Source organism: uncultured Aquimarina sp. (assembly GCF_947492405.1).
Lineage (GTDB): Bacteria > Bacteroidota > Bacteroidia > Flavobacteriales > Flavobacteriaceae > Aquimarina.
In genome coordinates, this window is record NZ_CANLMP010000002.1 from 749731 (window position 1) to 865073 (window position 115343).

Here is a 115343-nt window from a genome sequence, read left to right on the forward strand (position 1 = left end):
CAACAGACACAAGTAAAACCACGGTCAAAACAACTAAAACAATTTCTCCAAAACCAGAAGTTGTTCCAGGAATTTCTAAAGAAATTATTGATGAGTTAAGCAACGAGATAAATAATATGCTTTCATTTGCAGTTTATAATGGTATCACCATCAATACAGAGGTTAATACCCTTATCCAAAACAGCTCTGTTGATGATTTGATAAATGCCCACAATCTATTGTGCAAAAATATCGCTCCGGCAACTCCTAAATCTATTCATTATACCAAACAACTAAACCAACAAGGACAAGGTAAAACACTTTTTGCTAAACTTCCTCTTGTTAGGAACTTAATCATATTAGCACTCTTTTTTCTGACAACATTCATTATTTCCAGTTTGTCGCCAGAAGTCAATGATCAATCACTAGACAAAGGAGTTTTAAACAATGATGGAATGTCTCTTTTACTTAATCTTGGTTTTTTAGCTTCTGTATCTGGCTTAGGAGTATTATTCTATTTGTTAAAAAATGTAAGTAGTTCGGCAAAAAACAGCACCTTAGTTCCTGAAGATACTATATATTATGTAGCAATGATCATATTAGGTGTCATTGCTGGTTTAATTTCTTCGGAAATTATCTCATTCTATAAAACAGATCCAAACGATATCAATCTATTTAATAAAAGTGTATTAGCTCTTATTGGTGGATTTTCTTCAGATGCTATTTTTAGCATTTTACAAGGTATTATCGATAGAATCAAAGCAATTTTTATCCCTTCAAGCTCAGCATCATGATTACAGAAGAAAATTTTAAAACTTTAATTCCAGATGTAAACTGGAAGTACGCTAGTAAATATGTGTCTTTATTTGATACCGTATTGCCAAAATATGATATTAATACTTCATTAAGAAAAGCACATTTTCTTGCTCAAGTCGCTCATGAGAGTGGTGGTTTTAAATTCGTATCAGAAAATTTAAACTATTCTTCAAAAGCGCTATATGGAGTTTTCAGAAAATACTTTCCTACATTAGAAGCTGCAAATCTCTATGCTCGACAGCCAGAAAAAATTGCTAATAAAGTATATGCAAACAGAATGGGTAATGGAACAGAATCTAGTGGTGATGGATGGAAATATAGAGGAAGAGGTTTGATACAATTAACGGGGAAATCAAACTATCAAGCTCTTTCTACTGCTACCAATCAGGATTTTATATCCAATCCAGATCAAGTTTCTAATCCAGAGTGGGCATTGACTTCTGCTTGCTGGTATTGGCAAAAAAGAAACATCAACAAATATGCTGATACTGATGACATTCATATGGTCACTAAACTTATTAATGGTGGATATAATGGATTACAAAGCCGACAACATTTCTTAGAAGAATTTAAAAAACTATATAAGTTATAATTGTACTGTCCTTAAAAACATTTCATCTTTTATTGGTTATTTTTGAAATACCAATACGCAAATCATGAAAATACTTCATATAGATGCCAATCATCCATTGCTAATGCATCAACTAGGTGACCTAGGTTTTGAAAACGAAGAAGATTATACTTCGACCAAATCAGAAATCGAAGCAAAAATCAACCAATATCAAGGTGTTATTATCCGAAGCCGTTTTAAAATAGATCAAACTTTTTTAGATCAGGCAAAAAATCTAAAATTTATTGGTCGTGTAGGCGCAGGATTAGAAAGCATAGACACTGAATACGCAGAAAAAAAAGGAATCAAACTTTTTTCTGCTCCCGAAGGAAATCGTAATGCTGTGGGAGAACATGCACTAGGAATGATCCTATCGCTATTCAATAAATTAAACACGGCAGATCATCAGGTAAGAAATGGACAATGGAATCGCGAAGAAAATCGAGGTATAGAACTCGATCTAAAAACAGTTGGTATTATTGGCTATGGAAATATGGGAAAAGCCTTTGCTCGTAAACTTAGAGGTTTTGATGTAGAAGTGATCTGTTATGATATAAAACCAGATGTAGAAAATAGTGACGCTACTCAGGTATCACTAGATGAACTTTTCAATAAAACAGATGTCTTGAGTCTACATACACCTTGGACACCATTGACAGATAAAATGATAAATGCACAGTTTATTAATAAATTCAAGAAACCTTTTTGGTTTATTAATACCGCCAGAGGAAACAGTGTAGTGACTAAAGATTTGGTAGAAGCACTAAAATCCGAAAAGATCTTAGGAGCCGGATTAGATGTGTTAGAGTATGAAAAATCTTCTTTTGAGAATTTGTTTACATCAGAAAAAGAGATGCCAGAACCTCTAAAAGAACTATTACAATTAGACAATGTGATATTAAGCCCTCATATTGCCGGTTGGACCATTGAGTCCAAAGAAAAACTGGCACAAACCATTGTAGATAAAATCAAAGCCGAATTTTGTTAAAAGAAGTTTTTATATCACTCGTTTCTGCATATTCTGAAGATAACGAATATGTTACTTCTTTATGGAATGAAATCGCTGAAAATCATAGTAAGAAAAGTCGATATTATCATAACCTATCTCATCTGGAAAACCTATATCAAAACTTACTTTTTATAAAAGAAGAAATTTCTGATTGGGATATCACATTATTTGCATTATTCTATCACGACTTTGAATATAATGTTTTAAAAAAAGACAATGAAGATCAAAGCGCCAAAAAAGCTATTGAAGTATTACATTATTTATCTATTGCATCAGAAAGAATTGAACTTTGTAAAAACATGATTTTGGCTACGCAAGGGCATCAAGTCTCAGAGAACACAGATATCAATTATTTCACTGATGCTGACCTTTCCATTTTAGGAAGTAAGTGGGAAGAATACGAAGTCTATTTCAAAAATGTAAGAAAAGAATATAAATACTATCCCAATTTCATGTATAATAAAGGTCGAATTAAAGTATTAAAACATTTTATCGATATGCCCAGGATCTTTAAAACTGAACATTTTTATAATACCTTAGAAAATAAGGCTAAAAATAATCTTCAGCAAGAAATCAATTTACTTTCTAAATAAACTTCAGTTTTGTTACATTTATCTTGTGAAGAAAACCATTTTAATATTCGGTGCTTTAGTTTTAGCATTATTGACACTTTTTCAGTTAAGCACATACAGCCTTGTTTCTAGTAACACATCCATAGAAGTTATTATTGCAGGAATCGCTATTGTCTTTTTTGTAATTGGAGTTCTTATTAACAAAAAAGTATTACATAAAGACAAAGATACTACCAGAGAAATAGATCACAAAAAAATAAAATCCATAGGACTTAGCAAAAGAGAATATGAAGTGTTATGCGAAATAGCTTTAGGATTATCAAATAAAGAGATTGCAGAAAAGCTTTTTGTTTCAGAAAGCACCATAAAAACTCACGTATCTAACGTATTAGTCAAATTAGATGCAAAACGTAGAACACAAGCAATACAAATTGCTAAAGAACTTCAGATCATCAATTTTTAAAAAGGTTTAGCACAAAAGTGTTATACAATTTATGCATCTTGGATGGATGAGTTGTTTTTGTGATAACATGGTAATTTCATACTTTAGTATGAGTCGTTTTTTGATTTTCAAAAGTACTTTTGATCTAAACTTTTAAATAAACATACAAATGAAAAATACTGTTTTACGTTATGGAATATATGGTGCAATAACTATATCTGTACTATTCTTACTAGCATTGTTTTTAGGTAAGAATTTATCATACGGCTTACAGGAGGTTATTGGCTATACTACCATGGTAGTGTCTTTAATTTTCGTCTTTTTTGGGATAAAACATTATCGAGATAAGGAAAATAACGGAGTCGTATCTTTTGGAAAAGCACTAGCAATAGGTGTGCTCATTTCTCTATTTGCTGCAATTGCATTTGGACTTCTGGATGTGATTTATATAAAATATATCAATCCCGATTTTACCACAGAATACTACACGCGCATGGTTGAACAACTATCAAGCTCTCTTCCTGAAGCAGAATATAAGATAAAACTAGCCGAATTAGAAGCTCAAAAAGAAATGTTCTCCAGTCCATTGATGAATTTTTTATTAATGTCGGCAACTGTACTTATCATAGGATTTATAATTTCACTAATTTCTGGGCTCATTCTACAACGAAAACCATCAACTACTAATTAAAAACCAACAGTATGCAATACAAAGCCAATACACCAGATGAATATATTGAGGCCATTCCTGAAGAACGTAAAGAAGTAATGCAAAACCTTAGACAGGTTATTTTAGATAATTTGCCAAAAGGATTTTCTGAAGTAATTAGTTACGGCATGATCGGTTATGTAGTTCCACATGAACTATATCCCGACGGATATCATTGCGACCCAAAATTACCATTACCTTTCATGAATATTGCTTCTCAGAAAAATTTTATTGCCGTGTATCACTCTGGAATTTATGCCGATAAAAAAATAATGGATTGGTTTGTAGGAGAATATCCAAAATATGTAAAAACAAAATTAGACATGGGAAAAAGTTGTATTCGTTTTAAAAAAATTGATCAAATTCCTTTACAATTGATCGGCGAGCTAGCTACCAAAATGACTACGCAAGAATGGATAGATACCTATGAGTCCGTTGTAAAAAACAAATAACAAAACTCGTTGTGTTCATTATGATATTTTTATTCAAAATGAACAACGAATAAATAAATATTTTACATATGAAAAGAGTAACAGGATTAGGTGGTTTTTTTTTCAAAACAAAAGACCCTAAAACAACAAAAGAATGGTATGGTAAGCATTTAGGATTACCTGTTGATGACTATGGATGTACTTTCTGGTGGAAAGACAAAGACGGTAATGATTGTTCTACACAATGGAGCCCGTTTAAAGAAGACACCAACTATTTTTCTCCTAGTAAGAAGGAGTTCATGATGAATTTTCGAGTAGAAAATCTAGTAGAACTCCTAAAAGTGTTAAAGGAAGAAGGAGTAAAAATAGTTGGCGAAATCGAAGAATACGAATACGGAAAATTCGGATGGATCTTAGATCCCGAAGGCAATAAGATTGAACTATGGGAACCCATAGATAAGGCATTTTTATAAACTTACATCTCCAGATTTTATCATATCTATCGCTGTTTTCCATATATTATAGTGATCGCTATCGGTTTCGATAACCTGAACATTTTTTGATCGAAGAAAATCCAACTCATAAGAAGTAGGAACACCTACGTTTCTATCCTTATTTCCATAGAAAAAAGTAATGTTAGACAAATTCTTATCTTTCAATAACTTTGTATAATCATGTTGCCCTAGAGCGGCCTTCAGAAGGTTTTTTGCTGTTCTTATTTTGAAATACTTTCTAGGGCGATTTGGATTAGGAGGTCTATTCTCGTCAGGTATCCAAAGTGATTTACCATCTTCTTCAAAAATTGTGTTGATATCTTTGAGCTGATAAACCGTTTGGAGAGAATCCGCTTTAAATCTTCCTCCGGTTATAATATATTTATCCGCTAAAGATGGATAGTTGGCAAGGTAATTTGGAATTACAAATGCACTATACGAATGTCCCACAACAACAACATATTTGCCACGATCCTTAAAATATTTAATCGAGCGATACATCATTTCAGAAGTATTAGCGGTTTCTTTTTGAGCCATATCCAGGGTAAATTCATCTTCCCAATTAAAAATTTCTTTATTGTATGTAGTAGCTTGATGTAAATTTACATTGTAATAATTTTTAAAATTAGGCAAATACGCCATGGCTATCTTACCATTGAATTCATAATCTAACAGATTTTTAGGTCCTCCGTCTCCAAGAATAAGAACTGTATCCTTTTCTATGGAACCTTCTGCTAACCACAACTTAGTCGTGTCTTTGGATAATACTGTTGGAGCGTAATTATGTTTTATTGGCTTCTTATGCTGTAGGATCGTATTTTCTGCAATACTATTTTCATTACTGGTCTTAGAAAATTCACATCCCAAAATTAAAAAAGTACATGCTGCTCCAAATAAGTAAAAAGTGATATGCTTCATTGTTTTACATTTTAAAGGTTAAAAGTATCTCAATATTAAGATACTTTACAAATCTATATAAAATATCTTAATATTGAGATATATTTTGTAATTTTATTTCTGAAAAACAACTAATTACGTTTATACATGATAAAAAAAGACATCATTGATCATTTAATTTCCGACTGGAAAAATCAGCGCCCGGAACTAGATCCATCTGCTATGGAAATAGTGGGGAGAGTTATGCAACTTGGTAAAAAATTAGAAAAAAGTGCTGGTGTTGCTTTAAAAGATAGTGGTATTTATTACACAGATTTAGATGTATTAGCCACTTTAAGACGCTCTGGGAAACCTTATCTCTTAACACCCAAACAATTACGCGAATCGGTATTGGTAACATCCGGAGCTATGACAGCATTATTAGGGAGATTAGAAAAAATGGAACTCGTTTATCGTTCTCCAGATCCAAAAGATGGACGTATTAAGGCCGCTGCCCTCACAAAAAAAGGAATTGCCATAATTGATAAAGCTATCGAAGTTCGTTTTGCAGAAGCTAGTCAAGCTGTTAATGGTCTTTCGGAAAAAGAGCGAAAGCAACTTATTCCATTACTTAAAAAACTATTGTTTACAGTAACCAGCACCACATAACTCTCCATTAGAGAAATCATTTAATAACAAAATTAATAAGAATACACTATTTATATTACGTTACCTTTTTATAATCATTCTACACAATCATATTTTTTTGTAACTTTCTACACACTAATCAATTGTATATAAAACATAAATATGAGTGAAGAAAACAACAATCTAGGTGACGATTTGAAAAAAGGAGCCGAAGAAGCAGCAGAAACTGTAAAAGAAAGTGCTAAAGAGTTTACTGAAGAAGCAAAACAATTTGTTGATTCTAAGGATAATAAAAAAGTACTAGCAGGTATTCTGGCAATTTTATTAGGGAGTTTAGGGATACATAAATTTATCTTAGGATATCAAAAAGAAGGTTTTATTCTATTAGGAATTTCTCTTGCGGCTTATCTCCTATCATGTTTAGCGGTTGGATTACTTTTTATTTGGGTACCTAGTCTTATCGGGTTAATAGAAGGAATCATCTATCTAACCAAATCAGATGAAGAATTCTATCAAACCTACCAAGTAGGGAAAAAACCTTGGTTCTAAAAACATCTAAAAAGCTAGATTATTATTATCTAGCTTTTTTATTTCATTTTAACATCGTAATATTGCGATATTAAAATATAAATTATGGGTATTACCAAAACTCAAATTTTTGATCAAAGACAAAATGAGCTAGCTCAGCTCTTTAAAATATTAGGTCATCCTGCTCGAATTGCCATATTGCAATACATAAGTAAACAAGATGCCTGCATATGTAATGATCTAGTGGAAGAAATTGGCTTAGCACAAGCTACCATATCTCAACACCTAAAAGAATTAAAAAGTATTGGATTGTTAAAAGGAGAGATAGAAGGAAAAAGCATGTGCTATTGCATCAACATTGATAAATGGAATGAATTACAACAAAACCTAAACTCATTTTTTAATACTACAAAACAAAATTGCTGTTAGAACTAACAAGAAATTAATTATAATACGAACCTTATGAATACATCAGAATTTATCTCATTATTGGGCGAACATCAAGATAAATCCCTACTTTTTGAATATGCTCCGGGAATGTTAGTAGGTGCTAATTATCATATCACAGAAGTTAAACATGTTTCTATTGATTCTGTAGATTGCGGAGCAGGAACAGATTCTTGGAAAGAAACAATCATTCAACTATGGGAAAGCCCAAGTGAACTAGGAAAGCGTGATTACCTAAGTGCCTATAAAGCACTAGGCATCCTCCGTAAAGTTGGAAAAATGACAGCTTATAATATGGATGCTCCAGTAAAAATTGAATACGGAAATGCTATGTTTCACACAGCGCATTTACACGTTACAGGCATTACAATTAATGAAGGACAACTAATTATAAAACTTGCTATTCAATCAACAGATTGTAAAGCCAAAGAAACCTGTGTTGTTCCAGAATCATCTGTCGTAGAAGCTACTTCTTGTGCACCAGGTAGCGGATGTTGCTAGATGAATCCTGAAATAGTAATACATCCTTTTAATCAATCCGATTGGTCTGATATCTCCCGAATTTACAAGGAAGGAATTGCAACAGGTATGGCCACTTTTGAAACCGAGGTTCCTGATTGGAATCAATGGGATCAATCGCATATTAAATCCTGCAGATTAAAAGCAGTTATCAACAATCAAATTGTAGGTTGGGCAGCTTTAGCACCTACTTCGAAAAGAGATGTATATAAAGGTGTTGTAGAAGTTAGCATTTACATAACATCAAAGTCTCGAAATTTAGGTATAGGAAAGTTACTTTTGGCAAAACTTATTGAGGAGAGTGAACAAAAAGGATTCTGGACATTACAAGCTGGAATCTTTAGTAATAATATGGCTAGTATAAAATTACACACCTCTTTAGGATTCAGGATTATCGGATATCGGGAAAAAATAGGTAAACTAAAAGAAATCTGGTATGACAATACCATTTTAGAGCGAAGAAGTAAACTATCTCAGGGACAAGTCTCGGAGTAATTAAATCTCGATTATCGAGTAAAAAAAAATATATAACCACAAAAACATCACAATAATGAACATTTTAGTACTATGTACAGGAAATTCTTGCAGAAGTCAGATGGCAGAAGGCTATCTCAAACATTTTGCGAAAAACAATGCAACCATTTATAGTGCAGGAGTCGAAACTCACGGGGTAAATCCGAAGGCTATTTCGATCATGAAAGAAGATGGAATTGATATTTCTAATCATACTTCTAACAATCTTGAAGAATATTTGGACATTAACTTTGATTTTATCTTAACCGTTTGCGATAATGCAAAAGAAAGGTGTCCATTCTTTCCTGGAAAGGCAGAACGTTTGCATTACAACTTTTTTGACCCATCAAAAGTAGAAGGATCCGAAGAAGAGATACACGCAGCGTTCACTAAAACAAGAAATCAAATAAAAGAATACTGTAAGAATTTTGTAAATAAAAGCATTCTACAAACTACATAAGAAAATCAACATTTTAGAAACGACTTATTTTTGGATCTTAAATCCAGGTTTACTATAATTTTCGGGAATATTAGACGACGGAACGGCTAATTCATTTCCATCTCTTACTGCATGGTAATGAGGAGATAAAATCTCTATTCCTGCCTGGTGCAATTCGTTTTTGATATTTTCATGAAGTATTGAATAAATTCTTGCTGATTTTTCAGGATTTTTAGTGTATACGTTCAACTCATAATTCACATAAAAATCATCTAAACTCTTAATCAAAACAAAAGGTACGGGCTCAGCCAATATCTGGTCCGTATTTTTTGCTCCTTGTTTTAATGCTTCTATTACTTCATTACTAGACACATCATACCCAATCGTAACTGAAGTATGCAAGATAACACCCACATCCTCGGAGGCGTTTTTAGTAAAATTAATAATATGATTTCCTAAAATCGAAGAGTTAGGAATTGTAACATCCAAATTCTTGATAGTTCGGATCCTAGTGACCAATAAACTTCTCTCTGTCACATCACCTATAGTGTTTCCTATCTCTACTCTATCACCCACCTTAAATGGTCTCATATATGTAATCACTACACCTGCAACAATATTTGATATCGCAGAAGTAGAACCCAAAGAAAATAAAATACCAAAGAAAATTGATAATCCTTTAAAAGCAGGAGAATCAGAACCTGGTATATACGGAAAAACAATAATAAGGGCAAAAGCAATAATAAACACTCGTAATAAATTAAAAGTAGGTCTTGCCCAATCCGCATGAAAGCCATCTAATCTAACCGCTTCTTTTTCAAGTTCCGCAGTAACATATTTTAAAAACCTAATAAGGTATTTGGTAACAAAAAAGATGACAACAATAAAAAACAAGTTAGGTATAAAACCAATTAAACCTTCATATAAAAAAAGTAACGGTTTCTTTATATATCCTAAGACAACATCAGCATATTCTTTTGTTTGGGGAACTAAGCTAAACAGAAAAGGAAGGTAGAATACTAAAAAAATGAAGATAATCGTAATTTTCAATAAACGTATTACAAATGAGAGAATATGCCTCTCTCTTCTGGGAGTAATAAATCTAAAGAGTTGAGAAAACTTTGTTTTCCTAAAGAAAATATTATTCTCTAATTTGCTTATTTTACTCTGCAACCATTTAAAAAGCTTTTTATTTAGAAATAGAAATAATATTAAGCCTAATAATGCAATAGAAAAATAGATATATTGTATCAACACAGTTCGATATTTTAATCTTCAAATTAGGAAAATATATCAGTATCTAAAAAAAATAAAAGAGGAAAAAAAGGGAATATTACGATTAACTACAGAAAAAAACTATCAATTACATCTACTTATCGCCATTCTTAAAGTATTTCTGCTCCAGTTCCGCCTGAAACTCTTCCATAACAGGTTTTACTGTGCTATCAGGAAGATCCGCTATACGAATATACATCAGACCATCTACGGCGTTATTAAATAATGGATCTACATTAAATGCCACCACTTTTGCATTTTGCTTGATATATTTTTTTATTAAAACAGGTATACGAAGACTTCCTGGTTCAATTTCATCAATAATTTTATCGAATTTATTGAGATCGCTTCTACTCTCATCAAATACAAAATCCTTATCAGCATCTTTAAGTTTTACCTTGAATTCTTTTTTCGGTCTAACATATTGCGCCACATACGGATCATAATAATGAGACTTCATAAACTCAATCATCAATGATTTAGAGAAATTACTAAACTTATTACTAATGCTTACTCCTCCAATTAAATATTTATGATCAGGAAAACGGAGTGTACAATGTACAATACCTTTCCAAAGTAAAAACAAAGGCATTGGACGTTGTTGGTATTCTTTAATAATAAAAGCTCTACCCATTTCAATAGATTCGTTCATCATTTTATGAAGCTCCGGTTCGAACCTAAATAGATCTTGTAAATAAAACCCATCAATACCAAAGTTAGCATAGATTTCATTACCCATTCCCATGCGATAAGCACCTGCTATCTTCTTTGCGCCCATATCCCATAAAAACATATGATGATAATAATCATCAAATGGATCTAAATCGATGGATTGATTCGTTCCTTCTCCTATTTCTCGAAAAGTAATTTCACGTAATCTACCTATTTCATGTACAATGTTAGGAATGCTTTCTTTTTTTGCGAGAAAAACTTCGTAATTTTTACTCGATAATAAACGCTTATCATTATTACGACAATATTCTAATTCGGATTCGATAGAATTAATACTTCCACCAGAGGCAATTTCCTTTGGAGATTTTGGAAGCTTTAAATTTTGAGGTATAGACTCCATCAAGGTCTTTTTCTCATAAGGATTGGCCAGCATATAGGTTTTTTTACGTAAAAAATTGGTAAAATCTTCTATATTACAATACTCTTCCTGATCCTTAACAGATACTGGATTACCTATTCTAACCTTTATTACTCTGTTTTCTTGCGAAAAAAGTTCACTTGGTAATTTAGCTGTTCGCAATGTGTCATTTATCGATGCCAGTTTATAAAAAAGTCTACTGTTTCTAGCATGAAAGTATATTGGAATTACGGGAACTTTTGCTTTTTTCACAAGTCTCATTGCTCCTGGCTCCCAGGGTTTATCTACATAATGTTTACCTTCTCTAAAAGTCGACACCTCACCGGCTGGGAAAATTCCTAACGGCATTCCTTCTTTTAAGTGTAAGATTGCTTCTCTAATTCCTTTAAGACTTGACTTCGCTTCCTTTCTATTTTCGAAAGGATTTACCGGCATTATATATTGTTTTAAAGGCGTAAAATTATGCAATAGGAAATTTGCAATAATTTTATAATCTGAGCGATGTTCCAGCATTAGTTTAAGGAGAAGAATCCCATCCAATCCGCCTAAAGGATGATTAGACAACGTAATAAAAGCGCCATTTTTAGGGAGTCTTCTAAGATCCTCTGGTGGAATCTCGAAAGTAACTCCGTACATATCCAAGACACTATTTACAAATTCTTTACCTTCTAAATGACTAATACTATCATATTGGCGATTAATCTTTGATAACCTAGTGGTTTTAAGTATCATCCACCCAACAAAAGTGCCAATAAAGCCTAGTTTATCTAATTTAAGCCCTTTGGCTACTTCTTTTGAGGTGACTACCGCCATTAAATACGTTTTGTGCTAACTACAAATATAACAAAATCATTCAATAGGGCATCTTACTGTTTTGCAACCATTTGATAGGTTTCTTTTGTACTTTGTTTAAGCAAAATATCCTTGTTTTCTTCTAAAGATTGTATTGCTTCTTCATCAAAGTGTCTAATTGTATATAAAGAGACATTTTTTTCATATACAACGCTAAATTTTGCCTTTAAATGAGGCAACAATTTTTCGAAACTATTAAACTTATCATCCAGACAAACAGAAAAGCTTATTGCCGAATTCTGGATAAGATCTACTTTTAAATGATACCTATGGAAAAGACTAAAAATTTCACTTATATTATCTTCCACAATGAAAGAAAAATCTAGTGAAGAAAGTGACAACAGTATCTGATCTTTTTTAACAATAAAACAAGGTATGTGAGGTACTAGTCTTTGCCCTTTTTTAACCGAAGTTCCATCATCTAGTGGATGAATAAATGATTTAACATAAAGAGGGATCTCTTTTCTTTGTAATGGTTGTAAGGTTTTTGGGTGAATCACTGAAGCTCCATAAAAGGCTAATTCTATAGCCTCTTCATATGATATTTGAGAAAGTAACTTTGTTTCCTTAAAAACCCTTGGATCTCCATTAAGTACTCCTGGAACATCTTTCCAGATAGATACACTATTGGCATTTGTACAATAAGCAAAAATCCCAGCACTATAATCACTACCTTCTCTGCCTAATGTAGTAGTAAAATTATTAGTATCGGATGCTATAAAACCTTGTGTTATAGTCAACCCTTTTTTATTCACCTTTTCGGTAATGCTTTGTTGAGTTACCTCCCAGTTAACCGTCGCATCGCGATAGATATCATCCGTCTTGATAACTTCTCTGGCATCCAGCCATTGATTTGCATATCCTTCTTTTGACAAATATTCACTAACAATCGTGGTAGAAATTAATTCTCCATAGCAGACTATCTGGTCATATACATAATCATACTGTACAGACTTATTTCTCTTTAGTGTTGTTTCCATATCCGAAATAAGTGAATTGACCTTCTCAAACACTGGATGTTGTTTATTTTCGAAAAGATCCTTCAGTATTTCGATATGATACTTTTTTATGAAATCTATGGAGTTCTTAAGCTCTTTATTTTTGTTTAAATAATAACCTACAATAGTCTCCATGGCATTGGTGGTTTTACCCATTGCAGAAACGATAATTACTATATTAGAATTACCTACTTTTTGCAATACATTGATTACATTTTTTACACCTTTAGCATCTTTTACAGATGCTCCACCAAACTTAAAAACTCTCATGAACATACTAATTTAATGATCAACTCAAATTCTGGAGACCATTATTAAATTTTTGAAACGAATTCATTCAATCCTTGCTCATCCATTTGAACAACCTGCCATCCTTCTAGAATTTTAGCACCACTTTTTAAGTAAAAATCAACTGCTGGTTTATTCCAATCTAAAACATTCCATTCTACTCTTTTTACTCCTTTTTCTTTTCCATATAACATCACTCTTTTGTAAAGTGCCATTCCAACACCGATTCCTCGCATAGATTCTCTAACAATTAGGTCTTCAAGATGTACTGTTCTTCCCTTCCAGGTAGAAAATCTAAAATAAACTAATGCTAAACCTATAATTTCATCCTTTGTTTCGGCAACAAAGCAATGAAACAATGGTTGCGCTCCAAAACCATCTTTGATTAAATCCTTAACTGTTACATCCACAGCATCTGGTTCTTTTTCAAAAATTGCTAATTCTTCAATAAGTGTTAGTACTTGTGGCATATCATTAGCCACAGCATCTCTAATTATATAATCCATAGGTCAAAAGTTTATCAAAACTATAAAATATGTATTAGAAACCAGACAATTTTATAATGTTATCCCAATCTAATTTAAGTTTTTACAATTCTTAAAAAAGTTTAACAAATTAGGATAGCGAAAACGTTGTAGTTATCTAAAAAATAATACTTTTGCACAAAATCAACATAACCAAGATGGCACGAAAAAACCAAACCTTAGGAGAGTTTATTATTGAAAATCAAAAAGATTTCCCTTATGCTAGTGGAGAACTTTCTCGATTAATCAATTCAATTCGTTTGGCGGCAAAAATGGTAAACCATGAAGTGAACAAAGCTGGCTTGGTTGATATTACAGGAGCGGTTGGCGAAACTAATGTTCAGGGAGAAGATCAACAAAAGCTCGATGTTCTTGCTAATGAAACTTTTATCAATACACTTACTAACCGAGAAATTGTTTGTGGAATAGCTTCTGAAGAAAACGATGATTTCATTACTATTAAAGGACAGAAAAGTGATCACAGGAATAATTATGTTGTCCTTATGGATCCATTAGACGGTAGTTCTAATATCGATGTTAATGTTTCAGTTGGGACCATCTTTTCGATTTACAGGAGAGTAACGCCAACAGGAACACCTGTGACTATTGATGACTTCCTGCAACCAGGGAATTTACAGGTTGCTGCGGGTTACATTATTTATGGGACTTCTACTATGTTGGTATACACTACAGGCCACGGTGTTAATGGTTTTACTTTAAATCCTGCTTTAGGAACTTACTATTTATCACATCCTAATATGACATTTCCTGAAGATGGCAACATTTATTCGGTAAATGAAGGTAATTATATTCATTTTCCGCAAGGAATCAAAGATTATATAAAATACTGCCAAGAAGAAAAAGAAGATCGTCCATATACTTCTAGATATATTGGATCATTAGTGAGCGATATACACCGTAATATGATCAAAGGTGGAATTTATATGTATCCAAGTACATCTAAATCTCCTAATGGAAAACTTCGTTTATTATATGAGTGTAATCCTATGGCTTTTATAGCAGAACAAGCAGGAGGATCAGCTAGTGATGGGTTCAGAAGAATTTTAGAGATCAAACCTACAGAATTACACGAACGTACTCCCTTTATTTGTGGTAGTAAAAATATGGTAAATAAAGTAGAATCTTTTATGAAAGCATCAGAGTGATTTAGTCGAATAACCAATTACTTTTTGATTACTTCTTTTCCATTTTGGATAAATCAACGGAAGGTATTTGACAAAAAAAAGAGTCAAAAATCTGTTGAATACTTTTATTTTTATTATTCTTGCAACATAGATAAAAGAAAGATTAAAAGAGCTCTCCCCATAATCATTTTAAGCTCTATGATTAAAAATCTATCTTACTCGTCATAAAAGCTAACAACATTTAACATTATTAGTGCTTAACCCTTGTTTTTAATGTTTTTATGTTAAATTTACGTATAGCTCATAGAACAACAACATAAATTAACCAAAATGGCGAAAGAAAATAAAGCTGTTGAAGAAAAAGTAGTAAACGATCCATCTTCAAAAATAGAAGCAATAAAAAATCTAATCTTCGGAGAGAATATTGCTGCTTACAATTCTGAATTCGATGCAGTAAAAAAGGATATTTCTTCTAAAAAAAAGGAGCTGGAAGATTTTATCGAAGACACAAGAAAAGAATTAAACCAGGCAATAGACAATCTTAGTACTGATATAAATATCAGGATTACAGAATTGGAGGATAATCTAGCCGATAAAGTAGAAATGCTGGATAATAAAAAAGTGGATAGAAAAACATTAGGTGATCTCCTGATCGCAATGGGAGAGAAAATCAATAAGAAGTAATCTGTCTATCCAAGGTTATGGAAGAGCAGGATAAACTTAAGATTCTTAAAGAACTTCTTCTTACTGAAGAGAAGGAGTATGCAGACTCCATTGCAAAAAAAGTCGATGAACTAAGTAAAATAGTTCATCAAAAACAAGAACTTTCTCATAAGGTAGATCCTATTATAGATGATAAATTAGAAGAGTTTGTTCAGGAAATACCCAAAACTCTGGGACCAACCATTACAGAAGCTTTAAAAGAAGAAATCAAAAATTCGCAGGATGCCGTAGTCGAAGCATTGTTTCCTATTATCGGTAAGATGATAAAGAAATATATTGCACATGAGATGAAGTTATTGAGTGAAAATATTAATAAAAAAACTCGACAAGCCTTCTCTTTTAAAAATTGGTTTAGAAGGACTAAAGCTAGAGCACAAGGAATTAGTGATGGTGACTTAGTCATCACAGATTATGCAAAACCAAGGTTGATCCAGATGTTCGTCATTGAAAAAGATTCTGGATTATTGATAGCTGATTACAGTCCTTTATCCGAAAATACTGTAGACAAAGATATGGTTGCAGGAATGTTAACTGCTATTAAAAGTTTTGTAGAAGATGCTTTTCAGGGAGGAAATCAAAACCTCGAAACAATAGAATACGAGTTATATACTATTCATGTACAAAATTTTTATTCTTATTATATCGCCGCCGTTATTTCTGGAGCATATAATATGATGTTTAAAGAGGTATTAGAAGATCAAATTATTAATTTTGCTCAACATAATATTTCAAAAAGAGATCTAGAAAATAGTGAGCTTTTTACTAAAAAATTAAAAAAACATTTTGAAGATGAAATTGTCTAAAAAAGTAGTGCTTTTAGGACACTTCGGTGTTGGAAAAACGTCTTTATTCAGGCGTTTTATCGACAACGAATTTTCTGAAGATTATAAAGTAACACTTGGTGTTCAGATAAAAAAGAAAGTAATCGAAATGCCCGATGGACGTGAACTATCTATGATCATTTGGGATACTGAAGGTCATGCGGATATAGAAGACACAAGAAAATCATATTTATTAGGATCTAATGCATTTATTTATGTATTTGATTTAACCAGAATTGATACTTATAAAGATCTTAATAAAGATCTAGCGTATCTAACTAAAAATCATCCAAAAGTAACGATTAAGGTTATTGGTAATAAATTAGATTTAGTGAATGAAAAGGAAACTATTACAAAGTTTAAAGAACAAAATATAGTTGTTGATTGTTTAACGAGTGCAAAAACCAATAAAAATGTGCAGGATTTCTTCTTAGATCTTGCCAAGGAAATAACTACCTAGTATTATGACATATCAAGAAGAAAGGTTGCTATTTAATCAAAAAACACAATGCACCATAGTTCATCATGATGGAAAAATCAAGGAAACCGATGCCAATGTATTCCAATGGAAAATAGGAACTTCCATCTATGATGCACATCCTTTTTTTGAAATATTAAAAAGCTTTATCGAAGTATTCGAGAAAGAGGAAACTACTTATAATTTTCCTTGTATTCATCTAGAAGATGGAAAAATTGAAAAAATTTGTGATATAACTATAAAGATAAACACTCAGGAAGTAGTTATTCTTTTATTCGATTATTCTACAAAATACCACGAGCTTAATAAAATAGCTCAGCAGAAAAACGAATCCATACTTAAGAGTAAAAAATTAGAACTTAAGAATCAGTACCTTCTCGAAAAAGAGAAATTTAAAAATAGTTTTATTTCCAATATAAATCATGAAATCAGAACTCCACTAACGGGGATTTTAGGATTTGTAGAAGTATTAGAAAAAACAAATTTAAATTTTGAACAAGAAGAATTAGCCAGAATCATAAAAAGGCAAAGTTTACATCTTAACGCCTTGATTGAGGATATGGTTGATATTGCTAAAATAGAATCTGGTAAAATTAAGATTGTCGAAGAACGGTTTCTATTTATTAATCTTGTAGAAGGTTTTAAAGAAACTTACGCCAAACTGGCTGAAGATAAAGAAATACAATTCGAAACCTACATTGATCCCAACATCCAGGAATATCTTATCGGAGATAGAACTCGCGTGTTTCAGATTTTAAACAACATTCTTAACAACGCTTTTAAGTTCACTGAAGAAGGTAAAGTAAGTCTTTCGGTTACTAAAAATTATCAACGTACTAACAAATTAAGTATTAGTTTTAAGATTGAAGATACCGGATTAGGGATACAGGAGGAAAACTTAGAAAATATTTTTAAAAGATTTACACGTTTTAATGAGGATAAACAAATTTCGGGCACAGGATTAGGATTAGCAATTGTAAAAGATTTGGTAGATTTATTAGGTGGAGAAATTAAAGTCACCAGTAAACCTGAACACGGAACTACTTTCGATATTAAATTACCTTTTAAGTTTGAAATAACAAAATCTTCTCCCGAAAAGAAAAAGAAAAAATATAATCTACCAGAATCTAAAAAGAAATTCAGAGTGTTACTAGTAGAAGACGAAGAAGCCACTCAGTTTTTGATTATGAAGATCCTAATCAGTCATGGTAGTTTCTTTGTCGATGTAGCTATTAATGGAGAAGAAGCTATCAGCTATCTAGAAAGAAGAAATTATGATTTAGTATTGATGGATCTAAAACTATCCAAGGTAGATGGATATCAGGCAACCCATATGATAAGAAACAACTATGGAGATAAAGTAATTTCAGAAGTTCCTATAATCGGTTTTACAGCAAAATCCACCCAAATAGAAAGAGACAAATGTCTTCGATCTGGAATGGATGATTTTATTGCTAAACCGTTTGAACAAGAAGATTTAATCTATAAAATAGTTAAACAAATAGCTAAAAAAGCCGCTTCATAAAGCGGCTTTTTTTATATAATTTATCGAAACCAGATAAAAAGTTATCGGTTCATATTTTTAATCTCATCTGCAAACGTATCTCCATCTACATTTTGATCTACTAACGATAGGGCTTTATCTACAACATACTTAGCATTATCCGATCTAAAACCTAATCCTATACATAACTTTTCTAATAATATAACTTGATCATCTCCTTTTATATTATCCGCATATACCATTCTAGCCAAATCAAAAAGTCTTTCTAGTCTTGCATCGTAACTTGTTGGAGGGTTGATAGGACGAGAAGCGTAATCTTTTAATATTTCCTTATAATCATTCTCAGAAATATTAAGATTTCGAGCTAATCGATCTAAGAAAGCTCGCTCTTCATCCGTTATTATTCCATCACTCATAGCCACTCTAACAATCGCAGCAAAATGATCTTGATTTCGTTTTTGAAAACCACTATCAAATAAATCAGATATAGACATCATGTATTTTGTTTATTTTGCCGCAAATATAACCAAACTAAACTCCTTTTAAAATATATAATTATCCTTTTTTATAATTAAAAAACTATTTTCAGGATTGATAAAGTTTCATTGCTTTGTTATAGAAAAGCACGAAATCTAATTTTCTGATATGGAAATCCTTATTTATTTCAATATTTTTGGGCTATGCAAACTCTTCATATCAAAAAAATAAAGATCATATTAATGATCTTTTTATTATTCATTACTACCGTTGGTTATGCTCAAAAAATTACAATACCTGATTCTTTGCAAACCAAAACATTCGATGAAATTGAGGGTTTAATCCGCACCTATGTACAAGACTCCATCAAAGTCACATCTTTATCCAATATATTATTAGAAAAAGGCAAACAAGAACAAGATTCGTTGGGAATGACCATGGGATATTTTCAGGTATCCTTTAATCATTTTAGTGATTTGCCAAAACGGTTAGTCTATTTAGATAGTTCTGTTACTATGAGCGGTGCAATAAAACATCCTATTTACCCTCTCGCTACTTATATTAGCCGTGCTGGAGTTCATAAACAACTTGGTAATTATATTCGATCTTTAGAAGACTACCTTACTGCCTTAAGCTTAGCAGAGAAGGTAAATAATAATGCTTTTAATGATATCAAGCATAGTATTGGAACCTTAAAATTAGAGTTTGGAGAGTACGAAGATGCCAAGAAGATGTATAAAGAAATCATAACCTATGAAAATGAAAATGAAATTAAGGGAGAAGGACATTTAGCAACAATTTTAGGTCTTGCCAATTCCTATCGAAAATTGAATCAGCAAGATTCTGCATCCTATTATACTCAAGTAGGATTAGAGGAATCGATAAAAGATAGCCTCAATATTTATTATCAATTTGTTTTAAATTCAGGAATTAATTTATACGGTGATAAGCAATATGAATCCTCGCTGTATAGTATCAATAAGGCTATTCCTTTTATCGAAAAATATGATGCTCATGACACAGCTTCTTTAATCGATGCACATCTACACTTAGGCAAAATATATATAGCGCTTAGTCGTCCCAAAATGGCATTAAAATCTCTAGAAAAAATTGATTGGTATTTTGAAAATAAAAAACTACGCACCGTAGAAATGCGTGAAGGTTATGAATTATTAATTGATCATTATAAGTCGATAGATGATAAAAACAAACAACTATATTACATTAATAGGGTATTTGCTGTAGATAGTGTTCTCAATGCTAATTATAGAAATTTACATAAAACAATAACCAACAAATATGACACTCCTCAGTTATTAGAAGAAAAACAACTTCTAATTACAACACTACAGAAAAAGGAGAAAATAATATCTTTAAAATACAGTATTACTTTATTAGTTGTAATTATTCTTAGTATATTTTTCTTATCAGTGTATTATAGAAAAGTACAATATAAAAGAAGGTATCAGGCCATTATGCACCCGAAAAATAAGCCCGAAACAAAAGCTATAGAATCATCGATTACGGTCGAAAAAAATACTAAAACTATTGATATCCCAGAAAATATTGTAGAAGAAATTCTGGAAAGACTCACACAATTCGAACACAAAAATGGCTTCTTAGCTCGTAACTTAACGATTGCAGCTTTAGCAAAAAAACTGAATACAAATTCTAAATATTTATCCAAAATCATTAATCAGTATAAACAAAAAAGATTTAGCGTATATATTAATGAATTACGAGTAGATTATGTAATCAAACAACTTAAAGAAAATCCAAAGTTTAGACTTTATAGTATTAAAGGAATTGCACGAGAACTTGGGTATAATAATGATCGAGCTTTTTCTAAGGCGTTTTATCAAAAAACAGGAATGTATCCATCTTATTTCATTAAATTACTCGAAAAAGAGAATAATTCATAACATTTTGATTATTAAGTTTTTAAAAGTGCTTTTTCCTTGAAAATACATTAGTAAATTTTACAAACTTAATTCTTTAAGTGAAATAATGTTTACTTTTATATCGGAAACAAAAAGCGAACATTTATGAAAATTAAAAAAGGGAAAAAGCTAAGCTTACAAAAAATTAAAATTGCCAAACTTAATCAAAATGGTTTACGTCATATTATCGGAGGAGATACAGAGATAGGAGTTGATCTCTCTGCAACAGCATGTCATACTGACACTTGTCCAGATCCGACAGACACTTGTATTACTGATGGTTGCGGACCATTATTTGGTACAAATAACAATTGCCGATCCAACGAGCGATTCTGCGTAGCAAACTAAAAAGACTACAAATAAGATGATGACAAAGTCACAATATTCAAAATTGTGACTTCTGTTTTTAAACATCTTGGATTACAATTATTTATACACTTGTGTTCAATAAAAAATAAATATCCATGGAAAACAAAAAAGGGAAAAAGCTGAGCTTACAAAAAATTAAAATTGCTAAACTTAATCAAAATGGTTTACAACACATCAAAGGAGGAACTGGAGAAAATCCAATAGATTTTTCTGCAACACAATGTGATACAGACACTTGTCCAGACCCTACATTTACTTGTATTACAGAATTAGTTCACTCTTGTGGGCCTATAACAATTTGTGTATATGCTTCAAATAACAATTGTCGATCAGATGGAAGAGTCTGTGTTGACAACCTATAAAAAAATCTTACTATCTAGAAAAGAAATAGCATTATCATCCAGATAAAACTTACCACTATAGCCATTAAAATTCATGAATTGGAATACTCAATTGCGGAATTCCTGCAAATAATCCTACCGGAATCTGTCTATATTTTCCAGTAAATTTCTCCGGGGCAAGCCCGCGGAGCATTTTATAGGAACACGTTTTCAAACTTTAAACATTTACTGACGAGGCAAGCCTCGGGGTATTAGACCCTTAAGAGAATAAATAGCCCATATTTATACTATATATAAATATGGGCTTTGTTATAATAATTCGTTTGTTATTCAAACAGAATGTAATCTCCTATTGCTGACCACAATTCCCCGCAGTTCCTAAACCAAATCCCATAGGGATACACGTATTACATTCACTGTGGTAGCAGTCATATGCATAGATATCACATACTTTACCGTATACACTAGTGGAATTCCCTCCATCCGGAAAAGAGGTTTCATAATAACCTCCTCCCGACATTACTTTTAAATTCAACCTATCAAGTGTTTTAGCCCTCTTTACTAAAAAAGGTTATTTGCATTAACTTTTTTTCTGATTAATAACATTTATTTTCAGTAGGATCCCATATTTATATATAGTATAAATATGGGAATGATAATTTATTAGGGTTGTCTACAAACACCCCATCTAACAACGCTTATACCGTCTCCACCAGTCTGGTCGCCAATATTAAATTGAGTGGCACACTGATTACACTCACCACTACAACCTCCTGTGCCATCTAAGTCACAGGGTTTACCGCATCCTGACACAGTACCTCCAGTAAGAAAATCTGTTTCTTGTGGACCTCCTCCAGAAATCAATTTTAATTCTGATCTATCTAAAGTTTTAGCCCCTTTTTTAAATAAGCTATTTACATTCACTTTTTTCATTTTAAAAAATTTAAGAATTCGTATAAGATCTGAACATTTAAAGACACTCAGAACATATGTCTATTCAACGCGCGAAAAATATTTTTGAATTTTGTATTTGGTGATTTACACTAATTCATAGCGTAAATTTTCTTCTTGTAAGTCTTCAATAAAATAGAGGAGATCTTCAATAATGTATTCTTCTCTATTAAAAACATAATTATTGACCAATAAGGTAGGCGTGAGATATACTTTTTCGTTGATTCCCCAAACTTTTTGCTCCTGAAGAATCGTTACAATTTCTGGATTTATATCGATATATTGATTATCCAGCCATTTCTTTTTATCCTGATTCGTATCAAAACTGTAGATATCATTTAGTGCATTTCTACAACTGCTTTCTCCTTTCTGCACATATGTATGGATCAAATGATGTGCAATTTGCGTTGCTGTATCTTCTACATTGCTAAAATCAACACTAAAACGAATGACAACTTTAACTTTATGAGGATATATATCAAGAATTTTATCCACAGCTTTATGGGCTTTTTTACAGTAAGAACATAAAGGGTTCGTAATCAAAGTTAATGCTATTGGAGCCGAAGGATTTCCTAAAACAATCTCATTAGGAATTTCAATAGTATTTATAGGTGTTTCTTTTAATAGAGAAGCTTTAAAAAAATTAAAATTACGTTTGAATTTTAGATGCTGAATCTTCAAAATAGATAACTCCTTGTCTTTCTTTATTAACGGTTTTACAAAAAACCAAAACATAGTTACTATAATTATTCCAAAAGAAAATAACAAAACTTGGTTTAACTCAATTAAGTATAGCAATTCATCAAATGGTTTAGCATCTATAAATGAGCTCAAAAACTGAACGAGTAAAACACTCCCAATTCCTAAACATAAAAGACACCATTTTTTTATTACTAGCCACTGATATAGTACCGAATATAAAATCATTGGTACGCTACAATAGCCAGCAAGTATTATTAATGGGGCCAGAGAAGCGGCGCTTATTGAACTAAATAACCAGAGTAATAGTAAAGACGAGAAATAAACAATCCCCATATCACTTAATTTTAGAACTCCAAACAACAAAGCTCCTTTAGAATTAATAGTTGCTTCACAACTTGTTTTCTCAGAAGCGTTACAAAATTTAACCACAGTACTAGAACCAGAACCTATTTCTTGCTGAATAATCAAAAAGCTAATAAATACTCCAAGCACAGAAAGACTGAATGAAATAAGTTGAAAGATTGTAAAGTCTGATTTCAACATGATAGTCATTATGCTTACTATTGCCATTGTAAATACAATAGATTGAGCAGAAGTTGCGAAACCTATTCTCTTTTCATCCGCATCTTTTTCTTCATCATTGATGCAGATAACGATTCCAGACCAAATCTTTATAAATTCCTCTTTGGAAATGCTTTGCTCTTCTTTTTTATCTGTTTTTACAATTAATTTGTTTTGTTTTTTAGAAACTAATGCTAATTGTGGTCCTTTATCTCCAACAATATTTGCTAAAAAGTACTGCGGTAATTCTGTAAGAATTAAAAGTTCTTTTTGAAGTTCAAGAGCATAATGTTCAATTCCCAGATGATTAAAAAGATCTACTATGGCAATTAAATTCGGGAAATTCGGATGACTTATCAATTGAAGGTTCAATTCATCCATACTGAAATGATATCCAGAGATATCCAGATATTTTTTAATAATATAATATATAGGTGTTTTCAAAACAATATTATTTAGTCTGATTTTATAATCTTTGGTCAAAGATAACTTCAGAAAACCCTGAATAACAAGAGTCTTAACCTCCAATTCGTGGAATTGGAAGTTATAAAAAACCACATAAAACACTAAATAACAGTTAATTACAATAATCTCGAATTAACACAACAATTCCTTTGTTCTGACCATATAAAGAGAGGAAATCATCCGTTAGAGCAAAAAGTAATATCCCTAAAAGGATGTCAACAACTCCTAATATTTCTATAAACACTTTTTTGTCAAAATAGTATTCCGTAATTTCAATCAAACAAGTAAAATGGAGTTGTAATTATCATCTATGTCATATCGACCGCTTTTAGAATTTACAGAAAAAGGAATCTATTGTGATGTCGCAAAAGTATATCTCGATCCATGGAAACCTGTAGATAAAGCTATTATTACTCACGGTCATGCGGATCATAGTCGATGGGGACACAAACAGTATATAACACATCATACAAACATTCCAATTATACAACATCGATTAGGTGATATATTCGTTACAGGAAAAGAATATGGAGAAACTTTTACAATTAACAACGTAAAATTCAGTTTCCATCCTGCCGGTCATATTATTGGTAGTTCACAAATTAGAGTTGAACATAAGGGTGAAGTTTGGGTATTTACCGGAGATTATAAAATAGAAGATGACGGAATATCAACTCCTTATGAACCTGTAAAATGCCATACATTCATTACCGAATGTACTTTTGGGTTACCTGCATTCAAATGGGCTCCTCAAGAAGAAGTTTTTAGAGATATTAACCAGTGGTGGTCAGAAAACCAAACTGAAGGAAAAACCTCTATCCTATTTGGATATTCCCTTGGAAAAGCTCAACGGCTTTTAAAATATGTAAATCCTGAAATTGGTAAGATTTATACACACGGTGCTATAGAGAATATGACAAATGTGATACGACCAATGGTATCTTTTCCTAAAACTACCTTAATTACGAGAGAAACTAAAAAAGAAGAGCTTATCGGAAATATAGTGATAGCCCCTCCTAGTACTCATGGGAGTACCTGGATAAGAAAAATGGTGCCTTATGTCACCGCTTCTGCAAGTGGATGGATGGCTTTTAGAGGAGCCAGAAGACGCAGGGCAATCGATAAAGGTTTTGTACTTTCTGACCACTGCGATTGGGATGGATTGCTAACCGCTATCAAAGAAACGGAAGCGACTAAAGTTATTACCACACACGGATACACAGAGATATTTTCTAAATACCTGAGAGAATTAGGGTATGATGCTCGTACAGAAAAAACACAATATGAAGGTGAGCTCGCTGAAATAGACACCAAAAAAGAAAGTGAGGTTATAGAATGAAACAATTTGCAAACCTCATCAAAACTCTAGACAGCACTAATAAAACCAATTTGAAAGTAAATGCGCTAGCTTCATATTTTGAACAAGCAGAAGAAAAAGATAAAGTATGGACTATCGCGATTCTCTCTCATCGAAGACCTCCAAGACCTGTAAATACTACATTGCTTAGAACCTGGGCTTCAGAATTAGCAAACATTCCGCTTTGGTTGTTTGAAGAGTCTTACCATATTGTTGGTGATCTTGCAGAAACTATTGCTTTGGTGATTCCAGCGTCAGAAGAAAGTTCCACAAAGACGCTTACACAATTTCTAGAAGAGATGATCGCTCTTAAGAAGCAATCCGAAGAAGAAAAAAAGACATATCTACTAAAAAACTGGGAAGTACTTAACTATTATGAGCGTTTTGTATTCACTAAACTAATTACTGGTAGTTTTCGAATTGGAGTCAGCCAAAAGCTAATGACTCGTGCCTTATCCAAAGCTACACAAATTGATGAAGATATATTAGCCTATAAATTAATGGGAAATTGGGATCCTAATACTATTTCTTTTGAAGACTTAATATTAAAAAAGAATGAATCTGATTTTCTTTCAAAACCTTATCCCTTCTACCTAGCATATGCTGTAGAAAATGAAGTTTCAGATCTGGGAAACGTAGCAGATTGGTATGCTGAACATAAATGGGATGGAATCAGAGCACAAGTTATCATAAGAAATAATGAAATTTTTATTTGGAGTCGTGGAGAAGAACTAGTTACTGACAAATATCCCGAATTTCAGAAGTTTTTGGGTATTATACCTAACGGGACCGTTTTAGATGGCGAAATTCTACCTTTTCCTAATGGAGAGATTGGAACATTTAATGATCTACAAACAAGGATAGGAAGAAAAACAGTATCAAAAAACCTACTTCAGAAAACTCCTGTGATCTTAAAAGTATATGATATGCTAGAATGGAAAGGAAATGACATTAGAAATCATCCATTTTCTGATCGTAGAGAATTATTAGAAAAACTATTTCAAAAAGTCTGTGATTCTAAACTTTATATGAAACACGAAACACCATTACATCTCTCTGAGAAAATGACTTTCAACTCGTGGTCAGCAGTAGCTGATGAGCGCGAACGGTCTAGAGAAGTACGATCAGAAGGATTGATGCTTAAAAGAAAAGATTCTCCTTATCTAGTAGGTCGCAAAAAAGGTGATTGGTGGAAATGGAAAGTGGATCCTTTAACAATTGATGCTGTCCTGACATACGCAATGCGGGGGCACGGTCGAAGATCTAATTTATTTACGGATTATACCTTCGGACTTTGGAATGATGATAAAACAGAGCTCGTAACTTTTGCGAAAGCTTATTCTGGTCTTACCGATGCCGAATTTAAAGAAGTTGATAAATTTATTAAGGCAAATACACTAGAACGTTTTGGCCCAGTTAGAAGTGTTACCCCAGAATTAGTTTTTGAAATAGCTTTTGAAGGAATTGCACTCTCTAAAAGACACAAAAGTGGTGTTGCCACCCGTTTTCCTCGTATTTTAAGATGGAGACAGGACAAAAAAATTGAAGAAGCCAATTGTTTAGAAGACTTAAAAGCATTAATTCCAAATGTAACCAGTGATTCATGACACAAAAAGAGCTTTTTACAATCGCAGAATCTTGGTTCCAACAACAGCAATGGAAATCCTTTCCATTCCAGAAACAAAGCTGGAAAGCATTCTTACAAGGAAAAAACGGACTATTAAACGCGCCAACTGGTAGTGGAAAAACCTACGCATTATGGATTCCTATTGTTCTAAATTACATAAAACATAATCCCGATTACGAAACGAAACATAAAAAAGGTTTAAAAGCCATATGGATAACGCCTCTAAGAGCACTTTCGCAAGAAATTAAGCAAGCTACAGAAAGGTTTGCTGAGGATCTAAACACGCAACTTACAATAGGAATAAGAACCGGCGACACTTCTCAAAAAGAAAGAGCAGCACAAAAACGTTCCATGCCAGATTTACTCATTACCACTCCCGAAAGTTTACAACTGTTGCTTGCCTCAAAAGGATATGATAAAACTTTTAAAGATTGCACTGCTATCATAATTGATGAATGGCACGAATTATTAGGAACTAAACGTGGCGTACAAATCGAATTAGCATTATCCAGATTAAAGACAATTTCAAAAAACCTTAGAATTTGGGGAATTTCCGCAACAATTGGAAATCTGGAACAAGCTCGAGAAGTATTATTGGGATATGAATCGGATGCTTTACAGAACTCGGTATTAATCAAAGCTAATATTAAAAAGAAGATTAAGGTTCAAAGCATTGTTCCTAAAGAAATGGAAACCTTTCCTTGGCGAGGGCACTTAGGCATTCATTTATTAGACGAAGTTCTCCCGATTATCAAAAGAAGTAAAACCACATTACTTTTTACAAATACACGTAGTCAATGCGAAATTTGGTTTCAGAAAATACTACAGAAATATCCAGAGTTTGCAGGAGAAATGGCAATGCATCACGGAAGTATTAACAAAGAAACAAGACTTTGGGTAGAACAAGCTATCCGCAATGAATCATTAAAAGCTGTAGTATGTACCTCAAGTCTGGATCTAGGTGTAGATTTTGCTCCAGTAGAAACGATCATTCAGATTGGAGGTCCTAAGGGAGTTGCCAGATTTCTGCAGCGTGCAGGTCGCAGTGGTCATCAACCAGGTAAAACCAGTGTTATTTATTTTTTACCAACACACGCTATAGAGTTGATCGAAGCATCAGCGTTACAACAAGCGGTAAAACACAATACGGTAGAAGACCGTATCCCATATTTAAATAGTTTTGATGTACTGGTTCAATACCTTACTACATTGGCAGTTTCTAATGGATTTTATCCTAACAAAATTTATCATGAAATTAAAAAAACTTTTTGTTATCAAGCAATGTCAGAAGATGATTGGAGATGGATATTAAACTTCATTACCATTGGCAGTCAAAGTCTACAGCAATATGATGAATATAAAAAAGTAGAAATTCTAGAAGATGGATTGTTTAAAGTTAATAACAGAGGAGTCGCTATGCGACATCGGCTACAAATAGGAACTATTGTAAGTGACGCTGTATTAACTGTAAAATACCTAAAAGGAGGATATATTGGTAGTATCGAAGAGTGGTTTATTTCTAAATTAAAACCTGGAGATGTCTTTACATTTGCAGGAAGAAATCTGGAACTTGTACGAATAAAGGAGATGAAGGTTTTAGTACGAAAATCCTCTAAAAAAACTTCTAAAGTTCCTAGTTGGATGGGCGGTAGATTAACACTAACATCACAAATGTCTGAATTATTGCGTAGTGAATTATACAAAGCTTCCTCTACTACTAACGAAAAAAAATCTACTGAACTAAAAGCGCTTTCGCATATATTTAAAAAACAAGAAGAAGAAAGTATTATTCCGGGATCCGATGAATTTCTGATCGAAACATTCAAAACACGAGAAGGGTATCACGCTATCTTTTACCCCTTCGAAGGTCGATTTGTTCATGAAGCTTTAGGAAGTTTATTAGCATACAGAATCAGTCTTTTATCACCAATTTCTTTCTCTATAGCGTTTAATGATTACGGTTTTGAACTTCTATCCGATCAAGAGATTGATATGCAACAGGTAATTGACAACGATCTTTTTACTAAAGATGATATGCATAGTGATCTTCAAAAAAGCTTGAATGCAACAGAAATGGCTAGACGCAAATTTAGAGATATTGCAGTAATATCAGGAATGGTATTTACAGGATACCCTGATAAAATGCTAAAAAGTAAACATCTGCAATCCAGTTCACAATTGTTATTCAATGTATTTAGAGATTACGAATCTGAAAATCTATTGTATCAGCAAGCTTTTATAGAGACTTTTGAACATCAATTAGAAGAAGGTAGATTACAAAAAGCCTTAGAAAGAATTGAGCGGCAATCCATCATATGGAAATCTTGCAAAAAAGCAACCCCTTTTTCATTTCCCATTATTACAGATCGACTGCGAGAAAAATTATCTAGCGAAAAACTCGAAAATCGCATTAAAAAGATGGTAGCTTTGTTATCCAAGAAATGATCGCTTAAGAAACTAAACCTTCCCTCCTAAAAAGAAGGGATTAAGGGAGGTGTTATTTGAAAACTAATTTCAGTAATGAACCAAACCATACAGATACAAAATCAAACCTTTATTCTTCACCCAACTGGTGCTATATTCTGGGAAGAAAGAAACACGTTATTGATTGCTGATCTACATCTTGGTAAAGTATCCCACTTTAGAAAACATGGCAGCGCGGTACCACAAGAAGCTATTCTCAAAAACTTTGAACAATTAGACACGGTACTCCATGCTTTTAATCCTTCTAAAGTCTACTTTTTAGGAGATCTTTTCCATAGTTTTATTAATAATGAGTGGGTATTATTTTCTGATTGGATATCTAAAACTAAGGCAGAATTTATTTTAATTGTAGGGAATCACGATATTATTTCTCCTCATAAATATGAAGAAATAAACATCAAATTAGGTTCAGAATTGATTCTAGACAACTTTTTACTTAGCCATTATCCAGAAGAAAGAGAGGGGTTTTTTAATTTTTGTGGTCATATTCATCCTGGAGTACTTTTAGGTGGTCTTGGTAAACAGCGTCTCCGCTTACCTTGTTTTTATCAGAAAGAAAACCAGCTCATCCTTCCTGCTTTTGGAGAATTTACTGGCAATCATACGCTAGAACCTACAGAAAAGATTAAAATATATGCTATCACAAAAAAGGAAGTTATTTTAGTGCATCAATAATTAAAATTTATAATCCTAAACACGAACACTCTTTTTGCTTTTCAGACCTCTTTTGATAGCTTACTTACTAAAGAATATACATATTTAAAAAAAATGGTATTCAAGAATGCAAAGGATTCATCAAAAGCAATATTATACGCTCAATCATATTTATTCAAAGCAAAAAAAGATAAGGACACCTCCAAAATAGCAGATGGCTTCTATTATTTCTCACGTATTACTCAGGATGAAAAAATTACCGAAAAATATGCGGATAGCATGATTCTATATGCAAATAACTTAAAAACCAAATCTTATCCTGCATTTGCTTATTATAATAAAGCCGGAATAGCATATGATCAAGGGAACTTTAAGAAAGCCCTTGATTTATATCTAGTAACCATTGAAAAAGCAAAAGAATTTGAAAATACCCACCTTTTTTATACTAGCAAAAAAAATATTGGAATCTTAAAAAATAGGATTGGAGAACACCAAACAGCATTAGTGGAACTTAGACAATGTTATCAGTATTATTCAAAACTTAAGGAAAAAAAACCAAGGACTTACTTGAGGACATTATTTGCGTTATCTGATGCTTATAATTTGAATAAAAAACTAGATTCTGCTACTACTTTTAACGTTCTTGGCTATAAGGAATCAATAAAGTTTAATGATGAAAGTTTCAAATACTACTTTACATTAAATGAAGGAATTAATTTATTTGACAAAAAAAGCTTCACAACAGCCAAAGACAGCTTACTGATCGCTATCGAAGAGTTTAAAATAAATGATGATAAAGCTAATTTATCTATGGCTTACTTTTTTTATGGAAAAACGATGATGGCGTTAGGCAAACAAAAGGAGGCTATTGCTGCGCATATTAATGTAGATGATATATTTCAAGAAATATCTGAGATTATGCCTAATAATCGAGAGAATTATGAAATCTTAATTAATTATTACAAGAAGTTAGGTGATAAGGATAATCAATTAAAATATATCAAACAATTAATCACAGTAGATAGTGTACTACATACTAATTATAGATACTTAATGAAAACCGTAGTACAAAATTACGATACACCAAGGTTACTTTCCGAAAAACAAGAAATTATAGACAGCTTAACAACCGGAAAAAAAACATCTCATACAATCATTAGTATATTGGCTATTGTTAGTCTTTCGCTATTTGTTTTATGGTTAATTAATCATCGCAGACAAAAACAATATAAGTTAAGATTTCAGGAGCTTTTTCATAATCAAGACCCTCAAAAAAAACAAGACATATCAATAATAGTAAAGACGGAAAAAACTAAACTTACTATTCCTGAAGAAAGTATAAAAGACATACTTGGCAAATTAACAATTTTTGAAAATGAAATAGGATTTACCGAAACCGATTTATCTATAAACATTTTGGCAAAGAGATTTGGAACCAATTCTAAATATCTATCTAAAATTATTAATACCTATAAAGAGAAATCATTTAATCGTTATATAAATGGTCTTAGAATAGATCAATCAATAAAAAGGCTTAAGACAGATTCTAAATTTAGAAACTATACGATAAAAGCCATTGCCCAAGAAATGGGTTTTAATACTACAGATGCATTTTCTAAAGCTTTTTATAAACAAAATGGAATACATCCTTCTTATTTCATCAAAGAACTAGAAAAACAAATTCTAGCTAATTAAAACTTTAGGTAACGAATTGATATTTATCTTGTTTTATCACCCTGTTTTCACTGAAAACGGATATAAAACCGTAAAAAAGTAAGATGTAATTGTATTACTCTACTTATATTCGAATCAAGAACAAAATGCAAAATCTAAAAAAGGGAGAATGAAAAATAAAAAATTAAGTTTACAAAAAATGGTTATTACCAGACTAAATAATCTGCAACATATTAAGGGAGGAAGTTTTCCTGTTATTGATCCCGAAACCAATAATTGCACAAGTATTTCAACTAAAACGAATACTGATATTCTTAACACAGAAGATAATTGTAATTGATAAAACAAAGTTTCTTTAAAAGGATAAAACATTCAACTTTTAATTTTTTTTAAACATATTAAGAGTTCAATAAAACAATAGGGGATTCCTAATATTTTCATAAACACTTTTACATCTGATATCGATACACTAATTTTAGTTTTTTACTTAAAGTGTATATGCAACATCAAAAACACCTATTCGATCTATCACCAGAAATCACCTATCTCAATGGAGCCTATATGGCTCCTCAATTAAAATCCGTAACCGAGATAGGTGTACAATCTGTAAAAAGAAAAGCACATCCCTACGAGATACTACCTAAAGATTTCTTTAATGAAAAAGAAATTCTAAAACAGCGTTTTGCAACGCTCATTGATGCTCCGAGTTATAAAAACACTGCGATAATTCCATCAGTTTCTTATGGTATTGCTAATGCTGCTAACAATGTACCCGTTAAAAAAGGGGGTGAAATCATTCTGGTAGATGAACAATTTCCTAGCAATGTATATATCTGGCAAGAAGTTGCAAAGAAAAATGATGCAATCATCAAAGTCATTAAACCTCCTGTTGAATTAGAAAACAGAGGTAAACGCTGGAATGAAAATATTCTGGAAGCTATCACCAAAAACACTGCAGTAATTGCAATGCCCCATGTACACTGGGCAGATGGCACTTTATTTGATCTAAAAGCAATTCGTGAGAAAACCAAAACAGTAAACGCGATGTTGGTCATCGATGGAACACAAAGTGTAGGTGCTTTTCCTTTTTCAATAAAAGAAATTGAACCGGATGCACTAGTTTGTGGTGGTTATAAATGGTTATTAGGCCCCTATGCTATTGGAATGGCTTATTATAGTGATGCTTTTAATAATGGTACACCAATCGAACATAATTGGATGAACCGGTATAATAGTGAAGACTTTTCTGGACTTACCAAATATGAAGATCGATATCAGGAGAAAGCAGCTCGATACTCCGTAGGAGAATCCAGTAACTTTGTGTTAACTCCAATGATGATAAGAGCCATCGAACAATTGATTACATGGCAACCAAAAAACATTCAGGAATATGGAAAAAGTATTTCCAAAAATGCTGTTCAAAAACTCCGCGAACTAGGATGTTTTATCGAAGATGATGCATATAGAGCGCATCATTTATTCGGAATTTACCTTCCTAATCATATCGATTTAGAAGAGATTAAGGCAAAATTGAAGAAAGCACAAATTTTTGTCTCTTTTAGAGGAAATGCTATGCGAGTTTCCTGTAATGTATACAATACTGAAGAAGATTTTGAGAAATTAATATTGCAATTCTCTTAATAAATCGTATACTACTTTTGGATACAAATAGATAGCTCTTATATTTGCTTAAAATTATTGCTCTGTGAGTAAAAATATAATCACGCAAACCTTTGCACAGTCTCTGTCTCTGCAGAAACTGGGGAATGCTATTGCCCAGTCCGAAAGTAAAACACATTTACAAGGTCTTATCGGATCTTCTTTATCCTTTGTAATTTCGACTGCTTTTGAGCAAGCGGACAAACCTTTTTTGTGTGTTTTTGATGATAAAGAAGAGGCTGCATATTATCTTAATGATTTAGAACAACAACTCGGAGATAAAAACGTATTGTTCTATCCTGGAAGTTACCGCAGACCCTATCAAATTGAAGAAACAGATAATGCTAATGTGCTATTAAGAGCAGAAGTACTGAATAGAATCAACTCCAGAAAAAAACCTGCACTGATTATTACATATCCGGATGCTTTATTCGAAAAAGTAGTAACCAGAAAAGAGCTGGAGAAAAATACATTGAAGATAACAATTGGTGATACTTTATCATTAGATTTTGTCAATGAAGTGTTGTTCGAATACCAATTTCAGCGTGTAGATTTTGTTACAGAACCTGGTGAGTTTTCGGTTCGTGGTGGTATAGTAGATGTATTCTCATTTAGTAATGATGAACCGTATCGTATAGAGTTTTTTGGAGATGAAGTAGATAGTATCAGAACCTTCGATGTAGAAACACAATTATCCACAGACCAGATTAAAAAGATTTCTATCATTCCTAATGTAGAAAACAAAGCAATGCAGGAAACTCGCGAAAGTTTTTTGAAATATATTGCTTCTAAAACTGTGGTGTTTGCCAAAGATATTGACCTGCTCTCTACTAGAATTGACAAAAATCTGGAAAAAGCCAAAGAAGCCTTTAAAACACTTTCTGAAGACATCAAACACGGAACTCCAGAGGAACTTTTTGCTTCTTCCACATTAATTAAAAAGCAATTACTGGATTTTACTTTGGTCGAAATAGGAAATCGACCACTGACCAAAGCTGATTATGCGATTAAGTTTGACATAAAGCCGCAACCTTCGTTCAATAAGCAATTTGATTTACTAATCAAAAACCTGAATGAAAATCATGAAGAAGGCTATAAGAATTATATCTTCTGTGTAAGTGATCAACAGGCCAAACGTTTTCACGATATTTTTGATGATGCAGACCTAGACGTAAAACAATATGAAACGATTGTATTTTCTGCATTTCAAGGGTTTATTGATAACGATCATAAAATAGCCTGCTATACCGATCATCAAATTTTTGAAAGATATCATAAGTTTAATCTAAAGAGCGGGTACGCAAAAAAACAAGCCATTTCGCTCAAAGAACTTACCAATCTAGATGTTGGTGACTATGTAACTCATATCGATCATGGAATTGGTAAATTCGGTGGGTTACAAAAAATAGATGTCGAAGGTAAAAAACAAGAAGCGATCAAATTAATTTATGGAGAAAGAGATGTGTTATATCTCAGTATTCATTCGCTGCATAAGATTTCTAAATTTAATGGTAAGGACGGAAAACCGCCACAGATTTATAAGTTAGGTTCTAAAGCGTGGAAAAGCCTAAAACAAAAGACCAAAGCAAGAGTAAAGCATATTGCCTTCAATCTTATTCAATTATACGCTAAACGAAAATTACAAAAAGGTTTTCAATACAATCCAGATAGTTATTTACAACACGAATTAGAAGCTTCTTTTATATATGAGGACACGCCCGATCAAAGTACTGCCACTGAAGCTGTAAAAGCGGATATGGAAAGTGAGCGACCTATGGATAGATTAATCTGTGGTGATGTTGGTTTTGGTAAGACCGAAGTTGCTATTAGAGCAGCATTTAAGGCTGTTGATAATGGAAAACAAGTTGCCATATTAGTTCCTACTACGATTCTGGCGTTCCAGCACGCTAAAACATTTAGAGAACGCCTAAAAGATTTTCCGGTAGTGGTGGATTATGTAAATCGTTTCCGAACTGCAAAACAAAAAAGAGAAACGCTAGAAGATTTAGCTGCCGGTAAAGTTGATATCATTATAGGAACACATCAATTAGTCAATAAGAATGTAAAATTCAAGGATCTTGGATTGTTAGTTATTGATGAAGAACAAAAATTTGGTGTTTCGGTAAAAGATAAACTGAAAACGATCAAAGAAAATGTAGATACACTTACCTTAACCGCTACACCTATCCCAAGAACCTTACAATTTAGCTTGATGGCAGCTCGGGATTTATCTACCATCACCACACCTCCGCCCAATCGATATCCAATAGAAACCAATGTGATTCGATTTACAGAAGAAACCATTAGAGATGCTGTAAGCTATGAGATTCAGCGTGGTGGACAGGTATATTTTATCCATAATCGTATTGAAAATATCAAGGAAGTCGCGGGAATGGTGCAACGCCTGGTTCCGGATGCCAAAGTTGCGGTAGGTCACGGACAGATGGAAGGAAAAAAACTAGAAGGTTTGATGCTCTCCTTTATGAATGGAGAATTTGATGTATTGATTTCTACAACTATTGTAGAAAGTGGACTAGATGTTCCTAATGCGAATACCATTTTTATTAATAATGCCAATAACTTCGGACTATCGGATCTACATCAGATGCGCGGCCGTGTAGGTCGAAGTAACAAAAAAGCCTTTTGTTATTTCATTACACCACCATATTCTGCGATGACTGATGATGCGCGAAAACGCATCACCGCATTAGAAATGCATTCTGATCTGGGTAGCGGATTTAATATCGCTATGAAGGATCTGGAGATTCGAGGTGCTGGAGATTTATTAGGTGGAGAACAGAGTGGGTTTATCAATGAAATTGGTTTTGATACTTATCAAAAAATACTAAATGAGGCAATTGAAGAACTTAAAGAAAATGAGTTTGCAGATTTATATGAAGATGATCAAAAAGAAAAAGTGTACTTAAAAGATACGCAGATTGATACTGATTTTGAGTTATTATTCCCAGATGACTATATCAACAATATTACAGAACGCCTTAATCTGTATACCGAACTTAACGAGATCAAAGATGAAGAAGGGCTTCAGGCTTATGAGAAAAGATTGGTAGATCGTTTTGGAGAAATCCCGGATCAGGCAGTGGATTTATTAAACTCTGTTCGTACCAAATGGATCGCAACCTCTATTGGTTTAGAAAAGATTATAATGAAACAAGATAAACTGATCGGATATTTTATCAGTGATCAACAGTCGAGTTTTTATCAAAGCCCTATATTCTCTAAAGTATTACAATTTGTACAGAAAAACCCAGGAAAATGTAAAATGAAAGAGAAAAATACACGAAATGGATTGCGATTGTTGTTGACTTTTGAGAATATCGATTCAGTAAATAAAGCATTAAAAGTTTTACAGCCTTTACAATCTATCTATGAGAACATTGAAAGTTCTTGAACTCCTTAGATAAAAGCATATTTTATTACAATTAACTCTTTTTATCGATAAAAAAGTGTATTTTATCGATGTTTCAATTACCTCTCATTCTTAAAAAAGAGGAAATATTGATTTTATTATTAATTTCATTACAAGTTATTAGAATAAAACCAACTTAGATTATGAAAAGAGAAGAGAAATTCAGTTTTTTAAATAAAGCTTTAGTAATACAATTAAATAACCATAAACTTTACACAATTAATTATTCTAATATCGAAAGAAGATTTGCTGAGGAAATAGAAAACTACAAAAATCATCCAGAGCTTATTAGTATAGATGAATTTTCGATGAATTATTCATTTGGATATCACTCAAGTAATAACATCGATGATATGTATAGTAAAGAAGCTATGTTTATAGAAGTTAAAAATTACCTGGAAACCATAAAAATGTGCGCATAAAATATTATTTACACTGCTGTTTTATCTAAAAAAGTAGTTCATATCAAGTATACATCTTTTTACAAAAAATAGGTTCTTACATTAGAATAATTCCTATATTTCTCGCTCAAAAGAAAAACACAAAACTCCCGAAACCTCTTATTATAGTGAAATGTCAGGTCAATGTCGGGTCAATGTCAAGACAAAAAATTTGAGATTATATCTCTCACAACTAATATTGCTGTATCAAATGAAAACAAGTTCTAGTAATTCTACTACAGAGAGTACTACTTCAACAAAAACTAAAAACTTAAAGATCATGGAACAGCCAGCATTAGGTATAAAAATATCAGAACTCAGAAAATCAAAAGGACTTACTCAAGAAGAGCTAGTAGAACAATGCAATATTAGTGTCCGAACTATACAAAGAATTGAAGCCGGTGAAGTAACGCCAAGAAGTTATACGATAAAGACAATTCTATCCGCACTAGATTACGACCTTGAAAAAATACAAATCGAAAATTCTAAAGTAGCAAAAGAGTTTAAAAAACTATTTCTTCTTGATATCGATGATAGTAAAGAAGCCAGTTTTTTGAACAGACAATTAACCATATCCTGGATCAGTGGTATTATATATTTTATACTTGGATTCGGAGAGTTTGCATTGGATTATACAAGGTATTTTAATGATGAAATGATGGTGTCGGTTACACTTTACAGTGTGTTAAAATTGGTAATCCTTGCTGCAATTATTCTCTTTATGAGAGGTTTTATTCTTTCCGGTAAAATTTTTAAAAACTATTTATTAAGAATTACTGCTTTTATATTTACTTGTATGACAATTATTTTCTATACCTATGATTTACTTTCCTTACATATAGGTGAACTAGATTTTACATATATAGTAGGAGCACAAGGTGTAACTTATGGAGTCATTGGTGTTTTATTAGGAATCTCAGTAATTAGGCTCCAAAATGCCTTAGGAGTACTTGCAAAAACTACTGGTGTTTTTGAGATTATTACTTATGGATGCATGGCTACAATCATATTAGGCTTTTTGGGGTATTTCTTACTAACTCCAACTATTATTTTAGAAATCATTCTACTGTATAGAATTTCAGAAATGCTAAAAGCTAAGCAACAAGAAACTGATCTCTATTAACCTATAATTTATCTCTATTAACAATAACTATCATTGGATCATCTTTCAATGACTAGAAATTCTTTGCCCAATTTTAAACATAAATGATATGAAAAAACGATTTATAATTATCTCAGCAACAGTATTTACACTTATACTAAGTTTCTTTCTTTTTGAGCCTCTTTTCACATATATGATAGGCTGGAATAACCTACCTAATAATAACAATATCCGACCTGTACGACCTCACAATGATCTTGTTCTAAAAAAAGCTGATAGTGTACTTAAAACAATCTACAAAAAATTAAACACACCTGCTGTATCCATTGCTGTAGGTCAAAACAATAAAGTAATTTGGTCTAATGCTATGGGATATCAGGATATTGAGAATGAAACTTTAGTGGATCTTACTACCAAATTTAGAATAGGAAGTACTTCCAAAGCAGTCACTTCATTAGGAATAGGCGTTCTTCTAAAAGAAAACAAACTTCGTTTAGAGCATCAAGTAAAACAATTGGTTCCTTATATAGATAATCATCTTGGAGAATTAACATTGAAACAACTCGCTTCACACACTTCGGGAATTAGAAATTATGGTGCTTGTCTTTGCTTTCCTATTTGGGAATATTATAATAACGATCCGTATGCAAGCGTAGAAAAAAGCATTCAATTATTTAATGATGATAAGTTACTATTCACTCCAGGTATTGATTTTAGCTATAGTAGTTATAATTATACACTTTTAAGCGCAATGATGGAAGAAGCTTCTGGAAAACCATTTCCAGAATTTATGAGAGAATTTATATTCCAACCATTAGATGCAAAATTTATCGTGGAGGAAACTTCAGAAACTATAAAAAATGCTGCAAAATTTTATGACATAAATGATCAAGAATATAAAAAAGTATATCCTGTTAACAATAGTAACAAATGGGCTGGCGGAGGGTTTTTGGCATCTCCAACTGACCTTGTCAAACTTGGAAATGCTTTTTTAAATTATCAATTATTCGATCAAAACATTACTGAGATACTTACAACACCCGTATTACTTAACAATGCTGAAATTAACGAACAAAATTATGCTATCGGTTGGAGAAATGACACTGTAGATATATTTGAAAACGGAACTAAAATTAGGGTTTGGCATCACGGAGGCATTGCTAATGGATCTATTTCATTGTTAGTATTATTTCCTGAATATAACTTATCGATATCTCTGCTCGCCAACAAAAATGGTTCATCTTCTGATTTATTTGAAAATGTTTATGCAATTGCAAAAATATTCATAACCAAAAAACCTATAGACAATGAAATCTAATATTTGATTAACATATTTGTAAAAAAAGGTTGGAATCATGTGATTCCAACCTTTTAATATTTGAATTAGCCTTAAAAATATTCTTCATTAATTAAAACGGTCCACCAACCGGTCTACAGAAACATCCTACGCAGATTAATGGATAATCACAATCTGATCCAGAATGGCATTCGGAGTTTAAGCCTCCTCCTCCATTAACAGATTGTTGCTGTTTTTTGTTTAATTCTTTTACTCCTTCTTGAGTTAAAATTGATTTTAACATAATAATTTGGTTTTAAGATTAATTTGCAATGTGAGAGTAAGTTACAAAATAAAAATAGAAAAATTCCCCTAATTTTATTCATGATTTTAATTTAATACTCTATCTTACTTTCTATAATTCTTAGATTACTTGTACCGGCATCCGAGACATATAGAACTTTACCATTTGAGCTCGCCAAAATACCATTGGGAAAATTAAACGTAGCCTCCGAAATATCGCCGTCATCATTACCCAATACACTTCCAGCGAATACCTCAACTTCATTTTCTTTATTAAGATTGATTTTATAAATTTTATGCTCTCCAAGCTGAGTCGCAAAAAGAAAACCTTTGGCATATGTCAAAAATCCTAAGAAATTAGCATTTGGAGCATCTGCAGGTAATTCGGCAATAAATGACAACACCCCATCTTTGAATTTATAAATTTTTCTGTCGTTAAAATTCCCTATATACGTATTCCCCCTCCTATCAAAAGCAATTCCAGCAGGCCCATTAATAGGTGCTCCTTCGTGTAACTTAGTAATTGTATTATCTTCTGATAAGACATTAATTGTATTGGTGTTATATTCTACAAACAACATATCATTGGTCCCCGGAATTCGTTTTATACCAGCGGGAGAAATTGCAGGGATACTATCTAATTGTGTACCTTCTTCTGAATATTTATAAATAGTATTCCCAAAATTATCACATACATAGACCTCATTATCTTTGTTAATTCCAATTCCATTTGGAGAGACTAAACCATTTGCAAAAACGGTCACTTCTCTAGAAGGAGTCATTTTATACACTGTATTCCCTACAAAATCTGACCCGTATAAATTTCCCTTACGATCTATAGCTAGCCCATCATAAAAAGCTCCGTCTGTAACCGTTTCTACCGTCGTTGTTATATTGGGTACTTCTCCCGGTCTGCAGGAAATAAATAATAAGGAAAAAAGAAAAACGGGTATAACCGTGGAAGAATACATTGCTTTTTTAAGTGTCAAAAAATAATTAACTGTTCGTTTCATTTGATGTAATTTTAAAAGTTATGCTCAAAATTGACTCAAAAGCACTGAATAATCGACCGAGGGTATACCCTGAAACGTCTTTTAGCGAATATTTCCTTAAAAAAATTACTTGACTACTTTTTCTGATGTTCTATACTTACCTGATGTTATAAGTACCGTATAAACTCCGGAACTCCAAGTACTGGTATTTATATTTCTTTCAAAAGCTTTAGTTTTAAATGGATTTGATTCTGAAAAAACTCTTTGTCCAAGCGTATCATATACCGCTACATCAAAACTACTTTGTTCCAGAAGTACTCCTTTTATCGTTAACATTTCTCTTGATGGATTTGGATATAATAGTAAGGAAAAGTCAGCTTCTTTTAATTCATTGATGCTAAGAGTTACATCAGAAATTATTCTGAGATTTTTTGTTCCCGCATCACTTACATATATGGTCGCCCCATCTGGGCTAGCCAAAATACCATTAGGAAGATTAAATGTTGCATCCGCAATATTTCCATTTGCACTCCCTACAGTACTTCCTGCATATACATCGAAATCATCCACGTTTTGAGGATTAATCTGATAAACACGATGCTCTCCCAATTGAGTAGCATATAAAAATCCATTAGCATATGTCAAGAAACCTAAAAAATTGCTATTGATCCCCCTTGAAGGTAATTGAGCTACGTATGTCAATACTCCATTATCATACTTATGAATTCTTCTGTCGTTAAAATTTCCTATAAATATTACACCATTATCATCAAAAGCTATACCAGCAGGTCCATTTAACGGACTCCCAGAAAATAGTTGAGTAATTGTCCCATCTGATGAAAGTTGGTTTATAGTATTATTACCGTAACCCACAAAAAGCATATCATCACTGTTCGGCATTTTTTTTATTCCAGCAGGAGTAAGCGTAGGATAGCTAGCAAGTTCATCTCCCTGATCATTATACTTTAGTATTCTATTATTTTCATGATCGCATATGTAAATTTCATTATTACTATTCACACCAATTCCGTTAGGTGTGTTTAGACCACTCACAAAAGTGCTTACATTACCATTGACATCCAATTTAAAAACCGAATCCCCTGAATAATCAGATCCATACAAATTTCCATTTATATCCAAAGCAAGTCCATCGTGAAAAAGCCCGTCTGTAACAGTAGTTACAGTTTGAGAATTTAAGCTAGCGGTTACTAATAAAAAAAGTAGAGCGTAGAGAGTTTTCATATCATTCATAATTTTTAAAATTAACTTCGAAATTAATTTCAAAAACTATGATAAACGACCGTTTGGATACAGTAATACTAATTTATTATACTATTCCCATTTTCTTTATATAATTACTTGGGGTATCATTCTTAATCATTTTGAAAGCTTTATTAAAAGTTGATTTTGAATTAAAACCCGAATCTAATGACAAAGCCAAAATGGTATGATTAAAGTGTTCTCCCTTTTGAATTTTAGAAATAAACTCTTGGACTCTATACGTGTTGATGTAATCATAAAAACTACATTTATGTATATTGTTAAGTAACCAAGACACATTGTTAGTAGAGGTATTAAGTTCTTTAGAGAGATCCTTTAATGTCAGTTCATTATTTAAATATATCTTTTTATGGACCATAAGATCTTCTAAATTCTTTTTTAGTATTTCTAATTCTTCACCATTCAATCGCCCTTTTTGAACTGCTTTTTTCTTAATCAGTGGAACTCTAAATATTTCAGGTTGTTTTAAACTAAAAAAGCCTACGATATAAATAAATATAGGAATAGACATCCAAATTAGGTGATAACTAATGAAATACAATTCTTTAATTCTCATAAAATAGTTAGCGTAACTTATCATCCATAAAATCAGAAACATTAAAATTCCAAATAGGAAAAACTTCAGGAAAGTATGTACTTTCTGTGAATACGAAAGATTCTCTTTTTCTACTTTTTTATATACTCTAAGTAAATGATATGATGTAATCATGTACACTAAATTGCTTATTAAACCGGTAGTCTCTACAATAAAGTACACATAGTCAAGACCTCCTTGGCCGACAAAGATTTTTAACTCTTCTATAGTAAAAGATAATGTCCAAATAAAAAATGCTATATGAAGAAACGCAGGAATAAAATGATACCACGGAATCTTATAATCAGGAGATTCAGAAAAAGTTAATCTTCTTATATAGATATAGAATAAAGGGCCAAAAACGAAAATCAACGTATCCACAAAACCTGCAATCCTAAAAAATAAGGCTCCTGAAAACCGTGGGTAACATATCCTACCTACAAGCATCAGAGAAGCTATAAACAATACGAATGACAAAATCTTATTTGCTCGCTTGTTTTTATTATGAATTAATGAAAGTGTAATAGCCAAAAAAATACCTTGACTAATTCCTAAAACCAACAATAAATCGACAATTCCAAATGAATTCATACAAGTGATTAAAATTTATCTAACAAATTTAATTGAAATAATAAGTAAGAGCGACCGTCTGGATACATTAATACTTCTAAAAAGGGTTATTATGTCATATAAATCATCTATGATTTATATATAAATTTGGTTTAATACTATTACTTAACTGTATTAGTTCTTGATTTGATAATAGTTTGTTATTAGAAATCTCTATACAATCAAGCAACTGCTCTTTTGTTCGTATACCAATCACTGCAGAAGTTACATAACTATTTTTTAATACGAATTGAATAGCCGTTTGGCACATTGATCTCTTATTATTAGATAAATTTTTCACAAGATCAACCACCTTTTTTACTTCTGAAGCAGTATAATCTAAATAGTCGGTTGATGGTTTTCCTGCCAACAACCCTTTTGCTATGGATCCTCTCGTTAGCACTCCAATATTGTTTTCCTCTAATAAATGTAAGCAGGATTCTTCTGGTCTTCTATCTAGTAGACTGTATTGCATCATTACACTAGATATATTACTACGTTTTACATATTCTCTAATGACATTTGGTCGTATAGATGAGATGCCATAATATCTTATTTTCCCTTCCTTTTTTAATATTTCAAAAGCGTCTATAGTTTCATCTATGGGATCATCAATAGTACCGCCATGTAATTGATACAAATCGATGTAATCCGTTTGTAATCTCCTTAAACTTTCTTCAACAGACTTTAAGATATATTTCTTACTAGGATTCCAATCCCAACCAGTACCATCTTCACGCATTTGATTTCCCACTTTTGTCCCAATGATTACCTTATCTCTAAAATCTTTAACAGCACTTCCCAACATGACTTCATTTTGACCATTTTGGTATAAATCAGCGGTATCAAAATAATTAATCCCTTTATCAAATGCCAGATGAATTAACTTCTCATTAATATCTAAATCTTCTTTTAGTGACATACATCCAAAAGATACTTCACTAATCTTCATTTCCGAATTACCAAGCTTGCGATAGTTCATTTCTTTTACGGTGTGTTAAATTTTAGATACTATTAAAAATGATAAAAAGCATCCTCGAGATGTTCAATATTAGTTCCTAATTTATTTTTTATAATGGCTATTACATCAAAACGAACTTCTACATCCAGATCATTCTCTACAACATAATGGTCAATTGCTTTTACCAATAACTGTATTTGTTTCGGTTTCACAAAATCCTGAGGATCTCCAAAATCGGGAGTACTTCTGGTCTTTACTTCTACAACTATAATGATGTCTCCTTGTTGAGCAATAATATCAATTTCAGCTTTCAGATATCTATAATTTGTCTCCAAAATAGTATATCCTTGTTTCTGTAAAAACTCTATCGCTAATTTTTCACCTTCTTTACCCAATGTATTATGTGCTGCCATACTAAATATATTTAAGAGTTACGGAATCCTGATCCATTGTTATAGAAACTTTAGCTCCTAAAACTAGTGCTCTGTTATCTTCTATATGACCCATTGGAAAATCAAAGACTACAGGAAAATCATATCCTTTTACAATATCTAATATGATTTCTTGAGCATTTTTTCCAAAAGAAATATTATTGTCGTGCATTTTAGTCATACCACCAACAATCAGCCCTTTTAATTCATCAAAATATCCATTACGTTTTAGATTTTGTAACATCCTATCTATATGATATAAATATTCATCCAAATCTTCGATACAAAGTATTTTACCTTTGGTATCTATAGAGGAAGTAGAACCGCATATTGAATACAAAATTGACAAATTACCACCAATAAGTGTTCCTTTACAGTCCCCAGGTCTATTATTTTTGGAAACCGGAATGCAATAATTCTTGGGTTTTCCAAATAAAGCACTCTTTAACGATTTTCTTGCATCTTCCGTACCTTTATGAATATCAACAGGCATTGCTGCGTGTATCGTAGCGATATTAAAATTATGAACATGAGTGTGTAATACGGTAATATCAGAATATCCAACAATCCACTTGGGATGTTTTATGAAGGTAGAAAAATCCAACAAATCTATTATTCTTACTGTACCATAACCGCCTCGCGCACACCAGATAGCCTTGATTTCGGGATCATCTAGCATCTTCTGAAAATCTAGCCTTCGCTCTTCATCAGTTCCTGCAAATTGATTGTTTTCTAACCCAATGGTGTTACCAATAACGGGTTCTAAATTCCATTTTCTTAAAATCTCAATGGCTTCATCAATTTCTTTTTTTATAATTTTTCTTGCAGTAGAAACTATGGCTATTTTATCTCCTTTTCTTATAAAATCAGGCTTCAACATTTCTTAAAATTTCATTTTATGATACTAATTAACAAATGTTTTCGTTCTAAACTATTATATTACAGTGAAAATCGTCCCTTAACACTAATAAACCTATTGCCTATGATCTCTGATACTTCTTGTAACTTAGCATCCTTGGACCCCTATGTTCCCACATCCGAGAACCCCTGGAATGTCAGTAAAATCAATCATTTATACCGTCGTGTTGCTTTTGGAGCTACTAAAACTCAAGTAACTGATGCTTTAAACCAAAACGATCCATCAGCATTAGTAGATTCTTTAATTGATGCTGCTATTGCGTTGGCTCCTAATGCTGCTCCGGAATGGGGTTTCTGGAACCGAGATCAATTTGAAGCTGCAGAAGAAGCTAATGAAGATAATGATATCAATTTTTACCAAGATGAAGGTAAAAGACAAATGATATATGATTTCCTTCAAAACGGATTGAGAGACCGATTAACGCTGTTTTGGAGTAATCATTTTGTAACCGAAGACCAAGTATACAGAAGTCCTGCCTATCAATATCAATATTATAATCTTCTTCAACTACACTCACTTGGTAATTTTAGACAATTTGTATATGATATAGGTATTTCTTCTGCTATGTTGGTTTATCTAAATGGTGACGAAAACACTAGAGATAGACCTAATGAAAATTATGCTCGAGAATTATATGAATTATTTACCTTAGGTGTGGATAATGGATATGATGAAAATGATATACTAGAAACTGCAAAAGCGATTACAGGTTGGGTAGAAACCAATGATATTGCTTGGGGACCTATTGTGTTTAACCCAGGACAGTTTAGTAATGATAATAAAAACATTTTTGGTCAAACAGCCAATTTTGGGTATTATGGTCTTGGAGATCCTAATGATGTAATTGCAAATCTCTTTGCACAACGAGAAACATTAGTTGCAAATTATATCTGTGGCAAATTATACACCTATTTTGTTAGTTCTACTTGTAATGAGGCAATCGTTGCACAAATGTCACAAACATTTATTGATAACAACTTCGAAATTGCACCCGTACTTCGCCAACTATTTAAAAGTGAACATTTTTTCGATCGAGAAGCAATTGGTGCAATTATTAAAAGTCCTATTGATTTATTCGTTTCCTTTTTTAATGAATTACATTTCGAATCACCACCTACATTAGATTCGCTAAACTCCTTATTAGGAAGAACCACTACTATAGGACAAGAGGTACTTAATCCTATTGATGTAGAAGGTTGGCAAGGAAATGAAGATTGGATAAGTCCGGATTATTTAATTGGTAGATGGGAAGGTGTTCAAAACATTCTTAATACTTCCTACTCTCAAAATCAGGCACAATTTGGTCAATTTTTAAATCAACTGCCTATCGGAACGCTAGCAGATGGTTTCGTAAATAATACCTTACAAGGTGAACAGGTAAACGTTGTTGTAAAAGCAATTCTAGATTATTTTCTACCAAGAGGATTAGAAGATCAAACATTATTTGATGAGGCCTTAGCCATTTTTAAGGAATTTTATCCGGAGAATTATTACGAACCCGATGCAGTAGCTCCTTTTCTTTGGACCTTAGATTTACCGGGAGTTCCCGATCAATTTTATGCGCTACTTAGTCATATCGATGAATTGCCTGAATTCCAACTTAAATAATAAACTTATGTGTAATACGCATCACCCCAACAATACAAAAGCAACAAAAACAACCTCCAAGGAAGGAGTTTGTAACCCAGACGAACATAAAAAATGGAATCGTAGATCATTTTTACAAGCACTAGGACTTGTAGGAGGTGGATCTATGATGTTAGCAAATACGAATCTTACTGTTTCCAGACCTTCTCCTTTATCAGTTGCATTAAGTCAAGCTGAAACTGATAAAATATTAATTATTTGCAGATTAGGTGGAGGAAATGATGGTTACAATACCATTATTCCTGTAAATCAGTATGAAAGTTATGCGCGGGCAAGACCACTAATTAAAATTCCTCCAAGTGAATTTATTAATTTGGAAGAAAACGAGTATGCAATGCCAAAACCTATGAATAAATTAGAAAATTTATGGGGAGATGGGCAAATGAAAGTTGCACACGGCGTAGGTTATGAAGATCAAACCTTATCACATTTTAGAGGAACTGATATTTGGGCAAATACGAACCTAACAGAAGAAGAACAATCTGGATTTATGGGTAGATATTTTCAGAGGTTATATCCTAGTTATATTACTGATCCACCACCAAGTCCACCTTCTATACAGATTGGTAGTCTTGGTAATCTAATTTTTAGAGGTCCGGAAAATGATTTTTCATTTGCTATTTCGGACCCAAGACGATTAGAGCAATATATTGAAAATCAAGGATACAGGTTGGATTCTGATCCAGATTGCACCTATGGTGATCGCTTAAATTTTATAAGAGAAAGTACGAATGTAACTTACACTTATGCAGAAGCAATTTTTGATGCTTTTAATCGATCTACTGATTTTGGCGGGTATTTAGAAAACGATAATTTCGCTAGACAAATGCGAATCGTCGCTCGTTTAATCAAAGGAAATCTCGGAACTAAAGTGTTTATGGTTACACTAGGTGGTTTTGACACTCATAACAATCAAATACAAAGACACCAACAATTACTAAATTCTTTTTCCGAAGGTATTAGTAATTTTTATGCAGATCTACAAGCCTCTGGATGGGATGATAAAGTCTTAACCATGACCATCTCTGAATTTGGAAGAAGATTGGTTGAGAATGGTTCTTTAGGAACCGATCACGGTACTGTTGCTCCTATGATGTTTTTCGGAACTGGACTTAATGGTAATGGTTTTATAGGAGAACACCCTACACTCCCTGAAAATCCTAGCGTTGGTTTTAATGCTGAAAGCACTAATGATTTTAGACAAATCTATTCTACAATAATGAAAGAATGGTTATGTATCCCTGCGGATACAGTAAACCAGGCATTACTTGGTGCAGAGTTTGAATCATTGGATCTAGGGTTTACTTGTGGTGGAGTTAGTCCCAACATACCCGGAGATGGAGAAACACTCTCGCATATAGTAACCTATGATGGAGGTCAAACTTTTATTAATATTAATAATCCAGAAACGACTCATGTAGACATTACATTGTTTAATATCATTGGGCAAAAAGTAGCCACATTAAGAAATGAAATGCTTCTAGAAGGAGATCACATTATAGATGTAAAAGAATCTGCCGGAACCAGATTAAGTACTGGTCAATATGTATATAGAATAGAAACCGGAACAGGTGAATTTAGTAGATCCTTGATGATTTCCTAGAAAGAAAAAATACTACTTTTTTAAAAAGCACTAATCTATCATTGATAATTAGTGCTTTTTTATTGCAAAATAAATTGAAGTACAAAATAGTAAAATCCTGTTTTTAAGAAAACTATAAGTGATTTTAACATTTTTTAGCAACTAAAAAATTAGACAAAAAACGAATACTCACTCATTAGCAACGCATACTAAAAGCATAACTATACCCACTCACTAAATCCATAAGTTTAGGTCAATTTTGATAATCAGTATCCGGTTTTTGTTCTAATAGTAAACAAAATCAAAAAATTTCATAATAATGGCTAAATGTTTCTTAATAAGAAACTAACTATCAAATAATTACGTTTCAAAAATTAAACTATTACAATATTCTTAACTAACACAAACTTTTATGATGACAACAAATACTTCGTGTAACGTTGCTTCATTAAATGTCTATTCTCCAACGAATACAAATCCCTGGAATAGACAAAAGATTAATCATTTGTATAGAAGACTTGGTTTTGGTGCAACTCCCGAGATGGTGAACAACGCTCTTAATCAAAACCCTTCAAATCTAATTGATAGTCTTATTGATGAAGCTTTGAATCTAAACCCAACTCCAGCGCCAGAATGGGGTTATTGGATTAAAGATGATTTTGATGCCACACCAGAAAATCCTTTTTCATATAGAAGGGATTGGAAAAATCAAATGGTAGCAGACATGTTTCAAAATAATCTCCGAGATCGTCTTACCTTATTTTGGAGTAATCATTTTGTAACAGAAGACAATACATACCAAAGCCCTGCTTATCTGTTTCAATATTATAACCTACTACAATTTCATTCATTAGGTAATTTTAAAGACTTTACTTCTGATATAGGTCTTTCTTCAGCCATGTTAATTTACTTAAATGGATATCAGAACACAAAAAATAGACCTAATGAGAATTATGGAAGAGAGCTTTATGAGCTTTTTACTTTGGGCGTAGATAATGGATACACTCAAAATGATATTGTCGAAACTGCCAGAGCATTAACCGGTTGGAATGAAAGAGAACAACGTTGGGGAGCCATCACTTTTGATACTAACAAATTTGATAATGAAAATAAAATAATTTTTGACCAAGAAGGTAATTGGGACTATAATGATGTTATCAGAATTCTTTTTGAGCAAAGACCCACACAAATAGCAAAATTCATTTGCGGTAAATTCTATCGTTATTTTATTAGCCCCGCTGTAAACGAAGACATTGTAAATCAACTTGCGCAGACTTTTCTGGATAATAACTTCGAAATAGCGCCGGTACTAAGACAATTATTTAAAAGTGAACATTTTTTTGACGAAAGGAGTCAAGGTGTGCTTATTAAAAGTCCTACCGATGTGCAGATCAATTTTTTTAAAGATTTAAATTTTGAGTTACCTGTAGATTTTGAATTTAATAACAAAATACGAGGTGGATGCCAGGAATTAGGGCAAGAATTATTAAAGCCCGTAGATGTTGCTGGTTGGCAAGGAGATAAAGATTGGATTGATTCTAGTACGTTAACTACAAGATGGGACAGAATCGGTTGGTATTTATGGAGATCGTGGAGACATAATGAAGAACAGTTTAGAACACTTGCAATAGATATTATGGGAAGTAATTCTAATGATGTGGAGCTTGTGTCAAAATCAATTTTAGATAACTTCCTTTCCAAGGAGTTACTAAGTGCTACAGAATATAGCCAAGGATTAGAAATTTTTAAAGATCAAGTCCCAGAAAACTATTTTGAAGATGGTACCTGGAGTCTTAATTGGGATACAGCCCCCAGACAAGTCTACAGACTTTTACAATTTCTTATAACGATTCCCGAATTCCAACTTAAATAGAAAAATCATGTGTGATACTCATTATAAAAACTTCACTCCAAAACCTGATAGTTGTAATAATCAGGAACATAAAAAATGGAACAGACGTTCATTTCTACAAGCTTTAGGTATTGTGGGAGGAGGAACAGTGGCATTTGCTAACACTGCCTTATCTGTATCGAAACCATCGCGTCTATCAGCTGCTCTTGACGAATCAGAAACTGATAGAGTACTTATTATTATTAGACTTAAGGGAGGTAATGATGGATTAAATACTGTGATCCCAATTAACCAATATGATACTTATGCCAATGCTCGTCCTAATATAAGAATACGAGAAAATCAACTATTCAATCTTAATGATGATTATGGAATGCCGAACTATGCCAATAAATTCCAACAATTATGGGGTGATGGCAAGATGAAAATAGTTCATGGCGTTGGATATGAAGAAAGTGCCTTATCGCATTTTACAGGTTCTGATATTTGGGCAACTTCTGATGTAACAGATCAGGAAGATACCGGCTGGATGGGGCGATACTTTGAAAACCTATATCCTGATTATTTACTAAACCCTCCAGAACGCCCAGCGGCAATCCAGATAGGAAGTAGTGGTAATCTTATATTTAATGGAGACCAAAATAATTTTGCCTTTTCTGTAGCTGACCCTAAAAAACTCTTTGAAATTGCTCAAAATGGGTCTCTATATGACCTCAACAATCTTCCAGATTGCACACACGGAGAAAAAGTAGGGTATCTAAAAGGTGTTGCTAATACTACATTTACCTATGCAGGTGTCATCAATGATGCTTATGAAAGCACATCTGACTTTGGAAATTATCCCGATAATAGGTTATCAGAACAATTAAGTGTTGTTTCCAGACTAATAAAAGGTAATTTAGGAACTAAAGTATATTTTGTAACTCTAGGTGGTTTTGACACTCATAATGACCAATTGAATAGACAGGAACAGCTTATTACTCAACTTTCAGAAACAATGGCTCATTTTTATGATGATCTTAAAGATGCAGGATGGGATGATAAAGTAGTATCTATGACTATTTCAGAATTTGGAAGAAGGGTAAAAGAAAATGGATCGCGTGGAACGGATCACGGTACTGCAGCTCCTATGATGCTTTTTGGAACTGGACTGGATGGTAATGGTTTTATCGGAGAACATCCTGATTTATCTAACCTGAACAGAAATGGAAACTTATACAATACTAACGATTTTAGACAAGTTTATGCTACCATAATGAAAGAATGGCTATGTATAGATGGTAATGTTGTAGATCAAGTTCTTCTGGGTGAACAATATAATCCTCTAGACTTAGGATTTAATTGTAGTAGTCTTGGTACAGATGAAGAAATTCCTGATTTTCAAAATTTTAGCCACACAGTTACTTATACTGGTAGTCAATCTTTTATTCATATAACCAACACTCAAGTAGGTCACGTAAATATTGATTTATATAGCATTACGGGACAAAAAATAGCTACAATAAAAAATGAAATACTCTTAGAAGGAGAACATGTTATTAATGTAAAAGAAGCAGCTAAGACCAGATTATCTGAAGGGTTTTATGCATATCGAATTACAAAAGGCAAGCAACAATATAGCAAACCGGTAATGATTTTATAACTGGATTCAAAATCCTAATTTTATGTTAGACAGTATCAGATTAATTTCTGATACTGTTTTTTTATGTAAAAAAATCTTAAAACGCCTTCAGTAATAACACATTATTTAAGTTTTATATTAATTAAATAAAGCCTTCTTATTTTATCTCAGTGTTTAGTACCTTTGTGCCTCATTTTTACAAGCATTATGAACGCACCTAAGAGATACACAATTACATCTGCCTTACCATATACTAACGGACCTATTCATATAGGACATCTAGCAGGAGTTTACGTACCTGCAGATATCTATTCCAGATATTTAAGAATCACTGGAAACGACGTAGCTTTTATTTGTGGTAGCGATGAGCATGGTGCTGCAATCCCTATGCGTGCAAAAAAAGAAGGAGTTTCTCCTCGGGTAATTATAGATAAGTATCACGCAATTATCAAAAAATCTTTTGAAGACTTCGGGATTACTTTTGATAATTACTCCAGAACCTCTGCCCCTATTCATCATGAAACAGCTTCTGAGTTTTTTAAGAAATTATATGAGGATGGAAAATTTATTGAGGAAACATCAGAACAATTATATGATGCAGAAGCTGATCAGTTTCTTGCCGATAGATTTGTAACTGGTACTTGTCCAAAATGTGGAAATGAAGAAGCATATGGTGATCAATGCGAGAACTGTGGTAGTTCATTAAACGCAACAGATTTAATAAACCCTAAATCTACTATTTCTGGAGCAAAACCAACGTTAAAACAGACCAAACACTGGTTTTTACCATTAGATCAATATGAAGATTTTCTGAGAGAGTGGGTATTAGTTGGTCATAAAAAAGACTGGAAGACCAATGTATATGGTCAAATCAAATCCTGGGTGGATGATGGTTTAAGGCCAAGAGCGGTTACTCGTGATTTAGATTGGGGAATTCCCGTTCCGGTTGAAGGTGCAGAAGGAAAAGTACTATATGTATGGTTTGATGCACCAATCGGATACATCTCTTCTACTAAAGAATGGGCTGACAGAGAAGGAAAAGACTGGGAACCTTATTGGAAAGATGAAGATACTAAGCTAGTACATTTCATTGGTAAGGATAATATTGTATTTCACTGTATTATTTTTCCTAGTATGCTAAAAGCAGAAGGTAGTTATATACTACCAGAAAATGTACCTGCTAACGAATTTTTAAATCTGGAAGGTAACAAACTCTCTACCTCTAAGAATTGGGCCGTTTGGTTACATGAGTATTTAGAAGATTTTCCGGATAAGCAAGACGTATTACGATATGCTTTAACAGCAAATGCTCCAGAAACTAAGGATAATGATTTTACCTGGAAAGATTTTCAGGATAGAAACAATAATGAACTGGTCGGTAATTTTGGGAATTTCATCAACAGAATTGTTGTACTAACCAACAAATACTATGACGGTGTCGTTCCTACTCCAAATGAATTTTCTGAATTAGATCTACAAACATTAACCGAATTAAGAGCGTATCCAGCTGTTATTAGTAGTTCTATCGAAAGATATCGTTTTAGAGAAGGCTCACAAGAGTTATTAAACGTTTCTAGATTGGGTAATAAATATTTAGCGGATGAAGAACCCTGGAAACTTATTAAGACGGATCCAGAACGTGTAAAAACCATTATGTATGTTGGTTTACAAGTTGCAGCGGCTTTAGCCACCTTATCAGAACCATTTTTACCATTTACTTCTCAAAAGTTAAAAAACATACTAGCTGCAACGTCAAGCGATATCAAGACGAATTGGAACGAAATAGCCACCAAAGAAGTATTGCTTCCAGCTGGTCATACAATTGAAAAAGCAGAGCTATTATTCTCCAAAATCGAAGATGCTGATATCCAAAAGCAACTGGATAAGCTAGAAGCTACTAAAAAAGCCAACGAAGCAGAAAACAAAACTATAGAACCACAAAAAGATACTGCAACTTTTGAGGATTTCACTAAAATGGATCTACGTGTAGGGACTATCGTAGAAGCAGAGAAAATGTCAAAGGCTAAAAAACTATTAGTTCTTAAAGTAGATACAGGACTTAACGTTAGAACGATCGTTTCAGGTATTGCAGAACACTTTAAACCAGAAGATTTAATTGGCAAAAAGGTAACAGTATTGGTAAATCTTGCTCCAAGAAAATTAAGAGGTGTAGAAAGCGAAGGAATGATCCTCATGACCGAAACTCCTGATGGAAAACTAGTATTCCTAAATCCGGATGAGGATGGAGTTACACCTGGTGCTGTGATTAGTTGATATTAAGTAACTACTTATGTTTTTTCTTCTATATCTTTTCTAAGATCTAATTTCCTAAAGGCTGGAGAAATAATAGCTGTAAAAATAACCGTTAGTAAAGTCATACTCCCGCCAAATACTACAGCAGTTACTGTACCCATGTATTTCGCCGTAATACCACTTTCAAAAGCGCCTAACTCGTTCGAAGATCCTACGAACATAGAATTTACAGAAGACACTCTCCCTCTCATATGATCGGGAGTTTTAAGTTGTAATATGGTTTGCCTTATCACCATCGAAATTCCATCGGTAATTCCACTAAAAAACAATGCGATTACGGATATCCAAAAAACAGAAGATATACCAAAAATTATGATACTCACTCCAAACCCAAAAACAGCTACTAATAATTTGATTCCCGCTTTTTTATTAATTGGAAAATAAGCCGTGGTGAACATAATTATAAAAGCTCCTACTGCCGGAGCTGCTCTTAAAATACCAAATCCCTGAGGTCCGACTTTTAGAATATCTTGAGCAAAAACGGGTAATAATGCAATCGCACCTCCAAAAAGAACCGCTATCATATCTAAAGTAAGTGCTCCTAAAACTGCTTTAGTCTTAAAAACGAATCTTAATCCTTCTTTCAGACTTTTAAATATGGGCTCTCCAATATTGGGATTCATTATTGGTTTTTTAGGGATTTTAAATAAACAAATGAAAGCTAGTGTAGCCCAACCAACAATTACTAACATTGACCAATGCACATCTATCAAACCAATAGTAAATCCTGCTAGTGCTGGTCCTGCCACAGCCCCTATTTGCCATGTAGAACTACTCCAAGTAGCAGCATTGGGGTATATTTTTTTGGGAACTAATAATGCTAAAAGGGAAAATATAGTAGGACCCAAAAAAGCTCTTACAATACCTCCTAAAAAAACAAGAAAATAGATTCCATATAAAATAGTGGATTCAGTCAAAGAATCCCTAAAACTAGGTAATGTTAATAGAAATAAACCTAAACTAATCACCAAAAACCCTGAAATACATATAAACAGTAAGCTTTTCTTCTCTTTTTGATCAACGATATGACCCGCAAATAGAGCCAAAGAAACAGCAGGAACTATCTCCATTAGTCCAATAATACCCAAAGAAAGAGGATCTTTTGTGATACTATATACTTCCCATTCGATTACTATAAATTGCATGGTCCAGGCCATTACCAGAGACAAACGTATTAATAAAAAAATAGTAAACTCTTTATATCGTAATGCTGAGTATGGATCATTTTTCATTAAAAAGGTAATTATTTTTTTAACAAAGATAGTATCTTAGTCTACATAATATATTACGATTTTTGTCTTATCTAAAACATTCAAAAATATCATATCATACTCGTAAACATTAGCTAGCATTAATAGTATAGTTCTAGATGATTAAATATGTGATATTACCTAAATTATTGACAAGCAAAAAGAACTTATTATTAAAAAATGAAACGATATATAACACTCATTGGCCTACTATACATATGCTTTTTTACCCATGCCCAAGAAAAGGTATTAGAGCTGGAAGATGGTTTTGTGAAATTTCAATCTAAAAAGGAATCATACGCATTACCAAATCAACTTACTGGTGATCTTATGCTTTTACTAGAAGAAGGTAGACAATTTCACGCGCATTTATTAGATAGTAGTTATACCAATACATCAAAGATTTCTACCAAAACAATTCCTTCTAAATACAGATATATTTTAGGATATAATATAGAAGGAAATGCATACTCCATTTTCTTTAGCGACAGCTGGAGTACTAAATTTGGTGTACAAACTTTTGACTTTGAAACCAAAACTGCTAAAAATACTTTCTTAGACTTTAAAATTAAAGGTGAAAAATATGTAGAAAGCGTAGTTTACAATAATAAAATTCATCTCATCACGATTACAAAAAAGTCTTCAGATTTAAATATCTATACTTTTGATAAACAATTTACCCCTACTAAAAATACAGTTTCTCTAAAAGAATTAGAATATCCAAACCCTAAAAGCAGGAATCATACTATAAATGCATACTATTTGTTGCTTTCTGATTCAGGAGGAATTTCACGCTCAGTTATAGATATTGAAAAAATAGAAGGTAGTAATCCCAACGTTATTGAAACTACTTCAAAAGAAAACAAACTATATCAGTTTAATAATCAATTGATCTTTAGTTTTGACTATGATCATAAAAAAACTCAATTGTGCTTTATAGATTTAGAAACATTTGAGGCCACTGTAAAATCTTACAACAAACCATCTAAAACCGAAGAAGGATATCGTAAAAGTAATTCTTATATCTTCGATAATAAGCTTTTTCAAATCGCCAGTTCTAATCAAAAAATGAAGTTTACCGTTTTAGATTTAGAAACTGAAAAAATAATCAAAGAATATAAGGTTAAAAAGGAAGATACAATCAGGTTTAAAAACTCGCCTATCATTCAGGAAGGTGGAGGCATACTTCCTGGTTTTTCAGAAAATCGAGTTAGAGAAATGGAAAAAACATCCAAATATCTTAGAAAAATCTCTTCCTCTGATTTAGGAATATCGGTGTACAAGGTAGATAATAAATATAATATCATCCTTGGAGGCACAAAAGAAATTACAACCAGTAATGGATATGCCGGAATGAATGGTTTTGGTGGTGGATTTGCCGTTGGAGGTACTGTTGGAGGTGCTACAGGAGTATGGATAGGTTTTAATCCAACTTTCTATAATTATAGTAGTTATACAACCACAAAATCTACATATATCAACTGTCTTTTCGACAATAACTTTGATCACATTCAGGGTGACATTAAAAAAAATGGTTATGATAGATTATTTGAGTTTGAAGACAATTTAGATATCAAAACGAAAGCAGTAAATATATTTTTACATAAAGAGAGATTACATTATGGTTTCTTTGATCCTAAGAAAAGAACCTATGAATTATATAGCTTCAAAGAATAGTTCTCTATGCTTAAAATAGCATATCATCCTATATACAAACATCCTTTACCAGATGGTCATCGGTTTCCAATGATTAAATACGAATTGCTACCCAAACAATTGCTTCATGAAGGTACTTGTATAGAAGAGAACTTTTTTACACCTCAAATACTAGATTCTCAACCTATTCTAGCTGTGCATACTCAAGAATACTATAAAGAGCTCACGAAACTTACATTAGATCGAAAAGCAGTGCGTAAAATTGGGTTCCCTTTATCGCAAGAATTGGTAGATAGAGAAGTTATCATAGCAGACGGAACTATTAAAGCTTCAGAATACGCCTTAAAATATGGAATCGCTATGAATATCGCGGGAGGAACACATCACGCCTATACAGATCGTGGTGAGGCTTTTTGTTTATTAAACGACCAAGCTATCGGAGCTAAACATTTATTACAAAAAAACTTAGCAAAAAAGATATTAATCGTTGATCTAGATGTACATCAAGGTAACGGAACTGCCGAGATATTTGAGAATGACGCAGAAGTTTATACATTCTCTATGCACGGAGCTAGTAATTACCCTTTTAAGAAGGAACAATCCGACTTAGACATCCCTCTTGATAATGGAACTGAAGATGCAGATTATTTAAAAATCTTAAAAGAAACCCTTCCTACCCTTATAGAAAACCAAAAACCAGATTTTATCTATTATCTCTGTGGTGTAGATATATTAGCTTCAGACAAACTAGGTAAATTAGGATGCACTATTGAAGGATGTAAAGAAAGGGATCGTTATGTATTACAAACTTGTAAAGATCTCTCTATCCCAGTTATGTGTTCTATGGGTGGTGGATACTCCCCTGATATTAAAATTATCATTGACGCACACGCAAATACCTTTAGACTGGCCCAGGATATTTTCTTTTAATCACAAATAATATTAGATATTATTATACTCTTTGTTCAAAAGTCACATTGTACTACATATTCTAATAACATATCATCAATAAAACTAAGATTTCAGTTCATAAAACACCAAAAATCAAGGTTAATAAATCATTTTTGATAAAAATTAAACAAATAGATCTCCACTACCTTACTTAGATACTAAAAATTAACACGCTAACGTTATAGCAGTTATACAAATCATAGCTAAGCTTAACTAAAATGAAAAAAATTTACATCCTATTCGTGATGGCATTTCTACTGTCATCAGAATACGTTATTGCTCAAGAAAATTGTGAAGGTAACTGGTTAACAGTAAACGGCAATAAATTATTGGATTCCGATGGAAACGAAGTACTACTTGCTGGAGTCAACTGGTTCGGATTCGAAACACAAAACAATCTTATTCATGGATTATGGTCTAGAGATATGTACTCCGTTCTTCATCAAAGCAAAGAACTTGGATTTAACTGTTTTCGGATTCCATGGCATAATTTAATGCTTCGAGATGGTGTCGAAATTTACGAGCCAAATGAATGGGTTCAAGATATTTTGACCGATAATACGGGTTCTGGTCCATACTCAAATCTATATCTTCAAGGTATTACTAAACCTATTGATGCATTAGATAAAATTGTGGAATGGTGTCAAGAAAATCACATGAAGATCATTCTTGATTGTCATTCTCGTAATCCAGATGGGTATCTTGCAGAAGGTCTATGGTATACGGATACTGTTTCTGAAGAAGAGTGGATTGCGGATTGGGTTTTCATCGCAGAACGGTATAAAGATTATGATGCCGTTATTGGTATGGATTTAAATAATGAACCACACGGAAAAATTGATGATCCTGAAGGAGCTAGATGGGGGAATAATGATCCCGCAACCGATTGGAAGTTGGCAGCAGAAAAATGTGGTAATGCAATTCTAGAAGTAAACCCTAATGTACTAATCATTGTAGAAGGAATTGAAGCCTACACAAAACCTGATGGAACAAATACAACCTATTGGTGGGGAGGAAACTTACAAGGTGCGAGAGATTATCCAATTACTTTAAGTAATCCAAACAAGCTAATGTATTCACCTCATGAATACGGTCCAACAGTTTTTGAGCAGACTTGGTTCTCTGCTCCTGATTTCCCAGAAAACATGCCTGGAATCTGGGAAGAACAATTTAATTTCTTAAATACCAATGAAACTTCTCCATTGTTTGTTGGCGAACTAGGTATCCAAGGACAAGGAGGAAAAGATGAAATTTGGTTTGCTAAATTTATTGATTTCATCAAGGAACAAAAATTACATTATACATTTTGGTCTCTCAATCCTAATTCTGGTGATACAGGAGGGATTTTAGATAATGATTGGAGTACTGTAGTACAGTGGAAAATGGATTATTTACAGCCAATTCTATCAAATCCAATTCCTAATTGCTCTGCAGGCAATGTATTAAGTGTAGAGGATCTAACCGATATCTCATTTAGCGTATATCCAAATCCAGCAACTCAGATACTAAACTTTAATTTTAAAGAAGGAACTATTGCATCAATAGGCATTTATGACCTTAACGGAAGAGAAGTAAATGTACTTGATGATAAAGTATTATCTTCTAACAGCTACGCATATGATGTTTCTAAATTAGCTGTAGGAGTTTATCTGTCTAAAGTTACTCTTGTAAATTCTAAAGAAACTTTCACTAAAAAAATTATTATTCAATAATAACTTTGCTAAACTATTATAAAAGGAACTGATTGAGTAATTAGTTCCTTTTTTTGTGTATAACAGTCAAAAATTAATACATACAAAAGCCGTTTACAAATGATTAAATCGGATTATCGTATCTTGCTTATCAAATAAACACTATGCAAAAAGACTGTCCGGAATGTGGCGAAAAAATTATTGGTCGAGCAGATAAAAAGTTCTGTAGTGATTACTGCAGAAATGCTTTTAACAACAAAATCAATAAGGATAGTAAAAATCTGGTAAGAAATATTAATAATCGTCTTAGAAAAAACTATAGAATATTAGAGGAACTCAATCCAAATGAAAAAACAAAAACTACCAAATCGAAATTAATCGCTAAAGGATTTGATTTTCAACATTTCACCAGTATTTATACAACTAAAGTTGGTAAGATCTATTATTTTGTATATGACCAAGGATATCTCCCATTAGAAAATGAATATTACGCCTTAGTTAAAAGAAATAGTTAATATGCATCCTAATATAATTCTCTTTCAAATAAATTCTAATGGTTATTTTCTAATAGGAATTTTAATATTGGTTATTGCTATATTAGTTTTTATTGGATACTATTTTAGTCATAAAAACAGAATCTTACGAAAACTAAAACAAGTCAATCCAAAAAGAATTCAGCTTATTAAAGACAAGGAATATACTAAAGTAATTGGAAAAACACATATCATTACAGAGCCTATTATCTCTCCTATAGGTAAAAGAAAATGCGTCTATTATCAAATTAAAGTCGAAGAAAAACGTGGTGGTAAGAATAAGTCATGGCATACCATTATAAAAGAAGACAACGGAATTGATTTCATTATAGAATCGTCTGGAGAAAAAGCTGTTGTAATAACGAATTCATCTCCAAAAACTAAAATGGTTTATTTGGTCAAGGATGTAAAACAGGCATCAGGCACATGGAACGATCCTCCTAAACACTTGGAAACATACCTAAAATCACATGGTAAAGATAGTACTGGATTATTTGGTTTTAATAAAAGTATACGTTATCGAGAAGGGGTTATTGAAGTAGGAGAAAAAATCACAATATTGGGCACAGGACATTGGAAAGAGTCCGATCATAATCTTGATCGATACTCTTCTAAAAGTTTATATATATCTGGTGATAGAGAAAACAAATTAATCATAACAGATGATCCTAAAGCACAAGAATTAAAATAGAAACTTACTTATCTCTCCAATTCTGGCTGTTCATTTTTAGGGCTGCTTTCATTACATCTTTTTGACTAATCTGCCCTACTAGCTTACCATCCTCTAAAATCGGAAATCGTCTTCTTTTAGTTTCTAAAAATTTATTTGCAGCATCAAAAATGCTTATGTTTCCATCAATAGTTTCCACATTTTTAACCATAAACCTTTCTACATTGGCATCATCAATAGGCATGTTATAATAGCGGCTTTCGTTTAATTGTTTGATACAATCTCCTTCAGAAATAATCCCTAATAATTCATTTTGTTCATTAACAACTGGACCACCCGAAATTTTGTTTTTTACTAATGACTCCATTACTTCCAAAACAGATTGTGTTGGAGAAAAAGTAATCAAATTTCTGGTCATATAATCCGAAACTTTAATCGGTGTATTATCTTGTTTTTTTACCTTAGATCTAGCGCCCTGAAAACTTATAATTCCCATAATAATAGTGATTTAGTGAATCTTAAATATAGTCATTTTGAGTTACTTATTCAATGGATTTTTAACATTTATAATGATAAAATCTTATTTTATTACCTTTATCACAACTAATAAAATAGATAAATTTTAGTTATTACTAAAAAAACTAACGCTCGTGACACTTATCTTAATAGATATTAAATAAATGAGACAAAAAGGAATCAAATTGATAAAAGTGAGCTTACTAACATTTCTTTTATATGTTTCTATTTTTGTTACAAAATCTTACCATACATCTCTTCGCTCAAACTAACACAAACAATCAATAACTGATGAAAAAAATTCTTTCAGTACTCACGTTTATATTAATTATCCTATCCGTTTGGTATACATTTTATAGTAGTATGCCTCAACAAATTTCTGGTCTCGATACTCCGGAACAACAGTTTTCAACCTTAAGAGCACTAGAGCACGTCAAAAAAATCTCTGAAAAACCGCATTACGTAGGTAGTCCTGCGCACGATGATGCCAAAAATTATATTATAGAAGAACTCAAAAAACTAGGATTATCACCAGAAATTCAAGAAGGGTTTTCTATCGGCGATAAAGGTAGTATGAGTAAACCACAAAATATTATTGCTAAAATTAAAGGTACATCAGAAGAAAGTAAAGCTTTACTCCTTCTATCGCATTACGACAGTAGTCAACATTCTTCTTATGGAGCAAGTGATGCAGGAAGTGGAGTTGCAACAATTTTGGAAGGTATTAGAGCATATATAGCTCAAAATAAAACTCCTAAAAATGATATTATCATATGTATTACAGATGGAGAAGAATTAGGCTTAAATGGAGCTGATTTATTTGTGTCAGAACATCCATGGACGAAAAATGTAGGTCTTGTTTTAAATTTTGAAGCCAGAGGAAGTGGAGGAAACTCCTATATGCTAATGGAAACCAATGGCAAGAATGGTAAAATGATCGAAGAATTCATAAAAGCAGATCCGCAATTTCCTGTAACAAATTCATTGGCCTATAGTATTTATAAACTATTACCTAACGACACTGATCTTACAGTGTTTAGGAAACATGGAAATATTGAAGGATATAATTTTGCTTTTATTGATGACCACTTTGATTATCACACTGCCAATGACACCTGGCAAAACCTAGATCTAAATACATTACAACATCAAGGTAGTTATCTAATGCCGCTATTAACTTATTTTTCTAATTCTGATATTACAAATCTCAAATCAGAAGAAGACTTTTTATATTTTAACGCCCCAATATTTAAGGTAATTAAATACCCTTTTAGTTGGATTTATCCATTACTAGGGTTAGCAATCTTCTTATTTATCGGCTTCATAGTGTATGGAAAAGCCAGATTTCGTATTAATGCAGGAGAAGTTGGAAGTGGGTTTTTAGCATTTATTATTTCTGCAGGTTTAGCAGGAGTTTTAGGTTTTGGGCTTTGGAAATTGGCTTTAATCATATATCCGGAATACAATGATATCTTACACGGGTTTCCATATAATGGATATTACTACATTGCGGGAGCTGTATTACTGGCCGTAGCTGCTTTTTTTAAAGTATACAGTATTTTTGATAATGAAGAAGAACTACCTAGTATATTGGTAGCTCCTTTGTTTTTTTGGATCATAATTTGTGGAGGTGCTGCTGTTTATTTAGAAGGTGCTAGTTATTTCATTATACCCGTACTTCTTTGTCTTCTATGTCAGTTTGTTTTGATAAATCAGAAAAGACCATTTCCGATATTAATGCTCATTCTATGTCTTCCAGCCATTTTTATGATTGTGCCATTTATAGCTACATTTCCGGTTGCTTTAGGATTGAAAATTGCTTTTGTCTCATCTGTACTTACAGTTTTACTTTGTACATTATTGCTACCAGTAGTAGGTTTTTACACTAAAAAAAGTATGATAGGCACTGTTGTATTTGTGTTAGCATTAGTATGTCTTGGAGCATCTCATTTTAAGTCTGATTTCACTAAAGAAAGACAAAAACCAAATAGTTTGGTATACATAGTACACGAAGACAAAAATAAAGCCTATTGGGCATCTTATGATCATACTTTAGATTCATGGACCAAAAACTACATCGATCGTCTCAAAAATCTAGCTAAAGATTGGAATCAGAATACTATTGAGAGTAAATACAGTAATTCTTTCAACTATGTAAATGATGCTCCTTTAAAAGATATTAAATCCATAAAAGTTGAAACCTCTTTTGATAGTATCGTGGGAGATAAAAGAATACTAGATATTTGCCTACGTCCTCAGCGCGATATCAATAGAATTGATTTGTTTATGCGTAAATCTTTTAATTTTGAAAGCTTATTAGCAAATGGAGTTGCTCCAAAAGATGTCACCTATAGAGATGGATCCAGATACAATGCATTCACTAATCGTTGGAATAATCGTTTATTAACATACCACTTAAGAAATAATGAACCTTTAGAATTAAGAATGCAATTCCATAAGGATTCTGTACCAGAAATTGTTGTATACGAATCTTCATATGATTTGCTCGAAAATGATCTATTTTCTGTTCCAAAGCGTTCTGAAACGATGATTCCAAAACCTTTTGTACTTAATGATGCCATTACAATTAAGAAAACATTGAGATTCGAATACACCGAAAAACCTCAGGATTCTACATCTTTGCAAACAGACCAATCTACAAATTTATCAGAAGATAATGAGCAAACAAATTAGTATCCTGGGTACAGGATGGTTAGGATTACCATTAGCAAAAGCTTTACTAGCAGAAAAATACGGTATTAAAAGTTCTACAACCTCAAAAAACAAATTAGACAACCTAAAAAATGAAGGCATTAATCCCTACTTAATAGAAGTCACAGAAGATGGTCCTGCCGGTGCTATTGAATCTTTTCTGGAAGGAAGTGAAATATTGATTATCAATATCCCTCCAGGATTAAGAAGGAATCCAGAAAGTGATTTTGTAGGCAAAATCAAACATCTAATTCCATCTTTAGAAAAGTCAACTATCCAAAAAACTATTTTTATTAGCTCTACATCAGTTTTTGCAGATCTAGAGGGTTTTCCTTTGATTACTTCCGAAACATATCCAAATGCTATTTCAAATGCAGGAAAACAACTAATACAAACAGAACAAATCTTGCTAAGTAATCAAAAATTAAAAACCACTATTCTTCGTTTTGCTGGTTTGTTTGATGCCCGAAGACATCCTGCAAGTATGCTTTCGAAAAGAAAAAACATCAAAAATCCACAGGCACCAGTAAATCTAATTCATAGAGAAGATTGTATAGGTATTATTAAAAGAATAATAGCAATAGATCACTGGAATGATACTTTTAACGCTTCCTATCCAGAACACCCGGCAAAAGCTGAATATTATGGTACAATCTGCAAACAAATGGGACTAACAATTCCTGATTATGATTATAAAACTCCTTCAAAAGGGAAGATTATTAATTCTGATAACGTTTCAAAAATTTTGGAATATACTTTTAAAAGGAATTTGAATTTATTCGATAAAAACCCTTAGTTCTATCGGTTTGATAAGGGAGTTAATTATATTCCTCCATACGGATTAGTCCAAGCAAATCCATTATCAAATTTATGACTATGAAATCTTTCTATATAAAAGAAAAATTCAAACAACTTTAATAGTTTTTTGTTCTTTTTTACTTAAACTTACAGGGAAATTAGTGTAATCAAAAAACTTAAAATATTATGAAAAATCAAAAAATAATCGCTATTAGCGACTTTACAAGTTATAAAACAGTCAATTTATCATTAATTTATGGTGGAAATGGTAACGGAAGTGAAATAGGTGGTGACCTTGAGATGAATTCCAATATAAAAGGTGGCGTTTTAAATGCTGCTATAGGAAAAGGATAGGTATTAGCAAAAATATACAATGTAAAAGCCTCTGATAAAACAGAGGCTTTTTATATTTCATATGTCCTGTCCTAAAATAAATTATCCTTTTATACTAGCTTTCATATACTCACGATTCATACGTGCAATATTTTCTAAAGAAATTCCTTTTGGACACTCTATCTCACAAGCTCCTGTGTTGGTACAATTACCAAATCCTTCTTCATCCATTTGGTTTACCATAGCCATCACACGATCTGTTGCCTCAACTTGTCCTTGTGGTAACAAAGCATATTGAGATACTTTAGCTGATGTAAACAACATAGCAGAAGCATTTTTGCAAGCAGCTACACAAGCACCGCATCCAATACACGTGGCAGCAGCGAATGCATCATCTGCATTATCTTTATTAACCGGGATAGCATTAGCATCAATAGTGTTTCCAGAAGTATTTACAGAAATGTATCCACCTGCATGTTGGATTCTATCGAAAGCACTGCGATCTACCATCAAATCCTTTACTACAGGAAATGCTTTTGCTCTAAAAGGTTCTATAAAAATAGTATCCCCATCATTAAACTTTCGCATATGTAATTGACAAGTAGTTACTAGTCTGTCTGGTCCGTGCGGTTCTCCATTAATCTGTAAAGAACAAGCTCCACATATTCCTTCTCTACAATCATGATCAAAAACTACAGGCTCTTCACCTTTAGTAATTAATTCTTCATTTAACACGTCTAACATTTCTAAAAAAGACATGTCACCTTCAATTCCAGATATTGGGTATTCTACTATCTTTCCTTGTGACTTAGCATCACTCTGACGCCATATTTTTAATGTAAGATTCATATTATTTTAGTTTTTGGTTGTCAGTTGTTTGTTGTTAGTTTTAATCGTATTCCATAAACTAACAACTAGCAACCATCAACTATTTATAACTACGTGTTTTTAATTCAATGTTTTCAAATACTAAATCTTCTTTATGAAGTACAGCATCTTTAGGCTCTCCTTTATATTCCCAAGCAGAAACATATTTAAAGTTTTTATCATCTCTAAGAGCTTCTCCCTTCTGTTCCCCATCTTGTTCAACAGATTCTTCTCTAAAGTGTCCTCCACAAGATTCATTTCTATCCAAAGCATCTTTTGCAAATAATTCTCCTAATTCAAGGAAATCTGCAACTCTTCCTGCTTTTTCTAATTCTGGATTCATGCTATTAGCCGCTCCAGGAACCTTAACGTTTTTCCAGAAATCTTCTCTCAAAGCAGCAATTTCATCGATTGCTTCTTTTAATCCCTGTTCATTTCGAGACATTCCGCATTTATTCCACATGATTTTACCTAATTTCTTATGGTAATAATCAACCGAATGTTCTCCAGATCCGCCCATCAATTTTTCGATACGATCTTTTACATCTTTCTCTGCTTTATCAAACTCTGGGGTATCTGTTGGGATTTTTCCGGTACGAATATCATGAGATAAATAATCTCCAATAGTATAAGGTAAAACGAAATATCCATCGGCTAAACCTTGCATTAATGCAGATGCTCCTAATCTATTCGCTCCGTGATCAGAGAAATTAGCTTCTCCCGCAGCATAACAACCAGGAACAGTGGTTTGTAAGTTATAATCTACCCAAAGACCTCCCATTGTATAATGTACTGCAGGATAAATCATCATTGGTGTTTTGTATGGATTCTCATCTACGATCTTCTCATACATCTGGAAAAGGTTACCATACTTATCTTCGATAACTTTTTCTCCTAATTCTAATATCTGTTCTGGAGTAGGATTATGAATCCCAGATGTTAATGCTTTTTCTTTCCCATATCTTTGGATTGCAGCAGCAAAATCTAGATATACAGCCTCACCAGTCTTATTTACTCCAAAACCTTCATCACAACGCTCTTTTGCAGCTCTGGAAGCTACATCACGAGGAACTAAATTTCCGAAAGCAGGATAACGACGTTCTAAGTAATAATCTCTTTCTTCTTCGGATAACTGTGTCGGTTTTAATTTACCTGCACGTATCGCTTCTGCATCTTCTTTTCTTTTTGGAACCCAAATTCGACCATCATTACGCAATGATTCTGACATTAGCGTTAATTTAGACTGATGATCTCCTGATACAGGAATACAAGTAGGGTGAATCTGTGTATAGCAAGGATTTGCAAAAAAAGCTCCTCTTCTGTGTGCTCTCCAAGCTGCCATTACATTACTTCCCATAGCATTCGTACTTAAGAAAAATACATTTCCATATCCTCCGGTAGCCAAAACTACAGCATGTGCAGAATGTCGTTCAATTTCTCCAGTAACTAAGTTACGAGCTATAATACCTCTCGCTTTTCCGTCAACCTTCACTAGATCTAACATCTCATGACGATTGAAAGCTTGTATTTTTCCACGATTGATCTGACGATTCATTGCTGAATATGCTCCTAGCAATAATTGCTGACCCGTTTGTCCTTTAGCATAAAAAGTACGAGAAACTAATACACCTCCAAAGGATCGGTTGTCTAATAATCCACCATACTCACGTGCAAAAGGCACACCTTGCGCCACACACTGATCGATAATATTTCCAGAAACCTCTGCTAATCGATACACATTTGCCTCTCTAGATCGATAATCTCCTCCTTTTACGGTATCATAAAAAAGACGGTAATTAGAATCTCCATCTCCTTGATAGTTTTTTGCTGCATTGATTCCACCTTGAGCCGCAATAGAATGCGCACGACGAGGAGAATCCTGATAACAAAATGTTTTTACGTTATATCCAAGCTCTGCCAAGGTAGCGGCAGCACTTCCTCCTGCTAATCCAGTTCCCACAACAATAACGTCTATATTTCGCTTGTTGGCAGGATTCACCAGGTTAATTGTATTTTTATGTTTTGTCCACTTATCAGCCAGTGGACCTTCTGGTATTTTAGAGTCTAAAATTGACATAATAGTGGTTTTAGTGATTATTATTAAAATGTAATACTAAGGATACAATAATAAATCCTAACGGAATTACGATGGCAAATACTTTTGCAAACTTAGTCGCTCCTACAGAAAACTTGTTATTGAATCCTACCGATTGAAACGATGATGCAAACCCATGCCACAAGTGCAATGCCAAGAAAACAAAGGATAACACATATAATCCTGTACGCACAGGGCTCACAAATTTCTCTAATAATTCGTGATAATAGCGAGTTGGATCCTCTGGCGCGAATTCCACATATTTATGTACCATTTCAGGAATCCAGAAATCATAAAAATGTAACCCCAAAAATGCTAAAATCACTAATCCAGAAAGAATCATATTTCTGGACATCCAGGAAGAATTAGCCCCACCACTATATTTAGCATATTTAACTGCTCTGGCGTTTCGATTTTTTATCTCTAAAACAAATCCCATAATAAAATGGAAAACTACCCCAAAAATTAATACCGGCTGTAAAGCAAACTGTACTAATGGATTTGTACCCATAAAATGTGATAATTCGTTAAAAGTATCCGGGCTAAAAACAGAAGTAAAATTGATGGTAAAGTGCTGTAATAAGAAAAATACTAAGAAAAGTCCCGAAAGTGCCATCGCCACTTTTCTAGCTATTGAAGATTTTATCAATCCACTCATTATTAAGAATGTTTAAAATTTTGAGTAGCAAAAATAAGCTTCAAACTTGTTTTTAACAAGGTTTTAGCCCTATAATACGGTATTTATAATGAATTAAAATAGATTATAAATTTTGTTTAGCTTTCATTACGAAATCGTTTGAAATATAGTACTAACTTTGAACAAAAAGCAATTAGCTTCATAACTAAAATGTTAATTTTACCTCATAAATCATAATGGAATTCAGGCTTGCAACTATTACGTTTACATCGTCAAATTGATATTTCAAAACTAATATTGTAAAAAGATGTCATAAAGCTGTTAGTTATCGTCTCTTCAAAATATTAAAAAACGAAAACACTATTTTTGAAAAACAATCAAACTTTTAATACATTACTTTTAGGTGAAACAGTTCTTATTAAAATTTATTCTTTTAATACCTTTATTCATTTTAGGAAATACACTAACAAATGCAAATCAATCCAACGCGCAAGATAGTTTAGCAACCAAATCTCCTCAAGAATTAATAGAATACATAATACAATCCCATAATGCTGAACAAAGTAAACTTTATGAAGCTGCTCTTTCCAATCTTTCTAGTGACCATTCGATTTTAGCGGAGCACTATTATAGTGTTTCTGATAGTTTTTATGAGAAAGGAAAATACGATCGTAGTATATACTATTTAGACAAAGCCATTAAATCTGTTAAAGAGGTTAAAAATGATTCTCTTTTGTGCAAATATTTTATTGCATCCGGTAATTCATATTTAAAGGATTGGAAAAACCAAAAATCTTTAGATTATTATAACAAAGCCTTAACTATTGCTCATAATAATGGGTATATTAGAAATGAATTTATTACCAATTCGAGCATATCCATTATTCTAAGAAGAATGGGACAGCATGACAAGGCCTTAAAAGTTTGTAAAAACTCATTAAAACTTACAGAAAACTCAATTGATAAAAATACCGAAAATCACGTCAGGCTTCTTAATATAATAAGCGAAATTTATTTGGATCAAAAAAAATACGATTCTGCTAATCACTATGCAGATATCGGTTTAGCTATTAGCAAATCATTAGATTTTTCTATTGGATCCATTGATTTGTATACAAAAAAAGGGGTTGTGTATTCCCATAAAAACGACAATCAAAAAGCATTACTATACTTTCGTAAAGCTGAAGAGGTTCTCATTAATAAGAAAATTACTCAAAAAAAATCAATTTTAAATATTAATTACTTTCTCGCAAATCATTTTTATGAGGAAAAAAAATATAACAAGGCAATTTCTTATCTAAACAATACTATCCCCATCTTAGAAGAAAAAGATGCTCGAAATAGTAGAGTACTTGATACATACATTTTATTAGCAAATTGTTATTCTAAAATAGGCAAAACCAATGAAGCTACGCATTGGTTACAAAAACTCATAAAATTAAAAGATCAATTTGAAGATGCAAAACATAAAACGATTACTAAATTACATAAACAAGAGATTGATGAATTAGAAAATCGAATGGAAATACTTACAAATGAAGAAATGAAAGAAGAACGTTATAAAGAATATACATTCTTCCTACTATTATCTGTATGTATTATATTGATTTTTATCGTTTTTAAGTATTTCAAAAAACAAAAAACAAACAATGCACGGTTTAATGAATTATTAGAAAAAATAGACTCACTAGAATCGAAAGAAAAAAAATCAGTGCAAACAACAGTAGTAATTAATGATGATAAAGTAAATGCCGTACTAAATAGATTGGAAAAACTCGAAAATCAGGAATATTTCTTAAATACTGATTGTGATCTTAGATCCATGTCTAAAAAAGTAAAAACAAACACTACCTATTTATCCAAAATCATTAAAACACATAAGGCAGCTAGTTTTAACGATTATATTAATGACCTAAGAATTGAATATGCACTAAAAAGAATAAAAAACGACAAAAAATTCAGATCCTTTTCTGTTAAATCAATTGCCTTAGAAATTGGATATAAAACCGACAATTCTTTTACCAAGCATTTCAAATCAAAGACCGGATTAAATCCATCTTACTATATCAAAAAAATAAATAATCAAGATCACAACTCTTAAAACCTCATAGCATTAAGCGAATTCTTCCAAAAGATAAAAACACTGTTCCTTAGTCTATATTTCTCACCTTAATTTCTTTAAAATACGGTTATCTATTTATGAATTTCCGGGTATAAAAAGTACCTTGAAATCATATTCGTTGGAGTGTATATAAATAAAACTCATTTAAAACTATTACCATTATGAAAACAAAACAAAGAAACACCATTACCTTAAAAAAGCTAACTATTGCTAAGATCAACCCAAATACAATGATAAAAATAAAAGGTGGGGAATGTGATCCTACAAAACCTGATACAGGATCGCATGATACCATGTGTGACTGTGATAACATTCTTTAAAATAGATAAAAGAATTAATCTATTCATTCATCACTCTTTTTACATCCGTATTTTTCGCAAAATACGGATGTATCATTTTTTTACGCCTCCATTTCGGTATACCTTGAATAAAAAATCACTGTATAACTAATACTTGATTTTTAACAAGGGTATACCGAAAACCTTTTCATAGAGTAGGTAAAACATCAATAATTTAAAACACAAAATTATGTTATCAAAAATTCTAGAATTAAAAGACGTTGCCAAATTAGACAAATCAGAAAAGCTATCTATCAACGGAGGCTATTATTGCAGAACAAATCTACGTTGCGAAACATCACAGGATTGCTGGGAAGTTACTGGTGATTTTTCTGATAGATGTAACCAAGGTTATTGCCATATATTTTAGATGTTAATTTAATTCGTCATCAATAAACCCTGACATTTTCAGGGTTTTTTTATACCTTTTCTTTTTTGATTTATAACTATGAGGAATATCCACACAAAATTGCCCAACGTATCAACTACAATTTTTACAGTGATGAGTAAAATGGCAAATGATTATAAAGCTATTAATCTGTCTCAAGGATTTCCAAATTTTAAAACTGACAAAAAATTAATCGATTTGGTTACTATTGGTATGCAGAAAGGACATAATCAATATGCTCCAATGCCAGGTTTATTGTCCTTAAGAGAGGTGATTGCAGAAAAAACCAATTCCCTTTATAATAGTGACTACCATCCCGAAACTGATATAACTATTACTTCTGGAGCTACGCAAGCTATTTTTACAATTATTTCTGCATTTATAAGTACTGGAGATGAAGTTATTATTTTTAAACCAGCCTATGATTCTTATGAACCTTCTATAGAATTATTTGGCGGAACGGTCGTTCCTGTTCAATTATCAGCTCCTAATTTCACTGTTGATTGGAAAGAAGTTGCCAGTAAAATCACTTCCAAAACTAAAATGATCATTATCAATACTCCACATAATCCAACTGGAACAGTTTTATCAAAAAACGATATGCTGGAGCTAGAAGCTTTATTAAAAAACACTGATATTATTTTACTAAGCGACGAAGTCTATGAACATATTATTTTTGATAGTCAGGAACATCAAAGTATCGCCAGATTTCCTGGATTAGCAGAAAGAGCTTTTATTACTGCTTCTTTTGGCAAAACGTTTCATACTACTGGCTGGAAAATGGGATATTGCATAGCACCTGGAGATCTGATGGCAGAATTTAGAAAGGTGCATCAATTTAATGTATTCTGCAGTAGTCATCCTATGCAATATGCATTAGCAGCATACTTAAAAAACCCAGAACATTATGTATCTCTACCGGATTTTTATCAGAAAAAAAGAGATCTATTCTTATCACTAATCAAAGATTCTCGATTTTCATACGTTCCTGCAGCAGGAACTTATTTCCAATTATTAGATTATACAACTATTACTGATGAATGGGATGTGGCTTTCGCCGAAAGGTTAACAAAAGAACATAAAATTGCTTCCATTCCTGTTTCGGTTTTTAATCTAAATCAACAAGATGATAAAGTGTTACGATTTTGCTTTGCAAAAACAGATGACACCTTGAAACGGGCTGCAGAGATTTTGTGTAAAATTTAGCGGAAATCTATAGAATCCATATCTTTTTTATAGTGATAAACGAATTCCTCTACATTCTCTTTAATTGAACGTTCGTCTCTGTGATCTTGTTGATTGATATTAATTTTCTCCAAATCAATATTATAGTATTTATTTACTGTTTTATTAATTAGGTGTACATCTATTAAAGATTTCATAAAATCATAATTTTCTTTTGTTAACGACCCAAAGAAGCTTCCATTCCAATATCCTGAAAAGTTTCTTATTAAAAGAGCTACAAGCTCTTTGGAATTTATATTTTCTTCAATAAAGTTATCAAACTCCTCAGGCTCTAATTCTTTCCAAATACTCATAACCATTTTATTCATAACATTTTCAGGAAATTTAAAAAAAGGCTTATTCTCTTCGCTTAAAGATTTTACTTTAATCAGAATCTTATTTTCCAACTCTTGTTTAAATGATATTTTTTTAAATTTCCTAGCAAAATGACTTAGTTCTTTATAATTTAATTTATCGGAAATAATCAAAATTGACTCCTTATCTACCTTATCCATTGAATCAAAAACAACAGCTACTTTCTCTATCAACTCTATTTTTATAGTTCTCCCAAATATATTTCGAATATCATCATCAAAAAACCCTCTATGATCTATTAATGAATTTAACAACTTAGCCTTACTTTCATCTTGTAAGTCATCAATTAATAATTCCAACTCAAGCAAAGATTGTTGGGCACCATATTTTTCAATCAAGTTTTTTATTAAATTACTTCCTTCATCATTTTTACCTGCAATTACTGCATCCAAATAAGAATTAAAATCTCCAATGATTATTTTATTATTTAAATGATATGAAAAATACTTATCGAAATGATCTTTATGATTAACTCTTTTTTCTTTTTTGCTATTCAAAATTCTACTAGATGAACTAAGCTCAATTTCATCCATTTCTAAAGAGATATTATTAGGAAATAATTTATTTACAACATTGAATACATCTCCATTCTCCAACACCTCATCATCTCCAAAAATATTATTCGAAGTAATCCTGTATTCAGCTAAATTAACATGATTCTTATTATAATTCTTAATGATTTCATAGCAAGAACCATATTTTATTTTTATATACTCTATCCAAAATAAATCGCTAATATGCACTTCATCTCCTATAGAAAACAATGCAATATAAAAGCTATTTAATATTCTTATAACTTCTCTTGGAGTATTAAATTTTGTAATTCTATAATTATCCAAGATTTCCTCTAACTCCTGTTTTTTGTCATTATCTTCTTGCAAATATTTGGATTCAGAATAAATACTTGAAAAAGTTTGAAGAAGTTTTTTTTCAAAGAAATTTTTTAAATCAACATCCTCTACTTTAGGCAAATGCACGGGGATATTTATTATTTTTTCAAGAAACAATTTTCCATCGTCATCATTATCCCCATATCTACTTTTAATCGCTCTAGCAACATGATCTGGATCCATTGTAATTATATATACCAAATTTTTAAAGTTTCCGTTTAGCTTTACAATTTTAAGCAACGTGAAGATCTCATTCTTATCTAATCGATCGATATCATCTATAAATATTACTACTTTGTAGTTAGAATTTTCCAAAGCGCTATCAATTTTCTCCTTAAAAGATTCTAAAGACAATTCTTCTCCTTTAAGATCTTCCCCCAAAGTCTCAAAGATCTTACTTGGATCAAAAATCATCTTCGCTCCCAAATACTTAGGAATACCAGCTGATGCAGAAAGTTTTATTGACTTTAAATATTTACTTGACTTTACAATGTATTCACCAGCTATCTTCAAATTGGATTCTTTTTCTAAAAATAACTTCTGAGCCAATCCTTCAAAAAATGCAACTAGCATTTCATCTTCAGTGCCATATCTCCAAGGATTAAAATGATACTTCATTATTCCTTTATCATCTTTATCTTTTTTAAAAACATCAATCTGTTTATTGAGAAGATTCAGAAATGATGATTTCCCTTCACCCCACTTACCATAAATCCCAATTACTAAAGGTTCGGAGTTATTGGTATTGTTTTGAATGACTTTACGCACCTTCTCAGCATAATGCCTATAATTTAGAAGATCTTGCTCTGATAAATGTATTGGAGATTCAGATAAAAAATGATTTCCTTGTTCTTTTTTTACTTCGGACATTAATTTAGACTTTTAATAATCTAAATATATATAAAACAATGTATTCATTTAGATCAAAATGGGGAAAATTCAAACATAAAATCCAAAATCTCTATCGATTCCCTTTCAGTAAATTATAATTTATCAAAACAACCTCAACTTTTTCATCCTTTAGAATTTCCTTTGTACCAAAAAAATCGATATTTAGAAAGGGAACCAGTATCCAAATATACTTTCTGCGATTAGGAAAGTGCTCTTTTATGATATGATAATCTTTATGATTAGTAGAAATACCTATTTCCGGTTGGTCATTTAAAGTTTTTTCAATCTTTAATATTTCAATTCGCAATTCATCTTCATCTCTTTTCCTTAAATCATATGGCAAATAATAACTAGTTTTAAACCCTTCTTTGGTAAACAAAGGTAATACCTCTGGATAGCGCGTTTCAATTAAAATATTTTGCAACGGATAATTTCTTTTCCTGAAAACCTGAAGTAATTTATCTAAAATATCGCTGGCTGTATCTCTATTCAGATTTTTGATATCTAACCACAGTAATGGATGTTCCGTTTTATCTAAAGTATCGAAATAGTCTTCGAATCTTAAACCTATTGATTCAGTAGGTGGATGATTTACATCCAAAAAATCTCCTTCTACATTATACATCAAGTCTAATTCTACTCCTTTAAAATATTGTAATGCCGAATGAAGTTTTTCAATACTATTGGCTCTATGCGCCCATATTTTATCATAGTCCCCAAGAAACTCTAATTTATACGGACTTAGATGATACAAAAATGCAAACACAAATAAAATAAGCGTACTAACAATTCTAAACCTAGTCTTTTTACTCCTAATCATGATATTCGCAAATTACAGTTTAATTACAAACTCTTCCTAATCAAATCATAACTTCTAGAAATCAAATCGTAACTGAATAATCTCTATTTCTTGCTTTTCCTTTTTCTTTTGATCTTTCTGAGCTGTATTTAGGTTAGAAAGTGAAATCCCAAGTAATCGCACAGAGTTCTTCATTTCTGATTGATATAGTAACTCCTTTGCCGTCTCCAAAAGTATAGCTGCATCACTTACAAAATAAGGTAATGTTTTACTTCTAGTCTGAAGTGTAAAATCACTGTATTTAATCTTTAGTGTCACCGTCCTCCCAGCTACTTTGCTTCTTTTTAAGCGTTTCTGTAATTCCTCTGCAATATTTTCCAGTCGTTCCAACATATATATTTCAGAAGAAATATTCTCGCTAAAAGTCCTTTCTGCAGCAAGGGATTTTCGTTCTCTATTTGGTTTTACTTCGCTTAAATGAATTCCTCTAACAATTTTATAATAATGCCCTCCGGATTTGCCAAAATGTTGAGTAAGGAACTCTTCTGATTTCATTTTTAAATCCTTTCCGGTATAAATACCTAATTGGTACATTTTAGCTTGTGTCACTTTTCCTACTCCGTAGAATTTCTTAACATCCAGATCCTCCAAAAACGCCATAACTTCTTCTGGATTTACGGTTTTCTGACCATTAGGTTTGTTATAATCGCTAGCTACTTTTGCGATAAATTTATTAATAGATATTCCTGCCGAAGCTGTCAATCCTACTTCATCAAAAATTCGTTGTCTGATTTCCTGGGCGATTAAAGATGCACTGGGATTTCCTTTTTTATTTTCGGTTACATCGAGATATGCCTCATCTAGTGATAAAGGTTCTACTAATTCTGTATAGTCAAAAAATATTTTACGGATTTGTTTCGAAATCTCCTGATACCGATCAAACCTGGGTCGCACAAAGAGTAAATCAGGACATAACTTTCTAGCTGTAAATCCTGGCATTGCAGAACGAACACCAAACTTACGTGCTTCATAACTTGCTGCACTGACAACACCACGTTTTCCTCCTCCACCCACAGCCAGAGGTTTTCCTTTAAGCTCTGGGTTGTCCATTTGTTCAACAGATGCATAAAATGCGTCCATATCTACGTGTATGATTTTTCTCTGACTCTTCATTCTTTGTATACCACAAAAATAGCAGATATAAACTATTCAAAAGTGTTCATCATTAATTGACTACAAATTATAATTACAAAGCATCTAAGTAAATATTTCAGTATTAAATACTTCTAAAAAATGATATTCTTATATTTGTAAGGATTTTATCAGATAAAAATAATATCTTGCTTTATTGATCCCAATCAATTTGAACTAAATTATATTTAAAAAATGAAAAATTATACCCTACTACTACTTTTTGCTTTTATTTGCTGTAAATCGGAAAGTAAGCCTTCTGACAACCTTAATAAATTAAGTGAAACTAACCCTACAGAAGCGGTTGATACTACAAACGAGGAAAATGACCCTGTAGCTGTTATTCAAAAAACATACACAGCTACTCAAAAAGATACAAATGGTAGTTTTACACAGAAACTATCTGTTTCTTGGTTATCTGAGGACACCATACAATATACGTTTGTATTTGAAAACCAGTCCTGTAAGAAAACTACTTTAGGCGGAAAAGCTACAGCACTAAAACCTGGTAAAGAACCTTTCATGAATAGTCATAATGGAGCTTCTTTTGAAGTTAAAAGATACCAAGAAAATAAACATAGTTATAATATCTTATTACACATAGATTCTACTAACAAAGATAAAGCTGTTGTTGAGCTATCTCCTTCTGAGGATAGTGAAAATGAAAACTGTAAACCAAGCGATATCGTAATGGTAGCTCAAAATTAATATCAACATCTTTTTTATTACTTCAATAAAAAAGGAAATTAGCTATGCATATTTTTTGAATCAAATCTGGTATATTGTATAAAGGATATACACGATTGATATTAATTATATCGTAAAACCTATAATTCTTCTTGCTAAATTTACAAGATGGCTAAAACAGCAATCATATTAGGAGCAACAGGATTAACAGGTAGCATTCTTTTAGATTCATTACTTGATGATGATCGTTATTCTAAAATTAAGTTATTCTCCAGAAAAACTGTCGGAATCTCTCATTCCAAAATAGAAGAGCATCTAATTAACATGCTTCAATTAAAAACTGTAGTTACTGATTTTATTGGAGATGAAGTATTTTGTTGTATTGGAACTACGAATGCCAAAACCCCGGATAAAGGATTGTATCGTACTATTGATTATGGTATTCCGGTAACTGCAGCTCAACTTTGTAAACAAAATAACATTAAAACTTTTATAGTTATCTCTGCTTTAGGAGCAGATACAAAAAGCCGAGTATTTTATAATCGCACCAAAGGCGAAATGGAAGAAACAGTTTTATCTCTGGAAATTCCTAAAACACATATTTTACAACCGTCATTAATTAGTGGTAAAAGAGATGAAAAAAGAACAGGAGAATATTTCTTTAAACAATTAATGAAAGTAATAAATCCTCTATTGCTCGGATCTTTAAAAAAATATCGTTCGATTCATCCAGAAACGATCGTTTCAGCAATGATATGGTTAGCGAACAATGAATTCAATGGTAAAAGAGTAGTTTCTGATGAAATCAAAGTAATTCGTATGAAAAAAAGCATCTAATTGGTTCATATACCGTATCCGTATCTTTCTGAACTCCTATAATTGTTGAATATCCATAACAGCTTCTACATTTGTTTGAAAATTATGAATCATTAAAAAACAAACAATGAAGTTATTAAAAAATCCCCTCCTAGCCTTCTTAACTTGCCTATTAACAACCAGTCTTGTTGCTCAATCTGATGTAAAATCCTTTGACTTTAAAAAAGGAGAAGTTCTAGATATTCTTTTATTAACCAATAAACCAGATATCGAAAAAGACTTCGAAAAATATAAAAAAACTGCCTTCCCTGTAGCTTTTAAAAGAACCTATCGACCACAACCTGGATTTAGTATCAAAGAAACAACTCAAGGAAACATTCAACCTACTACTTTTATTTTTGGCAAATGGAATGACTTAAAAAATCGTGAACAATTTATTTCAGAAATCGAAGATATAGTTCCGGATTTTCATGTACAACGAAGAAATATGTGGTCTATATTTAATTTAACCTACTATGAAATGCCAAGAGATATTTCTTTTAAAATAGACAGGAGTAAATATATTGTAGCTACATCTTACTGGAAAAAAGATACTGAATCGTTCAAAAAATTCACAGAACTTTGGTCTCAAAAATCGGCGACAAAAGGAGGAAAAAAAATTCTTCAATTAACCAACGGAAAATCACCTATTGGATATTATCATAATCCTGATTTACTAGTTATTACTCAATGGGAAAGCAAACAAGAATTTGATGCTTTTTACAAAGAAAATCTTAAAATGGATCACAAAGGCGTGTTACATGTAAATCAGTTTGTATTAAACTAGTATATTAAACCCGGTTTATGTTTTTAGAATTTCTAAACGCATAAACCGGGTAAACAAAAAACCAGATCACTACTAATATGCAATCATTCTTAAATCAATTAGTTTATTTTGGGTATTTTCAAAGTTTGTTTTTACTGTTTATTTATGTTTTTTCTCCTAAAAAAAGAAAAAGTATCAATAGATATATTGCTTTTTTAGTACTTGTTTTAGCAATAGGATTAAGCGGTCGTATATTATACATCTCTGGCTTCTTTGGGGATAATTACCGATGGGTTATTTTTTCTGAATTCGCAACACTATTATTTGGTGCTACGATCTACCTATTTACCCGATCCAGTTTATTGAACAAGCAATTCTCGTATAAGGAATTATTACATTACGTGCCTGCTTTGGTGTATAATACATTTGTAACTGCCGCTTTTATCCTCCCATCTGACGAAGTATTACAAGAAAGACTCGAAAGCGGAGAACAATTTAGATTTACCTTGTTTTTTATTGCTATTGGATTACTATTTAATATCACATATTGGGTCTTAAGTTTTAGGATCTTTTTAAAATTTAGAAAAGACATCCAGAACGAATTAAGTTATACTGTAAAATCTCAGTTTTTCATGAATTTTCTGATAGCAGTAGGGATCTGTATGCTTTGCTGGTTTAGTATGTTTATCTACTGGCTCTTGGGATACCAGTTCTTAGATAAATCTGCTTGGCAAATAATATGGATTAGCATAGCTCTTATTATTCTGTTTATTACATTTTACAATATAAAAGAACCACAATTATTCAGAGTTACTCAGCTAGTAACCCAAAAAAAATATGCGCAATCCAAGTTATCAAACCAACAATTAGATAGTTTAAAATCCCGATTGGAGCATTTAATGGAAGAAAGAAAACCTTATTTAAACAGAAAACTTCTAAAATCCGAACTGGCAGAAATGTTAGGCGTCAGTAATCCCGAAATTGCACGTTTGCTGAATGAGCGGATAGGAATGAATTTCTTTGAGTATGTAAACTATTACAGAATCAAAGAATTCATCGCCTTGGCTAAAACAGATCAAGCTAAAAACATGACCTTTTTTGGACTTGCACAAGAAGCAGGTTTCAACTCTAAAACTACCTTTAACAAGTCGTTTAAAGATTTAATGGGAACTACTCCAAAAGAGTACTTTGCTAATCTTTAATCATATCAAAATTTTAATAAATTATGTTCAAAATATTTTTTATCAGTATTATTACCATAGCTACAGTTAATGCGCAACTTACCGTTCCTGCACTAAGCCCATCTTCAAAAACAATACAAACTGTAGGATTGACCGAAATCAAAATTGAATATTCCAGACCTAGTAAAAGAGAAAGAACAATTTTCGGAGAAAATGGCATCATTCCTTATAACGAATTATGGAGAACTGGTGCTAACGCTGCAACAAAAATCACTTTTAATGACGATATTACCATTTTTGAAACACCTGTAAAAAAAGGTTCTTATGCGATTCTTACTAAACCAGGAAAAAACACTTGGGAAGTATATTTTTATACCTATAACTCCGGCAATTGGAATACCTATGTAGACCAAACGCCTATTGCCACTTTTACTGCTAAAAATATTCAATTAAATGAAGTTTTTGAAACTTTTATGATCTATATGGATCAAATTACGTTAGATAGCTCACAATTAATTTTTGTTTGGGATCAGACCAAAATAGCTTTACCACTAAAATTTGATACACATAAAAAAACAATGACTAGTATCGAAAAAACCATTTCTGGACCAACTGATTTTGAATATTTCCAGGTAGCGTTGTATTTACACGAAGCGCAAACAGATTTGGATAGAGCATTGGAATACATTCAAAAAGTTACCAAAAACAAAAATGCATTGTTTTTTCAGGTATATAGAGAGTCATTAATCTTAGCCGATCTAGACAAAAAAACAGAAGCAATAGTAGTCGCTAAAAGATCTTTAGAACTATCCAAAAAAGCAAAAAACAAAGACTTTATCAGATTAAACGAGAAAAACATCAAAAAATGGTCTAGATAGTATCATTATATAGATTCAAGATATTAGATTTGAAAAAACAATGTCTTGAATCTACACTTAAAAAACATTAAATATCATAAATGATAGAAATAGAACGCAAATTCCTTGTTACATCAGAGATCTATAAACAAGAAGCTAAAAAAAGCACTCTTATTGTACAAGGGTTTCTGAATACTGATCCTGAGAGAACGGTTAGAGTTCGAATTAAAGGAACACTTGCTTTTATCACTATAAAAGGTATTGGTAATGCATCTGGTACTACACGTTTTGAATGGGAAAAAGAAATCCCTGTTAATGAGGCGGAAGAACTTATAAAAATTTGCGAAAAAGGAGTCATCAAAAAAATGAGATATGAGATCCCATCTGGGAATCATATTATCGAAGTAGATGAGTTTTTTGATGAAAACAATGGATTAACTATTGCAGAAATCGAATTAAACAATGAAAACGAAACTTTTATAAAACCTAAATGGTTAGGAAAAGAAGTTACAGGAGATACGAGGTATTATAATTCTCAATTAAGTAGGAATCCCTTTAAAATCTGGAATTAAAATCATTAAAAAATAATTTCTTAAGGTGATACAGATAAACTCACAATTAAATGTTATTTTTTGTTAGATCATAAATCTTAATAAAAAATCAATTCTTCAAAAATTTGTTCCACATTTTTAGAAAAGTAAAAATTCCCCAAAAAAACTTCTTTAAAAACAAGAAATCAATAAAAAAAAGTCTTAGAAAATAGCAGTACTTGAATTAACATATTCTTTGCACTTTTTAGGTGTTAAGTAAGATAAAATTTCCCGTCAAATACATCTTATTAACCTAAAAATATATTTCATGTTACACAAATCAACAATGCATTACATTGTGGGCTTTATGCTATTTTGCCCACTTTTTACTGCGATCGCCCAGTTCCCAATCAATGGTTTTTACTCAGAAAAAAAAACATTGACTGTTGCTCCAACTTATTCATACAAAAGTTTTGATCAGTTTTATCGAGGTTCTGAATTATCAGAAGGAAATCCTGCCGGACTAGGAGATATTTCTTCTTATATATTTTCCTTATATGCCTCTTACACTATTAATGATTGGTTATCCACGGTAGTAACATTACCTTACATCTCTACAAAAAGTCAAGATGGTGTTCTTGATCCAGTACAACAAACAGATCAGGTGGATGGCATTCAAGATTTAGGAGTTTTTGCAAAAGCAAAAATTTTCGAAAAGCCTTTAAATAGTAATTCTAAAGTTACACTTGGTGGAGCAGCAGGAATTACATTTCCAGTAAGTGATTATGAAGGAGCAGGCGTACTTTCTTTAGGAAATGAAGCAACCACTATCAATGGTGCAATAATCCTAAACTATATAAGTCCGCTTAACATTTTTACCGAAGTTCAAGTAGGATACAGTAATCGAGATAGTAAAGATTTTGATATCCCTAATGCTGTATTATACGGATTTAAATTAGGATATTACAACCCATTTTTTTATATCCATACTAACTTAGAAATACAGAACTCTATGTCTGGATTGGATATTGGAACATCAGAATTTGCAGAAGCAGGAGGTCCTAACATACTTCCAGAAACTGAAGTAGATTTCACCAATCTTTCTTTTAATCTTTATATTCCTATATACAAGAACAAGCTAGGCGTTTCAACTGGCTATACTAGCACTTTAGATGGTCGTAATTTCAGCAAAGAATCTGCATTAAGTTTTGGCTTAGTGTATTCTTCATTATAATTATTCTATTCCTAGATTAAAAAAGTAGCTATAGAATTGTAATTACTCTATGGCTACTTTTATGATATTATTCTTTGATTTCTATCTTTCTTCTTCGGATGTTCCAAATTCCAGTCTTAAGGCTAGAACTAGTTCGATTAGTTTTTTCAAAATAGGTTCGCTTTTGTCCTTTTTTGAACTAATCCTATTAACTGCTGTGTTATATTGCTACAGAAACAAGAAATTCCTCTAATGCACAATATTTCGTAGCTTCGTTAATATGAATCTAATACCCAAACACGTCCTTAGTGAGCTGTAAAAGGGTTTTACATTGATGCAATACTCTTTTATTATAGGGTTACACATACTAATCCTGGTCAAAAACCTATTTTTTAATGACATCTAAATCAACATTACTTCTGTTTTTATTTTGTAGTACTTTTTATATGTATTCTCAACAAATCCCTATTAACAAAGTAATTACAAATGAAACGTTATATGACTACTTAAGAGAAGATGTCAAAAAAGAATTAGACCCTACCAAGAAAATATCGCAAAAACGTCTTGCCGAGTATCTTCGTAATCAATTTTCTAAACGTTATTTCTATGATTGGAAAACATTTAATAATCGATTTGATGAGTATAACACTATATACCCTCAAAGAAAACAATACCACCGGATAAGAGCAAACGATCATATTTCTAAATTTTCTGATGCTACTCAGTGGAAACTTCCTTTTAATTATCTTAACGGAAAACCTGTTAATGCGTATGCATTAAGACATTTAGCGCGACAACACAAGATGGTTGATATTGGTTTTCTGTATCATTATTCGAACCAAGATACTACGTTACTTCGTTATTTTACGAACCAAATGCAATCGCTCAATCATGCTCTTGAGCAAGAGAAATATGAAAAAATAGTCGATGGAAATGGTGTATATGAAGCCTTTCGTTCTGGATACAGAGTACTAAATTGGTTTCGCATTCATGCCATATTTTTATCTCAAGAACAGTATTCTGACGCTGATCAACTTAGAACCATCGCAACATTGTTACAACATGGTGCTCATTTATTCGAAAAAAATGCTGCTTTTAAATCGGGTAATCATCAAACCAGAGGATTATCTGCATTGGCTATCATTTCTATTCTTCTTCGTGATTTTGTAGATACTGATCAATGGTATACTCATTCCATGACCTTATTAAAAGAGCACTTAGACAAAGAAATTAATGAAGATGGTTTTCAGTTTGAGCGGTCTGTACACTACCATATGAGCGATATTAATAATTATTATTATGTATATCAGTTAGCAAAAATTAGTGATATCAAAATTGATCAACTCTGGATTAATCGTCTAAAATCACTTTTTATAACACTTACCAAAATTGCCTATCCCGATACCTCTGCACCTGTTTTGCAGGATGATACAGACATCCCTTGGGCAGAAAAAAATGATATCTCCGCTACATTAACTTTAGGATATTTACTTTTTAAAGATCCTCTTATAGGATATTTTGCCAAAAACACAGTGGATGCTACCACATATTGGTTCTTAAATCAACAGCAACTAAACTTATTGAAAAATATACAAAGACAAGCTCCTAAATTCACATCATTGACATTTCCTGAAACGGGATATTATATCATGAGAGAAGGTTGGGATCATCAAGATAATATGATGATAATTTCTTCTGGATTAGATGATAAAAAACCTGATCATCAGCATGGCGATATGTTGGGTATACAGGCAATGGCTAACGGTCACGTAATTTTACCAAATTATCAAGTACGTTATTCTCTTAAAGACCTCGAATTGTTTAAAAATTCTATGGTTAAAAATGTAGCATTAGTCGATGATGAATTGCAAGGCAAAGAATATACATCTAACAAAGGAGGTAGTGGTTTCGGAAAATTTAAACTATTACCAAAACCCAAAACAATCTCATGGCAAAGCACAGATGAGTTGGATGTATTTACAGGCAGCCATAATGGTTTTGAAAATATAGGTGTTCGTTACAGCCGACAAATTGTATATATAAAAAATGATTTTTGGATTATTAAAGACAATTTTAATTCGAAAAAATCCCATTCATACAAACAAGTATGGCAAGGGCATTATTCTAAAGAAAACACTCCTAACCTATTACGATCTTCTTTTGATGATGGCAGTGGTTGTGATATTTTTCAGCTTCGTGAAGTAGATACTGTTATTTCTTCTGGAGCTCGTGGAAAACAATGGTCTGTGGTTTCAAAAAACGACCATAACACTTTTAGTTTTATCACTCTAGTATATCCTTTTTCTCGATATTCTGATCGCATTGATGAAAGTTTAACTACTCCAAAAATTAAAGATTGGATTTTAAATACATCTCCTTGGAACGCTAAAGGTCAAAATGTAATTTCTTTATCCAATGGAGGTTCCTCTTTATTTTTTGATGCAGAACAACTTTCTCTACAAAACATTGAAATTACATTTTCTGAAGTCATCGATGTTTTTGTCAAAAAAACCTCCGAAGAGTTAATCATACAATCAATTGATGATCAGGAAATACAAATCAATATATCCGGAGTAAAAAAGCAACTGCTAAACGGAGAAACTACAAAAGGAAAAGTCACGTTAAAACCGGGAGATATACTTAAATGTACTTTATTATAGATCTAGATCGTTTTATTAATATGTTTAAGAAATAAGCAGCATCTAACACTTCAAAAAATCAATTGTTGATTTGCTTTTATTCTTTGATTTCTATCTTTCTTCTTAGTTCATTTCCTTTTTCATCAAGGACGGTAATAAGATGTTCTCCAGGCATTGGTCTAACAGCCATTTCGTGAAACTGTCTGGTGACTCCTACAAATTGATTATCTATATACCAAAACACTCTCACTTCTGGTTGTGTATGTGCTATTTTAAGAACTACTTCATTTGTTTTACCATCAAATCCTTTGGGTAAATAGACGCTACTATTCCCTTTGGGGAAAATAAAATCCATACTTCCTAGCAATTCCTTTGTACAATCTGATCGATAGGAAGGCAACGATCGATAATCAGCATTTTTATTTTTAAAATAATATTCCTGTAAAGGAGGCAATACAAACCAAGGTTCATGAATCATAGTATCTACTGATTCGCAAGAAGAATTCACTCTATATTGTTTTGTGGGATCTAAATGTACTAATTGATGATACGGACAAGGTTTTGATTTAGTTCCAGCAGCAGCAATATACATTTCCTTACTCGGGCATTCTTTTCCTGCTAAAAATCCACTTTGGTTACAAACATTTACCTGCACCAAATCATCATATGGCGCGGGAAACCATTTAGAATTAGGCAATAAATTAATTACATCGAATAAAACAGGTGCCGCCGAGTTTAATCCCGTAAGTTCTGGTCTACCTTCTCCATCTGCATTACCAATCCAGACGCCTACTACATAATCTTTACTGGCACCAATCGCCCACGCATCTCGATTACCAAAACTAGTTCCTGTTTTCCATGCAATTTCCCTTGACGAATCGTAAAACTCCCATGCTTCATCACCTTCAGGACGATTCACTTTTTTCATAGCTTCAAAAGTCAACCAAATACTTCCTGCACCAAATATTGGTTTTTGTATTACTTTTTTACCAAAATCAACCTTTTTATCAGCAAGAATTATAGGTTCTGCAAATTCATTTGCAAAGTATTCACTAGAGGTATTTTCATAATGATTTAATGTACCTGCAAATCCAGCATAGGTCTTACATAAATCCCAAAGATTTCCTTCAGCACCACCAACAATTAGTGATAAGCCATAATGATCAGCACTGTATGAAAGGTCATTAATTCTAAAAGCGTGTAACTCATCCCGAAATCGCTGTAATCCATATTGTTGTAACAATCTAACTGCGGGTATATTTAATGAACGGGCCAAAGCTCTGTTTGCTGGAACAGCCCCGCTAAAGGTTTCATCATAGTTCATCGGAGCATATCCGGCTATAACGGTAGGTACATCGGATACCAGTTGTTCTGGTAATAATTCTCCCTTATCCATCATAGCGGCATATAATAAAGGTTTCAATGTACTTCCTGTACTTCTACCAGCTTGAATAATATCTACATCTTTTTGATGCGTCTTATCTGTAGGTGTATTACCTACATAACTTAAAACTTCTCTAGTTTCTATATCTAATACCAAAACCGCCATATTATATACTTCATTTTGGCGTAAAATGTTATAGTGTCTTTTTACTTGTTGATTTACCTGCTGTTGTAATGATACATCAATTGTAGTTTGTAATCGCTTTCCTTTATTTTTTCTAGCTAGTCGATTTAGTAAGTGAGGTGTAGTTTGCGGAAGACTATATGGTTTTTTTGGTAATGATTCACTTATAGATAAATCATAGGTTATAGAGTCAATTGTTTTCTGTTCTAGTAAGATTCTTAGCAATCGGTTTCTTTTTTCTAATAGTTTTTGTTGATTTTTCCCGGGATAAATTAGTGAAGGAGCATTGGGTAAAACGGCAAGTGTAGCACTTTCTGACCATGATAGTTGATATGCCGGAAGGCCAAAGTATCTCCAAGAAGCCATGTCAATACCCACAACATTACCTCCAAAAGGAGCGTGAGAAGCATAAAGCTTTAAAATTTCCTCTTTAGAAGTTCCAAATTCAAGTCTTGTGGATAGAATTAGTTCAATTAATTTTTCAAAATAAGTTCGCTTTTGTCCTTTTCGTGCCAGTCGTATTACTTGTTGTGTTATCGTACTTCCTCCGCGCACCACTTTGCCTGCCCTTATATTTTCGCTTACAGCCTCTATCATAGAAACCGGATTGAATCCAACATGTCTATAAAATTGTTGATCCTCGAATGCGAGTATACAATGTTTAAACTTTTCCGGAACACTATCTGTTTCCGGAAACCTCCACTGCCCGTCTACAGCTATTTCAGCACCTAGTAATTCACCGGTTCTTGTTTCGATTACTGTGGCAGTAGGATCATTAAATAATGGTTTTGGTAAAGAGAAATAATACCAAATAATCAATATCGTAATAACGACGAACTTTTTAGGGTGTTTTTTTATATAATTCTTAAAAGTATTCAATACTATTACTTACAATTAATATATGTTAGACAATGGTACTAAAATTTATGTAAATGTCTTTAGGTTTTTGATAAAACACTGCCGAAAACAAACAAAAACCGAAATTCTCCATACAAAAACCATGCTCATTTCCAGTGATTTAAAAGTTGTAAATCTCCCCGTTTTATTCAATAAAAACAACTTACAATCGTTAGTTTTCTTCTAATTTATAACAGAAAAACCCTATAATTTCATTAAATTATATCACTCTTAAAAACAATTTAGTTGTAAAAGTCTGCTCAAATCTAACTTAAAATACTGTGGCTTATGTAATATAAAATGCGATATAAAACTTTTTAGTTTACTATATCTATTTTTACCAAAAATTGTTTTGCATTGAAAAGAAATACTGTTTACATATTTATTTTTATTCTTTCATTAACTTCCTTTTCTCAAGAAAAGCCGTCTTTTGAGAGAATTGACAGTTTAGAAGTCCTATTAAGAACTTCAGAAAAACTCCGAAGGGATAATGATATGTATCAATCATTAGAATATGCCTTCAAGGCTGTTAACTATGCCAGAGAACTCAATAATGACCATTATTTATCTCATGGATATTTGTTAATGGGTACTGTTCAATATGAAATCATTGACTACGAAAATGCTACAAAAAACCTTTTAAAATCTTTAGAACATACAGAAAAAACAAAAGATAAAATATTGCTTCCGTATATCTTGCATAGTCTCGCTAATATATATTATGACGGTAATAATGATTATGAAAGTGCTTTAAAATATTATCAAAGAGCTGTAAAACTAGGAAAGAATAGTCCGCATATTCAACAATATCAAATCCCATTGCATAATATGATTTGGACCTATATGGATCTGGATAGGTTTGATGAAGCTTCGGTCTACCTTAGAGAAGCAGATAGCATCGACAGTACGATACCTGATAGTGTACAAATAGACAGAAGCAGTCTCTATCTTTTAAGAGCCAGAGATTATGCTCATAAAAGAGAAATTGAAAAAGCTGAAGAAAACTTTGAAAAATCATTCGAATATCTGAAAGATGAAACATATTGGCCCAAAGGGAAAAGTTATTTTTATCAATATAGATCAAAAATGTACGAAGATATCGGTAACTATCCCAAGGCTATTGCTGATCTAAAAGAACTAAATAAAAACGACCGTAAAGTTTTTGAAAATGCCCGATCCAAAAGTGATGAGACAACAAAAATAAGATTTAAGGTTGATCAATATGAACAGGAATTAGCGGTCGCAAAAAGAGAGAAAGCATTATTATTAGATATCGACAAGAATAACAAAACCATCATTTTCATTTCTACTGTAGCATTATTATTACTGGCAGGAGTGGTTTTCTTTTATTACAGAGGATATCGGTCAAAGAAAAAAATCAGTGAAATTCTCGAGATAAAAAATACTGAACTCCAAGAAGCTAAGTCACAAGCCGAACAATTAAGTAAGATCAAGTCTCAGTTTATTTCTACCATCAGCCATGAGCTTAGAACTCCTTTATATGGAGTGGTCGGAATTTCTTCCATTTTATTAGAAAATGACTCGAAGACAGAAAAAGATAAAAAATTGCTTAATTCACTAAAATTTTCTGCCGATTATTTATTGGATTTAGTAAATAAAGTTCTAAAAGTAAGCAAAATAGACTCCGAAGAAAAAGAGCTTATCAAAACTCCTACCGATCTATTTTCGTTATCTCAAAACATTTTACAATCTTTTGAGTATCAAGCTCAAAAAAAGGATAACAAATTAATTTTGGAACATAATCATAGTATCCCTAAGCTAGTCAATGTAGATGCCTTAAGGATATCCGAAGTTTTGATAAATTTAATTGGGAATGCTATTAAATTCACCGATAAAGGAAAAATATGGCTTCGAATTAAACCTTTATCCGCAGATACCAAAATTATTAAAATTCGCTACGAGGTAGAAGATACAGGCATGGGAGTACCAGAAAATCAGAAGGAATACATCTTTGAAGAATTTTCTCAAATCGGTAGTGTATATGATAATAAGCAAGGTACCGGTTTAGGATTATCCATTGTTAAAAATTTAGTTCAGGTAATGGGTAGTCAGATTCATTTCGAAAGCAAAAAAGATGTAGGATCCATGTTTTATTTTGATTTAGATGTGGAAATCGAAGATTGCCTAAATGATATAGTAAATGATTCGCAAAATTTAGAAAATACAGATTGTATCTCAGCAAAAATTCTGGTTGCAGAAGATAATAAGGTAAATCAATTGGTCACTAAAAATCTACTAAAAAATATTGGTTGCGAATGTACTATGGTCGAAAATGGATTTGAAGCTGTACAGGTTTTGAAGAACCAGACTTTTGATTTAGTGCTGATGGATATTAATATGCCTGTTCTGGACGGTATGCAGGCGACATTAAAAATTCGAAAATTTGATACAACTACACCTATTATTGCTTTAACCGCTTCAGAATTAAGTGAAGTTGGTGAAGAATGCAAAAAGGCCGGTATGAATGATCTTATCAATAAACCACTAAACAAAAACCATCTTAGAGACGCAATTTATAGAAATTTGATAGTTAACAGTTCTGAAACGAATACCTAACCAATCCAAGTTTGCTATATTAAACCCTAATTATTAATCTCGAAAATAAAGTGCCCAACACCTTGTTCATATCGATCTTATTTTGTGATACAGGGAATTTTACGTTACTTTCTGGGCAAATACTAAAAATTAACTGTAGAATTAAACGTTTATTATGCGTTTATAATTGGACATATAATCGATATATGTGTAATATTACGCATATATAACATGTTAGCATATATTATAAAAAATGAACCCATTTCTCATCTTTATCTTTATCCTTTGTGGAACTTTAGCTGTTTTTTGTCTATACTTTATGTTTAAGCCCAAGACCAAAGAAGAAAAAGAGTACGAAAGAAAACTAAAAGAAAGTTTAGAGGATGAATTTATTATTGATCCTGAAACAGGAGCTAAATTGACCTTGGAGCAGGCTGAATCAGGGCATTGGATTGAACATAACAATGAACTCTTAACAGTTCCTGAAGAGCAAATTGAAAAATTATATACAGAAGAGCAAAAAGAAGTAGAAAGAGCTATTAATTATTTAAAAAGTGAGCCTAATTATGTAAAGGAGAATTTCACAGAACAAGATATTGATCTGCTAGAAAACACAAAAATTTTGAGTAAATATGATAATTGGACGTATTCCGACGTATTTAAAATAGAATATTGCGATGGTTATGTATTCTTACCATATGTAAAAATAATTGGTAATCAACATTCCTATTTTGAAGATGATTATCAAGAATCCCAAGTTATGTTTTGGATCAAATTAGATAATGATTTTGGTCATTATTATTTGAGAGAAAAATCTTCCGCTGAAAAGATTTTAGACCTAATAAAAAATGATGATGATTTAAAACTTAAAGGTTATGAATCTTTTACGTTTAAAAAATCCCCTGACATTCTTAATCTTTTAAGGGTATTGAAATCTTTTGAAGGACAAGAAAAATTAGAAATTGAGTTTTATAAAAATAACGTCTTCATAAAAAATGAAAAGTTTATAAACTATAAAGATATTAATAGAATAGAAAAAATAATTAAAAACATATGCTAACAATTTGTGTATTTCATTTGCTCCCTTCGGTAAGCAAACGCAACATACATTAAACGTTACCAAACATTATAAAATCTTAAACAGTGAGAAATAACAACTTTACAATTGCAATACTTGTCTTCTCAATATTTTTAAATGCGTGCTATACCAAAAAACAGAATTCAAAAGACAGTGATTCACCAACTGTTGATACTATTAAGTATAAGGTAGAAGATTTTGTTGCAAAGATCAAAAAGCACTATCAAAAAACACTGTCAATTAAGGCTTTCTCACTGAACCATCACTACTTAAACAAACAATACAGGGACCATGATTATTGGGACTATCAAACACCCAATAGAATCATGTCACAAAGAGTGGTTGAGGTTGATCTGGTAAAAAAGCATTTTTACGATAATGATATATATTACACTTCAGGTGGTCTGCTACTCGATAGGGCTCATTTCCAGAATGATAAGGAAAGCTTTGCTTATGAAAGGAATGGTAGCTATTGGGGCAAGCGTATTCTCAATCAAGGCATGGGTAACTTTTATAGAATGAGCTATATTTTGATGGATGTCGACTTTCTGGCGGTAAGACCTCTTCTTGCGGAAACTAATATTGAAGGAAATATTACTCTTCAACAGGACATAAAGTCGGGGACAACAACCCTGACACATACAACCTCTGATGATAATATTATCAATTATGAATTTAGTAATAATCCATTGCAACTGGTGTCAGTCAACAACAAATCGAATAGTGCTATCTTTGTCTATGATGATTATCAAACTACAAGAGGTATAACCTTTGCTCGAACCGTAAACCAATATTATGATGGAGCCACAGAACCAAACTACATAATCTACAATGATCAATTTGAGATCATTGAGAAAGTGGATCCTGCCAAACTTCGAGTTCCAGAAGGGTACGGCCCTGAAATCCCCAAAAGCGATGGAGTTCTAGTATCAAAAGAAATTGCAAAAGATCTTTATCTTATAACTGACTCTTCAGCAGCATACAATGCTTTATTTAAAGTCAATGGCGATGAAATTATAGTATTTGGAGCAAGTGGTAAGGTTAAGTTTGCAGAGAAAACGATAGAGCTTATTCTTGACCAGTTTCCAAAAAAGAAAATTACCTCAGTTTATGTTACACATCCCCACGGGCATCAAATTGCTGGTCTCAAAGTCTTTGTTGATCAGGATATCGAGATACTTGCTGATGAATATAGTATAGCTGCTATTAAAGCCTATTCACCCTTTGCTGACGATATCACTAGATTCAAATTTCGCACTATTGAACATGAGCAGATCATCAATGGCACACATTTTTTTGTATTGGAAAATATGCACTCAAAAAGACAGGGTTTTGTATATTTCAAAGACAGCGGGATTATTTTTCAAGCACATTTTCTTCACATTCCCCTGGATAATACTATAGCTAAAGTCATTCCAAGTTACACTAGAACCTTTATTGACTTTGTTCGAAATAAGCAGCTTAAGGTCAAACGAATTGTAGGTAACTATAGAAACAATAATATCTCTGTTGAAGTCATGAATAAAACCTATGATGCTATTATGTGATTATGGTTAATATACGTTTGGTGACAATGTATAAGAATAATAGCCGATGTATCTGTAAATTCAGAGATTGTTGCTAGTTCAACTTTAGCCTAAATTGAAAGTAAATGCTCTGAAATCGGTTACTATTCTTATATGAACGTTAGGCAAAATTCAAAGCATTTTCTAAAAAAATAAACTACCCTCTTTCTTACCTAATCTGTATAATAAAATTATGCTTTATTTAACTTAACTTATAGAGTTTGTTAAGAATCTAAAAAGTTAATTGATTTAAGTTCGTCTTAAATCAACAACTTCGTTTATGAAAAAAATATATTTATTAATCTTACTACTTTTTTCAATATTAACCAATGCTCAAAATATAATTATAGAAGGGGTAATAAAAGATTCGAAAGAAAAAGAAATATTGCCTTATGCTAGTATTTATTTACAAAAAAGTTCTTTAGGAACAATAAGTAATAACAAAGGGCAGTTCAAAATTATAATCCCTAAAGAAAAAAGTAACGATAGTTTAGTTATTTCTTTTATTGGATATTACACTCAAAAATTTCAACTTTCAAATATAAAAAACCCTCTACAAATATTTCTTGAAGAAAATACTGCAACTTTAGATGAAGTAATAATTAATCGGTATACAGCACAATCAATTATTAAAAAAGCAATAGAAAGAATACCAAGTAATTATTATTCTAAACCCTATAAATCTGAAGGATTTTATAGGATTACATCTCAAAAAGATAATAGTTATATACATCTATCTGAAGCTGTTTTTGATATTTATCAATCTAAAATAAATAACCCAAAACAGCAATTTAAGTTGAAAAAAATGCGCACTATAAAAGATGAAAAAGCATCCAAAGGAATCGACTTAGGATTAGAACCAAAAAGTATCTATGAGTTTGATATTGTAAATAACATTAATGATATAAAACTATTAAATAAAAAGGGATTAAAACGACATACATTTAAAATTGAAGGATCAAAATTAATTAATGGCAAAGAAGCTTACAAAATTACATTCGACCAAAAAGATATTAAAAAATCTGGTTATAAAGGATATATGTTTATTGATAAAGAAACATTTGCTTTTATAGGTTTTAATTTTGGGTTAAGTCCTAAAGGCTTAAAGTACCATAAATACGGTGATCCCGCTCTGAGAGCGTTGATGAAAATTTTTGGAATAGATATTTCCATGAATAAAAATAATTTTCAAATTCGATACAAAAAATTTGTCGATAAATACTACCTGAACAATGTTGCCAATGATGCAACACTGAATTTTAAAAGCAATAGGCAACATTTCAATTTTGAATCGGATATACGAGTAGACTATTTAATAACTAACATTGAAAAAGATACTGTTTTTCCTTTTGCAAAGGATGAAACTTTGGGAAAAAGGAAGTTAATTGAGGAGCAAAATTCTATTTATGACGCAAATTTTTGGAAAGATTATACCATCGTTCTACCAACAAATGATTTTAATGAAATTGCAAGGAAATTAGAAGCAAACAATAAAGCAAATGATTTTAAGAATGAAATTGAGGATAAACTGTATAAACTACCAAAAGATAAAGTAGCAAGAATAGACTCTCTTCTAAGTTTTTATAACCAAAAAGAATTGTTTACTGGTAATGCATTGGTTTCTTATGAAGGAAATACCATCTTTCAAAAAAGTTATAACAACAGTAGTACGCATAATGCATCAAATTCGCAGTTCAGAATTGGTTCACTTAGTAAAACATTTACTGCCATGGTAATTGCTCAATTAGAAAATGAAAATAAACTAAATTATGGGGACACAATTGATAAATACCTACCCAACTTCTCAAATGGAAAAATAACAATTAGTCAGTTATTAAGTCATCAATCTGGAATTTCAAATTTTTTAGCGAACAAAGGTTACTTATCTAAAATATTAAGTAACAGCTATTCTATTGAAGAAGTTGTAAATCAATTTTGTAGTGATGCATTAGAATTTGAGCCTGGAAGTAAATTCGAATATTCAAATTCAAATTTTGTTGTTTTAAGTTTAATTGCTGAAAAAATCACAGCGCTAAATTTTAAAGAAATACTACAACAGAACATATTTCGGCCTTTAAAAATGGATTCAACCTATTTTGGAGAACCTACTAACAGTACAAATCTTGTACCTGCATTTATGTATGGAGCTCTTGAGCCAAAATACAATGCTCAAAATGTTGGTGGTGCTGGTGGAATAACATCTACTACTTCCGACTTATTAAAATGGAGTAATGCTATTGAAAATAATATATTAATTCCTCAAGCAAAAATGGAAGAACTACTTAAGTCACACTCAGAATATACAGATTGGGATGCGTATTATGGATATGGCTGGATGATTGACAGATATATGTTCTCAACATCAAAAAAGCACAACACATTTTACCATCCTGGAACTGATTTTGGTTTTTATTCAATGTTTTTAAAACAACCAGACAATGGAATTACAATAATATTATTGAATAATACAGGTGAATTTCCAAGATTTGAGATAAGCGAATTAATATTAAATGAATTGAATTGAACATATAACTTTGCCTAACACCGTGTATAATTAATTGCTAGGTCACTGCCGACTTACGAAAATTCCGCTGGAATTTTCTATCTGTGATTTGTTTGCTAAATTAGTTGCTTAAACACGCAACTAACCATACACAAAACCGTTAGCAACAATTAAAATAATGAAAAGAATACTACTTATTAGTTTTGTCTTTTTACTTAGTTGTAAAACTGAACAGAAAAATGATTTTCAAAAATATTTAGAATCGCTGGATAAAATCGAATTGCCTTTTCAATACAATTCTACGAATGGATTTTTGGTGGAATCAAAATCAAAAAAATTCAATCAAGATTTATATAAAAAATACAAACAGATTTGGGCAGAAAAACCAGTAGGAATATTATATAATGATGGTAAAAACATAATAATTCCAGAAATAGTAGTTGGCGATTATGCACTCACTCCATATCTAATGGTTTATAATAACATTGGAGAAAAGCTTGATTCTCTATATGTTTTTAAAAAGAGTGGTATGGATATGTTATATGAAGCATTTGAATACGCAACTGTTAATAACAAAATGGAAGTCACGGTTGTGGATTCAGTTTATACTTGGAAAGAAAGTGAGGACAAGAACGATAGAGATCCTTTGACAAAAACTCTTTCAACTGGAAAAACTATGTATAAATTGAATTCCAACGGAAAATTTGAAAATAAAAAATAGGTGCTAACGTCAAATACATGAATAAGAGTAATTTAGCACTAAATCAAAAGGTCATTTCCTGTTTGCAAGGGCGCTAAATTTTTATAAATTAATCAAAAAATAAAAATGAGCAGATAGATTGATTGGTTTTGGCATATTTGCCTTGCTCCGATTCATATATTTAGCGCTATCTGCTATAAACTTAAATTTAACATTATGAAAGAAAAAAAGGATGGAAAACAATTTGATGTAAATCAATTTATTCAAGACCCTATGGCTTTTTTTAATAATGAAGAAAGACTGGAGGGGTTAAGATTAAATATAGAAAAAAGAAAGGAAAAACTTAATTCTGAAGTGACGCAAAAAGTATTAGAAATTTATAATGACATTACTTCTTCTGTAGGCGATCTTGATTCTGAGTGTCCTAGTGATATTGATGTTAAAACAGGGTTTGCAATGGATCTATATTATTGTTTTCCTGATTTTGAAGACGAATTGAGGGAAATACTACACGATAACACGCCATATCTTTGGGAAATAATTGAAGTGATTAGTGGAAAAGAATTATCTTCTTGATAGAAAAAACAACCGATAACAAAACCTAAACAGCATTAAAACTCAGTTTAGCTAAACGTTGTAGCCAATAAAAAAAACCGCACGTAAAAAACGAACGGTTAAACGTTATGAATTTAAATTAAGAAAGATGTTTATTTCTTATCAGGCATTGACCAAGTGTGGCATAGTATTTTCCATTCTTCATCAACTAAAAGCCAAGTGATTGAATACTTTCCAGTTCCAAGAATTTTATCTGATTTAAATTCAACGTCTTTGAAAATACCGGATTCGAAAGCTAAATTTTCATTAATTAATAAATTATCTGGCTCGAAATATACATCTACTTTTCCTAAGCCACCTTTCATAAATTCAAGGATATTTTGATTGCCTTGAACGGTTTTCTTATTTGGTGGGAATATCAATGCATTTTCGGTATAAATGCTTTTGAAAGCGACTGAATCAGCTGAATGCCAAGCATCAGTCCATTTTTGCATAGTTGGTTGTTGTGCCATAATTAAATTTCCGATTAAAACTAATAGAGTTACAAATACTGTTTTCATTTAAACTTTGCGTTGAAAATAAGTGAAGCCCGCATCTGTTCCACCGCCTGACATTGCAATAGCTATATTCAAATGTGCTATGGCTTCTAAATGTCTTGCGTTCTTAATTCCACCAACTATTAACCCACTAAAACCAATTTCATCAGCTAGTCCTTTGATAACTGTACTGGCTTCTATGTCATCAGAGGCAATAAACGCTGATATTTTTTGGTCATTAAACAACTGCTTTTCGGGTTTCATTACGTCTGCAAAAATGGTATTAAACGCTTTTACTACTTTACTTTCAGGCAATAATCTAGAAGTTTGTTCACCACCACTATCTTCACCTAAAAAAACGGGAGACCAATCATCTATGTTTATCGCATTGGTTATATCAACTACAATTTTCCCTTCTAATCGTTCTTTGTTGTCAACTAAAACTTGGTTCATTGCTGAGTAAGGAATAGCAAAACAAACTATCTCACCTAAATTACAAGCTTCTGAAATCGAAACTTGATTGTCTTTAGGATTTGGAGTGCTGTATTTTACACTATGTCCTGCACTTACCATTAAATCCCCTAAACGTGATGCCACATTTCCTGCACCGATAAAACTAATATTCATTTGTCACTATTTTTTTGTTGAGTTGCAAATTTGTACGTTTGCAGTACAACTACCAAACAGTATGCAACTAACAAAAACGTTAGTATGAGAAAGCGAACATCAACAAACTTTGAGAATGAAAAATTTTTGGAATACGACTGCCCATTCATAACCACGCTAAGATTTATAGGCAAAAGGTGGAAACCTGCGGTGTTATGGAAAATTTATGAAGGAATTGTTAGATTCAACAAATTAAAGCAGGTGTTGCCAAATATTAGTGACAAAATGCTTTCAAATACAATATCGGAATTGGAATCAGATGGAATCATTCAAAAAGAAATTTTCGATGAAGTTCCCTTACGCGTTGAATACAAGATAACTGAATTTGGAATGGGAATTTTACCTATACTGAAAGAAATGAACAAATGGGGTTTAGAAACAATCGATGGAATTAAAAAATAACTGGCTACAACACGGTGTATAAGTAATAGCGGTTTAAGTGATAAAACGAGAGTATAAACATAAAATAAAGGTCTGTGCTAAACTGAAAAGTTTGTGAGTAGAAATCCGCTACTACTCATACACGAGACCGTTAGCAATAATCAATACAATGCATAGAGTTATAATTTTAGTTTTATTATTAGTTTCTTTTTCTAAATCTTTTGGGCAAAGTAAAATTGAAATATTTTGGCAAGATTTTAAATCTAATGAAGTTGAGATAAGTAAACTTAAAGGAGAAGATCAGTTAGGTAGACTTAACAAAATGATCAAAAAGATTTCGCCCAATCTTTCGATTGAATTTTTAGATGAACTACAAAACCAAAATAACCTTATAATTACCGCCGATGGTAATAAAAAACTTTATCCTCTAATTGATGCGATTATTAACACTCAAATAAAAAGTGAAATTTTCAACTTTATCGCTTTACGTCAAGCAATACCAGATTTTAAAGGTTTTAAACTTAATGGAAAAGAATTATCAATAGAAAAAATGACTTTTATACCTCAACAAATGGAGAATGGGTTGTTTATAATATTTATTTTCGACAATGAATCTGAAAGTATTGATAGAGAGTTTTTAGAAAATTATGGTATGAACACTATTGATTATTTAATTGGAGAGAGAGAGTTTTCTGAAGAAATTAACGATTTCGAATTTATCTTTACAAAGGATTTAGAGACAATAAATTTATCTGGTTTAGCATCATTTCCTTTAATCCAATTAAACAATTATTTGACAAAAATAAAAGAAACAAAAATTAAAAGTAACTTGGAGTCATTAATTTTATCAGGTAAATGGTATATAGAGTCTGTAAAGCTAGGATCTAAAGAAAGAACTACTAATAAAAATGAAAACTGGATGTTATTTTTTTTACCCTAATGGAAAAAGTGAAATTTTAACTGATGGAAAAAAATCATTTGAAAAATGGTCATTAAACAATGATATTTTAAGCATAACGATAGATTCAAAACAACACGAATTTAACACAGATCTAATAAATAATAATACAATTATTCTGTCTAGCTTTATGGATAAAAACACTTTACGCATTAAGTTGAAAAATTACAAATAAAAAACATATGGCGGTTCGTGATTGTTCCAAAGATTGGGGTAATCTGGTTTGTTGTCAAATATAAATTTGATGTTTTCAATATTGAAGATAAACACGAAACATAGCTGACCTAAATGGTAGCTATTTTTTTTATAATCAGCATTATGTCCAACTTAAGGCGTCCTGACAATTATAGTTTTTCTAATTTAGCAAAGCCTACTGTCTTTCTATAGTTATCGGGAGAAACACCTACTTTTTTTTTGAAAAACCTACTAAAATAAAATTCATCATCATAACCAAGATTAGCTGCAATTTGCTTTAAAGGTTTTGAAGTTAAATATAGCTCACGTTTAGCCTCTACGATAATTCTATTGGAAATTAATGAACTAGGTGTCTGCTGCAAATATTTTTTCACAATTCCAGCCAATGTTTTTGTGCTAACACACAAAACTTCCGCATAATCTTTTGGAGAATGCAATTCGCAGTAATTATTCTCAATAGAATCTACCAAACTTTGTAATATTTCAGATTGACCATCAGAAAATTTTGGCACTATATCTTTATCGAATTGTTTTTTTTGTCTAACTGCTTCTATTAAAAACACCTTTAAAAAAGCCACTAAAACTTCATGTTGAGCAATAGAATCTTTATTCATCTCTTTAGAAATTTGATCTATGAGATTAAAAAACAAGGCTTCTTCAGAAATTTTAAAATGAGGTAATCCATGAAAATTGTTAAAAAGAATGCCCTCTGTTTCAATTTCATTTTGATGTCTATATGTACAGAAAAAATCTGGATGAAAGTTTAACAACCATCCTGAACAAAATTCTTCAGAAGAAATCATAAAAGGTTGATAAGGCGACAAACAAATCATCTGGTTGCCTTGCAATTCATAATTAGAAAGATCTACGCTTAACTTATAATGGTTTCCTTTTAGTAAAATAATAGAATAATAATTTTTTCTCTGTAAATGGTCAAATTGATTAAGGTCTTCAAACCTTTCTAGTCTAAAGGCTAGTTCGCCATTTTGTTTATCAATAATAATTTGAGCCATAAGAACCTTTTTTATAATATTACTTATTAAAAAGAAAGGAGTGTTTGCTACACTCCTTTCTAAATATAACAATTATTTTGAAGCTATTATGTCTATTTTCTGAATTACGGATGCTTCAAAACCATCTAAAAGAACGGGGGCATTTTCTATAAGTGCTGCAGCAACTTTCCCTGTTAAATGTGCATCTCTACCAGAATCATCTGCAAAAGTATCAAAGATTGCATATGTAGTAGTATCTATTTTTATAGCATACCAAGACAAAGTCTCTATCTCATTATCAACTAATTTTTTGCCAACATTAAGGAAATTTTCAACATCTGTAGTCTTTGCATCTTTAGATTTCATGATAACAAGTAGACCTTTGTTTTGTAATCCAATCTTATGATTAGATGCTAGTACATCTATTGCCTGAATATCCGTGCTTGGATTAAAATTCTCTAATAAATCACCCGCATTCGCTAACAATGCCTTCGCAACTTCGCCTTTTAAATGTGCTTCTCTTCCTTCTTCTACTTCAAAAGCATCATAGATTCCAAAGGTATTGTTATCTACCTGGAAGGCAAACCACGATACTGTTTGCGGTTCTTGATTTACTAACGCTAATCCAGCAAGCAAGAAATTTTTGACATCTTGTTCTTTTCCTAATTTTGCTTTCATAATTACTAATAATCCGATAGTTTCTTTTTTTGCGTTTTGCATAATTTTTGTGTTTTTAGATTTTGAAAATGTTTGAATTGTAAGTCCTAGTGTTACAACTAAGAGTATTAATTTTAATGGAATTCTAGTTTTCATCCTTGTTATGTTTTTGTTACAGTGCAAATTTGAGGTGAAACAAAGAACTATGGAATGGATGTTTATTACTAAAGCATGGACAATATTCTAAAAAAACAATACTATTGAATACAGTATGTACATAACAACACGTATAATTAATTTGCTTTGGCAAGTACTTTATTTGGAAAATCTCGAAGGAATTTCATATGGCTTGTGAATGTTTACTAAATTAGTTGATTCAAGCATGTAACTAACCATAATAAACAGTTGTAACAAGCTGAAAAAAAAGAAAATGAGAAAAATAATAACAGTTTTAATTCTGATATTAATCCCTATAATTGGATTTTGTCAAAACCAAAATGAAAATATTCTTTACATAGTTGACTCAATCCCAGTAATTGAAGAACCAAAAGAAGAGTTTGGAACGTTGACAGAAAAAGAAATTGACAGAGTAGAAGTCTTAAAAAACAAAGGGGCAATTGAAAAAACTGGGCACAAAAATTTAGACAAAATCATCTATGTTTTTACAAAAGAATATGCAAACAGACCTGATAGTATAAGAGCAATTCCAACAACAAAATTAATGACTAAAAAAAATGGGGCCTGGTACCTGAAAAAAAATAGTCAACCATATTCTGGACCTTTTATTGACTATTACCTAAATGGCAATAAACAAGGAGAAGGAATTCTATTTAATGGTAAGCTAAAAGGCAAACGTCTGATGTATCATTTAAACGGAAACGTATCTGACGAAATTGAATACGAAAACGGAATCTCAAATGGACTTGAACAAAGATTTTATCAAGATGGAACTTTAATGCAAAAAGGGAATTTTAAGAATGGAAAAGAAACTGGAATCTGGGAAATGTATCATCCAAATGGACAATTAAAACAGCGGACTTCATTCAACGAAAACGGAAAAATGGATGGCGTATCGATTTCGTATTACTCAACAGGAAAAGAAAAAGGGAAAAACATTTATACAAACGGTATTTATCAAAAAGACAAGGTAAACGATAAGATATTTAAACTTTACAATCAAGCTCAATCTTACTATAAACAAGGGGATTTTAAATCCGCAATTAGAAAATATACAAAGTGTTTAGAATTAAATGAAAATTGGGCTGACGGTTATTTTGCAAGAGCTACAGCCAAACTAAACAATCTTGAATTTGAAAAGGCAATAAAGGATTTTGACAAAACTCTTGAGCTTGAACCATTTTTTACAAACGCCTATTCTAATCGTGCTTTTGCATTAATTAGAAAATATGAATTTGTCAATAATCGAACTTTATCTAAATCAAAAGGCATCCAAATAATTGCTTCAAAAGAAATCGAAATACCAGAATCGAAATTGATTAAAATATGTGCAGATTTGAAAAAAGCCGTTTCACTTGGAGATGATAATTGGATGGTTTTAGAAGCATTAGAAAAACATTGCAAAAAATAAAACCAGTATACAACACTATTATAGCAAATATTATGATGAAATTTAGATTACAAATATTTTTTCTATTTAGCATAGCCGTATCAAACGTTTTTTCTCAAGATGTTAATTGGTTAGAATACTACTCAATTGAAGAAGCTCTTAAAGAACCAAATAAAGTTGGTTATTTAGTTTTACGAGGAAAGGGATTAGAAAAATTCCCTTCAGAAATTTTAAAGTTCAAGTATCTTCGAAAAATAGACCTCCAAGACAACAAAATAAAAGAAATACCTAAAGAAATAGGGCAATTAGTTTATTTAGAAGAATTGGTTCTTCAAGATAACCAGATAGATTCTTTACCTGAAACGATTGGGGACTTATCGAAATTAAAAGAACTGTATCTAAGAGATAATAATCTTAATTATTTACCCGATTCTTTTGGAAATTTAACGAGTCTGACACATTTATTCGCTTCTAATAATAAATTAAAAGAGCTTCCTAATTCATTTGCCAAACTAAACTCATTGACCGATTTGGACATAAACGGAAATAATTTTTTGGAATTCCCTAAATCAATATCTCTAATTCCTAGTTTAGAGTATATTAATCTAGCTAGAAACGATATTAATGAATTAAACTCATTAGATAAACTTAGTAAATTACGTGAACTTCGGGTATCAAAACTTAATACATTTCCTATTTCAATTTTAAGCTTAAATAGTATTAAATATCTTTTCTTTTATGATTGTAACTTTGGAGAGATTCCCAAAGACATTTCAAATTTAAATAGCTTGATAAAATTAACTTTTGAGAATTGTAATCTAAAAAAATTACCTGAAGGATTTGAAAAATTAAACCAAATTAAACGACTTGATCTGCGAAATAATCAAATTAAAACTTTTTTACCTCATTTTAATAATTGTTCAAAATTTAAAGAAATTATATTAGAGAGAAATAGTATTTCTGAAGATGAAAAAGAAAAACTTAAGAAAATGTGTCCTGACATAAAATTTAGGATTTAAAACAAACTTTGCAATGAAAAATAGAATATGCTATTGTTTGATGTTATTTTCTCTAATACTATTTTCTTGTTCTCAGAATGTAAACGAGCAAGTTACCAAGTCTTGGAAAGTAGTTAAAATGGAAAAAATAGTAAAGGTTATGTCTAATAGCTATACGCCAATTAATATAGATATTAATAAAAATATGTCATATCATTTTTTATCTAATGAAAGAGTTGAGTTAACAACTCAATCGGGAACTAAACTTAAAGGATTATGGTCAAAAAAAGATAGCATAATTAATATAAATATAAAGGGTGAAGTTAAAAAATTTAGAATACTTAAATTAACAGACAAAAAACTAATAATGATGTCTGATAAATTCAAATTTTATTTGGAGAGTAAATAAAATAGTCTGAAATAAAAAATATTGACCAACATTATATATGAAAGTAAAAATCATAATTCTGGTGCTTACAATGGGGTTTATCTCCTGTAAACCTGAGCGAAAATCTGAGAATATAAACTCTAACTCAAAAAAAGATTTGGATACCGAAATCAAAGCTGTTCAAGATGAGAAAAGCGTCGAAAAAACACAACCGATACATGATACTATTGAACGTTTTTTTCCACTAGAAAAAGAAACTATCAAAAAAGATACTTTGATTCAGAATTTGGACATAAGAATTTCTATCGTTCAAAATTCTTTAGATTCATATGTAGTCGATGAATTTGACAGTGACGGAGTGAAAAATATTCATAAGTATCGTGATTCTGAACATCACTTGACTATAAACAAAGGCGCAAAAGTTCTAATCGATACAATATTTAAGAAAGACAAATTCGCAGAGAATGCTGGTCAACAGTTAATTGATATATCCAGGTTTCACGGATATTGGTTTAATAAAATTAAAGACGAACAGATCGAATTATTTGGTGTGATATCAAAACCTGAAGGAGGTGACTGGACATTTGCATTTAAACATTTATTTGATATAAGAACTGGTAGATTTGAAATAAAGGAATCAGTCGATGATGAAATGTAAAAGACTATACACGATATTATATATGAATACAGAGTAATTTAGTACTAAATCAACAGGTCATTTCCTTTTTGCTATCACACTAGATTTTTATAAATTAAGTAAGAAATAAAAATGCACAGATAAATCAATTGGCTTAAGCTTTCTTACCTTGCTTCAATTCATATATTTGGCTTTAAATCCTTAACTTTTGAAAAACTAAAAAATGAATCACAACATTCCAAACCCTAGTAAACAATTAGGAATTATTACAGAGTACTCATTGGGTTGGGAAACGATGTCTACTCATGAATTGGCACTAAACAAAGAATATATTTTTGTGACAGGGCAAAAAAATCATCAAGTAGCAAAACTCGATTACACGGGTAAATTGATTACTCATTATAAAATGCCAGAAGGTAGTGGACCTCACGGTATTTTGATTGATACCAAAGATCAATTATGGGTTTCCTTAGAATTCTTTGGAAAAGTAGTTAGACTAGACGATCATGGAGAAATAGTCGATGAGGTAGATGTAAATATACATTTAGAATCTGGTACGGTTATCAATCCTGCACCTCATGGAATTTGTTTAGACTCTGATGAAGAACACATTTGGTTTACTGGAAAAAGAACCAGTACAGTTGGTAAATTTAATATTGCAACAAAAAAAGTAGAACATTTCGAATTGCCCAATTTAGCTGCCCTACCCATCTTTTTACACGCAGGTGTTAACGGGACTATTTGGGGTACAGAACTACAGGGTAATGCTATTTTAAACGTAAATTCCTCTGGTCATGTTTTAGAGTATGGAATTCCTACTTCTAACAGCAGACCCATTGGTGTTATTCCAGGACCTACAGGAAAATATATGTGGTTTACAGAAGAAGCGGGAGTGAAAATCGGAAAGATAGATGCAAAAGGTACTATTACAGAGTTTTCTGTACCTGTTTTGCAAAAGAATCACATAGTAGCTTCATTAGCCTTTGACCAGGAAAATAATTTATGGGTACAAGTGTATGTAGATCATAATAGCCCAAATCCAAAAGGGAATGATTATGTTATAAAGTACGATAAGAGCATTGTAGCGGCAGAATCTTTGAACGATGTTCCTTTTGTATTACACTATTTACCAAGCAAAATGTCTATGATGCATAGAATAAAATTAGGAAAAGACGGAAATCTTTGGTTCACGGAGATGATGACAGATACTTTAGGTAAGATCGAGATATCTTAAAAAATTAAATATTAGACAAGGCAAATTTTAGAATTTGATTTTATAAAGTTGTTTATACTTTTAAAATGAAAAAATAAATAAAAAGTTTTGGCTAAGTACTTAAACGAAAATAAAACGCTAATTTAATCCCTTACTACCATATTCGGAACGTTGTACAACATTATGAAAAAAATATTTTTAAGCCTTATTTTGATTACGTTTTTGTCCAATTGTACTGGACAAACAAAAGATGTTCATAAATTAAAGAAAAGCGTTGACCAAAGCTGGATAAAAGAAAACCCATTAATACAAAAAACTAAACCTTCATTTTTTAATGAAATTAATCATTCCGAATTCTTGATTTTAGAATTGAATTTTAGTGGTAAAAGTATTCCTTTTGTTTGGGACTGTGACTTTTCTATTTTAAACTTTCTTTCTAATAAGGAATATTTAATAGAGAATAAAAATCATCAGTTTAACAACAAAAATCATACAATTTCAACCATAAAATGGACAGAGGAAATAAGTAGCCTACTATGGTTTAGGGATAAAATCCATAAATCGAAAGTTGATAACTGGCACTTAGAAAATTATTTCGATTGTGAAGGAATTATTTCTTTTCCCAATCTAAAATTCGAGAAAATATTCGAACTTAAAAATGCAAGAACTAATCTAGAAAAAGGTATAGCCATTATACCTTTTACAAGTGAAATTCAAAATATAGCATATAGTGAAATTGAGTTAATTTCTCAAACTGGACAATTGATGAAAGGAACTGGTTATGATATTAATGAAGACAAAGTAACTGATATATTTATTCATTATCAAGAATTAGATGATGAGGGATTTACGGGCTACAAAAGATTATACATAAATATTAACGGTAATTGGTCTTGTAAATGGATAGAATATTATGAAGAGTGCATATAAAAAAGTTGCATAACAACACCTATAATTAATGCTGGAATAGGTGATAGTGGAAATATTGGCTAGTTTATATTATCGAAAAAGCTTTTTCGTTATTTTTATCCGATCAAACTAAAAACAACTAAAACTTTTATTTGTGCTGGATTGAAATTCTCTGAATTTATGAACTACACTAATCATCAAATTTGGAACGTTTTACCTAAGCAAAAAATCAAAACAATAGACTAAAATTTTTGATGAAAACAATAATTAACTCTTTGAAAAATCATATTAGTTTTTCAAATTTTTGGGTTAGAAATGGCTTTATAATTGTAATAATTTCTGTTTTATCAAACCATCTTTTTGAGCCGGAAAATTTTCCGTTTAATAAAAACTACAAATTTCCTTTATTCCCTATTGTTGTATCAATAATTGCAGGAAGTCTGATAATTCTTATCGCTCGCTTTAATTTCAAATATTTTAAAACCAAATACTTCACTAAAGAAATTAACCCGCAGCTGCTATTCCGTTTCCTGTTTTCAACCTTAGGTTATATTACTATACTATATATCATTTTTTATTATGGCTTAAATGGTTTGATTAATGGAATTGAATCATACAATGCTTATAATCTACTAACGGGACTTTCAGTCTCTCTATTAATATGCACTCTCGGAATTACTCTTTTATTTTCAACTGATATCTATAGACTCCACAAACTTATCTCCATAAAAGGTACACTTAAAGTTCAACAAGGAGGGAAAATAACTTTAGTTAAATATCCTGAAATTGCTTATATATATAGTGAAAACAAAATAGTATATATTATAAAAACTGATGGAACTAAAATTCTTACGGATTTCACACTAAATGAAGTTGAAAGTAAAATAAGCGAACAAAGTTTTTATAGAGCAAATAGACAAATTATTCTTCATATCCATTCTATTGAACAAGTACGATCAATAGAAAACGGAAAATTATCTGTATTACTCAAACCTACAATTTCTGACAAAAAAGCTTTTCAAATAAATATTAGTAGGTACAAGAAACAATCATTTATGGATTGGTTTGAGAAAAAAATTTAATTTGAGTTGATTATTCAGTTATTATTTTGATACCATTCAGTTAAAATGATCGGTTAATCCCCGTTTTTATTGATTTATCGTTATTAATTCGTTTAAAACTAAAAACGATAAAAAAATGAATAAAACCTTTTTAACTACAAAATTAACACCAGTAATCGCTATAGTTCTTTGTTATATTTTATACCTATCAGGAAATTTTTATATGATTATAGCGGCTTTAATATTATTAATAGCAAGCGCAATAGAATACAAAAAGGAAATTTTTAGCTCTTTAGGTTTTCAGCGTAAAGGAATAAATATAAAAAATCTATTAATTGTAGCACCACTATTGGGTATCGTTATCTTCTTCTTTTATGGCTATGTAATGATGCCAAGTGTTACCTATCTTACGGGGCAACCTATAGACTTTTCTGTATTCGAACCCTATAAAGGGAACTTACCAGCGACACTAAGTTTATTTGCTCTTATTTGGGCTTCAGCTGCATTTGGCGAAGAAATTGTATTTAGAGGGTACCTAATGAGACAATTTACTAAGTTTTTTGGATCAAGTAAAATTAGCCTTGTTATTAACATTCTACTATTTGGATTTATTTTTGGCTATATACATGCATATCAAGGATTAAGTGGACAGATTTTATCTGGTATCACGGGTATGCTTTTAGCTATTATTTTTCATATCCGCAAGAACGATTTGTGGTTCAATATTGCTCTTCATGGGTTTATTGATACTGTTGCATTAGTATATATATATTATGGTTGGCTTTAAGTAATTAAAAAACAGTAAAGCTTATGTATAACCAGGTGTAAGGAAACATAGTTTTTTGTATTTAACGGAAAGGTTTGTGTTTGTTTATGAAGTCGCTAAATATAAAATCAGACATTCACGAAAAATGATAGAAGTAAAATATTTATATTTGGCTTAGCACCGATCCAAAACATGTCGCTTATTACCTGTTACTAATTTTCTTATACGAGACGTTGTAAAAAAGGTTCGATAAATATTTAGGTGTAGTCCTATTTCAAAAAAACTAAAACACAAATCAAGTATATATCAAAACCAACAAAATGAAAAAACCTGATATCATATCCGCAAATGTATTTTCGCTTGTTATTTTGCTCATTATTCCATTTCTTTTCTCTTGTACTAATTCTGATACTTCAGGAGGGATCCAATTTTCCTTTCCAACGGAACATTATGATGAAGCATTGGATGGAAGGTTAATTGTTTTGATTTCAAAACAAATCGAAACAGAACCTCGATTTCAACTTAGGGATGACTCCAAAACTTGTCAGGCCTTTGGAATGGATATTAACGACTGGAAACCTGAAGAGTCGCTGCAGTTTGACACAGAAGCATTCGGGTATCCAATTCGTAACTTTAAAGAGTTACCATCAGGTGAATTCTTCGTACAAGTCTTGTTTCACAAATACGAAACCTTTCAACGGGCGGATGGGCATATAGTGAAATTACCTATGGATAGAGGCGAAGGACAGCAGTGGAACAAAGCGCCGGGCAATCTCTATTCTACGCCTCAAAAAGTGACGATCAAGAATGGACAGTTTCCTGCTATAGCCATAAAACTGGATCAGAAAATACCTCCAATTCCCGAACCTGAGGATACAAAGTATGTAAAGCATATAAAAATTAAAAGCAAGTTGTTGAGTGATTTTTGGGGAAGAGATATGTATTTGGGAGCTCATATACTATTGCCTGAAGGATGGGAAACACACCCTAATGTTACATATCCACTCGCAATCATGCACGGGCATTTCCCGAAAGATTTTGGAGGGTTTCGAACGACTCCACCCGATCCTAATTTGAAGTCTGAATATAGCGAGCGTTTTAACGTTGAAGGGTATAATTTGATGGTTCAGCAGGAAGCATATGATTTTTATAAAACCTGGACAGGTCCTGATTTCCCTAGAGTCATTGCAATTAAAATCCAACACCCAACACCGTACTATGATGATTCATATGCTGTAAATAGTGCCGCTCAAGGGCCTTATGGAGATGCGATTACTTATGAGCTTATTCCGCATATTGAACAACAATTTAGAGGAATAGGAGAAGGTTGGTCACGATTTGTTTACGGAGGAAGTACAGGTGGATGGGAGTCTCTTGCTGTACAAGTAAAATATCCCAAAGAATATGGGATGTGTTTTGCCGCTTGTCCGGATCCAATTGATTTTAGAGCGTATTGTTTGGTGAATATATACGAAGACAAAAATGCATATTACAAAGAAGGTACGTTTAGAAAAACACTAGTTCCTGGTCATCGAGATTATTTGGGAAATGTAGATGCTAGCCTAAGAGATATGAATTATCGAGAATTAGTATTGGGCACAAAAGGTCGGTCAGGACAACAATGGGATATTTGGGAGGCGACGTATTCCCCAGTAAATGAAGAAGGCTATCCTAAAAGAATCTGGGATCGTCTAACTGGAGAAATAGATAAAGAAGTAGCTTCATATTGGAAAGAAAACTACGACCTCTCTTATATTTTGAAACGAGACTGGGCAAAAAACGGTAAGGATTGGGAAAATAAAATTCATTTGTATTGTGGTGATATGGACAATTATTATCTCAACAATGCAGTATATCTAGCCGAAGAAATCTTATCAGAAACCACTGCTCCCTATTATAATGGCGAAGTAGATTATGGTGATAGAGCAGAACATTGCTGGAACGGTGATCACGATAATGGAAATCATATTAGTAGGCTGCGATATCACCGTATGTTTATCAAAAAATATGTAGATAGGGTTCATAAAGTTGCTCCTAAAGATGCTGACTTGAAAAGTTGGAGGTATTGATTTTTTTATAGGTAAAAAATGTCAATGGCAAGGTGCCTTTTTGTAAAATGTATCATTACAGACTCATTGTAAATGCCTTAGTTTTAGTGAAACCAAATTCATTATAAAAAACCTCCAATTCCGGCTTTGTATTCAAAAATACTTGTTCGACATCCTGTACTTGATCTAATAGTTCATGAACAATACGTTTTCCCAAACCTCTTTTTCTGTAACTCTCATCAATCACGATATCGTCCAACATCGCACGATAAATTCCATCAGAAAGTGCTCGCCCAAATCCGATAAGTTGTTCCGTATCCGTATCTCGAACTACTACAAATACTTCCGTTTTTTGTAATAGCTTTTCAACACCTTCTAATGATCTGCTTTTTGCCCAACTGGTTTGTGCGAAAAGATGACTAAGCTCTCTGGCTTTCGGAAGTTTTTTGTTGTTAATAGTATACTGCATCACTTTTTTATAGAATAACAGATGTAAGCTAATATCGGCTACATACTACTTAACTTCTATTTCACTACCTCAATCCATTTACCTTTGGTACGCACTAGATAGTCATTATCATACATGGCTTCGGATTGAATACCTGGTAAATAATACTTTCCTAAATACGAAGCATTCAATAGTAATGTTACCGTTTTACTTTCTTTTGGCTTTAGATCAAAATAGAAATTAACACGATCATCTCGAATATCTGTATAGGTGACTTTGTTAGTCCTAAAAGATCCGAAATCGGTGAAACGAGTATTAACTACTTCCCATCCTGATGGGAAAATCTCTGTTAAGGCGATATCTTTTACATTACTTCCAGAAGTATTGGTTATCGTTACTTCTGCCACAAAATCGGTTCCTTGAGATAACTTAGTAACATCAATGATTCTTCCATCTCGATTTTTATAGTCAACAATCGCTTTAAAATTACTTTGTATTACTTTCTCCTCACCAACAGGTAGAATTCCGCTAGTTGCCAGTTGCACAAAAATGGTGTTATCCTTATTATTTTTTAGCAATAACTTATTATTTTTAGTAATAGATAATTCACCAGAAGACAGTAAAGTTTTATTGGTATTTGCACTATTGGATTTTCCATTAAGTGTGTAATTAACTTCTATTCCCTTCCCTCCTACATAGGTTGCATATTTAGCCATAGCCATTAAAGCGTATGAACTAGTTTGGGTACTCATCCAACGTTTTGAAGATAATTCTTTAGCCAATGCTTCTGCCACTTTTTGTGCTTTTGCTTTTTGATCTAACAACACCAATGTCTCTAACGCCATGGCTCGATTTCTGTTTGTAGATCCATAGGTATGGTAATAGTTTTTTCTTGGCTGAAAATCAATATTGGAACTATTCAATAATTTGTCGGCTGCACTCTTCTGTCCAATCAATCCATAGGCTGCTGCTAATCTTAATTTAGCATCGTTAGAAAGATTAGATGTCTCTCTTAGTCTATTCATAGATGACAAGTCAGGGCTTCCTGCTAAAGCTAGCGTATACAATCTATATGCTTGCGCAAGATCACTACCTCCGCTTCTCCATCGCTTTGCTTGTTGTTGTTGGTAATTAATCCAATTGCTTTTAAATCCAATTGGTAATACATATCCCTTTTTATTAGCTTCCAGTAAAAAGTGTCCCGCATAACTCGTTCCCCAATCATTGGCGTTACTGTATCCTGGCCAATATGACATTCCTCCATTGGGCTGGATAAAGCTTTTTAGCCTATAGATAGCAGCTTCCATATTACGCTGTATTTTATTTTTCTTCTCAGAAGGCAATGTAAATACATCCCCTAAATATAACTGCGGAAATGCTGCTGATGTAGTTTGCTCGACACACCCATGAGGATATCGAATCAAATACTTTAGTCTACCTTCAAAATTCATAGGTGGTAACGAAGAAAGTTCGATCGTAGTACTATTACTTCCATCCACCCCGAAAGATGCAAAATCTAACTCTTGCTCACTATTTGGTTCCAAAACTATCGAGGTGATCTCGGTAGTCATTGGGTTTGGATTGATAATATCAATAGGAATACTATAAGAAGCTTTTTCTCCATTTCCGCTAGCAACCACTTCTATATCTGTAATCGAAACTCCTTCTATCACTTCTATGTCAAAATAGACCATTTTTTCATCAGGTTGCGAAAAATTAAGACGCTGGCTGGTCTCTCCAACAACTGTAAATCCTTTATTAGGTTTTAGAGTCACATTCACATCCTTCACCTTGTTTTCCATGGCAAAAACGGTAACAGGAATTGTCACTTTTTCGCCTGGTGTAATTTTTCTAGGAATCGAGGTCAATACCATTAATGGTTTTCTTACAGGAGTGGTTTTTTCAACACTTCCGTACGCTGCATTTGTAGCGTCTGAAGCTACAATCATGGTTCTAACGGAACCAATATATTTTGGGATTTTGATTTTATGAGACTTCGTTTCTCCTTTTTTAAGTTCAAAAGGCCCTTTATAAACAACCATTGGTTTAAATCGATTTGCTTTTTTAGATTTACTACCACCAGCTTCTTCATCACCTCCGATGCTAAAGATTTGGTTAATACTTCCTCCGTATGCTCCAATTACATCATCATATACATCCCAGGTTTTTACTCCCAATGCTTCTCTGGCGTAGAAAGTATTCCAAGGATTAGGCGTTTTAAATCTTGTTAGGTCCAATAATCCTTCATCCACTATCGCTATAGAATAGGTCATCGCTTTTCCACTTGTTTCACTAATTTTTACACCAATTGTTTCTTCCGGACGTAAAACATCTGGCATTTTTACCACAGGTGTAACCCTAGTAGCAGGATTTTCTACAGAAATAGGTATCACACCATACAATCGTATGGGCAGATCGTTAGCGGTAGAACTATGTGGTTGTAATAAGGTGATATGTATATATACATTTGGTGTATACAGATCTTCTATTGGTAATTCGAATTTGGTTTCCCCTTTTTGTGGA

The 115343-nt window shown here is 32.0% G+C and carries 107 protein-coding genes (2 of these 107 only partly in view); 75 read left to right on the top strand and 32 right to left on the bottom strand.

Annotation, left to right across the window (positions count from 1 at the left end; translation table 11 throughout):
• The 8 genes from Q0829_RS09490 to Q0829_RS09525 form a co-directional block, all read left to right on the top strand.
• Positions 1-773, top strand: partial view of a hypothetical protein gene (locus Q0829_RS09490; protein ID WP_298541931.1) — the 3' portion only. The gene continues 10 nt to the left of window position 1, outside the view; only the last 773 of its 783 coding nucleotides appear in the window; its start codon lies off the left edge, out of view; the stop codon is at positions 771-773.
• Positions 770-1387, top strand: coding sequence for a glycoside hydrolase family 19 protein (locus Q0829_RS09495; RefSeq protein WP_298541932.1), 618 nt, complete (start codon positions 770-772; stop codon positions 1385-1387). Before Q0829_RS09490 ends, Q0829_RS09495 begins: the two co-directional genes overlap by 4 nt.
• Before the next feature lie 64 nt (positions 1388-1451).
• Positions 1452-2393: a 2-hydroxyacid dehydrogenase gene (locus Q0829_RS09500; protein ID WP_298541933.1), complete on the top strand. Its 942-nt coding sequence runs from the start codon at positions 1452-1454 to the stop codon at positions 2391-2393.
• The gene (locus tag Q0829_RS09505; protein WP_298541934.1) at positions 2387-3007 is read left to right on the top strand and encodes a hypothetical protein; all 621 of its coding nucleotides are present in this window, start codon (positions 2387-2389) and stop codon (positions 3005-3007) included. Before Q0829_RS09500 ends, Q0829_RS09505 begins: the two co-directional genes overlap by 7 nt.
• Before the next feature lie 25 nt (positions 3008-3032).
• On the top strand, positions 3033-3449 hold the full coding sequence (locus Q0829_RS09510) for a response regulator transcription factor (protein ID WP_298541935.1): 417 nt from the start codon (positions 3033-3035) through the stop codon (positions 3447-3449).
• Positions 3450-3597: 148 nt separating this feature from the next.
• Entirely contained in the window at positions 3598-4119 is a 522-nt protein-coding gene (locus Q0829_RS09515; RefSeq protein WP_298541936.1) for a DUF4199 domain-containing protein, read from the top strand.
• Between the two features lie 11 nt (positions 4120-4130).
• Complete coding sequence (locus Q0829_RS09520; RefSeq protein ID WP_298541937.1) at positions 4131-4589, top strand: DUF1801 domain-containing protein; 459 nt, start codon at positions 4131-4133, stop codon at positions 4587-4589.
• A gap of 68 nt (positions 4590-4657) precedes the next feature.
• Complete coding sequence (locus Q0829_RS09525; RefSeq protein WP_091411717.1) at positions 4658-5041, top strand: VOC family protein; 384 nt, start codon at positions 4658-4660, stop codon at positions 5039-5041.
• On the opposite strand, the gene Q0829_RS09530 is transcribed toward Q0829_RS09525, so the two are convergent.
• Positions 5036-5980, bottom strand: a complete 945-nt coding sequence (locus tag Q0829_RS09530) for a hypothetical protein (protein ID WP_298541938.1) — start codon at positions 5978-5980, stop codon at positions 5036-5038. The genes Q0829_RS09525 and Q0829_RS09530 overlap by 6 nt on opposite strands.
• 126 nt (positions 5981-6106) lie before the next feature.
• On the opposite strand from Q0829_RS09530, the gene Q0829_RS09535 reads away from it, so the two are divergent.
• The 6 genes from Q0829_RS09535 to Q0829_RS09560 all read left to right on the top strand — a co-directional run bounded on the left by Q0829_RS09535 (position 6107) and on the right by Q0829_RS09560 (position 9053).
• A complete protein-coding gene (locus Q0829_RS09535; protein WP_298541939.1) occupies positions 6107-6607 on the top strand; it encodes a MarR family transcriptional regulator in 501 nt (166 codons plus the stop codon).
• Positions 6608-6748: 141 nt separating this feature from the next.
• Positions 6749-7135 (top strand): TM2 domain-containing protein, encoded by a 387-nt coding sequence (locus tag Q0829_RS09540; RefSeq protein WP_298541940.1) that lies wholly within the window; start codon positions 6749-6751, stop codon positions 7133-7135.
• An 84-nt stretch (positions 7136-7219) separates the two neighbouring features.
• On the top strand, positions 7220-7543 hold the full coding sequence (locus Q0829_RS09545; protein WP_298541941.1) for a metalloregulator ArsR/SmtB family transcription factor: 324 nt from the start codon (positions 7220-7222) through the stop codon (positions 7541-7543).
• Between the two features lie 33 nt (positions 7544-7576).
• Positions 7577-8062, top strand: coding sequence for a DUF6428 family protein (locus Q0829_RS09550; protein ID WP_298541942.1), 486 nt, complete (start codon positions 7577-7579; stop codon positions 8060-8062).
• On the top strand, positions 8063-8575 hold the full coding sequence (locus tag Q0829_RS09555; RefSeq protein WP_298541943.1) for a GNAT family N-acetyltransferase: 513 nt from the start codon (positions 8063-8065) through the stop codon (positions 8573-8575).
• A 52-nt stretch (positions 8576-8627) separates the two neighbouring features.
• Positions 8628-9053 carry an arsenate reductase ArsC gene (locus Q0829_RS09560; protein WP_298542802.1) on the top strand — a complete coding sequence of 142 codons (426 nt, stop codon included), beginning with the start codon at positions 8628-8630 and terminating at the stop codon, positions 9051-9053.
• 24 nt (positions 9054-9077) lie between these two features.
• Here Q0829_RS09560 and Q0829_RS09565 read toward each other — a convergent pair whose 3' ends face one another.
• The 4 genes from Q0829_RS09565 to Q0829_RS09580 form a co-directional block, all read right to left on the bottom strand.
• Complete coding sequence (locus tag Q0829_RS09565; protein WP_298541944.1) at positions 9078-10082, bottom strand: mechanosensitive ion channel family protein; 1005 nt, start codon at positions 10080-10082, stop codon at positions 9078-9080.
• Between the two features lie 319 nt (positions 10083-10401).
• Positions 10402-12210 (bottom strand): lysophospholipid acyltransferase family protein, encoded by a 1809-nt coding sequence (locus Q0829_RS09570; protein ID WP_298541945.1) that lies wholly within the window; start codon positions 12208-12210, stop codon positions 10402-10404.
• 53 nt (positions 12211-12263) lie between these two features.
• On the bottom strand, positions 12264-13517 hold the full coding sequence (locus tag Q0829_RS09575) for an aspartate kinase (RefSeq protein WP_298541946.1): 1254 nt from the start codon (positions 13515-13517) through the stop codon (positions 12264-12266).
• A gap of 44 nt (positions 13518-13561) precedes the next feature.
• The gene (locus tag Q0829_RS09580; RefSeq protein ID WP_298541947.1) at positions 13562-14041 is read right to left on the bottom strand and encodes a GNAT family N-acetyltransferase; all 480 of its coding nucleotides are present in this window, start codon (positions 14039-14041) and stop codon (positions 13562-13564) included.
• A 176-nt stretch (positions 14042-14217) separates the two neighbouring features.
• Here Q0829_RS09580 and fbp point away from each other — a divergent pair, with 176 nt between their 5' ends.
• The 5 genes from fbp (at position 14218) to Q0829_RS09605 (ending at position 18751) form a co-directional block, all read left to right on the top strand.
• The gene (fbp, locus tag Q0829_RS09585) at positions 14218-15225 is read left to right on the top strand and encodes a class 1 fructose-bisphosphatase (RefSeq protein WP_298541948.1); all 1008 of its coding nucleotides are present in this window, start codon (positions 14218-14220) and stop codon (positions 15223-15225) included.
• Positions 15226-15534: 309 nt separating this feature from the next.
• On the top strand, positions 15535-15888 hold the full coding sequence (locus Q0829_RS09590; protein ID WP_298541949.1) for a fructose 1,6-bisphosphatase: 354 nt from the start codon (positions 15535-15537) through the stop codon (positions 15886-15888).
• A 17-nt stretch (positions 15889-15905) separates the two neighbouring features.
• Complete coding sequence (locus tag Q0829_RS09595; RefSeq protein ID WP_298541950.1) at positions 15906-16730, top strand: cell envelope biogenesis protein OmpA; 825 nt, start codon at positions 15906-15908, stop codon at positions 16728-16730.
• Entirely contained in the window at positions 16717-17208 is a 492-nt protein-coding gene (locus tag Q0829_RS09600) for a Rab family GTPase (protein WP_298541951.1), read from the top strand. Before Q0829_RS09595 ends, Q0829_RS09600 begins: the two co-directional genes overlap by 14 nt.
• 4 nt (positions 17209-17212) lie before the next feature.
• Positions 17213-18751 carry an ATP-binding protein gene (locus tag Q0829_RS09605; RefSeq protein WP_298541952.1) on the top strand — a complete coding sequence of 513 codons (1539 nt, stop codon included), beginning with the start codon at positions 17213-17215 and terminating at the stop codon, positions 18749-18751.
• Positions 18752-18792: 41 nt separating this feature from the next.
• On the opposite strand, the gene Q0829_RS09610 is transcribed toward Q0829_RS09605, so the two are convergent.
• Positions 18793-19224, bottom strand: coding sequence for a TerB family tellurite resistance protein (locus Q0829_RS09610; protein WP_298542805.1), 432 nt, complete (start codon positions 19222-19224; stop codon positions 18793-18795).
• 225 nt (positions 19225-19449) lie between these two features.
• On the opposite strand from Q0829_RS09610, the gene Q0829_RS09615 reads away from it, so the two are divergent.
• The 3 genes from Q0829_RS09615 to Q0829_RS09625 all read left to right on the top strand — a co-directional run bounded on the left by Q0829_RS09615 (position 19450) and on the right by Q0829_RS09625 (position 21878).
• Positions 19450-21129, top strand: a complete 1680-nt coding sequence (locus tag Q0829_RS09615; RefSeq protein ID WP_298541953.1) for an AraC family transcriptional regulator — start codon at positions 19450-19452, stop codon at positions 21127-21129.
• Positions 21130-21252: 123 nt separating this feature from the next.
• Complete coding sequence (locus tag Q0829_RS09620) at positions 21253-21495, top strand: class I lanthipeptide (protein ID WP_298541954.1); 243 nt, start codon at positions 21253-21255, stop codon at positions 21493-21495.
• A gap of 116 nt (positions 21496-21611) precedes the next feature.
• Positions 21612-21878, top strand: a complete 267-nt coding sequence (locus tag Q0829_RS09625) for a class I lanthipeptide (protein ID WP_298541955.1) — start codon at positions 21612-21614, stop codon at positions 21876-21878.
• Positions 21879-21942: 64 nt separating this feature from the next.
• Here Q0829_RS09625 and Q0829_RS09630 read toward each other — a convergent pair whose 3' ends face one another.
• The 4 genes from Q0829_RS09630 to Q0829_RS09645 all read right to left on the bottom strand — a co-directional run bounded on the left by Q0829_RS09630 (position 21943) and on the right by Q0829_RS09645 (position 24515).
• The gene (locus Q0829_RS09630; protein WP_298541956.1) at positions 21943-22071 is read right to left on the bottom strand and encodes a hypothetical protein; all 129 of its coding nucleotides are present in this window, start codon (positions 22069-22071) and stop codon (positions 21943-21945) included.
• Between the two features lie 135 nt (positions 22072-22206).
• On the bottom strand, positions 22207-22392 hold the full coding sequence (locus Q0829_RS09635) for a hypothetical protein (protein WP_298541957.1): 186 nt from the start codon (positions 22390-22392) through the stop codon (positions 22207-22209).
• Positions 22393-22520: 128 nt separating this feature from the next.
• Positions 22521-22790 carry a hypothetical protein gene (locus Q0829_RS09640; RefSeq protein ID WP_298541958.1) on the bottom strand — a complete coding sequence of 90 codons (270 nt, stop codon included), beginning with the start codon at positions 22788-22790 and terminating at the stop codon, positions 22521-22523.
• 105 nt (positions 22791-22895) lie between these two features.
• The gene (locus Q0829_RS09645; protein WP_298541959.1) at positions 22896-24515 is read right to left on the bottom strand and encodes a vitamin K epoxide reductase family protein; all 1620 of its coding nucleotides are present in this window, start codon (positions 24513-24515) and stop codon (positions 22896-22898) included.
• 331 nt (positions 24516-24846) lie between these two features.
• Here Q0829_RS09645 and Q0829_RS09650 point away from each other — a divergent pair, with 331 nt between their 5' ends.
• From Q0829_RS09650 to Q0829_RS09700, 11 genes are all read left to right on the top strand, one after another.
• A complete protein-coding gene (locus Q0829_RS09650) occupies positions 24847-25875 on the top strand; it encodes a ligase-associated DNA damage response exonuclease (protein WP_298541960.1) in 1029 nt (342 codons plus the stop codon).
• Positions 25872-27500: an ATP-dependent DNA ligase gene (locus Q0829_RS09655; RefSeq protein ID WP_298541961.1), complete on the top strand. Its 1629-nt coding sequence runs from the start codon at positions 25872-25874 to the stop codon at positions 27498-27500. The genes Q0829_RS09650 and Q0829_RS09655 overlap by 4 nt, the downstream gene beginning before the upstream one ends.
• Positions 27497-29965 carry a ligase-associated DNA damage response DEXH box helicase gene (locus Q0829_RS09660; RefSeq protein WP_298541962.1) on the top strand — a complete coding sequence of 823 codons (2469 nt, stop codon included), beginning with the start codon at positions 27497-27499 and terminating at the stop codon, positions 29963-29965. The genes Q0829_RS09655 and Q0829_RS09660 overlap by 4 nt, the downstream gene beginning before the upstream one ends.
• Before the next feature lie 75 nt (positions 29966-30040).
• Positions 30041-30679: a ligase-associated DNA damage response endonuclease PdeM gene (gene pdeM / locus Q0829_RS09665; RefSeq protein ID WP_298541963.1), complete on the top strand. Its 639-nt coding sequence runs from the start codon at positions 30041-30043 to the stop codon at positions 30677-30679.
• Positions 30680-30772: 93 nt separating this feature from the next.
• Positions 30773-32353: an AraC family transcriptional regulator gene (locus Q0829_RS09670; RefSeq protein ID WP_298541964.1), complete on the top strand. Its 1581-nt coding sequence runs from the start codon at positions 30773-30775 to the stop codon at positions 32351-32353.
• A 148-nt stretch (positions 32354-32501) separates the two neighbouring features.
• Positions 32502-32672, top strand: coding sequence for a hypothetical protein (locus tag Q0829_RS09675; protein WP_298541965.1), 171 nt, complete (start codon positions 32502-32504; stop codon positions 32670-32672).
• Between the two features lie 158 nt (positions 32673-32830).
• The gene (locus tag Q0829_RS09680) at positions 32831-33973 is read left to right on the top strand and encodes an aminotransferase class V-fold PLP-dependent enzyme (RefSeq protein ID WP_298541966.1); all 1143 of its coding nucleotides are present in this window, start codon (positions 32831-32833) and stop codon (positions 33971-33973) included.
• 64 nt (positions 33974-34037) lie between these two features.
• Entirely contained in the window at positions 34038-37403 is a 3366-nt protein-coding gene (gene mfd / locus Q0829_RS09685; RefSeq protein ID WP_298541967.1) for a transcription-repair coupling factor, read from the top strand.
• Positions 37404-37564: 161 nt separating this feature from the next.
• Complete coding sequence (locus Q0829_RS09690) at positions 37565-37843, top strand: hypothetical protein (RefSeq protein WP_298541968.1); 279 nt, start codon at positions 37565-37567, stop codon at positions 37841-37843.
• 229 nt (positions 37844-38072) lie between these two features.
• On the top strand, positions 38073-38984 hold the full coding sequence (locus Q0829_RS09695) for a helix-turn-helix domain-containing protein (RefSeq protein ID WP_298541969.1): 912 nt from the start codon (positions 38073-38075) through the stop codon (positions 38982-38984).
• An 88-nt stretch (positions 38985-39072) separates the two neighbouring features.
• Positions 39073-40281 (top strand): serine hydrolase domain-containing protein, encoded by a 1209-nt coding sequence (locus Q0829_RS09700; protein ID WP_298541970.1) that lies wholly within the window; start codon positions 39073-39075, stop codon positions 40279-40281.
• A gap of 91 nt (positions 40282-40372) precedes the next feature.
• On the opposite strand, the gene Q0829_RS09705 is transcribed toward Q0829_RS09700, so the two are convergent.
• The 7 genes from Q0829_RS09705 to Q0829_RS09735 all read right to left on the bottom strand — a co-directional run bounded on the left by Q0829_RS09705 (position 40373) and on the right by Q0829_RS09735 (position 46270).
• Positions 40373-40543 (bottom strand): hypothetical protein, encoded by a 171-nt coding sequence (locus Q0829_RS09705; protein WP_298541971.1) that lies wholly within the window; start codon positions 40541-40543, stop codon positions 40373-40375.
• Between the two features lie 91 nt (positions 40544-40634).
• Positions 40635-41555: a hypothetical protein gene (locus Q0829_RS09710; protein WP_298541972.1), complete on the bottom strand. Its 921-nt coding sequence runs from the start codon at positions 41553-41555 to the stop codon at positions 40635-40637.
• A 105-nt stretch (positions 41556-41660) separates the two neighbouring features.
• A complete protein-coding gene (locus Q0829_RS09715) occupies positions 41661-42776 on the bottom strand; it encodes a T9SS type A sorting domain-containing protein (protein WP_298541973.1) in 1116 nt (371 codons plus the stop codon).
• An 85-nt stretch (positions 42777-42861) separates the two neighbouring features.
• Complete coding sequence (locus Q0829_RS09720; protein ID WP_298541974.1) at positions 42862-43980, bottom strand: AraC family transcriptional regulator; 1119 nt, start codon at positions 43978-43980, stop codon at positions 42862-42864.
• Positions 43981-44083: 103 nt separating this feature from the next.
• Positions 44084-44980, bottom strand: a complete 897-nt coding sequence (locus tag Q0829_RS09725; RefSeq protein WP_298541975.1) for an aldo/keto reductase — start codon at positions 44978-44980, stop codon at positions 44084-44086.
• Positions 44981-45012: 32 nt separating this feature from the next.
• Positions 45013-45372: a YraN family protein gene (locus tag Q0829_RS09730; protein WP_298541976.1), complete on the bottom strand. Its 360-nt coding sequence runs from the start codon at positions 45370-45372 to the stop codon at positions 45013-45015.
• A 1-nt stretch (position 45373) separates the two neighbouring features.
• Positions 45374-46270, bottom strand: coding sequence for an LD-carboxypeptidase (locus Q0829_RS09735; RefSeq protein WP_298541977.1), 897 nt, complete (start codon positions 46268-46270; stop codon positions 45374-45376).
• Between the two features lie 102 nt (positions 46271-46372).
• Here Q0829_RS09735 and Q0829_RS09740 point away from each other — a divergent pair, with 102 nt between their 5' ends.
• From Q0829_RS09740 to metG, 5 genes are all read left to right on the top strand, one after another.
• Entirely contained in the window at positions 46373-47917 is a 1545-nt protein-coding gene (locus tag Q0829_RS09740) for a DUF1800 domain-containing protein (RefSeq protein WP_298541978.1), read from the top strand.
• 7 nt (positions 47918-47924) lie between these two features.
• A complete protein-coding gene (locus Q0829_RS09745) occupies positions 47925-49559 on the top strand; it encodes a DUF1501 domain-containing protein (protein ID WP_298541979.1) in 1635 nt (544 codons plus the stop codon).
• 391 nt (positions 49560-49950) lie between these two features.
• Positions 49951-51411, top strand: a complete 1461-nt coding sequence (locus Q0829_RS09750) for a DUF1800 domain-containing protein (protein ID WP_298541980.1) — start codon at positions 49951-49953, stop codon at positions 51409-51411.
• A gap of 7 nt (positions 51412-51418) precedes the next feature.
• Entirely contained in the window at positions 51419-53032 is a 1614-nt protein-coding gene (locus Q0829_RS09755) for a DUF1501 domain-containing protein (protein WP_298541981.1), read from the top strand.
• 186 nt (positions 53033-53218) lie between these two features.
• Positions 53219-55285 (top strand): methionine--tRNA ligase, encoded by a 2067-nt coding sequence (metG, locus tag Q0829_RS09760; protein ID WP_298541982.1) that lies wholly within the window; start codon positions 53219-53221, stop codon positions 55283-55285.
• Between the two features lie 14 nt (positions 55286-55299).
• Here the strand turns inward: metG and Q0829_RS09765 are convergent, their stop codons facing one another.
• Positions 55300-56556 carry an MFS transporter gene (locus tag Q0829_RS09765; protein ID WP_298541983.1) on the bottom strand — a complete coding sequence of 419 codons (1257 nt, stop codon included), beginning with the start codon at positions 56554-56556 and terminating at the stop codon, positions 55300-55302.
• 198 nt (positions 56557-56754) lie between these two features.
• Between Q0829_RS09765 and Q0829_RS09770 the strand changes: the two genes are divergently transcribed.
• The 5 genes from Q0829_RS09770 to Q0829_RS09790 all read left to right on the top strand — a co-directional run bounded on the left by Q0829_RS09770 (position 56755) and on the right by Q0829_RS09790 (position 62096).
• Positions 56755-58251 carry a hypothetical protein gene (locus Q0829_RS09770; RefSeq protein ID WP_298541984.1) on the top strand — a complete coding sequence of 499 codons (1497 nt, stop codon included), beginning with the start codon at positions 56755-56757 and terminating at the stop codon, positions 58249-58251.
• Between the two features lie 6 nt (positions 58252-58257).
• Positions 58258-59160 (top strand): histone deacetylase, encoded by a 903-nt coding sequence (locus Q0829_RS09775; RefSeq protein WP_298541985.1) that lies wholly within the window; start codon positions 58258-58260, stop codon positions 59158-59160.
• Between the two features lie 239 nt (positions 59161-59399).
• A complete protein-coding gene (locus Q0829_RS09780; protein ID WP_298541986.1) occupies positions 59400-60893 on the top strand; it encodes a cellulase family glycosylhydrolase in 1494 nt (497 codons plus the stop codon).
• 143 nt (positions 60894-61036) lie between these two features.
• Complete coding sequence (locus tag Q0829_RS09785; RefSeq protein WP_298541987.1) at positions 61037-61387, top strand: hypothetical protein; 351 nt, start codon at positions 61037-61039, stop codon at positions 61385-61387.
• A gap of 1 nt (position 61388) precedes the next feature.
• Entirely contained in the window at positions 61389-62096 is a 708-nt protein-coding gene (locus Q0829_RS09790) for a hypothetical protein (RefSeq protein WP_298541988.1), read from the top strand.
• 4 nt (positions 62097-62100) lie between these two features.
• Here the strand turns inward: Q0829_RS09790 and Q0829_RS09795 are convergent, their stop codons facing one another.
• On the bottom strand, positions 62101-62571 hold the full coding sequence (locus tag Q0829_RS09795) for a CBS domain-containing protein (protein WP_298541989.1): 471 nt from the start codon (positions 62569-62571) through the stop codon (positions 62101-62103).
• Between the two features lie 311 nt (positions 62572-62882).
• Between Q0829_RS09795 and Q0829_RS09800 the strand changes: the two genes are divergently transcribed.
• The 3 genes from Q0829_RS09800 to Q0829_RS09810 all read left to right on the top strand — a co-directional run bounded on the left by Q0829_RS09800 (position 62883) and on the right by Q0829_RS09810 (position 66455).
• Entirely contained in the window at positions 62883-65285 is a 2403-nt protein-coding gene (locus Q0829_RS09800; RefSeq protein WP_298541990.1) for a M28 family peptidase, read from the top strand.
• On the top strand, positions 65269-66099 hold the full coding sequence (locus Q0829_RS09805) for an NAD(P)H-binding protein (protein ID WP_298541991.1): 831 nt from the start codon (positions 65269-65271) through the stop codon (positions 66097-66099). The genes Q0829_RS09800 and Q0829_RS09805 overlap by 17 nt, the downstream gene beginning before the upstream one ends.
• Positions 66100-66287: 188 nt before the next feature.
• A complete protein-coding gene (locus tag Q0829_RS09810; protein WP_298541992.1) occupies positions 66288-66455 on the top strand; it encodes a hypothetical protein in 168 nt (55 codons plus the stop codon).
• 81 nt (positions 66456-66536) lie between these two features.
• Here Q0829_RS09810 and Q0829_RS09815 read toward each other — a convergent pair whose 3' ends face one another.
• From Q0829_RS09815 to Q0829_RS09825, 3 genes are all read right to left on the bottom strand, one after another.
• Entirely contained in the window at positions 66537-67283 is a 747-nt protein-coding gene (locus Q0829_RS09815) for a succinate dehydrogenase/fumarate reductase iron-sulfur subunit (RefSeq protein WP_298541993.1), read from the bottom strand.
• Positions 67284-67362: 79 nt separating this feature from the next.
• The gene (locus Q0829_RS09820; RefSeq protein WP_298541994.1) at positions 67363-69378 is read right to left on the bottom strand and encodes a fumarate reductase/succinate dehydrogenase flavoprotein subunit; all 2016 of its coding nucleotides are present in this window, start codon (positions 69376-69378) and stop codon (positions 67363-67365) included.
• A gap of 10 nt (positions 69379-69388) precedes the next feature.
• Positions 69389-70054 carry a succinate dehydrogenase cytochrome b subunit gene (locus Q0829_RS09825; protein ID WP_298541995.1) on the bottom strand — a complete coding sequence of 222 codons (666 nt, stop codon included), beginning with the start codon at positions 70052-70054 and terminating at the stop codon, positions 69389-69391.
• Between the two features lie 382 nt (positions 70055-70436).
• On the opposite strand from Q0829_RS09825, the gene Q0829_RS09830 reads away from it, so the two are divergent.
• The 4 genes from Q0829_RS09830 (at position 70437) to Q0829_RS09845 (ending at position 74087) form a co-directional block, all read left to right on the top strand.
• Positions 70437-72134 carry an AraC family transcriptional regulator gene (locus tag Q0829_RS09830; protein WP_298541996.1) on the top strand — a complete coding sequence of 566 codons (1698 nt, stop codon included), beginning with the start codon at positions 70437-70439 and terminating at the stop codon, positions 72132-72134.
• Positions 72135-72316: 182 nt separating this feature from the next.
• Complete coding sequence (locus tag Q0829_RS09835) at positions 72317-72475, top strand: hypothetical protein (protein WP_298541997.1); 159 nt, start codon at positions 72317-72319, stop codon at positions 72473-72475.
• 208 nt (positions 72476-72683) lie between these two features.
• On the top strand, positions 72684-72863 hold the full coding sequence (locus Q0829_RS09840) for a hypothetical protein (RefSeq protein ID WP_298541998.1): 180 nt from the start codon (positions 72684-72686) through the stop codon (positions 72861-72863).
• Between the two features lie 78 nt (positions 72864-72941).
• A complete protein-coding gene (locus tag Q0829_RS09845; RefSeq protein WP_298541999.1) occupies positions 72942-74087 on the top strand; it encodes a methionine aminotransferase in 1146 nt (381 codons plus the stop codon).
• Here the strand turns inward: Q0829_RS09845 and Q0829_RS09850 are convergent.
• The 3 genes from Q0829_RS09850 to dinB form a co-directional block, all read right to left on the bottom strand.
• On the bottom strand, positions 74084-76240 hold the full coding sequence (locus tag Q0829_RS09850) for a P-loop NTPase fold protein (RefSeq protein WP_298542000.1): 2157 nt from the start codon (positions 76238-76240) through the stop codon (positions 74084-74086). The two genes, Q0829_RS09845 and Q0829_RS09850, sit on opposite strands and share 4 nt — an antisense overlap.
• 91 nt (positions 76241-76331) lie before the next feature.
• On the bottom strand, positions 76332-77081 hold the full coding sequence (locus Q0829_RS09855; protein ID WP_298542001.1) for a hypothetical protein: 750 nt from the start codon (positions 77079-77081) through the stop codon (positions 76332-76334).
• 54 nt (positions 77082-77135) lie between these two features.
• Positions 77136-78233 (bottom strand): DNA polymerase IV, encoded by a 1098-nt coding sequence (dinB, locus tag Q0829_RS09860; RefSeq protein ID WP_298542002.1) that lies wholly within the window; start codon positions 78231-78233, stop codon positions 77136-77138.
• A 213-nt stretch (positions 78234-78446) separates the two neighbouring features.
• Here dinB and Q0829_RS09865 point away from each other — a divergent pair, with 213 nt between their 5' ends.
• The 8 genes from Q0829_RS09865 (at position 78447) to Q0829_RS09900 (ending at position 87000) form a co-directional block, all read left to right on the top strand.
• Positions 78447-78959 carry a hypothetical protein gene (locus tag Q0829_RS09865; protein WP_298542003.1) on the top strand — a complete coding sequence of 171 codons (513 nt, stop codon included), beginning with the start codon at positions 78447-78449 and terminating at the stop codon, positions 78957-78959.
• A gap of 147 nt (positions 78960-79106) precedes the next feature.
• The gene (locus Q0829_RS09870; protein WP_298542004.1) at positions 79107-79775 is read left to right on the top strand and encodes an NAD-dependent epimerase/dehydratase family protein; all 669 of its coding nucleotides are present in this window, start codon (positions 79107-79109) and stop codon (positions 79773-79775) included.
• Positions 79776-79881: 106 nt separating this feature from the next.
• The gene (locus Q0829_RS09875; protein ID WP_298542005.1) at positions 79882-80580 is read left to right on the top strand and encodes a hypothetical protein; all 699 of its coding nucleotides are present in this window, start codon (positions 79882-79884) and stop codon (positions 80578-80580) included.
• 77 nt (positions 80581-80657) lie between these two features.
• Positions 80658-81761: a helix-turn-helix domain-containing protein gene (locus Q0829_RS09880; protein ID WP_298542006.1), complete on the top strand. Its 1104-nt coding sequence runs from the start codon at positions 80658-80660 to the stop codon at positions 81759-81761.
• Positions 81762-81784: 23 nt separating this feature from the next.
• A complete protein-coding gene (locus Q0829_RS09885) occupies positions 81785-82618 on the top strand; it encodes a DUF2911 domain-containing protein (RefSeq protein WP_298542007.1) in 834 nt (277 codons plus the stop codon).
• Between the two features lie 80 nt (positions 82619-82698).
• Positions 82699-83169 carry a CYTH domain-containing protein gene (locus Q0829_RS09890; protein ID WP_298542008.1) on the top strand — a complete coding sequence of 157 codons (471 nt, stop codon included), beginning with the start codon at positions 82699-82701 and terminating at the stop codon, positions 83167-83169.
• Positions 83170-83455: 286 nt separating this feature from the next.
• Complete coding sequence (locus tag Q0829_RS09895; protein ID WP_298542009.1) at positions 83456-84361, top strand: hypothetical protein; 906 nt, start codon at positions 83456-83458, stop codon at positions 84359-84361.
• A 374-nt stretch (positions 84362-84735) separates the two neighbouring features.
• The gene (locus Q0829_RS09900) at positions 84736-87000 is read left to right on the top strand and encodes a heparinase II/III family protein (RefSeq protein WP_298542010.1); all 2265 of its coding nucleotides are present in this window, start codon (positions 84736-84738) and stop codon (positions 86998-87000) included.
• A gap of 76 nt (positions 87001-87076) precedes the next feature.
• On the opposite strand, the gene pbpC is transcribed toward Q0829_RS09900, so the two are convergent.
• Positions 87077-89425, bottom strand: coding sequence for a penicillin-binding protein 1C (pbpC, locus tag Q0829_RS09905; protein ID WP_298542011.1), 2349 nt, complete (start codon positions 89423-89425; stop codon positions 87077-87079).
• Between the two features lie 375 nt (positions 89426-89800).
• Here pbpC and Q0829_RS09910 point away from each other — a divergent pair, with 375 nt between their 5' ends.
• The 6 genes from Q0829_RS09910 (at position 89801) to Q0829_RS09935 (ending at position 98421) form a co-directional block, all read left to right on the top strand.
• Positions 89801-92020: a response regulator gene (locus Q0829_RS09910; RefSeq protein WP_298542012.1), complete on the top strand. Its 2220-nt coding sequence runs from the start codon at positions 89801-89803 to the stop codon at positions 92018-92020.
• A gap of 298 nt (positions 92021-92318) precedes the next feature.
• Positions 92319-93059: a hypothetical protein gene (locus tag Q0829_RS09915; RefSeq protein ID WP_298542013.1), complete on the top strand. Its 741-nt coding sequence runs from the start codon at positions 92319-92321 to the stop codon at positions 93057-93059.
• 83 nt (positions 93060-93142) lie between these two features.
• Positions 93143-94624 (top strand): hypothetical protein, encoded by a 1482-nt coding sequence (locus tag Q0829_RS09920; RefSeq protein ID WP_298542014.1) that lies wholly within the window; start codon positions 93143-93145, stop codon positions 94622-94624.
• Positions 94625-94922: 298 nt separating this feature from the next.
• A complete protein-coding gene (locus tag Q0829_RS09925; RefSeq protein WP_298542015.1) occupies positions 94923-97166 on the top strand; it encodes a serine hydrolase in 2244 nt (747 codons plus the stop codon).
• Positions 97167-97323: 157 nt separating this feature from the next.
• A complete protein-coding gene (locus Q0829_RS09930; RefSeq protein WP_298542016.1) occupies positions 97324-97866 on the top strand; it encodes a hypothetical protein in 543 nt (180 codons plus the stop codon).
• A 195-nt stretch (positions 97867-98061) separates the two neighbouring features.
• Positions 98062-98421, top strand: coding sequence for a hypothetical protein (locus Q0829_RS09935; protein ID WP_298542017.1), 360 nt, complete (start codon positions 98062-98064; stop codon positions 98419-98421).
• A gap of 131 nt (positions 98422-98552) precedes the next feature.
• On the opposite strand, the gene Q0829_RS09940 is transcribed toward Q0829_RS09935, so the two are convergent.
• The gene (locus Q0829_RS09940; protein WP_298542018.1) at positions 98553-98960 is read right to left on the bottom strand and encodes a nuclear transport factor 2 family protein; all 408 of its coding nucleotides are present in this window, start codon (positions 98958-98960) and stop codon (positions 98553-98555) included.
• A complete protein-coding gene (locus Q0829_RS09945; RefSeq protein ID WP_298542019.1) occupies positions 98961-99563 on the bottom strand; it encodes an NAD(P)-binding domain-containing protein in 603 nt (200 codons plus the stop codon).
• A gap of 84 nt (positions 99564-99647) precedes the next feature.
• Here Q0829_RS09945 and Q0829_RS09950 point away from each other — a divergent pair, with 84 nt between their 5' ends.
• Positions 99648-100004, top strand: coding sequence for a helix-turn-helix domain-containing protein (locus tag Q0829_RS09950; RefSeq protein ID WP_298542020.1), 357 nt, complete (start codon positions 99648-99650; stop codon positions 100002-100004).
• A gap of 148 nt (positions 100005-100152) precedes the next feature.
• Positions 100153-100923, top strand: a complete 771-nt coding sequence (locus Q0829_RS09955) for a hypothetical protein (RefSeq protein ID WP_298542021.1) — start codon at positions 100153-100155, stop codon at positions 100921-100923.
• Between the two features lie 362 nt (positions 100924-101285).
• Here the strand turns inward: Q0829_RS09955 and Q0829_RS09960 are convergent, their stop codons facing one another.
• Together Q0829_RS09960 and Q0829_RS09965 are read right to left on the bottom strand one after the other, a co-directional pair.
• Positions 101286-102149 carry a helix-turn-helix domain-containing protein gene (locus Q0829_RS09960; RefSeq protein WP_298542022.1) on the bottom strand — a complete coding sequence of 288 codons (864 nt, stop codon included), beginning with the start codon at positions 102147-102149 and terminating at the stop codon, positions 101286-101288.
• Between the two features lie 72 nt (positions 102150-102221).
• The gene (locus Q0829_RS09965) at positions 102222-102941 is read right to left on the bottom strand and encodes a hypothetical protein (protein ID WP_298542023.1); all 720 of its coding nucleotides are present in this window, start codon (positions 102939-102941) and stop codon (positions 102222-102224) included.
• Positions 102942-103215: 274 nt separating this feature from the next.
• On the opposite strand from Q0829_RS09965, the gene Q0829_RS09970 reads away from it, so the two are divergent.
• From Q0829_RS09970 to Q0829_RS10010, 9 genes are all read left to right on the top strand, one after another.
• Positions 103216-104373 (top strand): tetratricopeptide repeat protein, encoded by a 1158-nt coding sequence (locus tag Q0829_RS09970; RefSeq protein ID WP_298542024.1) that lies wholly within the window; start codon positions 103216-103218, stop codon positions 104371-104373.
• The gene (locus Q0829_RS09975; protein WP_298542025.1) at positions 104361-105371 is read left to right on the top strand and encodes a leucine-rich repeat domain-containing protein; all 1011 of its coding nucleotides are present in this window, start codon (positions 104361-104363) and stop codon (positions 105369-105371) included. The genes Q0829_RS09970 and Q0829_RS09975 overlap by 13 nt, the downstream gene beginning before the upstream one ends.
• A 13-nt stretch (positions 105372-105384) precedes the next feature.
• Positions 105385-105759: a hypothetical protein gene (locus Q0829_RS09980; protein WP_298542026.1), complete on the top strand. Its 375-nt coding sequence runs from the start codon at positions 105385-105387 to the stop codon at positions 105757-105759.
• Between the two features lie 37 nt (positions 105760-105796).
• Positions 105797-106396, top strand: a complete 600-nt coding sequence (locus Q0829_RS09985; protein ID WP_298542027.1) for a DUF4738 domain-containing protein — start codon at positions 105797-105799, stop codon at positions 106394-106396.
• A 202-nt stretch (positions 106397-106598) separates the two neighbouring features.
• Positions 106599-107609, top strand: coding sequence for a hypothetical protein (locus tag Q0829_RS09990; RefSeq protein WP_298542028.1), 1011 nt, complete (start codon positions 106599-106601; stop codon positions 107607-107609).
• A 162-nt stretch (positions 107610-107771) separates the two neighbouring features.
• On the top strand, positions 107772-108518 hold the full coding sequence (locus tag Q0829_RS09995) for a hypothetical protein (protein ID WP_298542029.1): 747 nt from the start codon (positions 107772-107774) through the stop codon (positions 108516-108518).
• A 233-nt stretch (positions 108519-108751) separates the two neighbouring features.
• Positions 108752-109579, top strand: coding sequence for a LytTR family DNA-binding domain-containing protein (locus tag Q0829_RS10000; protein WP_298542030.1), 828 nt, complete (start codon positions 108752-108754; stop codon positions 109577-109579).
• A 115-nt stretch (positions 109580-109694) separates the two neighbouring features.
• Positions 109695-110345, top strand: coding sequence for a CPBP family intramembrane glutamic endopeptidase (locus Q0829_RS10005; protein WP_298542031.1), 651 nt, complete (start codon positions 109695-109697; stop codon positions 110343-110345).
• A 299-nt stretch (positions 110346-110644) separates the two neighbouring features.
• Positions 110645-112393: an alpha/beta hydrolase-fold protein gene (locus Q0829_RS10010; RefSeq protein WP_298542032.1), complete on the top strand. Its 1749-nt coding sequence runs from the start codon at positions 110645-110647 to the stop codon at positions 112391-112393.
• Between the two features lie 55 nt (positions 112394-112448).
• On the opposite strand, the gene Q0829_RS10015 is transcribed toward Q0829_RS10010, so the two are convergent.
• Both Q0829_RS10015 and Q0829_RS10020 read right to left on the bottom strand, forming a co-directional pair.
• Entirely contained in the window at positions 112449-112841 is a 393-nt protein-coding gene (locus Q0829_RS10015; RefSeq protein ID WP_298542033.1) for a GNAT family N-acetyltransferase, read from the bottom strand.
• Between the two features lie 56 nt (positions 112842-112897).
• On the bottom strand, positions 112898-115343 hold the 3' end of the coding sequence (locus Q0829_RS10020; RefSeq protein ID WP_298542034.1) for an MG2 domain-containing protein. The gene runs 3083 nt beyond the window's last position; only the last 2446 of its 5529 coding nucleotides appear in the window; the start codon falls outside the window, past its right edge; its stop codon occupies positions 112898-112900.

Bases quoted from the DNA above. Each gene is read 5' to 3' on its own strand.
- Q0829_RS09995 (WP_298542029.1), top strand. From the start codon at position 107,772: ATGAAAAAAATATTTTTAAGCCTTATTTTGATTACGTTTTTGTCCAAT.
- Q0829_RS10010 (WP_298542032.1), top strand. From the start codon at position 110,645: ATGAAAAAACCTGATATCATATCCGCAAATGTATTTTCGCTTGTTATT.
- Q0829_RS09740 (WP_298541978.1), top strand. From the start codon at position 46,373: ATGATCTCTGATACTTCTTGTAACTTAGCATCCTTGGACCCCTATGTT.
- Q0829_RS09750 (WP_298541980.1), top strand. From the start codon at position 49,951: ATGATGACAACAAATACTTCGTGTAACGTTGCTTCATTAAATGTCTAT.
- Q0829_RS09880 (WP_298542006.1), top strand. From the start codon at position 80,658: ATGCAATCATTCTTAAATCAATTAGTTTATTTTGGGTATTTTCAAAGT.
- Q0829_RS10015 (WP_298542033.1), bottom strand. From the start codon at position 112,841: ATGCAGTATACTATTAACAACAAAAAACTTCCGAAAGCCAGAGAGCTT.
- Q0829_RS09700 (WP_298541970.1), top strand. From the start codon at position 39,073: ATGAAAAAACGATTTATAATTATCTCAGCAACAGTATTTACACTTATA.
- Q0829_RS09810 (WP_298541992.1), top strand. From the start codon at position 66,288: ATGAAAAATCAAAAAATAATCGCTATTAGCGACTTTACAAGTTATAAA.
- Q0829_RS09640 (WP_298541958.1), bottom strand. From the start codon at position 22,790: ATGAAAAAAGTGAATGTAAATAGCTTATTTAAAAAAGGGGCTAAAACT.
- Q0829_RS09620 (WP_298541954.1), top strand. From the start codon at position 21,253: ATGAAAATTAAAAAAGGGAAAAAGCTAAGCTTACAAAAAATTAAAATT.
- Q0829_RS09725 (WP_298541975.1), bottom strand. From the start codon at position 44,980: ATGAACTATCGCAAGCTTGGTAATTCGGAAATGAAGATTAGTGAAGTA.
- Q0829_RS09775 (WP_298541985.1), top strand. From the start codon at position 58,258: ATGCTTAAAATAGCATATCATCCTATATACAAACATCCTTTACCAGAT.
- Q0829_RS09675 (WP_298541965.1), top strand. From the start codon at position 32,502: ATGAAAAATAAAAAATTAAGTTTACAAAAAATGGTTATTACCAGACTA.
- Q0829_RS09955 (WP_298542021.1), top strand. From the start codon at position 100,153: ATGCATAGAGTTATAATTTTAGTTTTATTATTAGTTTCTTTTTCTAAA.
- Q0829_RS09555 (WP_298541943.1), top strand. From the start codon at position 8,063: ATGAATCCTGAAATAGTAATACATCCTTTTAATCAATCCGATTGGTCT.
- Q0829_RS09535 (WP_298541939.1), top strand. From the start codon at position 6,107: ATGATAAAAAAAGACATCATTGATCATTTAATTTCCGACTGGAAAAAT.
- Q0829_RS09845 (WP_298541999.1), top strand. From the start codon at position 72,942: ATGAGGAATATCCACACAAAATTGCCCAACGTATCAACTACAATTTTT.
- Q0829_RS09695 (WP_298541969.1), top strand. From the start codon at position 38,073: ATGAAAACAAGTTCTAGTAATTCTACTACAGAGAGTACTACTTCAACA.
- Q0829_RS09965 (WP_298542023.1), bottom strand. From the start codon at position 102,941: ATGAAAACTAGAATTCCATTAAAATTAATACTCTTAGTTGTAACACTA.
- Q0829_RS09575 (WP_298541946.1), bottom strand. From the start codon at position 13,517: ATGAGAGTTTTTAAGTTTGGTGGAGCATCTGTAAAAGATGCTAAAGGT.
- Q0829_RS09570 (WP_298541945.1), bottom strand. From the start codon at position 12,210: ATGGCGGTAGTCACCTCAAAAGAAGTAGCCAAAGGGCTTAAATTAGAT.
- Q0829_RS09990 (WP_298542028.1), top strand. From the start codon at position 106,599: ATGAATCACAACATTCCAAACCCTAGTAAACAATTAGGAATTATTACA.
- Q0829_RS09855 (WP_298542001.1), bottom strand. From the start codon at position 77,081: ATGATTAGGAGTAAAAAGACTAGGTTTAGAATTGTTAGTACGCTTATT.
- Q0829_RS09605 (WP_298541952.1), top strand. From the start codon at position 17,213: ATGACATATCAAGAAGAAAGGTTGCTATTTAATCAAAAAACACAATGC.
- Q0829_RS09980 (WP_298542026.1), top strand. From the start codon at position 105,385: ATGAAAAATAGAATATGCTATTGTTTGATGTTATTTTCTCTAATACTA.
- Q0829_RS09985 (WP_298542027.1), top strand. From the start codon at position 105,797: ATGAAAGTAAAAATCATAATTCTGGTGCTTACAATGGGGTTTATCTCC.
- Q0829_RS09715 (WP_298541973.1), bottom strand. From the start codon at position 42,776: ATGAAAACTCTCTACGCTCTACTTTTTTTATTAGTAACCGCTAGCTTA.
- Q0829_RS09900 (WP_298542010.1), top strand. From the start codon at position 84,736: ATGACATCTAAATCAACATTACTTCTGTTTTTATTTTGTAGTACTTTT.
- Q0829_RS09945 (WP_298542019.1), bottom strand. From the start codon at position 99,563: ATGAATATTAGTTTTATCGGTGCAGGAAATGTGGCATCACGTTTAGGG.
- Q0829_RS09950 (WP_298542020.1), top strand. From the start codon at position 99,648: ATGAGAAAGCGAACATCAACAAACTTTGAGAATGAAAAATTTTTGGAA.
- Q0829_RS09680 (WP_298541966.1), top strand. From the start codon at position 32,831: ATGCAACATCAAAAACACCTATTCGATCTATCACCAGAAATCACCTAT.
- Q0829_RS09610 (WP_298542805.1), bottom strand. From the start codon at position 19,224: ATGTCTATATCTGATTTATTTGATAGTGGTTTTCAAAAACGAAATCAA.
- Q0829_RS09720 (WP_298541974.1), bottom strand. From the start codon at position 43,980: ATGAATTCATTTGGAATTGTCGATTTATTGTTGGTTTTAGGAATTAGT.
- Q0829_RS10005 (WP_298542031.1), top strand. From the start codon at position 109,695: ATGAATAAAACCTTTTTAACTACAAAATTAACACCAGTAATCGCTATA.
- Q0829_RS09915 (WP_298542013.1), top strand. From the start codon at position 92,319: ATGTTTAAGCCCAAGACCAAAGAAGAAAAAGAGTACGAAAGAAAACTA.
- Q0829_RS09930 (WP_298542016.1), top strand. From the start codon at position 97,324: ATGAAAAGAATACTACTTATTAGTTTTGTCTTTTTACTTAGTTGTAAA.
- Q0829_RS10000 (WP_298542030.1), top strand. From the start codon at position 108,752: ATGAAAACAATAATTAACTCTTTGAAAAATCATATTAGTTTTTCAAAT.
- Q0829_RS09840 (WP_298541998.1), top strand. From the start codon at position 72,684: ATGTTATCAAAAATTCTAGAATTAAAAGACGTTGCCAAATTAGACAAA.
- Q0829_RS09710 (WP_298541972.1), bottom strand. From the start codon at position 41,555: ATGAAACGAACAGTTAATTATTTTTTGACACTTAAAAAAGCAATGTAT.
- Q0829_RS09745 (WP_298541979.1), top strand. From the start codon at position 47,925: ATGTGTAATACGCATCACCCCAACAATACAAAAGCAACAAAAACAACC.
- pdeM (WP_298541963.1), top strand. From the start codon at position 30,041: ATGAACCAAACCATACAGATACAAAATCAAACCTTTATTCTTCACCCA.
- Q0829_RS09780 (WP_298541986.1), top strand. From the start codon at position 59,400: ATGAAAAAAATTTACATCCTATTCGTGATGGCATTTCTACTGTCATCA.
- Q0829_RS09820 (WP_298541994.1), bottom strand. From the start codon at position 69,378: ATGTCAATTTTAGACTCTAAAATACCAGAAGGTCCACTGGCTGATAAG.
- Q0829_RS09705 (WP_298541971.1), bottom strand. From the start codon at position 40,543: ATGTTAAAATCAATTTTAACTCAAGAAGGAGTAAAAGAATTAAACAAA.
- Q0829_RS09690 (WP_298541968.1), top strand. From the start codon at position 37,565: ATGAAAAGAGAAGAGAAATTCAGTTTTTTAAATAAAGCTTTAGTAATA.
- Q0829_RS09795 (WP_298541989.1), bottom strand. From the start codon at position 62,571: ATGGGAATTATAAGTTTTCAGGGCGCTAGATCTAAGGTAAAAAAACAA.
- Q0829_RS09670 (WP_298541964.1), top strand. From the start codon at position 30,773: ATGGTATTCAAGAATGCAAAGGATTCATCAAAAGCAATATTATACGCT.
- Q0829_RS09525 (WP_091411717.1), top strand. From the start codon at position 4,658: ATGAAAAGAGTAACAGGATTAGGTGGTTTTTTTTTCAAAACAAAAGAC.
- Q0829_RS09615 (WP_298541953.1), top strand. From the start codon at position 19,450: ATGATCTTTTTATTATTCATTACTACCGTTGGTTATGCTCAAAAAATT.
- Q0829_RS09815 (WP_298541993.1), bottom strand. From the start codon at position 67,283: ATGAATCTTACATTAAAAATATGGCGTCAGAGTGATGCTAAGTCACAA.
- Q0829_RS09770 (WP_298541984.1), top strand. From the start codon at position 56,755: ATGAAACGATATATAACACTCATTGGCCTACTATACATATGCTTTTTT.
- Q0829_RS09865 (WP_298542003.1), top strand. From the start codon at position 78,447: ATGAAAAATTATACCCTACTACTACTTTTTGCTTTTATTTGCTGTAAA.
- Q0829_RS09595 (WP_298541950.1), top strand. From the start codon at position 15,906: ATGGAAGAGCAGGATAAACTTAAGATTCTTAAAGAACTTCTTCTTACT.
- Q0829_RS09735 (WP_298541977.1), bottom strand. From the start codon at position 46,270: ATGTTGAAGCCTGATTTTATAAGAAAAGGAGATAAAATAGCCATAGTT.
- Q0829_RS09850 (WP_298542000.1), bottom strand. From the start codon at position 76,240: ATGTCCGAAGTAAAAAAAGAACAAGGAAATCATTTTTTATCTGAATCT.
- Q0829_RS09530 (WP_298541938.1), bottom strand. From the start codon at position 5,980: ATGAAGCATATCACTTTTTACTTATTTGGAGCAGCATGTACTTTTTTA.
- Q0829_RS09755 (WP_298541981.1), top strand. From the start codon at position 51,419: ATGTGTGATACTCATTATAAAAACTTCACTCCAAAACCTGATAGTTGT.
- Q0829_RS09590 (WP_298541949.1), top strand. From the start codon at position 15,535: ATGGCGAAAGAAAATAAAGCTGTTGAAGAAAAAGTAGTAAACGATCCA.
- Q0829_RS09790 (WP_298541988.1), top strand. From the start codon at position 61,389: ATGCATCCTAATATAATTCTCTTTCAAATAAATTCTAATGGTTATTTT.
- Q0829_RS09870 (WP_298542004.1), top strand. From the start codon at position 79,107: ATGGCTAAAACAGCAATCATATTAGGAGCAACAGGATTAACAGGTAGC.
- Q0829_RS09805 (WP_298541991.1), top strand. From the start codon at position 65,269: ATGAGCAAACAAATTAGTATCCTGGGTACAGGATGGTTAGGATTACCA.
- Q0829_RS09765 (WP_298541983.1), bottom strand. From the start codon at position 56,556: ATGAAAAATGATCCATACTCAGCATTACGATATAAAGAGTTTACTATT.
- Q0829_RS09970 (WP_298542024.1), top strand. From the start codon at position 103,216: ATGAGAAAAATAATAACAGTTTTAATTCTGATATTAATCCCTATAATT.
- Q0829_RS09785 (WP_298541987.1), top strand. From the start codon at position 61,037: ATGCAAAAAGACTGTCCGGAATGTGGCGAAAAAATTATTGGTCGAGCA.
- Q0829_RS09935 (WP_298542017.1), top strand. From the start codon at position 98,062: ATGAAAGAAAAAAAGGATGGAAAACAATTTGATGTAAATCAATTTATT.
- Q0829_RS09545 (WP_298541941.1), top strand. From the start codon at position 7,220: ATGGGTATTACCAAAACTCAAATTTTTGATCAAAGACAAAATGAGCTA.
- Q0829_RS09885 (WP_298542007.1), top strand. From the start codon at position 81,785: ATGTTCAAAATATTTTTTATCAGTATTATTACCATAGCTACAGTTAAT.
- Q0829_RS09835 (WP_298541997.1), top strand. From the start codon at position 72,317: ATGAAAACAAAACAAAGAAACACCATTACCTTAAAAAAGCTAACTATT.
- dinB (WP_298542002.1), bottom strand. From the start codon at position 78,233: ATGAAGAGTCAGAGAAAAATCATACACGTAGATATGGACGCATTTTAT.
- Q0829_RS09940 (WP_298542018.1), bottom strand. From the start codon at position 98,960: ATGAAAACAGTATTTGTAACTCTATTAGTTTTAATCGGAAATTTAATT.
- Q0829_RS09925 (WP_298542015.1), top strand. From the start codon at position 94,923: ATGAAAAAAATATATTTATTAATCTTACTACTTTTTTCAATATTAACC.
- Q0829_RS09825 (WP_298541995.1), bottom strand. From the start codon at position 70,054: ATGAGTGGATTGATAAAATCTTCAATAGCTAGAAAAGTGGCGATGGCA.
- Q0829_RS09550 (WP_298541942.1), top strand. From the start codon at position 7,577: ATGAATACATCAGAATTTATCTCATTATTGGGCGAACATCAAGATAAA.
- Q0829_RS09500 (WP_298541933.1), top strand. From the start codon at position 1,452: ATGAAAATACTTCATATAGATGCCAATCATCCATTGCTAATGCATCAA.
- Q0829_RS09580 (WP_298541947.1), bottom strand. From the start codon at position 14,041: ATGGATTATATAATTAGAGATGCTGTGGCTAATGATATGCCACAAGTA.
- Q0829_RS09600 (WP_298541951.1), top strand. From the start codon at position 16,717: ATGAAATTGTCTAAAAAAGTAGTGCTTTTAGGACACTTCGGTGTTGGA.
- Q0829_RS09540 (WP_298541940.1), top strand. From the start codon at position 6,749: ATGAGTGAAGAAAACAACAATCTAGGTGACGATTTGAAAAAAGGAGCC.
- fbp (WP_298541948.1), top strand. From the start codon at position 14,218: ATGGCACGAAAAAACCAAACCTTAGGAGAGTTTATTATTGAAAATCAA.
- Q0829_RS09875 (WP_298542005.1), top strand. From the start codon at position 79,882: ATGAAGTTATTAAAAAATCCCCTCCTAGCCTTCTTAACTTGCCTATTA.
- Q0829_RS09660 (WP_298541962.1), top strand. From the start codon at position 27,497: ATGACACAAAAAGAGCTTTTTACAATCGCAGAATCTTGGTTCCAACAA.
- Q0829_RS09625 (WP_298541955.1), top strand. From the start codon at position 21,612: ATGGAAAACAAAAAAGGGAAAAAGCTGAGCTTACAAAAAATTAAAATT.
- Q0829_RS09730 (WP_298541976.1), bottom strand. From the start codon at position 45,372: ATGGCAGCACATAATACATTGGGTAAAGAAGGTGAAAAATTAGCGATA.
- Q0829_RS09520 (WP_298541937.1), top strand. From the start codon at position 4,131: ATGCAATACAAAGCCAATACACCAGATGAATATATTGAGGCCATTCCT.
- Q0829_RS09515 (WP_298541936.1), top strand. From the start codon at position 3,598: ATGAAAAATACTGTTTTACGTTATGGAATATATGGTGCAATAACTATA.
- Q0829_RS09650 (WP_298541960.1), top strand. From the start codon at position 24,847: ATGTCATATCGACCGCTTTTAGAATTTACAGAAAAAGGAATCTATTGT.
- Q0829_RS09960 (WP_298542022.1), bottom strand. From the start codon at position 102,149: ATGGCTCAAATTATTATTGATAAACAAAATGGCGAACTAGCCTTTAGA.
- Q0829_RS09895 (WP_298542009.1), top strand. From the start codon at position 83,456: ATGTTACACAAATCAACAATGCATTACATTGTGGGCTTTATGCTATTT.
- Q0829_RS09890 (WP_298542008.1), top strand. From the start codon at position 82,699: ATGATAGAAATAGAACGCAAATTCCTTGTTACATCAGAGATCTATAAA.
- Q0829_RS09800 (WP_298541990.1), top strand. From the start codon at position 62,883: ATGAAAAAAATTCTTTCAGTACTCACGTTTATATTAATTATCCTATCC.
- Q0829_RS09655 (WP_298541961.1), top strand. From the start codon at position 25,872: ATGAAACAATTTGCAAACCTCATCAAAACTCTAGACAGCACTAATAAA.
- metG (WP_298541982.1), top strand. From the start codon at position 53,219: ATGAACGCACCTAAGAGATACACAATTACATCTGCCTTACCATATACT.
- Q0829_RS09495 (WP_298541932.1), top strand. From the start codon at position 770: ATGATTACAGAAGAAAATTTTAAAACTTTAATTCCAGATGTAAACTGG.